This window comes from Cochleicola gelatinilyticus, from assembly GCF_001637325.1.
Classification (GTDB): domain Bacteria; phylum Bacteroidota; class Bacteroidia; order Flavobacteriales; family Flavobacteriaceae; genus Cochleicola; species Cochleicola gelatinilyticus.
Genome location: NZ_LRXL01000053.1, coordinates 57,672 through 173,014 on the forward strand (window position 1 = coordinate 57,672; position 115,343 = coordinate 173,014).

Genomic DNA, 115,343 nt, shown 5'->3' on the forward strand with positions numbered 1-115,343 from the left:
TTACCAAAGTTTCTTTTCCTTTTTTAGTATTAGCAGTAATCGTTACCGTTTTACTTACTTGGTTTGCACCACTACCATTGTATTTTACTAAAAGTTCTCCAGTGTCACCAGGAGCAACTGGTTCTTTTGTAAATTCTGGAACAGTACATCCACAGCTACTTTTTGCATCAACAATTACTAAAGGTGCATCACCTGTATTTTTAAATTGAAAGTTATATTCTACAGCTTCACCTTTGGCGATTGTACCAAAATCATGCTCTGTTTTTTCTAATTCCATTACTGGAAATTTAGATGCATTAGCATCTCTATCAGCTGCAGCTGCAACATTTACATCATTCACTTTGTCTGCCGCATTATCTTTACACGAAGTAAAAGCAAATACAGTCATTACAGCTAACATTAAAATTGATTTTTTCATAATAGTATATTTTATTTTTAAGCGCCGCTAAAATAGGTAATTTTTTTTGCTTTTACCGAAGTCCTCTCCCTATTTTGTTCAGTTTATCCGCTTTTGTGAAATCCTTAACAAGTTTATCTAAAATTCCGTTAATAAAGATGCTGCTTTTAGGAGTTGAGTATTCTTTAGAAATTTCGAGGTACTCATTTATAGTAGCACGAACAGGGATTGATGGAAAGTGCAGAAATTCTGCAATACCCAGTTTTAAAATAATCATATCCAATTCGGCGATGCGTTCTTTGTCCCAATTTGGTGTTTTACCTTCAACTTCTTGGGAAAGTTTTTCATCGTGCAAAATTACTTTCCGAAGCAACTGTATTGCAAAATCCCGATCTTCGCTATTCTTATACAGACTTGGCACTAATACTTGTGATGCATTTTTTTCTGAAAGTTTCCCAAACATTTTTACCAATGCCGTATTTACAATTGGGATATCATCTACCCATGTTAATCGCTTGTCTTCAAGGTAATCGTAAATTTTGTCATTAGGTGCGATAACATCTTTATACAATCGAGAAATAAAGTCGCGATCATCTTTTAGTGTGGCCGCCTCTAGCGATAAATATTCTTTGTACCAGTCCTTTTGTCGTAATTCACTCAAAATAATGGAAAGGTATTCGTCATCTTGCTCCCAATACGTAAGCTTTTTATTTTTAATAGCTTCTTGAAAAATGGGATTGGTAGATATAAGCGTTAAGATCTTGTTATTTATAAACGCCTGACTTGGATCCTTCTCTTCTTTAGTTGCGAGATGCTTTTTTTGGGCCTTCAACAAATACTGCTCTTCCTGATCTCTTAACGAAACCAGCAACTGAAGCATTAACAGATAAAGATCCATCATTTGATCTAGACTGTACAACAAAAACTTTTCTTGCTTATCTAGATCTTGATAATCACTTTGATTAAAAGCATATACTGACTGAACCACCTTTACTCTTATATGTCTTCTTGTAAGCATACTTTTAAAAGAACTTTAAACGATGAAATTGTAATTGATATAAATAAACAACGCACAAAAATTTGTGCGTTGCAAAGATATACTTTTATAAAAATTGAAGCTTATTTTTCTTTCTTTCTTGCATTAATTCTTGCTTGAGCAATATCTAAAGCCGCTTGATGTGTTGTAACGTCATTTGCTTCAGCATTGTTTAAAATTTCAAGAGTTGTATTGTAGATATGTTCTGTCTTTCTAATTATTTCTTTACGATCATAATTTTCAAGTTCAGCATACACATTAATAATTCCACCAGCATTGATAAGAAAATCAGGCGCATATACAATTCCTTTTTTACGAAGAAGCATTCCGTGTTTTTGCTCATCGGCTAATTGATTGTTTGCTGCTCCAGCAATAACCTTAGCACGAATTTGTCGAATACTAACATCGTTAATGGTTGCACCTAATGCACAAGGCGCATAGATATCCATTTCTTCAGCATATAAATTACTTCCGCCATAAATATCTACATTGTATTTATCGCGTACTTCTTCTAACCGTTCTTGGTTGATGTCAGAAATATAAACTTTAGCTCCCTCGTTGGTTAAATTCTCAACCAGCGCTTCTCCTACGTTTCCAATTCCTTCAACGTAAATCACTTTATCTTCAAGAATATCACTACCAAATTTATATTTTGCAGCAGCCTTCATTCCCATGAAAACACCGTAGGCAGTTATAGGTGATGGATTCCCAGCTCCTCCTTTACTTTCAGAAATACCTGTAACATAAGGCGTTACAGTTCTTACTAAATCCATGTCTTCTGTAGCCATCCCCACATCTTCAGCAGTAATATATTTTCCGCCTAAAGAGTGAACAAATTCTCCAAAACGCAACATAAGTTCAGGCGTTTTTTGCGTTTTTGCATCTCCAATAATTACAGCTTTTCCACCACCAAGGTTTAATCCTGTAATTGCAGACTTAAAGGTCATCCCACGAGAGAGTCTCAATACATCGTTCAAGGCTTCCCATTCACTCTTGTAATTCCACATTCTGGTACCTCCAAGAGCAGGTCCTAATACGGTATTATGAATTCCAATTATTGCTTTTAAACCTGTATCTTTGTCGTTGCAAAAAACGATTTGCTCGTGATTATCGAAGGATAATTGACCAAAAACCGGGTCTATTTTATGAAGTTCATTTGTAGGTACTACATCCGTTGTCATACATCTAAATTTTAGTAAATCCTTAAAAAGGGCGAGCAAAAGTATATCATTATCAACGATACTGCAAAATAATTATTCATAAAATAAGAATTTGCTATTAAATTTTTCACAGATTAAATGAAGGAACTAAAACATCTTAATAAATACTTGCTAAAATATAGAGGCAGACTGCTTTTGGGAATGTTTATAACCATTATCGCAACGGTCTTTAAATTAGTAGTTCCGATGAAAGTTGGAGATTCGGTAGATGTAGTACGTAAAAAAGTAAATGGTGAAATCACAGATATGGCATTTGTGGAAACAGAATTATTAAAAAATATTCTGCTTATACTAGGAGCTACATTGCTCACGGCGCTTTTCACTTTTATAATGCGGCAAACCATCATTATTGTATCTAGAAAAATTGAATTCGACCTTAAAAATGAAATTTTTCAACACTATCAAAAACTGTCACTCGGATTTTACAAACAGAATCGCACTGGTGACCTTATGAATCGAATAAGTGAAGATGTCTCTAAAGTACGCATGTATGTAGGTCCTGCCATTATGTATAGCACAACTACAATCACCCTTTTTGTTGTGGTAATTAGCTATATGTTCTATACCGCACCCATACTTACATTATATGCCATTGCACCATTACCTGTACTATCTATAGCAGTGTATCGATTAAGTATCACTATACATAAGCGAAGTACTATAGTGCAGCAGTATCTTTCAAAATTAACCACCTTCACACAAGAAAGTTTTAGTGGTATTGCTGTTATTAAAGCCTACGGAATAGAACCACGTACTAATAACGAATTTGTCGCCCTTTCTGAAGGTAGTAAGGATAAAAATATCGATCTAGCAAAGGTACAAGCCTTGTTTTTTCCATTAATGGTCCTTCTTATTGGTGTTAGTAACATACTAGTTATATACATTGGCGGAAGCAGATATATTAGCGGACAAATACAAGATTTTGGAACGATCGTAGAATTTCTTATATACGTTAACATGCTCACTTGGCCTGTTGCAATTGTAGGATGGGTAACTTCAATGATCCAACAAGCAGAAGCTTCTCAAAAACGGATTAATGAATTTTTAAGTACCGAGCCAGCTATTGCAAATACAGTTCTAGAAGCTACTCCCATTAAAGGGAAAATAGCTTTTAATAATTTAACCTTTACATACGACGACACCAACATAACGGCTCTAAAAAACATTTCTTTTAAAGTAAATCCAGGAGAAACACTCGCAATAATAGGAAATACGGGTTCAGGAAAATCGACCATTCTCGAATTAATAGGAAGATTATACGATGTACCAGAAGGACAACTTACTGTAGATCAAACTTCGATCACACAACTTAATTTAGATAGTTTAAGAAGTAGCATTGGATATGTTCCACAAGATGCTTTCCTATTTAGTGACTCCATAAAAAATAACATCCGCTTCGGAAAAGAAGAGGCTTCCGAAGAAGAAGTAATTGCTGCAGCTAAAAAAGCTTCGGTACATAAAAATATCATTGGTTTCTCTAAAGGGTATGAAACCATACTTGGAGAACGAGGTATCACATTAAGTGGTGGACAAAAACAAAGGGTCTCCATAGCCAGAGCAATTATAAAAGACCCGAAAATTTTGTTGTTCGATGATTGCCTTTCAGCAGTAGATACAGAGACCGAAGAAGAAATTATTCAAAACATCCATAAAATTTCAGCAAATAAAACAACAATAATTGTGAGTCACCGCATCTCTTCAGCTAAAAATGCAGACAAAATTATTGTCTTAGATGATGGGAAAATTATCCAGCAAGGAACTCATAATGAGCTCGTAAATACCGAAGGATATTACAAGGAATTGTATTCAAAACAACTATTAGAAAAAGAAATGTGAACTTAATCTTTGGTTATTTATATTTTTTTTAGATTTTTGGCTAAACATTAACAACGATAAAAATTATGAGTGATCATTATACGATGGAGCAAGAAGAGATTTTTAGTAAAGTAATGCGTGCTGGAAGGCGTACCTACTTCTTTGACGTTAGGGCAACAAAAGCAGGAGATTATTATTTAACAATTACAGAAAGTAAAAAGTTTACAAACGACGATGGTTCTTTTCACTATAAGAAGCATAAGATTTACTTATATAAAGAAGACTTTTCTGAATTTAAAGATAGTCTGGAAGAAATGATCAATTATATTATCGACGAAAAAGGCGAAGAAGTAATTAGCGAACGCCACCAAAAAGATTTTAAAAAGGAATCCGATAACGAAGTTGCTCAACAAATTGGAACTGCAAGCGACGAGCCGGCTCCAAGTAATTTTACCGATATAGATTTCGACGACATATAAACGATTTTAGTTCTCCTCACATACAATTAACCTAACCGACCTCAACTTTTGAGGTCGGTTTTTTTTATATTATATTTAAAAAATTCTTAACACCCACATATGAATATCCGATTCCTTATTTTTTTTCTTGTCGCTTCTATATCTTTTGCCCAAGACTATCAAGTTGATCTATCATATTATCTCCCTCAAGACGTCACTTATAATCCAAGCATTCCAACCCCAAAAAGTGTTATAAAGCATGAGGTTGGAGACTGGCACGTTACACACGATAAACTTGTGCAATATATGTATGCACTTTCTAAATCTTCTGAAAGAATTACTATAGAAGACAGAGGAACCACCTTCGAAGGACGTCCATTGCTATTGCTTACCATAACCGCACCTTCAAATCACTCACAAATTGAAACCATTCAAAAACAACATATTGCCTTAACCGAAGCAAACAATAATTCGATCGCTACAGCAGAAATGCCATTAGTTGTATACCAAGGTTTTTCCATTCACGGAAATGAACCCAGCGGCTCTAACGCTGCCCTTGCGGTTGCCTATTATCTGGCTGCTGCGCAGGGTCCAAAGATCGATGAGCTATTACAGAATACCGTGATCTTGTTCGATCCTGCATTTAATCCCGACGGATTGCAACGGTTTGCTTATTGGGCAAACATGCACAAGTCTAAAAACATCAACCCCGATCCTAACGACAGAGAATACGATGAGATCTGGCCGGGCGGTCGTACCAACCATTATTGGTTCGACATGAATCGCGACTGGCTTCCTGTTCAACTTCCAGAAAGTCGTGCGCGTATTGCAACTTTTCATAAATGGTATCCTAATATTTTAACCGATCATCATGAAATGGGAACGAACTCAAGTTTTTTCTTTCAACCGGGAATTCCTTCGCGAACCCACCCGCTAACACCTACTAAAAACCAAAAACTTACAGGAGCTATAGGTAAATTTCATGCAAATGCGTTCGATAAAATTGGTAGTTTTTATTACACCGAAGAAGATTACGACGATTTTTACTACGGAAAAGGATCTACCTTTCCAGACATTAACGGAAGCATTGGAATTCTTTTCGAACAAGGCTCTTCGCGTGGACATGCGCAAGAAAGTAATAACGGCATACTTACTTTTCCGTTTACTATTAGAAATCAGTTTACGGCAGCGCTATCTACTCTAGAAGCTGGTGTTTCGTTACGCACGCAACTACTCGATTACCAAAAAGAGTTCTTTAATAACGCTTCTAAAGAAGCAGCAACTGGAGGAAGTATAATTTTCGGGGATGAAAAAGATGCCTCGAAGGTTTTTCATCTCGCTGAAATCTTAGAACGTCATAAAATTTCGTTTCACGAACTAAAGCAGGATGCTTCAGTAAACGGAAAAAATTATAAAAAAGGCTTCAGTTATGTGGTGCCTAAAAATCAGAAGCAACACCGCCTTATAAACGCTATGTTCGAAAAAAGAACAACGTTTCAAGATAGTTTGTTTTACGATATAAGTGCTTGGACCTTTCCACTCGCTTTCAATTTGGATTATTCTGAAACCAATTCGGTAGCAAACGCAGGAAATGAAGTGATACAGCTTCAGAAGAAAAAACCTTCCGAAGTAATTTCTTCTAATTATGCTTATGTCATGGAATGGCACGATTACTACACCCCGAAAGTATTAAATAAAATTCTTCAAAAAGGACTACGAGCAAAGGTTGGTATGACACCATTTTCTATGAACGGCACTACGTACGATTATGGTACCATCCTTATTCCCGTGCACAATCAAGAATTAACTCCTAAAGCACTAGCAGAATTTATAAAAGAAGTTTCCACAAATTCCAATGTCACCATTACAGGCGTAACAACAGGACAAACTCAAGGAATCGATTTGGGAAGTAACGATTTTAAGACCCTCGAAACACCAAAGGTTGCGATGCTTGTGGGAGAAGGAGTTAACCCTTACGACGCAGGAGAGATTTGGCATGTATTCGATCAGCGGTACGAGATGTTGCTTACCAAACTCGATACACGTAATTTTAATCGAATCGATCTAAGTACTTATACCGACTTAATTCTCCCAAATAATTGGGGGAGCGGATTAGACACCAATGCAATTAATAAAATAAAATCTTGGGTTCGAAACGGAGGGACGCTTATTGCCTATAAAAATAACGGAAAATGGCTCGATAAAAATGAATTACTTAAAATGAACTTTAAAAAAGTAAAAGATACTGCTAGAAATATTTCTTTTGAGCAACGTGGAAATTATCGGGGGGCTAAAGTAATTGGCGGAGCAATTTTTGAAACAACATTAGATCGATCTCACCCCATTGCATTTGGATTTAAGAATAATACACTTCCTGTTTTTAGAAATTCTACCCTATTTGTAGAACCCGACACCGACAGTTATAACAATCCGATTCAGTATACCGAAACCCCACTACTAAGTGGTTATATTTCGAAACCAAATCTAACACTATTGAAAAACTCAGTTCCTTTTAAGATGGGTAATTTTGGACGAGGAACCGTAGTTTATTTTACCGATAATGGAAATTTTAGAGCATTTTGGTATGGTACCAACAAACTACTTATGAATGCGATTTTCTTCGGAAACCACATGTAGGTAAAAAGAAAGAAGTTTTGCCATGTTATTTATGAATGCATTTTCCGACTACCTTTCCAGTTACACTAAAACTCACTTATGAAGAAGTTATTTATTATTCTTGTTGCTACCACATTATTTGCTTGTGGAGCACAGAAAGGTACTACGAATATTGATGGAAATGGATTTATTGCTGAAGGATATGATGTTACTGAATACTTTAACGGCAAAGCTTTTGAAGGAAGCAATGCCTTTATAGCCACTTACGAAGGAGCTAACTATCGGTTTACTTCGGAAGCTAATAAAACCAAATTTGAAGCAGCACCTTCTAAATACGCGCCACAATACGGCGGATTTTGTGCCTATGCAGTTGGAGCTGACAATAAAAAAATAGGTATTAATCCCGAATCGTACGAAATTCGTGACGGAAAATTATATTTGTTCTACGACACCGTTTTCGCAGACACCAAAGAAAAGTGGATGGAAGAAGGAGCAGAAAGACTTCAGAAAAAAGCGGACGAAAATTGGATGGTTCTTAAACAACAATAAGTACTACTTCATAAATTTTAAAAAGCCCGATCTCACGATCGGGCTTTTATTTTCTAGATGTAAATTACTTTAACTTATTGTTTCTCGGCTTTAATTGTAACCTTAAGCACAGTTGTAACTGGAATATTTAAAAAAGAATTGGGAGCTACTAAACGTATAGCCGTATTGGTGTCTAAAGCTCCAAAATTTTCTCTAGGCTGCCTCATAACTTGAGACAGACCAGCTCCAGGATATTCGTCAGCCTCTGTTCCTGCGTCGTATAAAAAAACATGGGAAGTCACATTACCCTGTGTTGGAGTTCCATTTTTAAATAATGCGAGTCCATTTGGAGGAAATGCAAAAAACCAATCGTTACTTTGCATAAACATCGTTGCGAAAGAAAGGTGATCCCCTTCAGAAGCTGTAAATGTGAACTCGTATCTTGAATCGGGAGTAATTGGACCAGAAACATTGGTACCGACAGGTGTATTAAAAACCTCTGCATTGCTAACTTCTGCGCGGTCGTTAAGGGAATTCGCTAATTTTATAGGAGATCCATCTTCAGCAAGACCTTCGAGTCCTTCCCCGTAATCTTCCATAGTAAGATTAAATAAGGGTTCACTCCCTTCATTATGAATGGCCCATACCCCAGAAGAAAATGGAACTTTTAAACCAGTGACATTTTTTGTATTTGCTAATAAAGTTTCTGGGAAGCCATCTTCTGCGAGGTTTTCTAATCCTTCTTCACTACGCACAAAACCAGCTCCAGATGCAGCCATACTTTCATCAAAAAATGGAGATGATGAAGTATGTACTGCATATACGCCAGGTGATATGGGAACGGCAGCTGCAGAGCCTTCTCCCTGTCCAGGCGTCATGATTGTATTAACTTCTGACACGTTTTCGATACGAACTAAAAACTTTGCCGCCGAAATATTTTCGATTGTAACTTTAATAACATCCTCTTTGTTTGGTAATACGTTTCCGAAGGAATCTTTATTAGTATCGATACGAGTGACCACCCCATATTCATCTACCCCTTGATCTTCTACTAGCGGTCCCTGCTGATTTTTTTGATTCTGCCCTCCAGTAGCTTCATTAATTTCTGTACCTGCATCCCAAAGATATACTTCATTGGTTACATCTTCTGGTCCATGTGCACCTATCGGACTTCCAGTTTCAGTATACAATGAAATTCCTTGTATATCAGGAGCAAAAAACAAATCGTTCGACTGCATGAACATTGTAACAAATGATAACCGTGTACCTCCATCTCCCGGAATTACAACGGGACCCGCATCTATTGTAAATTCGTACGCATCTCCAGGAAATATAGGTCCTGAATCGAATACTCCCACTGGAGTGGTAAATGTGCCACTTTCAAAAATGGGTTTGGGAGCTAGAATGTTTTCTATCGTTACCGTAAAATTGGCGCTCTTTGCCGGGGCATTTTCATCATCATCGTTAGAACAACTAAATAGAAGAAGCGATGTGAGGATTAATAAAAAATAATACTTCATTGCTTGAAAATTTTATGCTGTTAATTATATATAAGTCGAACAAGCTACAAAGACATTTCTTCTAAATTGCTAAATATTAGCATTTTAAAAAAAACTTAACAGCAAAACAGTTTTATGTTAAATCGTCTGTCTATTTCAACACGATACCACTAAGCAATCTGTGTTTAAATAGTTTAATTAAAAAATTTAATTTAGAACACTTTAAATTTAGCTTTATTGAGATAGTGCTGTCCTTTAAGAAAAACATATCTTTGCACCTTTTTTAAGCGAACTAATATGTGGCAGAAAACCATCCAGAATTTCACTCAAAACCCTAAGAACGATATCCTTTCGGGACTTACTGTAGCACTTGCTTTGGTTCCCGAAGCGGTCGCATTTGCTTTCGTAGCAGGAGTTGATCCACTCGTAGGTCTCTATGGAGCTTTTATGATGGGAATAGTAACCGCTTTATTTGGGGGTCGTCCTGGTATGATCTCTGGTGCTACTGGAGCAATGGCGGTGGTCATGGTACATTTAATTCAAAAAGGAAATGAAGTAGGTGAAGCTTTGGCAACCCCTGTTGAAAATCTTGGTTTGCAGTGGTTGTTTATTACATTACTTTTTGTGGGAGGAATTCAGATTCTCGCTGGTGTATTCCGTTTGGGAAAATTTGTGCGTTTAATTCCTCATCCAGTAATGATGGGCTTTGTTAATGGACTGGCTATTGTAATCTTCTTATCTCAATTAGGTCTTTTTAAAGAAAATGTTGATGGAGTACAACAATACATGACTGGACAAAATTTAATGATCATGCTAGGGCTAGTGTTCTTAACCATGGCAATCATGTTCGGACTACCAAAACTTACTAAAAAAGTTCCCGCAGCATTGGTCGCTATTGTGGTAGTTGCATGCATTACGATTTTTGGTGGAGTTGAAGCAAGTACTGTAGGATCTTTTATTAAAGACGGTGGTGGTGAAGGGCTTCAAGGAGGTCTTCCAACTTTTCAAGAACAAATTTTTACACTATTTTATACACTCGCAGGTCATTGGGACCTTATTCTTTCTACAGCAATGATTCTTGCAGCTGTAGGACTCATTGAAAGTTTAATGACTCTAAACCTTATCGATGAAATGACCGAAACACGTGGAAGCGGAAATCGTGAATGTGTTGCGCAAGGTGGAGCGAATATTTTAAATGGACTCTTTGGAGGAATGGGTGGTTGCGCCATGATCGGGCAATCAATTATCAACGTAAATTCCGGTGGACGCGGAAGATTATCGGGCGCAGTAGCAGCAATTGCCTTACTTTGTTTTGTACTATTTGGAGCTCCTTTAATTGAGCAAATTCCCATTGCTGCTCTTGTAGGTGTCATGTTTATGGTAGTAATAGGAACTTTTGCTTGGAGTAGTTTTCGCATATTACATAAAATTCCATTAAGTGATGCCATCGTTTTAATTGCTGTGTCTGCAATTACTGTTTGGCAAGATCTTGCTATTGCGGTAATTGCTGGAGTTATTATGAGCGCTCTTACCTTTGCTTGGAAAAGTGCTACAATGATTCGCGCTCGTAAGCATATTAAAGAAGATGGTACGAAAGTATATGAAATCTGGGGACCATTATTCTTTGGTTCTACAACAGCATTTAACAATAAGTTTGATGTCTCTGGAGATCCCGAAGCGATTGAAATCGATTTTATTGAGTCGAAAGTAAGTGATCATAGTGGTGTGGAAGCTCTTCGAAACTTAGCAAACAAATACATGGATGCTGGAAAAAAAGTAACCTTAACGCATTTAAGCCCAGATTGTAAAACCCTTTTACTAAAATGGAACCCTGAGTTTGAAACTATTATTCAAGAGGCTATTGATGATCCTCGTTATTATGTAGTTACCGACATGTTAGATAGTGAGGTTTAATCATCACTTCGCGCAAAGTAGAAGTCCATTTTTTCTTGATTACCTTCAATAACGCCTTCTACCCAAGCGTGAATAGAGTCTTTTGTAGGATTAGTATAGGTGATTTGCTGCGGAAAATCATGGTTTTTATTTTCAAAAGTAAACTGTCCGGGTGCCGAGGGAATCAATATAAAATCTATAGGTTTATCATCATTCTGATTAACTGCAGTAACGGTTAAAATAACGTCTTTTCCTTGCTGCCGAATGAGCATGTATTCTTCAAAAACCGTGTCGTTTGCAACCGTCGTATAACTATGCCCCGAATACGCATTCTGATTTTCAAATTTCCAGGTTTCCCTAGAATAACTGTTTTCTGAAGTCGTGCTCCATACCCCCAACAATCCATCTAATTGCCGAATTTTATTTTCATTATTTATGGTACTAGAAATTTCTGAAACTTCTTTGTTCTCTGTAGTATTTTTACAGGCGAATACAATACAGATACTAAGTAGAACAAGTGCTTTTTTCATTGTCTAAAGATTAATTGTTATTTACAAGAGTTTATTTTTTTTTAAAGCGTTAGTCAATTTAAAGTTAAGTAATTTTAACTTATAATTTTAAAGAGTAAATGATCCTATAAAAATGATAGAAAAATCTAATTCGCAACTCATACTATCTATCATTGTTTTTGCTCAGTTTTGTTGTACTTCACTTTGGTTTGCTAGTAACGCGGCTCTCGAAGATCTTTTACAGGCTTATAAACTTCCAGAAAATATTCTTGGAGACCTTACTTCAGCCGTCCAATTTGGCTTTATAGTTGGAACATTACTTTTCGCATTTTTAACAATTTCAGATCGCTTTTCACCTTCTCGTGTATTCTTTATAAGCGCTGTGCTTGGGGCTATTTTTAATCTCACTCTGGTTTGGGATGGCAATACAATAAGTTCATTACTTATTTTTCGTGCACTCGTTGGTTTTTTCCTCGCTGGAATTTACCCAGTAGGAATGAAAATAGCTGCCGATTATTTCGAAGCTGGATTAGGAAGGTCTCTTAGCTTTTTAGTAGGAGCTTTAGTCTTAGGAACCGCATTTCCTCATTTTCTAAAAACATTCATGGAGGAAATCTCATGGAAATATATTGTGTATACCCCTTCAATACTAGCACTTTTTGGAGGTATACTTATGGTAATGTTTGTTCCCGATGGTCCTTATAGAAAGCGAAGTACACAATGGGATAGCAGGGCATTTATAAGAATATTTAGAAATAAAAAATTACGTGTTGCTGCTTTTGGCTATTTTGGTCATATGTGGGAATTGTACACTTTTTGGGCCTTTGTTCCAGTAATTTTAAAAACCTATGTTATTTTAAACCCAGAAGCACATCTTACTATTTCCTTGTGGTCGTTCAATATTATAGCTGTTGGAACTATAGGATGTATAGCAGGTGGTTTTATTTCTGAAAAATTTGGAGTGAAGAGAACTGCTTACGCCAGCTTATTATTTTCGGGTATGTGTTGTTTATTAGTACCGTTTCTTTTCTCTGCTTCAGTACCTTTCTTTTTAGCATTCCTTCTTTTTTGGGGAATGGTAGTAATTTCAGATTCTCCCCTATTTTCTACATTAATCGCAATGAATGTTGCTTCAGAAGTTAAAGGAGCTGCACTCACTATAGTAAATTGCATTGGTTTTGCAATTACAATTCTAAGTTTGCAACTACTTAATTATGTCGCGAATAATTTTATTTTGGAAACATTAAAAGGAGCTAGCAGCATGCTATCCATTTATTTATACATGTTATTGGCTTTAGGACCTATTTTGGGATTATTAGCGCTTCGTAAAAAAAATAAACCTACGAAATTCGAAGTCCGTTAGGTACATTAAGATTTGGTTCGAGTAACGTAACCTCTTTTCCATTAACCGCTCCAAGAACTAAACATTCGCTCATTAAAGGTCCAATTTGTTTCTTCGGAAAGTTAATTACGGCCACCACTTGTTTTCCAATAATATCTTCTGAAGAATATAAAGTAGTGATTTGTGCAGAGGATTTCTTAACACCAATTTCTTCACCAAAATCGATCTTTAATTTATAGGCAGCATTTCTGGCTTCAGGAAACTTCGTAGCTTCCAAAATGGTTCCCACTCGCATATCTATCTTTTCAAAATCGGACCATGACAGATCATTCATTGTGCTGAATTTTCAATTTATTACGCATCTCTTCAGAAATATACGTTCCGGCGGCACTGTAATTATCGACCAAAAGTCCCTTACGATCATCGTTGGTTTCAATTAAATATAAAATAGAATTATCACCTGGATCTGTCATTCCTTCAAAACGAAAATATTTTACTACTTCACAATCTCCGGCTTTCCATTTTTTCTTTAAGCCTTTCGATTCTACTCCATCTTCTACAAGGTTAAAATCTTCGTTCCAACCTTTTTTCTGAAGGTCTTCTATGGCTACTGATAATGATGAATATGATTCTTTCATAATGTTGGTTTTGATTTTTAAAGTTACAGGAGTTGAAAGACTTCTGCAAAAATTTATAGTTTATTTAATGTTATCTTGTATTGCATTGTTATTACTTTAAAAACACGAACCATGATCGAATTCATAAAAAAAAATAAACTTTCTATATACGGTGGGTTGATAACCATGTTATTTACTGGAACTGGAGCATTTTTTTTAGGTAATATATCAGGTTATGAAGCGAAGAACCTCATCACCTCCTCCATTTCGGGCATTAACATGCTCTGTAATACAATAGTTCTTGCTTCTGCCACCATTCTTGCATTATTACTCACCTTGTTAGGAATTAGTACTGGAACCGAATCAAAATTAAAAAGAGCTCACTATGAACAAGTGCTCAACATTGCAAAATTTGACACTATTTTATTTGTAGGGGCACTTATACTGTTTCAGTTATTTAATATACCAATTACTGAAGCTGAAAATGTTCCTACAGATTGGTTTGCAACCATATATTGGGCTACCTTATTTTTCTCGTCACTACTAAGTGGGATGATGGTTACTGTTATCCTTATGTTATACGCTACCGTAACAAATATTATTCTAATCGTAGGCTTAGGCAAAACAGACCATTACTTAATTTCATCTGACGAATTAAATGAAAATACTTCCGATGAAAGTGAAAAAAGAAACGATGATTAGTCCATGCTATTTTGCACATTTTATATCTTTACATACCACTAAAATCCGTTATTACACATGTCACTTACTCCTTCTACCATGTTACCATTAGGAACCAAAGCACCCGAGTTTTCTCTGTTGGATGCCAGCACTAATAAACTAGTAAAACTGCAAGAAGTACGCGGGGAAAAAGGTACTGTTGTAATGTTTATATGCAACCACTGTCCCTATGTGAAACACGTAAATGAAGAGCTTGTTCGAATTTGTAATGATTATCGCGTAACAGGATTTGGTTTTGTGGCTATTAGCAGTAATGACGTTAAAAAGTACCCCGCAGATTCGCCGCAGGAAATGTGGAACACGGCAAGAAAACATAATTATTCGTTCCCTTATTTGTACGATGAAACTCAAGAGGTTGCTAAAGCGTATGATGCCGCCTGCACACCCGATTTTTTCTTATTCGATGGTGCTTTAGAACTTATTTACCGAGGACAACTTGACAACTCCCGTCCGGGCAACGGAATTCCTGTAAACGGAAGAGATTTGCGAGAAGCTCTTGATAATGTACTTAACAACAACCCACAACGTACCGACCAAAAACCAAGCATGGGTTGTAATATAAAATGGAAGTAAGTGCTATGTAATGCGTATTGAGTATTGAGTATTGAATATTGAATATTGAATATTGAATATTGAATATTGAATGAAAAATAAATTATAGCACCAGAACCTACAAAATATTTAACTAAGAAAAGGTCATTTTAATATTTTACTACTGTCACATCAATTATTTCCACCCCTTCTGAAGCATCAAGTTTTCAATTTGAGTATAGTGATGGTTGCAGTGCCAAGCATAGATTCCTATATTTTCGGCTAATGTAACTTTTTCGTTTCCTTCGGGATGTATAAATTCTTGTTGAAGTTGATCTTCGTTGAGCACTTTCAGAAGAAAAACCCATTTTGCATGAAGTGCCGCTAGCGCATTAAGCGAAAGTTCAATTGGCATTTGTTTAGCATCGAATAGTTCTGCCCATTTTTTTTCGTCGTAAGATTTAATTAAAGGGTTTAACTCTGTAAGTGCCCACTTAAAACGGGTATAACTATTATGGTGACTATCGTATAGATGATGAATTACCTGTCGTACACTCCATCCGTTCTCACGATAGGGTGTATCTAATTGTGATTCTGAAAGGGACATGACTAGGTTTGACAACCGATTAGGAAAATGTTCTAGAATCGATATCCAAGCTTCTATGGTTTGCTTTGTTATGGTTGAAGGGCATTCAAAACGCCCAATAGGGTATTGTAGAGATGTAGTTAGCATGGTCTAAAAATACAAAACGCCCCAGTTTCCCAGAGCGTTCCTAATATATATTATTGAAGGTTCTTTCCTATTTAATCTCCATTAATTCTACATCGAATACCAGCGTGGCATTTGGAGGAATTACACCACCAGCTCCTTGCTCTCCATATGCAAGATGCGACGGAATGACAAATCGTGCTTTATCACCTTTATTTAGCAACAAAATTCCTTCGTCCCAACCTTCGATCACATTACCCATTCCTACAGGAAATTCGATTGGTTTTCCTCTTTTATAAGAACTATCGAACTCGGTTCCATTTGGCAACATACCTTTGTAATGTACTGCTACAGTTTGTCCTTTTTCTGGTTTTGCACCCTCGCCTTTTTGAATGTGCTTGTAATACAAACCGCTTTCTGTTTTATCGAATCCTGCTACAAGATCTTTCATAGCATCCTCTTGAGCTTTTTTAGCTGCCGCTTCACGTTCGGCTTTTGCTCCATTAAATTGTCTGAAAGCTTCTACTGCATTCCACTTTTTAGCATCATCTCCTACACGTATTATTTCCATTTTCTCAATAGAATGTCCTTGTGCAACGCTATCTACAACATCTTGTCCTTCTACAACATATCCAAATACGGTATGTTTGTTATCTAACCAATCGGTAGGGATGTGCGTAATAAAAAACTGACTTCCGTTAGTTGCGGGACCTGCATTTGCCATGGAGAATACTCCCGGTCTGTCGTGTCTCAATTCTGGATGAAATTCATCATCGAATTTGTATCCCGGTCCACCGGCACCTGTACCTGCGGGGTCACCTCCTTGAATCATAAAATCCGGTATTACTCGGTGAAATTTAAGTCCGTCGTAATAAGGAGTTCCTTGTGGTTTGGCTTCATTTTCGAGATTCCCTTCTGCTAATGCTACAAAATTTCCTACCGTTCCTGGGGTTCTTTTGTAAGTAAGTTTTCCTAAGATTTCACCTTTTTCAGTAGTAATCTTTGCGTATATACCGTCTTCCATTTTTTTGTTTTTTTAATAAGCTGCAAAGGTATTAATATTTCGATGTTTGTCCCTTATGAGAAATCAAAACTTTACATTCGCACTAAGAAATCAAGCTAGGATTAATAAATTCTATTCTTTTGTAGCGACACTGTGTCAATCTGTATACCAGATAGGTAACATTCTATGAAAAAAAGATACCAGGAATTAGATGCTTTACGTGGATTAGCGGCATTACTCGTCGTCTTTTTTCATTATACGATGGAGAAAGAAGAAGCTTCGCTGGGATTTGACTTAGGTACTACTGGTGTAGATCTATTTTTTATTATTAGTGGTTTTGTTATACTATTAAGTCTCGAACATGTTAAGAGTGCGCGTGAGTTTATTGCAAATAGAATAAGCAGACTCTATCCCACCTATTGGGCATGTGTGTCTTTTACATTTAGTTGCATGTTATTATACGCATGGTATATACATGATTTTAGTGGTATTAGTATGGTGCAATATGTAGCCAACATGACCATGTTTCAATACTATTTTAAAATTAGAAATATCGACGGCCCTTATTGGACCATGATCATTGAAATGGTTTTCTATATGTTTATGGTAGCTCTCTATTATTTTAAGGTGCTTCGAAAACTAGATGTTATATGTGTGGTTCTAATAAGTTTTACCGTGTCGGTAGTGCATTTAGATTTTGAAAACATTTGGGTGCAACGGTTCTTTTTTAAACTTCCATTTGTTCAATTTTTGCCTTTATTCTTTGCGGGAACAGTATTTTACAGAAAGATTACGAAAGGGCTAAAACACATCAAGTTTTTTGGTTTAATTCTTTTCTGTTTAGTTGCTCAAATCCTGTTGTTTGAATATTCTGGGCGCTCCAATTCGTTTATAACAGTTTGGGAATATGCAGGCATGCTAACAATATACTTTACGCTATTCCTAATATTTATTTATAACAAACTACGGTTTATTGTAAACAGCGCAACCTTATTTATGGGCAAGATCTCGTATGCATTGTATTTAATACATCAGAAGATTTCTATTGAATATATTATTCCAAAATTAACCCACACTTACAAAGTGGGATTCTGGAGTTCTTCGCTAATTGCTTTATCAATCGTTATTATAATTGCCACCATGATCACCTATTTAGTGGAGATTCCGTATAGTTCTAAATTGAGAAAAAAATTATACGCGGTAATGAAGGTACATTAAGGTGAATGCGACTGTTTCAATTAAAAGTAATATTAATTAGCAACTTCACTAATAAACTTAATACGGTACAAACGAAGTTCTTCAATATCGTATTCTCCATCGAATTCTTCCATCGCAACTTCAATTTTATCGGTTTCTGCTTCTAAAAAATAGTCGTGAATCTCTTCTTGTTGATCTTCATCTAAAATGTCTTCCAACCAATAATCAATATTTAGCTTAGTACCACTGTAAACAATAGCTTCCATTTCTTTAATGAATTCTGGCATCTCTAACCCTTTTGCACTGGCAATATCGGTTAGAGGCAGTTTTCGGTCTACATTCTGAATAATATACAACTTTAAAGCACTGTTGCTTCCTGTAGATTTTACGACAAAATCATCGGGTCGTAAAATATCGTTTTCTTCCACATAGTTGGCAATAAGTGTAAGAAAGGAACCTCCATATTTTTTCGCTTTTCCTTCCCCAACTCCAAATACATTTGAAAGTTCTTCAAGCGTAACTGGATATTTTAAAGCCATATCTTCTAACGAAGGATCTTGAAAAATCACAAACGGAGGCAGGTTAAGTTTGTCGGCAACTTTTTTTCGTTCCGCTTTTAGCAATTTAAATAATTGATCATCTACCACATCTCCACTACCCTGCTCGGCAACAATTATATTATCATCGTTTGCATCTTTAAACGAGTGATCTTCGGTCATGAGAAAAGAGGTTGGATGTTTCACAAATTCTCTCCCGCGCTTCGTTAATTTTATAACACCATAACTTTCAATATCCTTTTTAAGATATCCTGCTACCAGTAATTGTCGCATTAGAGCCATCCAATACGCGGCATCATTATCAGATCCCGATCCGAAAAAAGGCTGGGTATCGGTACGGTGCGACTTGATCATCGCATTTACTTTTCCAACCAATACATTCACCACTTCTTTCGATTTATACTGTTCGTTGGTACGTTCTACAATTTGTAGTAATTTTTCAGCTTCATCTTTGGCTTCGTGTTTCTTTTTAGGATGACGCATATTATCATCCATATCGCCTCCTTCTCCAGTTTTGTTATCGAAATCTTCTCCGAAATAATGGAGAATAAATTTTCTTCGGGAGATAGAAGTTTCAGCAAAAGCAACGACTTCTTGAAGTAAGGCGTGGCCAATTTCCTGTTCAGCAACAGGTTTACCACTCATAAACTTCTCTAACTTTTCAATATCTTTATAGCTATAATAGGCAAGGCAATGCCCTTCACCTCCATCGCGACCCGCGCGACCCGTTTCTTGATAATAACTTTCTATACTCTTGGGGATGTCATTATGAATTACAAAACGCACGTCGGGTTTATCTATTCCCATCCCGAAGGCAATGGTTGCGACTACCACATCGGTATCTTCCATTAAAAACATGTCTTGATGTTTTACACGGGTTTTGGCATCTAGACCTGCATGATAGGGTACTGCTTTTACTCCATTTACTTGAAGCACCTGCGCCAATTCTTCAACACGTTTTCGACTCAAACAATAAATAATTCCGCTTTTTCCTTCGTGTTGCTTCACAAACCGAATGATATCTGCGTCCACATTTTTGGTCTTAGGTCTTATTTCATAATACAAGTTTGGACGATTAAAGGAAGCTTTAAATGTATTTGCATCTTGTATTGATAGATTTTTAAGAATATCTTCTTGAACCTTTGGTGTGGCCGTAGCAGTTAAACCAATTATGGGAATATTAGATCCAATGCGGTCTATGATACTTTTTAAATTTCGATATTCGGGTCTAAAATCGTGACCCCATTCGCTAATACAATGAGCTTCATCGATTGCTAAAAAAGAGATCTTCTGGGTTTGTAGAAAAGCAACATATTCTGCTTTTGTAAGAGATTCGGGAGCAACATATAATAGCTTAGTAATGCCATTATTAATATCACTCATTACTCTTTTTACTTCGGTTTTATTAAGGGACGAATTAAGTACGTGCGCAATTCCTTCTTCCGAAGAAAGCGCCCGTAAGGCATCCACTTGATTTTTCATTAAAGCAATTAGTGGAGATACAACAATTGCTGTACCTTCTTCTATAAGAGCTGGTAATTGGTAGCACAAAGATTTCCCTCCGCCGGTAGGCATAATTACGAAGGTATCTTTTCCGGCAAGAATACTTTTTATAACTTCTTCTTGAAGTCCTTTGAATTGGGTAAATCCAAAATATTTCTTGAGTGCTGCGTATATATCGATATCGGTCACGCTGCTTGGATTAATTTACTATTAAAAATTATAAGATACAATATACATTGTAAGAGTGATTGAACAATTGTAATTTTGCAACCTTTACGGCTTAACTGCATCTTAATATTATATAATTCGGGGTTAGTACGTTTTCCTCAATATTTAAATATACTAATTTCTGAAACAGTTACAAACATTCAAATGCTTAAAATTTTGAGTCAGAAACAACAAATTATCAAAGTAGCGAAAGAGACTATTGAAACAGAAGGGAATGCTATACTCAATTTAGCCAATCTTGTCGATGAAGAATTTGCCAATGCGGTCGAAACAATTTTCAATTCAGAAGGTAGGGTAATCGTTACAGGAATAGGAAAAAGCGCCAATATCGCTACAAAAATAGTTGCCACCTTAAACTCTACGGGTACACCAGCAATTTTTATGCATGCAGCCGATGCTATTCATGGAGACCTGGGAACTATTTTACACAACGATACCGTTATTTGTATTTCTAAAAGCGGAAACACTCCAGAAATTAAAGTATTGGTGCCGCTTATTAAAGCGATTGGAAATAAACTAATTGCTATTACTTCAAATCGAGAATCATTTCTAGGCCAACAAGCAGATTTTGTTATGCATGCCTATGCTGCAAAAGAAGCATGTCCCAATAATCTTGCCCCGACAACAAGTACTACTGCACAATTAGTTGTTGGAGATGCCTTAGCAATGTGTTTATTAAATCTTCGCGGATTTTCAAGCAATGATTTTGCGAAATTCCACCCAGGTGGTTCTCTTGGAAAAAAATTATACCTGCGGGTAAGTAATCTTACTTCACTCAATGAAAAACCACAAGTTCATCCCGATACCGATCTTAAAAATGTAATTGTAGAGATTTCTGAAAAAATGCTAGGCGTAACTGCCGTTGTAGAAAACGATGAAATTGTAGGCATTATTACCGATGGTGACTTACGTAGAATGCTTACTAAGGTTGAAAACTTCTCTGGACTTACCGCTAAAGACATTATGTCTAAAAACCCCAAGCGCATTAATAACGATGCAATGGCAATCGAAGCAATGGAATTAATGGACACCCATGGAATTACACAAATATTGGCAGAAGATCACGGTAAATACTGCGGTGTAGTACACATTCATAATCTTACTAAAGAAGGTATCATTTAACGATTTTCTAATGTATTTTTGCAGTCGCTTCTTTCAAAGGCGAAATTTATGGCGAAACGCTTGCAACAAACAAATTCAGAAAAAGAGATGTCTTTCCTCGACCATCTCGAAGACTTACGTTGGCACTTAATACGCGCAACGATTGCCGTTGTTATTGTTGCTACCGGTGCTTTTATTGCGAAAGAGTTTATTTTCGACGTGTTGCTTTTCGGACCTGCAAAAGGAACCTTCCCCACCTATAAAATTTTATGTGAAGCCGCGTCCTATCTCGGATTCGAAGATAGTTTCTGTTTCGACGAAATGCCTTTTCGTATTCAAAGTAGAACGATGGCAGGACAGTTTTCAGCACATATTTGGACCTCCATTACCGCAGGACTTATAATAGCATTCCCCTATGTTCTATACGAATTTTGGAAGTTTGTTAGCCCTGGTCTTATGCCCAACGAACGTAAAAACAGCCGGGGTTTTATTATCATCGCCTCTTTATTGTTCTTTATAGGAGTACTATTTGGCTATTATGTAGTTACTCCATTATCGATTAATTTTTTAGGAAGTTACCAAGTAAGTGAAACTATATTCAACGATTTCGATCTTAGTAGTTACATTTCTTTAGTACGTGCTTCGGTACTTGCTAGTGGACTAATATTCGAACTACCTATTGTCATGTACTTCTTAACGAAGGTGGGTCTTGTTACACCAGAAATCCTTCGAAAATATAGAAAATTTGCACTCGTTATTGTACTCATTATTTCAGCAATAATAACGCCGCCCGATATCGCCAGTCAGATCATCGTATCGGTTCCTGTAATAATTTTATACGAGATCAGCATTTTTATCTCTAAAGCGGTAATTCGCAATCAAAAAAGAAAACTTAAAAAAGAAAAAGCCAACAAATAGGCTTCCGAAAAAAAATGGCAAATAACAGCATAGAAGAATTTAATGCCTACCGTTCTAAAATGAACGAGAAACTTTTGGCAGACAATAACAAGATCGTAAAAAGAATCTTCAATTTAGACACCAATGCATTCACCGAAGGAGCGTTACCAAAGCGCACCAAAGAACTTATGGGACTAGGAAATAGCCTCGTACTTCGTTGTGATGACTGTGTTAGATATCACTTAGAAGAATGTTTTAAACTTAATGTAACCAAAGAAGAAGCTGTAGAAGCCATGAGTGTATCGCTACTTATTGGTGGAACCATTGTTATTCCCCATCTTAGAAGAGCTTACGAATACTGGGAAGCATTAGAAACTCAAGCACAGTAGTTTTTTACCGTGAAATTTATTGGTATTTTTAACGTTCCTCATATAAACCCACAACCATGAAGCTAAGAGCCGAAAATCTTATGAAGTCCTATAAAGGACGAAAAGTTGTTAAAGGCATCACCGTGGAAGTAAATCAAGGAGAAATCGTCGGACTGCTAGGTCCAAACGGTGCCGGAAAAACCACCTCTTTTTATATGATCGTGGGTCTAATTAAGCCCAACGGCGGACGAATTTTTCTTGAAGGAACTGAGATCACAAAATACCCCATGTACAAAAGAGCACAAAACGGTATTGGGTACCTCGCACAAGAAGCATCGGTATTTAGAAAACTAAGTGTTGAGGACAATATTTTAAGCGTACTACAACTCACCAAACTTTCAAAGAAAGAGCAACATTTAAAAATGGAATCGCTCATTGAAGAATTTGGACTGGGACATATTCGTACCAATCGGGGAGATCTCTTAAGTGGTGGGGAACGTCGTAGAACCGAAATTGCTCGAGCTTTAGCCACCGATCCTCACTTCATTCTGCTCGATGAACCCTTTGCCGGAGTCGATCCCGTTGCCGTAGAAGACATACAGCGAATCGTTGCACAGCTTAAGAACAAAAATATCGGAATCCTCATCACCGATCACAACGTACAGGAGACCCTCGCCATCACCGATCGTACCTATCTCATGTTCGAAGGAAGTATTCTAAAACACGGCGAACCCGAAGAACTTGCCGAAGACGAAATGGTTCGTAAAGTGTACTTGGGACAAAACTTCGAGTTGCGTAAAAAGAAACTTAATTTTTAGGGCGTTACCCTTCACAACTTTTAGAACAAAAAGTGCGAAGCGTCGGGCTTTCACTACTCGCTTTTACTTCCGCTATCGCTTCAATAAAGAGCTCAAACACACCGTTCAATCCCTAACGCAGGTTTATTTTAGCCTAAGCATTAATGAACAGCAAGCATTGAACATTCAGCATTGAAAATTGAGTATTTAAAAAGATATTCCTCAGCAACTTTGTAACTTATTCATAATTAACTTCAAACTTTCCTTACAACCTACCCGCGCACCCTTCTATCATCTCTTATAAAACCAATAAAAAAAGCTCCGAAAGACGAATCTTCCGAAGCTTTACTAAGCAGGCTTAAATTTTCTACTTGCTTTCTTTCAACGACTTCATATCGATTACAAAACGATACTTCACATCCGAACTTTTTACACGATCGAATGCCTTATTTATATCTTGCATGTCGATCATTTCAACATCACTTGTAATATTATGCTCGCCACAGAAATCAAGCATCTCTTGTGTTTCTTTAATTCCACCAATTAATGAACCAGCAACCTTTTTACGTTTCAGTACTAATCCGCCACCATGAATAGGGTCTAACGGTTCAATTGCTCCAACCAACACCATCGTGGCATCACGCTTCAGTAATTGGATATACGGATTCGTATCATGACCTACCGGTACCGTGTTCAGTAAAAAATCAAAAGAATTGGCATGTTTTTCCATTTCCTTATCATCTTTTGAAATTAAAACCTCATCGGCTCCTAATTTCTTGGCATCTTCACTTTTAGAAGGCGATGTGGTGATCATAACCGTATGTGCTCCTAATGCATGGGCAAATTTAATTCCCATATGTCCTAGCCCACCAAGACCGATCACTCCTACTTTATCTCCTTTTTTTACACCCCAATGTGCTAATGGAGACCACGTTGTAATCCCTGCACAAAGTAATGGGGCTGCACCCTTCGGATCAATATTTTCAGGAATTCGCAAGACAAATTTAGTATCAACAACAATTTTTTCAGAATACCCTCCAAAGGTATGTCCTCCAAGATGTTTGTCTTCTCCATTGTAAGTCATCGTATTTCCGTTCTCACAATATTGCTCCAAATCCTCTTTACAAGAATCGCAGGTCTGACAAGAATCTACCATACAACCAACACCTACAAGATCTCCTTTTTTATAATTGGTTACATTTTCTCCTACCGAAGTAACTCTACCTATAATTTCATGACCTGGAACTACAGGGTATTGAGAACCACCCCAATCGTTTTGTACAGTGTGAATATCGCTATGGCATACACCACAGTATTCTATATCTATTTCAACATCATCTTTAGTTACTGCTCTTCGTTTAATATCTAACGGCTTTAGATCTGCCGATTCTTTCGGGGCTGCATATGCTTTTACTTCGCTCATATAATTTTTTTTCTTTTTTTATTTGTATTGAATTACAAAAATATAACGAAAAACAGCCATTCAAGGCTATGCGCAACCAACTTTAGGTATAGATTAACACACTCTCTTAACCGAAGTTAATATTTAACGGTTATTAGACACTAATTAAAATGTTACACGTTTATTTTTCTGGTTTCCAAAACAATGAGAGAAGAATATACAATAGTATTATTACAGGTATTGCAATAAATTTTAAAACAACAATCAACACAATACAAAGCAACAGAAAGACGTAGCGAATGGCGTTGCTTTTAAAATCCCAAGTTTTAAATTTTAATGCGAACAGTGGTAATTCGGCATTTAATAATATACAGCTTATGAGGGTAAGACCTATTAAAAACCATTTATTTAAAAGGATACTCTCTATTAAGTCGGAGTGCTGAAACTGTAGAATTAGCGGAAGACTTAATATTAATAAGGTATTTGCAGGAGTTGGAAGTCCTATAAAACTACTGGTTTGTCGCGTATCTACATTAAATTTTGCCAAGCGATACCCAGATGCGACAGCTATAAGCAACCCGATTAATGGCAAATATTTAGAAAAACCTCGATTCCAACCATTCGGTGAAAAAGCTTCAGACAAATCGATGTAGCTTCCGAAGAAAGCTTCACTTAACAACTGCACCATAACAATAGCGGGTACCACGCCACTGGTAATCATATCTGCCAAGGAATCAAATTCTAATCCTACATTACTATGTGCGTTTAGCATTCGTGCTGCCAAACCATCAAAAAAATCGAAGAAAATTCCGAAGAAAACAAAAATAGCTGTCGTTACTAAATCGCCCGAAACAGCGAATAAAACAGCTACACAGCCACATAATAAATTAAGTGACGTAATAATATTTGGAATTTGTTTTATAATATTCATTTGAAGGTTTCCTAATGTATTTTGTAAAAATAGAAAACAATTTACGTCTAATGCTACGAATACACAATATGTCCAAAAATTTATAGTTTACTATTGTGTAAAATAGTAAGATATTTGCAGAAAAATCAGCGCTTGAAAAAGGAATTACTTGTTATTATATTGTTTGTTGCATTTGTAACACAGGCACAAACTACTAGAAAATATTCGAATGAATTTATGAATATTGGAGTAGATGCGGCTGCTTTCGGGATGGCGAATGCAGTGACAGCCTCGACTGCCGATGTAAATTCTGGCTATTGGAACCCTGCTGGTTTGGTACATCTCGAAGACAAGCAACTTTCTTTAATGCATGCCTCCTACTTTGCTAATATTGCAAATTACGATTATGCCGCGTTCGCTATGCCTCTCGATGATAGAAGTGCGATTGCATTATCGGTGATTCGATTTGGTGTAGATGATATTTTAAATACCACACAGCTTATTGATGATGAAGGGCAAATTAATTATGACCGCATTAGTTTGTTCTCTACGGCCGACTACGGAGTAACTTTTTCGTATGCAAGAAGCCTCCCGCTCGACGGATTAAATTTTGGTGTAAATGCAAAAGTGATTCGTCGTATTATTGGTGATTTTGCCTCTTCATGGGGTTTCGGACTGGATGCTGGGCTGCAATTTCAGAGGGGCGATTGGAAAATCGGACTTATGGCACGAGACATAACGACTACCTTCAACGCTTGGAGTATCGACGAAGATAAATTTGCCGAAATTTCACAAGCGGTAGAAGGACAAAATCAAGAATTGCCAGAAACTACCGAAATCACTATTCCAAAGTTACAGCTAGGAGTTTCCCGAAAATTCATCTTTCATTACGATTTTTCATTGCTCACGGAAATAGATCTTAATTTTCGTTTTGCAGAAACAAATGACATATTTTCTTCCGGATTTACAAGTTTCACTCCTTCTGGTGGGTTAGAATTTGGTTATATCGACTTAGTATTTGTTCGAGCGGGAGTTGGAAACTTTCAAAATGTAGAACAGCTCGACGGTACCGAATCTGTAGGATTTCAACCCAATATTGGAGTTGGATTTAAATACAAAGGAATTCAAGTGGATTATGCGCTAACCGATATCGGCGACCAGAGTGCGGCTTTGTACTCGAATGTCTTCTCTTTAAAGCTAGATTGGGATATTTTTAGATAGCGCTATTTATTCCTATAATATTTCAGCTATAAAGTCTTTACCTTTGCATCTCATTTTCATTTAAAGAAATGTGTTATATCCCAGTTATTAATCCTTTTATATTCTGAATTCGGTGATTCGTACTTCCATTCTCACGCTCGTTTTAATTTTATCTGCTTTTTCATCACAAGCACAGTACATACCTATTTCTGAAACTGCCGAGGTTTCTATTTTAACCATAGGTCCTGGCGATGCTTTATACGATAAATTTGGACATAGTGCATTTAGAATTAAAGATGAAATTCACCAATATGATATAGTATATAATTATGGTGTATACGATTTTAGCACCCCTAATTTTTACACCAAATTCGCCCGCGGAAAATTATTGTACCTGCTTGCTACAGAATCGTACGAACCTTTTTTAACACGCTATAAACGACAGGATCGCTGGGTAAAAGAACAGATTTTAAATTTAAACGAAACTGAAAAGGAAGCTGTATTTCGCTTTTTACAAGACAACGCAAAGCCCGAAAATAGAGCTTATAAATACGATTTCTTTTATGACAATTGTGCGACTAAAATTAGAGATGTATTACAAGAGGTTTTAGGTGATCGACTTACTTATTCTGAAACCATAAGTGAAGAACCCTATACGTTTAGAGATCTTATACAGCATAATTTGGCATGGAATTCTTGGGGAAGTTTGGGCATCGATATTGCATTAGGTGCTGTCATCGATAAAGAGGCAACTCCTATAGAATATCAATTTTTACCCGACTATGTTTTCAAAGCTTCAGAAAATGCGAAGTTGCAAAGAGGTCACACCAGCAAACCTTTAGTGAAAAACACTGCTACTCTTTACGAGTCAACACGAACCAAAGTATCTTCAAATTTTATTATGAGTCCGTTATTCATTTTCGGAATTATCGCCCTTGTAATTATTTATCTTACGGTAAGAGATTTCAGAAATAATAAACGTTCTCGATTTTTAGATGCGCTTATCTTTTTTGTAACAGGACTTGCGGGAGCACTATTATTATTTTTATGGTTTGGCACTGACCATACTGCAACTTATACCAATTATAATTTGCTTTGGGCATTTCCTTTGAGTCTCTTATTCTGTGTACTTATCGGAAAGGCAAAACCAAAAAGCTGGTTACAACGCTATGTCTTTTTTCTTATTTTATTGCTTGCACTAATGTTTTTCCATTGGTTTACTGGAGTACAGGTTTTCGCAAAAGCACTCATTCCTTTTTTAATTGCGCTTGTGGTGCGATATATTTATTTGGTAGGATATTTAAAACGAGAAAATAAAGAAGCAGTAAATAATGGATAAGCTTAAAATCTATAATTATTAAATACATATAAGATTCTCCTTTTATTGTATTACCTACACAGTATTCTTACTTACCTCCCTTTACTGTCCTCTAAAGAAAATAATGGTACTTAGTGTTTTAATTACGATACTAATATCTAAGAAGATGCTCCGGTGTTTAATATAATATAAATCGTATTGCAGCTTTTCGAGAGCGTCTTCTTGAGACACACCATATTTTGCATTTACTTGTGCCCAACCTGTAACACCAGGTTTTACTAAGTGACGCACTTCATAAAAAGGGATTTTTTCTGAAAGTTCTTTTACAAATATGGGGCGTTCGGGTCGAGGACCAATTACACTCATATCTCCTTTAATCACATTAACCAACTGTGGAATTTCATCGAATCGTGACTTTCGTAAAAATCGTCCGAATTTAGTTACTCGTGCGTCTCTTTTTAATGCAAATTGAGCCCCATCTTTTTCAGCATCGATGACCATGCTTCGAAGCTTATAGATTTTAAAATGTTGCCCGTTTTGTCCCACCCTTGTTTGGGTGTAGAAAATAGGTCCGCGATTACCCAATAAGTTTCCAAAAATTATAATCGGCGATAAAATTAGTCCTACTGTAAGTCCAATAACAGATAAGATAAGATCTAGGATGCGATGTAAAAAAAGGTACAATTTATTCTGATTGCTTCGACTAAATGGAAAATATCTGTAAAAATCTTTATCAACGTGCTGCACAGGAACTCGACGCGTGATATCCTCATACACCTGTGTATATTCGCGAATTGGAGTTCCTTGTTCTAATAACAAAATAAGTTGGTTGTATAAGGCAACAGTCATTCCATCACTTTGAGGGGTTGCTACTACTACCTCTGAAATAAATTCTTTTTGAACCGTTTTCGCTACATTTTCAACTTTGAATTCTTGAATATTTTGAAACAATCCTCTTTTAAAATTTGAAGAACCAGAATGTATAAAACCAACAACTTTATAATTTGGATCCGATTTTTGCAATGAAGCAATAATTGTTACTATCTCTTCGCCATTCCCAATTAATAGAACACGTTTAAAGAAACGAGGAGCAGATATAAGTACGATATAGGCATAGCGCCAAATAAACAGTGCAATGTTCATGGCAACAAAAAAGTAAACAATCTGTAGCCGGTTTTCGGGAAGTGTTGGTGTAAAAAATGGTGTTAGTAAATAAAAAAGAACTGTAAGAGAGGTAGTTAAAATAATATTTTGCACCACAGTTTCATACTTACTCGCCTTTTGAAGGTTATACAATTCGAAAATGGTTGCAAAAACAGTTAAGTATAGTGCCAACACGATAGACCAAACCCAATGCCTTGCATTAATTTTAAAATAATCGAAATCGAAAACTAAACCTACTAAATATAGAATTCCCAAAACAGCGGCGATATCTACAATTCGCAACAAAACTTTACGTTCTGAAATATCAAAATGAATACTAGACTTATGAGACATTAGTTGGGGGGTTATGATGCTAAAAGTAGTAATTATTTATTCGTTTAGAACTTTCATCCATTTTTGTTTTACATTTATCCAATCGAAATCCTCTACAATCTTTCTGGCATTAGTAGCAATTTGCATAGCATCTTCGGGATTGGTAGTTAAATGAGTAATGGCAGAAATCATAGCTTCTGTATTATCGGGAGGAACTAACAGTCCGTTAATCTTTGTTTGGATAAGAAATGGAATTCCTCCTACATTGGTAGAAATAACAGGAAGACCAAGTGCCATCGCTTCAATCACACTTACTGGCATGTTATCGTAAAAGGTGGTGTTTAAAAAAATGGTAGATTCTTTAGAGCGCGTTATCCACTCTTCCTTTGTTAATTTCCCAGTAAATATTACGGGAAGATTTTCTGCTTCAGCAAAGGCTTTGCATTTCATTAAGCTACCATCTTTTTCGGGACCTATCATACATAAACTGGCAGCTATCCCGTTTTCAACAAGTTGCTTTAAAACTTTTAATGCCAACATTGGGTTATATATTTCAGAAAATGAACGAACCCACAATAATTTAGGAGGATATGCTTTCCGAAGTAAAAAAGGATACTTTTCCAGTTCAATAGAGTTCGGTATAAATATCACATTGTTATAGCCTCTTTTTTGAAACATTTCCTTTAAAAAAAGAGATGGAGAGACGTTTATAGCCGCATTATTAAATAATTTATTGCTCAGCATTGGACTATTTTTTAAACGTTCCTGCAAGTTCCCTCCATGAAGAATTGGAATGTAAGGTATCTTGAAGATCCTACAAAGCTTAGCTACATATACTGCGTAATAAAAATTTTGAGTGCTGTACGTATCTATAAGTACTTTACTAACGACGTTTCGGTGCTTACAAACACAATAGAGCATATGAAGTAGTCGAAAAATTTTATTTTTTTTGTGAGAGGCGGTTTCTATACGGTACCCTTCTTGCTTTAATAGAGCAGAGAGACTTTCTATAGTTGTTAACGTACCTCCTTGTGCAGAGGGTTTATTTCCTATGTATAATAGTTTTCCTTGTAACATGAATTATAGTGATAAGTCCTAGTCCATAAATAAATGCAGGAGCCGCAATTCGCATTGAGGAATGATTTATTGTTAAAAACCAAAATACTAAAAAGGTATATAGGTAAAGGTTTGATTTGTTTTTAATTCTGAAAACTAAAGGCGTAATTATTAAAATAAGTAGGGCAGATATTCCGAGGATGCCGTGTTCAGATAACGTTCTACTTACTTCATTGTGCGTCGCAGAAAGGCGTCCTGTTTCTTCGAGACGATATTCTTTCATTTTTCCAACTCCAATTCCCACGATGGGATTTTCATAAAAAGCCTGCAATTCGGTAGATACTAACTCACTTCTTCCCGTGGTAAGATCTTCTTTTTCACGTCCAGCCGCATCTTGATTCGCATACCTTTTATCGATAAAACCAACAGTAGCTATCGAAGTTATAACCCAAGTGAATACAACAACGGCCGAAGCAACTAAAATTTTAGGAACTATGCTAACTCTATCTTTTCCTTTCGATTGAATTAAATAGGTCGCCAATAGTAACAAAACACAAACAACCCCTGTAATTACGCCTCCTCGAGAGAAAGTAACGATAGCTCTGTAACCTACCAAACCGAGTAGAGATATATCGATTATATTAATAAATGTATTTCTTATTAATATAAAACGAGAAAATAAAATTAATACGCCAAGCCCCAATATAGTAGCAACTTGATTGGGACCAAAACCACCGGAAGCTGCAAAATTAGAGGCCGTATTTGTTAATACATCTCTAATATTAGGCGTGTACAGATATAAATAGACAGTTGTTGCAATGATGGGAAGAAGTAATGCTAAAAGAATTCCTTGAAACCGCCTCATTGATATCCTCCTGTCATAACAATATAATGCCGAAATTGCTAAGCATAAAGGGCCACTTAAATTAAACCCTATTGCGTTTCCAAATTTTGCTTCATAGTTTAAACTTATAGAAGCCACAAAAATTCCTGGGATTAAGAATAAAATAAATATTACATAAGGCCACGATTTGGTGGTGAAACCTTTAAAGAACATTCCTATTACTAAAAAAATAATAACCATGTATTTAGCAAATTCATAAGAAATTGCCCCACCTGTCATCCTTGAGAAAACTTCAAAACCTGTAACATAGGCTGCTCCTAGCAACACCTCATCTCTTCTATTTCCGTTCGAAAAAACTCGGTATAAGAAATATATAATACCAACCAAAAAGAAAATCTTCGAACTTGCTTCTACTACAAAAACAATTAATCCCATTGCTATGTGCAACATGATAAGACGTATGTAGACACTATTAGAAACTGGAATCTGATTATTTATTTTCAACTTTTATAAAATTTCAATAGTTCGGGAAGTACAGCTTTTAGAGAATACCTCGCTTCAACTTGATTTCGAAATGCTGCTCCATCTTTTTTTCGAAGCGTATCATTTTCTATATAATCTATAAGTGCTGCAGCTAACTGTTGCGAATCTTTTACGGCTACTACTCTCCCAGTATCTTGAATTACTTCTTTACAATATCCTACATTTGTAGTTACCACTGCAAGTCCTGCACCGCCATATTCTAATAGTGCCATAGGCAGCCCTTCGCTATCTGATGACAATACCCCTATTGAAGCTCTATTTAAATATTTGTCTACTGAAGAAACACTTCCGGTAAATTCCACAACCTTAGATAACCCATGCTCTGCAACGTATTGTTTTAGTGATTCAGAATAAAGGTCATTACTATCTTTTCCTATTAACTGAAGCTGCCAATCTTGATGTTGATGATGAACGATACGAAATGCTTCAAGCAAATTTAGATGGTTTTTAGGACTTCGTAAATTTGCTAGGCAAACAATCACTTTTTCTTTATGATTGCGTATAGCTTCAAAGGTATCTAAAAGTACAAAATTGGGAAGGTACATCACTTTTTTGGTTGCAAGATTTTGCAAGCACCAATTTTTAAGTTCGCTATTAACTGTAATAATTCCTTTAAAAAAAAAGGAACAGAAATATAGGGTTTTGTTCTCTGAGCGAGACATTTCTACACGACTTCCTAAATGTTCATGCCAAAACAAAGTAATATTAGGGCATACAATTTTTAGCAACGTAGCAAAGAAAAAAGAGGTGGTGTGGGCATGAACAATTTGAATGTTGTGTAGGCATACAAATTTTCTAAGTCTTAATAAGGCAGAAAAATCTAGTGTTTTTTTCTTGTTTACAAATGTATATTCTACCCTTTCAGAAATAGTCTTTTTTAACAATCCTTCTTTCCTTGTTGCTGCAATTGCCGAAAAATCTGTTGTAGCCGTTGAAGCCAAAGCATTCGCAAAAGTAATGGCTACTCGTTCTGCGCCTCCCCCATCTAAAGAATCTATAAGCTGTAAAACTCGCATTACACTAATTCTTTTATTTGATTCTCAAAATCATCTAATGTATAACGGTGCGACCATATTCGTCCGTTATTAGATAGCTTTTGCAATTCCTTCTCGTTCATTAAGAGTGTCTGTAATGCTTTCACATCGTTATTTAAATCTAATTGTAGTAGCAATCCTCTAGATTCATTATTTAGCATCCATGGCACGCACGATATGGCGGTCACTACAGGAATAACACCCCAGAACATCGCTTCTGCTACAACTTTTGGCCATCCTTCAGATTTAGAGGGTAATAGTAACAAATGGCTTTTTTTATAGGCCTCTTCTACTTCTTGTGCGGATTTATTGCCATGTAACGTAATATGTTCTGAAAGGTTATTATTTAGAATATAAGTTGAAAGCGCTCGCCTTTCTGCCCCATCACCAAACAAATCTAATCTACAAATTATCCCCCTTTTAATTAAAGCTTCTATTAATTGGAGCGCATATAGCGGGCGTTTGCCTTCAGATAAACTTCCTACAAATAGAAAACGATAGGGCGCTGTTATTGTTCGAGAAGTACTTTCTAAGATTTTTTCTTTTCGATAACTCGCAGTAAAAAAAGATTTAATATTCTTTGTTTGTTTTGGCCATACTCCATACACCAATACATTCATATTTTTAGTAAGTGTCGTGTTTTGTAAGATCCATTTCTGTATTCTGTAACTAAGCGGTTGTGTCGCCCTCGGATCCCAATTTCCAGCATATTTAGCCGTCTTAGATTTCTTCGGAAAAAAAATTTGTGCCACACATCCAATTAAGGAGATTGTTCCTGGACAGCGCAAATGGATATGATCTGCCTTGCGCATTTGAATTAAGATTACAAAAAAAATATAAATAGAGGCGCCAAATGCTTTTAAAGCCTGCAAAGGGGTGGCAAATGAAATCCACGGTATGGAAACTATTTGAAGGTCTTTCCTTTTAAAGGAACCTTTTAGTAACGTGTCACTATATTGAGTGGGTGAAACTATGGTAACTTGATCTGCCAAATCGAACCACATATTCATTTCTTTCACATAGGGCGCGTACGAATAATAAAGACCTTCTTCTTGAAGCGTAGGTGCTAATGTGACAACCAAAAATTTCACTTTATATATGCCTTAGAATTGTTATTACTTACCTCTATAGCTGGAACTCCAACAACTGTAGTTTCCTCTGTAACATCTTTTACAACTAACGAGTTTGCACCTATTACAGCACCATCCCCAACTCTAATGTTCCCTACTACTGTTGCGTTTGCGCCAATATACACATTATTACCAAGGATAGGAACTCCACGTTTGGTACCTCTTCCGCTTACCCCAATGGTAACGCCTTGAGAAATATTGCAATTGTTCCCAATTACAGCGTTTGCATTTATAATAATATTTCCGAAATGTCCAACGTAAAATGAGTGTCCAATCGTTGCTGAATACGGAATAGAAATTCCCGTCACAATCTCGATCCATTTCTGACTTATAACTCCTAAAATTAGTAAAGGAACTTTTAAAAATGTAGGCAATTTGCTTCTAAAAACTGCATTATATAAACGATATACACATAATGCCCATAAACCTTGCTGAGTAAATAATACTACCAGCGCAGATTTACCAGAGTATTTCTTGTATTTTTTTAAATCTGAAGAAAACTTACCCATCGGTCTGTATGTGTTTATAAAAAGAGATATTTTCTTCCAGTAATTTTGTTTTATTATAACGTTGCCGAACCAATTCTCCAGCATTTTTTCCTATTTGTTTTGCTTTATTGGGCGCTTCTAGATACCAGCAAATACACTCGGCAATATCGGCAGGATTATAGACATCGCATAATAAACCTGTCTCTTTATGAATAATTGTTTCTGGTCCTGGTCCGTATTTAGAAAAAACAACGGGTTTGTAAAGTAGCATCGCTTCAAGCGATACTAAGCCTTGCGTTTCCATATGTGATGGAAAAACACAGATACTCGCCTCAGCATATTTTGTAGTAAGCAAAGTTCTCGATACACTTCCATGAAACGTCACGTTCTTAAAAAAACTTGCATCATATTTATTGTGTAACATTTCAATGTACGAATCGCCGTTCGGAAAAAACCAGTCTCTTCCATATAAATCTAATCTAACCTCAGGATATTGGGTTCGAACTATCTTAAAAGCTTCCAACAGTTGACGCACCCCTTTCTTCTCGCAAATTGTACCTGCGAATAAAATATGATTTAACCGTTCTGTAACTTTTGGAATTTCAACATCAGTATCGATCATATTCCTTATAATACGCACTGGCTTATTCCGATAATTAAGATACTTCTCTGTATGCTCTTTTACATATTCAGAAATAGCTATAAAACCATCTGCTTTTCTAAAAGATCGTTTTTCTAAAATAGCTTTCCTACGATTAATACCACGTCGTTCAGCTTCAGAAAAAAAATGATGTCCTCCGTGTAACCGTATTATTTTCTTTGCAGGATGTCGTTTAGAAAGTAATGCAAGTCCCGATTCTGGGGTTTCAATTATATCAATTTTTGTTTTTTTATGAATCGAACGAAGCTCCTTATTAAAGGCTTTTGAGTTGTATAAAAAATTGGGTATAACACTTTTATTTTTTGGCAAACGAATAATTTCTACACCGTCATCTTTTAATACCTCTCTTTTAGAAATAGTATTAATTCCTACTATATGTACTTTATGACCATGCTGCACCAAGGTTGTTCCAAAGGTCTGAAGGAATGTCCCCAAACCACCCGAGGTCCAAAGTGGATATTCGTTAGAAAGAAATACAATGTGCATAGATTATTCCTTTAAACAGGCAACTATTTCTGGATCTTTTATAGTTTCCTGCAGGGTGTGAAAGTTTACTATAAGTTCTTGTAACCCTCCTTTATTTTGTTTTTTCAATTGACTTTTTTTCGAAAGATACTGAAACCCAACAAACTCACCAACGCGCTTCATAACCACATTGGTACTTGTCGTTAATTCTTCATACGATATTTCAAGATACTCTCGCGAGCTATACTTTTCTCTAATACGTTTCTCATGAGCTCGCGTATGGTTAAATTCGTGCATAAGCTCTTGTGGATCTATAGAAATTTTTCTTTGTGACTGCCCCTCTTTATACACCCAAGCATCAGTCTCTTCAGCAATTTTTTTCGAAACAATAGAACGTACTATATTATTTCTAACAAGGTGAATAATTTTGATAGAATTGTCTTCTTCAATTTTTTTCCAAACGGTGCGATCATCAGAATCGAAAGGGTGATCGTAAAATAGTTTGAATCCTACGTATTTCACCGATTTCCGTTTACTTCCGAAGAAAGCATTCCATATTTTTAAGGTATTTCTTCCATGCAGCCGCCTAAATATTTCACCTGTAAACTGCACCCCGTACTGATTATTAAGCAAACTTATAAGGTAATTAGAACCTGTACGTGATCTGCAAATTATAACCACTTTCTCATATTTTTTTGTTCCGAAGAAAAACAAATATAATTTTTTAATCTTTCTACGTAAGCGTACTTCCATTTAGCTCTTATTAAGTTTCAACACCCTATTTAAAGATACTGCCAACTGGTCAAAATAAGCATCTTTCGTAAAATAAGATTTCCATAATTCTCGATTCTCTTTTTGAAGAGAGACAAAATCTGAAGCCATTTTATTTCGATGATAAGCTTGAAGTTCCGCTGCAATATTGGCGACTTTTTTCTCTTCTATTATAAAGATGTGATTCTTCCAATTAATTACATCTTCGAAAGGAAGTTTGCAGTCTGTATCTACTAGTATAGGAATGCGACCCATGGCAAGTGTTTCATAAAACCGTACCGAAAAGTTCCCTGTCCCTCGAAGACAAAATGTGTAGGGGTTGTTAAAGATATTTTCATAAAAATCCAAAGAAGTGCGCTTTCTTTCTTCTGAAGTAATCACTCCTGCTCTATATTTTTTTCTGAAAATAAAATTTGTTACAACAGTGTCATTCTTCTGAAGCAACCGCAAATACCGGTATCTTTTTGCGCTCGAAGGATAAAACCTCTGAATATCTGATGGATCTTTCCCCATCATCCGCCGAACATTTCCTTTTACAAATAACAACCATTCCTTTATTTGTTTGGTCACAGCTGCATTAGAGTGCCCTACAAACCCAATAGCTGCTTGATCTTCTTTTTCTAACGGAATAAATGATTCTCCTAAAAAATGCAAAGGATCTTCAATAAACGGAGGCATGATAAACGTATTGGTGTGCATCTTAGATTTAAAACCTCCTAACCGCACCGTATAAATGTCCTCTTTCTTAAAGCTCATTCCATAATCCCCACTTGTAAACAGAAGTATGGGTTTTTTATGGGTACGTGAACGTTTAAAAAAGCTATGAACATACTCTTTCTTTCCTTGTTCATACAAATATTCAACACGTAATGGAAGTATTGTAAAATCACATTCGGCAACCGTTGGCACCAATTTATAGATGGCGTTTATTTTAGAATTAACAACAGCTAATTGCTGTAATAGCGGAAAAACATTTACCGATGTTTCATCCTTCAGTAACTCACTATCGGTATACAGTTTAATCATTACACACCGTATTTTCTGAAAGCAAATAGGTTGCGATCTGTTTCGAACTCTCTGTGAGCGGATGTTCTACAATTACTTTCATCCATTCCTTCTTGTCTTTTCCTATCACCTTAGGACTTTCAAGACCCTGCTGTAACGCTTTATCCCATTCATTTTTATTTTTAATCCAACCTACAGCATCCAAATGAGTCATTGTTCTAAAATGTTGAAATTTATATACAGTGTCTACCGACCAGTCGGGATTTTTAGGAGAATCGTAAAAAATATAAAAACAGGGTTTGTTGTAAACGGCAAAATCATGTGCCATGGTAGACCCAATATTTACGACAAATTCTGAATGCCGCGCTAGATTCACCAACATGGTTAGATCGTCTGTCTTCGGAAAAAACCATCCCCAATTTTTCATAGAAGCTTCCCAGATGGGGTCAAGCGGTATAATAAGTGTTTCAAATTTTTTTAACACAGCATTAAAACGATCTGAAGCATCTACTGGGGCACGCCTAAAAAGTAACTGTGGTCGTCTCTCTTCTGGGATTCGCAATACCGCTTCTGCCATGTGTTCCAAATACTCGGGGTCGTTGGGAGAAGTTAAAACGTCGTCACCGCTATAACATACCCACTTTTTATGAGCATCCAGTCCGTTTTGTTTAGCGAATGAATCTCGGTCTAAAAACAGGTCCTCTTTAAAATAAAACTCAAATTGCGGGGTTCCTGTCACTAGTACAGTTTCCTGATCTATTTCGGGATAGTACTGTTCCATTTCGGTTTTCATATACGAAGACCACACCAAATAAGTATCTGGTTGAACTGCTAACCGGGCTTTTGGTAAATTATCCCAAGAATAAATAGCACTTATTACAGGGATGCCTTCTTTGCGTGCAGCTAAACATATTGGCATAAGCGACGCAACCCGCTGGTGGGTAATAAATATGTTATCTGGAGCCAATTCTTTAAGTTGCTGCTGGTAGGAAGAAATAATCTCTGAAGACCAATTTTCTCTACTTTTCTGTTCGAATTTAAGTATCCGTGCATATCGCTTGGAAGCCCAGCGACCTAAAAATTCTGCCACGGTATATAAAATTTTTAGCTTTCCTTTCTTGTTCTTTTTCCTCCAGCTGCTCATAATCGTAGGGTTCTCCCTATGCTTCGAATTATGGAGTAATCTAGCATATGTAGCCGCTTCCCGATAAAGCCGAGTCCGCAAAGGCTCTTTTGCTAAAACCAACTGTTTTGTTTTAATTGAAATATCATGAAGCGCACCCACCTCGCTAAAAGCAGCTTCAGGAAGTGCCGACCAAAACGTTATATCGGCATCCTCTTTGAGGTGTGTTAACAAATCGGAATACAAGTAATTCTTTATACCAACTCCGTCTGGGACAACAAAAAGTAGCTTTTTTTTCATAGTGTTTTTGCTATGGTCTCAGCTTTTTTCCAATCTGCTTCAGTATCGATATTTACATAGGTTTTAGGATTGCTTTCAAGATACGAAATGGTCGTTCCGAAGAAAGAATTTTGTTCTAACAACACTTCTGTTTTTGTAATATAAATTGAGCCATCACGAATAAAAGATTCTGGTAGCTCTTGTCGTCTTTTAATAATCTCTTTTTCGCCCGTGGCTATTTTTAGAGTTTGCCTGGAGGCTTCAAATACCCAGTGTGGATTGTATTGGTGCGGGACCTTCTGAACAGAGATCAACGAATCGGTTTGCTTTTTTATAAATACGGAAATCGCTTCATCTATAAATAAAGGGCTTCTAAATGGAGTTGTTACTTGAAGTAAACATACTGCATCGAAGTTTTCGCCTTTTATTGAAAGCTCCTTTAAAGCATGTTGTACCACCTCTAATGAACCCGAAGTGTCTTGGGAAAGATAAGCGGGACGCACAAAGGGAACCTCTGCGCCCATTTTAGTTGCCAGTGTTATAAGAGTTTCGTCTTCCGAAGTAAACACAACACGCTCCAGTTTTTCTGATGCTAAAGCAGCTTCTATGGTATATTGTAACAAGGGTTTTCCATTTAAGTCTTTCCGATTTTTATTAGGAATTCCTTTGCTTCCGCCCCGTGCAGGTATGAGTCCGAGGATACGCATTAATAGGTAATGGTTTTATGAAACCTAAGTTCTACACTCGCTAATATTTCAGCGATTTTTTTACCACTGTCACCATTTCCATATATAGAACTCTTTATATTTCTGGGAGCCTCAAGTTGTGATTTTATAGCTTCAGTTATTGCTTCTTCTTCATAGGCAACATCGATCACATTCTCGCCCCGGAGACGTCTGTTTTGTCGCGTTCCTATGTTTACTACTGGAACTCCTAAAAAAGAACATTCTCTAATACCAACACTACTGTTACCTACTAAGCAGTCACTGTTTACAAGAAGTTTTAAAAAATCGTGGGGTTCCATATTCTTAAAAAAGTGAATATTCTTCGGACTATTGTTTTCTCGGTAGGAACGAATTCCATTAGAAGTTCCGTCGGCACCTGCATCTACATTAGGCCAAAACCAAAACGTTGGAATATTTAGTTTATCTACTGCTTTTAACGTTTTTAGCACATCTTTTTTTGCTTGATCGTATTCAGTCGTTACGGGGTGTTGCATAACTACAATATATCCTTCTTTAAACGAAACTTGTTCTCCTACTCCACCATATTTTTTTAATGGGTCGAAATCTAGTTTAGAATCTTCTAATACCGTTGCCGCAATATCGATAGAAGGACACCCTGTATTAAAAACATAGGCTTCATCTTCTCCCATTTTTATAACGCGTTCTTTTGCATCTTGAGAAGTTACAAAATGAATATCTGCTAATTTGGTATTCGCATGTCGTACTTTTTCGTCTATATTTCCTGTCACTTCTCCTCCTTGTAAATGTATAAGTGGAATGTTTTGGTAGGCAGCAGCAATAGAAGTTGCTATCGTTTCAAAACGGTCGGCAATGGTGAGCACAGCATCGGGTTGTAGGTTATAAAACACATTCGCCAGCTCCATAACACCCAACCCTGTGGTTTTTGCCATTGCGGTTTTATTCTCGCCTTCAAGTACCATAAATACTTTTTCATGAATTGTAAACCCATCATTTTCAATAAAATCGACCGCATTTCCATAACGATCTAATAATGCCGAACCCGCAACCACTAATTGTAATTCTAATTCGGGATGTTCTTTAATTGCCTGTAAAGCGGTTTTTACCCGACTGTACGAAGGTCTGGCGGTTATTACAGCACAAATTTTACGTTTAGACATATCTTTTATATTCGATTGGAAGTTGTTTTATTCTGAAACTATAGAACTTTCAGTAAGAAAATCCCATTGATCTAAGTCTTTCGCTACTTTTTTTCCGATAACCGATTGATAGTTCGCGGCATCTATTCCGAAGCCTTTAGGTTTTTTAGCCTCTAAATCTTCGAAGGTAATGGTAGCTCCTTTTTTTAATGCTTTATTCACCGACAATGATTTTTCGAAAATTGATTTCAATTCTGAAAAAGCTGAATTATCTGTTTTATCTACTGGATTTTGTAAAGCTTGTGAGATTGCGTTCGCTCCATCTACCAATTGTTTTGCCTGTTTCATGGTTAATGAAGAAGAAACATCGGGTCCAAATTGCTCCCGATCGAACACTACATGGAACTCTAAAATTTCTGCTCCTAGTGCGACAGCAGCAATTCCGGCAGATACCGTTGCAGAATGATCTGAAAATCCGACAGGAACTTTAAATCGCTCTTTTAATTCGGAAATAACATTGAAGCCATATTGCTCGGGTTGCGTGGGGTAACTTGTTGTACATTGAAGGATTGAAAAATCAGCCTTATGCTTTTTCAAAAATTGAACAGATTTTTCCAACTCATCGAACGAACTCATCCCGCTTGAGATGATAATAGGTTTCTTCGTATCGATTACTTTTTTCAGTAATAAAAAATTTGTCACTTCTCCACTCCCAATCTTGTATTGTTGTACTCCAGCATGTTCTAGAACCTCAACAGCAGCATTGCTAAAAGGACTACTAATAAAAATAAGTCCTACCTCTGCACAGTGTTTGCCAATTTCTACCCATGCTTCACGGCTAAACTCCATTCGTTTCCAATAATCGAAACGTGTTGCATCTTGTTTAGAAAACTTAACACGAAAGGGTTCGTGAATACTGCTCTCTGCGTCGGCAATATGAGTTTGAAATTTAATCGCCTTAGCTCCGGTACGGGCGACCGCATCGATATATGCATGCAGCATCCCGAGACTTCCGTCGTGTGCTTGACCTATTTCAGCGATGGTTAACATGGACTCTAATTGATTTGAGGGTTCGAACAATAGACCAAATATAACACATAATTTGAGTTAACATGGGTAGTTATACTTTTCCAACACTGAGATTGGCACGAAACCCAGCTCACTTAAGGTGTTGTTAGAACGTTTAAAATCGGCATATAAACGTTCGTAACCCTCTACGTTAGAAAGATCGAAAAACCCTTTAGGAGTTTGTAGTGAAATAGTGCATGCTGCTTTTGTTTTTAGCTTCAGTCGTAGGGAGGCTCCTTTTTGCACCCCCATAAAACCTTCAGAATTCTTTTTTGAAACAGAATATCGATTGAGTTTTGCTAATGTATATAATGCATCTTCAGAAAGCATCATTTTATTTGAAACCGTTTTTAAAAGATATTCTTCTTTCAGTTCCACCCCAATCACTTTGTACAGTTTGGTATAAAAATTAATAGGGTCGAGTTTCAATTCTTCAAAAAATAGAAAATGAATTTGTTGCTTCGGAAAATACCCCAATACTGTTTTTGCTATTTCCCCATAAAAGCAACAACTAAGGTAATCCATTCCTAAATTGGTTTGGTACAACCAATGTTGAAGTGTTTTTGTTCCGAAGAAATTATACTTTATATGGTATTTAAACATCGACACTAACGCCTCTGGCTGTCTCCGCATAGTTATTACAATGTGAGCGTCGGGATTGGTTTGAAATAAGCGCGCTAGTACCTGTTGAAATTTCACTTTCTGAAAACCGCCACTTAGTAAGGTTTCGTTGCTTTCTACACAAATTTTATTCGATGGGAGCTCAGGGCGGTTTAATGTCCACCATTCTTTTCCTGTAAAAAAGCGGGAGCGGCTCACGTGCAATCGGGGATCATTTTGAAGTGTTTGCTGCACAGAAGTAGTTCCCGATTTTGGAATGCCAATATGAAAAAGGCGGTAGGTTTCCATTAGTAAAGAGTGTTTTTACCTTCGAGGTTCTTAAAAAAAAGAGGTTTTAATTCTTCCAACGCTTCTTTCGGTTTATGCCACCAATCTAATGCTTTTATCTCTCGTTGTACGCTTTCTGTAAAGCGAAATTTTACGTGCTTGGCAGGCGATCCTGCAACAATAGAAAAATCTGCTACGTCTTTTGTTACAATCGCTCCCGCCGCTAATATGGCTCCATCTCCAACCGTAACACCACCAAGAATTGTAACATTTTGACCAATCCAAACATCGTTACCAATTATAACGGGCTTATTTTGTTTCAATGATGTAAGTTCGCCCTCAAACAAGGAAGAATTGATATAGGTGGATAGATAGTGTACGGGATGATTGGTAGTAATAATGGATACATGTGGACCTAACTGACAATAGTTTCCTATGGTAATAGTTCCATGAAATGTAGAATTATACCCTAAGGTGGTGTATTTTCCAATCACTATAGCACCGTTAAAATTGCACCCTGTAGCAACTTTGTTTTCGCCTTTAAAATCAACTTGCTGTAATCCGCGAGAAATCCCTGCCGATCTTGCGTTTCCCTCTGCCACAGGGCCAGCATAGGTACTTCCAAATCGCATAAGACGGTGAATAATATGTTGAAAAAAACGTTTCATTAATAAGTTGGGTCTTTCATTCCTTTCCATCTAAAATACAGTTTCCGGATGGGTGCCTTTTGTAAGATAAAGGTATGCAATAGTTTATAGCATTGTACCATTAGGGAACTTTTTATAATTGCTTCGGAAGGTTTTTCAGCAAAAAAAGGAGGTGTTGTATTAGTGCTAATTTTACTGAAAATATCGTGCATCCAAGGCTCTGAAGCATTGCCTAAATGATAGGCATAATTTTGAAGCGTTGCCAGTCTAAGATAGCCTAGCTCATTATTAGGTTTATCAATGTACTCAAAATCTGTTTTTTTACTAATAAGATCTTTTGCCGATGCCTTGGGTGCATGTTGAAAGACTTCCGATCGAAGGGTTGCTACAAAATGCCCACAACTTAAAACGGCAGCTCCATTTTTGTTTTTTAGACATAAAAATTTTTTCAATCTGCTACCCTCAAATAAGTTTGCCCCAACACTTTCCTGAAATTTAACCAACGCATCCGGATCGGGGACATTCTCAAAAGAAACCATCCCTTTACTGAAACCATACCCAAATGTAGAGGAAGCGGCTTTGTGTTTATAAATATTACTTACTGGAACAGGCGATACCATACCAGCCTGCGGAAAATCATGAAAAACCTTTTCTACGCCTTGTTGCCAGTTGTTTAAAAATAGCACATCGGCATCGGTAATGGTAATAAGTGCTTCCGATTGACCTCGAACACAAGCATGTATGGCGTTGATCTTTCCAATATTGGTTTTAGAATGCACCAGCTGGTCGATGGCAGTATGAGTAGCAAATAATTCTTTTAAATAATCGGATACTTCTTCACAACTCGCATTGTTGAAAATACTAATCCGAGTTTTGTGATGAACGGTTTTTAGTAAACTCTCTAGGCAATACCGCAGTATTAGAAGTCCTTCTTTAAAATAAGCTTCTTCAAGATTAGGAATATATACCGGCACTACAACTCTATGGTAGCTTTGGGCAGTAGATGTGGTATGTTCCTTTGCAGGGTTTTTTCCTATTCTCAAGAATTCGATTTTAGTAGGACTTGGTACGCTTTAAAAACGTTATTTTTTATGGTTTGATATTCCCATCGGGATTTTTGATCCTGATTGATTTTAAATGCGTTTTTAATTAAATCTCGATCATTAAGTGCTTTGGTAATTCTTTCCGCAATATAAGATGGATTTTCGGGTGCTGCAATTAGGAGCCCGTTCGTTTCGTCTTCGATCACTTCTTCGGTAACTCCCCCTGGGTTTGATTGAATTGGGAAAGCTCCCATGATTATTGCTTCCAACAAAGTATTTGGCATACCGTCTGAGGTACTGTTCCCAATATACAATAATGCTTGTCCCATGAGCTGCATCATTTCCTCTTGTGCTAATTTTGTATTTCGGTCGTAGACGGTTACCTTCTTAAAAATTGCTGTAAGTGGCTTACAGGCTACTACAACTTCACTATGTGCTGAAAAAACAATAAGATTTAAAGTACTATACTGTTCTGGGTTTTTCTGAAAAGCTTCAATGACACTTAGTGCCTTTCCGAAGGTATGCTGATAGCCTTTTAAGACAATGGTTTCCCGCTTAGAAACCGGGACGATGTATTTTTCAAAAACAGCAATAGGATAGCCTCCTCCTCCAGGAAACACCCCAAAATGAGATCCTTTAAAACCAAGCTCTCTTGCGATAGTAAAATCTCTTCGACAATCGGTATGTATGTAATCTACCCGTTGTAAAACCTCTAAGATCTGCTTTTTATGACGTTTATTTTCTTTGTAATGAAACAAATCACTTCCCCAACATGAATAGAGCCACAGTACTTTAGGATGCTTTTTTAATGCAGGAAGTAGCGGAACACTGCAATGCTGCATTTCGAAACTATGTACGATATTGAAGTGGTGCGTGGCTAGTAACTGAGATACTACTTCGGAAGGCGTTACCTCGATCGCTCCTTGAATTCTCTGGTAGACGGAAGGAAACGTTTTTTTAAAAAAGGATTTCCCACTTATGTTTATTTTGTTTTTTTTCCACCCTGTAATTTGAATTATTTTGCAGGTGAAAGGGGCCGATCCTCTGTCTAAAATATCGAACCAATACAATTCGTGCCCTTCCGCTTCAAATTGATTGATCCAGCGAATGGCATGAACAGACGGCATTGAGACAAATAGAATTTTCATAAAAAATACCGTGTGTTTATAAATCGTTTTAACGTGTAATATCCCGGCTTTTTATAATAACGTTGCTGCAAGAGTTTAAGCAGTTTAACGCCTTTTTGTTCTTCTTTGCTGAGCGTTTCTTTTTTAAGCAACACCTGTTCAAGTTCACTTAAAAGAATCCGGTTTTGCTTTGTAATATGGATAGATCGAAGCACTTTAAAAAAGACTTTTTTAAATACCGCTGAGGCTGGTGTAACTGCAGACGTTTTAATGATTTTGGTTACCTTTTTGTAATAGGAAATATAGTGAGTTAGGTTGGTGGGTTTTATTTCTGAAACCGGTACAACTTTATAAAAAGCATCCGATTGATTTATAAACTTAAAATTTTCTTTAGAAGCTACAATAGCTCGTACGGCTAATTCGGGATCTTCAAATAGTTGTATGTCTTCAGAAAAGCCATTCAGTTTTAGAAAAAAAGATGTTGAATATAGGGGTGCGGTTACATTCCATGGAAAATCCATCGTAATAAAACCTGTTAAAAAATCGGTAGCTGTAAAACTTTCATAGGTGGAAAAATCTTTCAACTTTGGAGAATCTATATACGAAGACATAGGGAATATCCAAAAGTCCTTATCCGGAAACTTGTGAGTTTTTTCTAAGCGATTTGCAATACAAGTTGGAACCAATAGGTCGTCTGAATCTAAAAATAATAAATAATCTCCTTTGGCGTGTTCTGCACCAATATTTCTGCAAGAAGAAGGTCCTTTAAGGCGATTCTCTGGACGTTCTAAATATGTAAAGCGGGCGTCTTTATTTTTCCAAAACTCCATAACCTTTGCAGTTTCATCGGTCGAACCGTCATCGATCACCAGACATTCCCACCGAGAAGATGTTTGGTTCTGTACACTTTGAAGTGTTTCTTCCAATATGCCGGCACGATTGTATGTTGGGATAATTATGGAGACCACTAGTTGGGTAGGTTTATATCGAAAAAAAAGTTTCGAAGGGATGCATTTTTAGACCTTGCTAAAGATACCAGTTTTGTCCCAATTAAAAGTTTTTGAAGTCTCAAGGGATGCTCTTTTAGAATACTATTTTTAAACTTTTCTAAAATAAAATCAACCGTTTTTTTATCTCTGTGTACCGTTGCTTCATATAAATATCCCACCAGAAATTTGTAATACCGCTCCATAATACGTATTTCCCCTATGGTCTTCGCCATTTCAAAATATTGATTCGAAATATAACTTTGCGACCAACGATATGCTGGAATATAATCTAAAGCGTTTTTACTCGTCTTAGTCTCACCGTGCTGCCGGTATAATAATGTCTCTTGATGCACTAAAGCAAAAGCATTGGATTGAAAAAACAACCGACTGTATAATTCGGTTTCTTGCCCTCTTTTAATAAGTGGGTTAAACAGATCTTTTCCTTCTAAAAATGTTTTTCTCCACAACACCATTTGCGTCACTACCTCAATCGCACCCATTGCATAATTTTTAAACACTGTATGTTCCTTATTAAAGTTAAAAGGTACTACTTCTTTTTTCTGAAGCTGTTCATCGGTGCATCGGGCAAGGCTGATACAATAATCAGATTCTTTTTTCTGAATCTCGTTTAATTCTAAGGCTAATTTCTTCGGAAGCATAACATCATCGCTATCAAACCACTGAATAAAAGAACCTTTTGCTTTACTGAAACCAAAATTTCTACAGGCATTTGCCCCTTTCTGAAGCGACTCAGGTCGTTTAAATCCTTGTATTCTGGAGTCTATTAAACCATATTCCGTTACAAGGTTCCAAGAATTATCGGTTGAACCATCATCGACCACTATACATTCCCAGTTTTGAAACGTTTGCGCTACAATAGAATCGAGGGTCTCAGCTATAAGTTTCTCCCGATTGTACAACGGAACGATGATCGATATGTCGGGAATGTTCTGAATCATTAATTGCTTAAATCTGGTAGGTTTTTGTAAAGTGAAAGTAATTGCTTTAACAATATATCATTACTATAGTTTTGTTTTACAAATTCACGTCCCTTTTTCCCCATTCTTTTACGTTGATCAGGATGAGTATGGAACCAAACAAGTTTCTCTACAAAAGACGCAACATCGTTTTCTTGTACAACAAATCCAGTTTCATTATTTAACAATCCGTATTTCATTCCTCCCGCATTCGACACTAATACAGGAACTTCCATAGCTTGTGCTTCCTGTATAACGAGCCCCTGATTTTCAGCTCGTCCAGTGGCAGGATCATGTATTCCTGGAAGTAAAAACACATCAGAATGTTCCAATGTTTCTATAATCGTTTCTTGAGAGACGGCTCCTTTTAACGTAATATATTCCGATAAGTTAAAGACTGCGATGTATTCTTCTAATTGCAAACGCAACGGGCCTTCTCCAATAATTGTTAACTGAATTTCTATATTATTTTTAATCAATTCATGAACGATACGAATGGCGATATCGGGTCCTTTAAAGGGCACCAATCGTCCACAGAAAACAACGCGTAAGGTATTAGAATCTAATTTTTCTTTTTTAGATGTGAACTTGTCAATATCCAGTCCGACTGGAAGAAAACGAAGTTTAGTAGTATCTGGATGTATCTGTTCGATGATCTTTTTCGAATATTCAGAATTATAAGTGCATACCCCCATGTTTTTAAACAACACTTTATATTCTTCTTGGTATTTCGCTATCATGGAAGGGTCAATATCATAGCCATGAAACGTAGTTACCAACCGTTCTTTTTTAAGAAAGCCAGCATCCCTTAATCGAGAGATAAATAATCCTGGTTGTGCAAAATGACAGTGAATTACATCAAAATTCTGCGTTCCCAAAAACCATTGGCATTGATAAAAATAATGTAACGATAGTACCTTATTCCCCGTTTTAAAAGGGTTGATAGTCGCTAGCAACTTTACTAAACTTTTATCGTTGCTACTAAGTGCCGAGAAAAATTCTTGTATTTTCTTTCTTGTATTTTTTGGTGGAGCTTTCCAATATACGACCTTCTCCATCAATTTGTTATCGTAGATTGATTGGTGTATAACGCCTTCTTTATTATATCGAAAAGCAAAAATGGTTATTTCATGTCCATCTTTCAGTAACGAGATCATTTGGTTTACGATAAAGGTTTCGGTAGTAACCGGAAAAGTATTTAATACAAAAGCGATCCTCATTTTATTCGTTTTCCAATTAATTTCTCTTTCGTTCTGTGGTGCTTAAAAAACAAGTTAAGATACGTAATTAAAGAGGTCTGTTTTAATCGTACTCGATAAAATAAACGAGTAACTATTCTTGAAAAGGAATTCGCACGAAACCAGCGCTTGTATAATTTAATGATCTCTTCTTCCTGATCGATGCTTTTTTCCTGTGAAAGATATTCACGCACTAAGCGTTCTTCAAAGCAACGTTGAAATATTTTTTGGTAATTAGAATGATTCCGAGTTACTGCCCCATGTTCACGAAAATAATTTAAGGATTCAGATACAAAACCTACGTGGGTATTTGGGCATATCTTCAACCAAAATAACCAATCGCCACACATTTTCATCGTAAGATGTGTTTCAGAAAAAAAAGAATGAGGTACAAGTGCTCTTTTAAAAATTACAGCGCTAGCATTCGGAATTACACATTTCACTTTTAAATATTTTGACACAAAACTAGCTCCCGAAATCTTAAAATCATTCTTCCAGAGATTCGGATTAAAATTTTCTGTATAATATATTCGATCCGCGTTAATTTTGTCCGCAGCATCAATATCGTAAGATTGTGCATATAGCACTCCCAATTCTTGCTCTTGTGCTGCATTAAAATCTAGTAGTTTCTGAAGAAATTCTAGTTTGCAAAAATCATCAGACTCAGCCATCCAAATATAAGTTCCCTTAGCCAACGCAATTCCTTTTTGCCATTGTTTAAAGGGGCTCCCCGAGTTTTCATCATTAAGTACAACATGCGACACTTCTTCTCTTTCTGCATATTTTCTTAAGATAGAAACGCTTCCGTCTAAAGAATAATCGTCTAATAATATGACCTCGAAATTGCGATATGTTTGATTAAAAATACTCTCAAGCCGTTTCTCTAGAAAAGCTTCATGGTTGTAATTTGGAACGATTATGCTAACTAAAGGCGTTTTCATTTATAGCAAATTATGCTTTAAAAGCAAAGTTGTAAATGCTTCGGAAACTTCCGTTTTACTGTGTGCTACTAATTCGTTACATGTTTTGAAGGAAAATTGGGGAGTGTCCTGATTCATTATATTCATGATTTCTGAAGCGATTTCAGAAACAGAAAATTCTTTAGTTACTGTTAAACATACTTCCGGAACTGCTTCAATAACGCCGCCACAAGGAAATGAAACAACGGGCTTTCCGAAGCAAGCTGCCTCTAGAGAAACCAATGAAAAAGATTCACTTAATGAGGTTAGCAAAAATCCGTTGATGGCGTTTATATACTCGTAATATTCTTCGTTCTTCCCTGTAATAAAAGTTACTACCTGTTCAAGATTCCATTCTTTTACTAAAGATTTTAAATAATCTTCGTAAGCACTATCGCCCTTATAACCAATCCACATAAATTTTGCATTAGGCTTTTTTTCGTTAACCTGTTTTGCAATATCAATAAACATTTTTGGGTTCTTATTTACAGTTATAGTGCCTGCCATGCCCCAAACAAAATCGGTTTCTTTGTAGCCTAAAGAAGCTCGCAAATTTTTATTGGATTGGGGAAGTGCAAATTTAGAATAATCGAGTGTAGGATGTAATACCTCAACCTTACTGGTTCTCCCCATTGTTTTAAAATAAGAACGCACATGTTCTGAGCTACAAATTATAAGATCGGCCTTATCGATTACTGTAGCAAACAAATGAGCAGATATCCCGGTGAGCATCGCTTCAGTTTCATGAATATAAACAATAATTTTTTTTCCTTTCGTTATGGCTTCGGGAAAATAAACAAGTGTTTTTAAGGTATTCAATACCACTACATCATACGCTTCATAAAGGGGAAAGCGACCTAAAAAAGAGCGTTTCACAATAGAATCGCCTATGCCTATTTTACGTTGTATTTTTTGCTTTAATCCTTGCTTCTGCGCAACTGGTTTTAACAACCTTATAGGTTTATTTATTTCTGAAGCTAATTCAGGCGCTTTGTTGGGAGTAACTACATCGATTTGAAATTCATCTGTTAAAGAAGTAAGTAGGTTCAACAGCGCTATTTCTGAACCGGTTCTACCCAAATAAGGCGTTATGGCGAGTAGTTTTCTCATGCCTTTTCTAAAAACGGGCAAGAATGCAACAGATCGAGTTGCACTTTTTGAAGCACTGCAAGATCGGGCAAAAGGCTTTCTGAAGCAATTTTGCGTGTAAGCAACACATCATCGTATTGAAATGGTTTATACAATCGTATTCCTACCGACATAAAATAGTCGTTAAATTTTATATCATCACCATCTAGTTTATCTGAGAACAATACCCAAGCTGCTTTTATACCATAGGCGTGTGCTACAATTAAACCATGCAAGGAAGACGAAAAAACCATACTTGCCGTTGCTATCTTTTCGATCACTCCGGGAATATCTGGATCTTTTAGATCGATCACAATAACTCCCTCTTCGTCTTTATATTTATTATTTACCGCTTCGTAATCCACATAATGAGGAACAAGAGCGATGGTATTGGTTTGCGTTTTTTTTGGCACCGGAAAATAAAACGGACATAACAGCGCCGGGTCTCCCCATATTGGCTCCATATGTTGACCGCTCGCAAGTACTCGACTATACGAAATAGGTCCTCTAACAGCTAAAAAAGTACTTTTTTGAATTGGTTTTTGCGAATGCATGATTCCCGAACCCCAAACGATGTTATTCTCTTTTGCCTGATCTAAAATACTCCCGATGGTGAAGAACACTTTCGAGAGACCATTGTTATTGGCAACAGCAGCATTTTTATTAGTCCATACTACTTTCTTACCAGAAATCCGTTCGACAAGCAAGGGCACTAAAGCATCTCCAAAATTATCCCATTCTTTTCCAGCCAAGTACTTGTTGGAGGACCAATACACAGGAAAGGTATCTGGATTTCTTTGTATGTTGCTTTTAAATAGTTTTTTCAAACCCGTATTGCTTTATCTATATTTTCTATCTCTTTATCAGTAAGCTGTTCTCTCCACTTGTCTTTGCCTTTCACATTAAGCGGCTCTGAATGAATTTCGAAATCGGTATCTAAAAATGCTTTTAACTCGTTCATAAGGTCTGGATAACGATCGTAAAAATCTTCATAGTTAATCACCAACACGTGCTCTGGAAACTTTTCTGAAAGATAATCAAGTCTATCGACATGAGCTTTCCATCGTATTGCACATTTGCTTTCGAGCGGTAAATCTTTAAACGTCTTAAGGTTATTACGGTTAATCCCTAAAAAAGAATTTTCTTCATCTAAAGGTATTCTTTTATACCAACTTAATACCCCATCGTGATTTAACATACTAGCAACTGTGGCATATACATTGCGCTTAATACCTATAAACTGTGCCTTTGGGAAATATTCGTGAATCTTTTCTACAAACCAAATGTTTGGGTGTGTTTTTTCTAAGATGTACTTTTTTTTACTTTTCTTGAATTCTTTTTTATATAAAGATAGAATATCATCAAAATCGGATGCATTTTTATTTAACCCTGCTGCCAACTCTGTAATTGGTAAAAAGAACTTATCTTCTTCAATAAATGTTTCTATCTCGGGGCTATTCCCAAAGGTTCGCCCTAAGAGATGTGTGCCTGATCTCCCTGATCCAATTACGAATATAAGTTTCTTCTTAAATTTTGAAAATATCATGCTCCATTAAAAATTTACTTTTTGACAATACATTTAGTTTTCCGGTATTGAAGAAATCACCTTCCTCCACTTGAATTTTAAAATTGTTCTGAACTTTATCTACTTCTTTACCACTTTCATTGCTTATACGAATGGTAAGTGGATAAGTTCCTGGAAGAAATGGCACCTTATCAATATGCACTTGTACTATATTAACGCCCGAATTAAGCGTAAGTTTACGTTCAATAAGCGCATTACTTAAATAGACCAGTCGCTCTCCTCGTTTTCCATCGATCCCTATTTCCATACGAATATTACCCTGTTCTTCGCTCGCACTAATCTCGATAAAAATGTTTAATTCATGTCCGCACTGGACTTTGTTAGTCTTTATCTTTTTCGGACTTAACAAATACACATCTTTTATAAATACCGGAGATAATGCTGTATTTTCAGTTCTTTTAAAACTGTCTGTTTCATCATTAAGCTTTAAATATTCATCTATTATCTCTTGTGTAGGTCCTTCTGTTTTAATGCGACCATTTTCCATTAAAATACATCGTGTACACAATTGTTGTACAGATACCATATTATGGCTTACAAAGAGAACGGTTCGCCCCTCGCCTTTAGAAATATCCTGCATTTTCCCGATTGCTTTTTTCTGGAATTCTGCATCTCCAACTGCAAGTACTTCATCAATTACCAAAATATCGGGTTCTAAATGTGCGGCTACGGCAAATGCTAAACGAACTCGCATTCCACTGCTATAACGTTTAACAGGAGTATCGATATACATTTCGCAACCAGAGAACTCGATGATTTCCTCAAGTCTTTCTGCTATTTCAGATTTATTCATCCCTAAGATAGCACCGTTAAGAAAAATATTCTCTTTACCTGTTAATTCGGGGTGAAATCCTGTACCAACCTCTAGGAGAGAAGCTATGCGACCTTTCGTTTTAATAACTCCTGTGGTGGGGCTTGTTACTCTGGATAGCAGCTTCAGAAGGGTTGACTTACCTGCCCCATTTTTTCCGATGATTCCTAATACTTCACCATCTTTCACTTCAAAATTAATGTCTTGTAATGCCCAAACGTATTCTTCCGAAGTCTTCATGCTACGATCATTTAAAGCACCCACTTTTAAGTAGGGATCTTCTTTACCTCGAATGGCATGCCACCAACGGTTTACATCGTGCGTAAATGAGCCAGTACCAACCAATCCTAGTCGGTATTGTTTAGAGATATTTTCGGCTTTTAATATTACGCTCATTGTATAAACGGATTTATTTATATGGTATCTATAAAGCTCTTTTCTGTTTTATTAAAAACGATCATTCCCACCAGAAAAAGAATTACAGAAAAAAGGAAGGTGTAGGTAACTCCAAACCATGAAAAGCTTCCTGTATTTAAGATCATGAACCTAAACCCTTCTATGATTTGTGTCAATGGATTAAATTCCACAAAATCTGATACGAAAGAGGGAAACTTATTTTTTGCTTCAGCTAATGGATATGGTACAGCAGACATGTACATTAATAAATTAACTACAAAACCTAATAAAACCTGAAGGTCTCTATATTTAGTTGTAAATGCAGAAATAATCATTCCAGCTCCCATTCCCAGTAATGCCATCATTATTACATAAATAGGAAAAAGTAATAAATACAAGTTGGGTGTAATGCTATGTCCTGTTGCTGTATAATAAATGTAAACACATATAAGAATTAATAATTGTATTCCAAATTTTAATAGGTTCGATATGGTAACAGAAAGAGGCATAATCAATCTCGGAAAATAGACCTTTCCGAAGATATTCTGGTTTCCTCTAAAGGTATTTGAAGTTCCAGTTAAACACACTCTAAAATAATTCCAAGCTGTAATTCCAGCAAGGTTGAAAAGTAAAGGCGGAATTCCTCCCGTACTAATATTACCAAGTCCATTAAATACTAATGTAAAAACTATAGATGTAAATAAGGGCTGAATAAAGAACCACAAAGGACCAAGAATGGTTTGCTTGTATACGGTTACAATGTCTCGTTTTACAAATAAAAATAACAGATCGCGATAACGCCAGAGCTCTGCAAAATTAAGGTCTATAAGCGCATGCTTGGAAGAGATCTCATACAACCAATTTTCATCATTCGCTTTCATATTTCTTTAATAGGATTCAGGTTCTATGTACTACTTTTAATACATTTATTTACGCTTAAAAACATTCTTTATTTTTTCCCATAAACTTGGTTTTTTCACATCCTCGTGGTAACCATTGGCATAATTTCCGTAACCATAACCGTAGCCATAGCCATAACCATAACCATGTTGTGCTTTTTCTTCGTAATAATTAAGAACAAAGCTAAGGTTGGTAATCTCTCCTGTTTTATACTTTTCGTTTACAAGACCAAACATCCCTTTTTTGGTGTAATTTTGACGCACAATATATAACGTAGCATCTGCAAATTTTATTAATTCAAGTGAATCTGCTACCAGTCCAAGTGGCGGTGAATCTAAAATTACATAATCGTACTCTTCTTTTAATTCATTAATGAGATCCTCCATTCGGCTGCTCATTAATAATTCTGAAGGATTTGGCGGAATTGGTCCTGATGTTATTACATCTAAACTAGGCAACATGGTTTTTTGAACTATTCCTGAAAGTGATGAGTCGCTGATAAGATAATTTACCACTCCAATAGAATTATCGATATCGAAATCTCCAAATATTTTTGGTTTACGAAGGTCTAAACCTACCAATACAGTTTTCTTTTCGCTCAATGCCAATACCGAAGCGATATTAATTGATGTAAATGTTTTTCCTTCACCACTAACAGAAGAAGTTACCAAAACCGTTTTTGCACCTTCTACTCCTTGCTTTTTATATAAAAACTGCAAACTGGATCGCAATGCTCTAAACGATTCTGCAATTGCAGATTTTGGTGTATCTAACACAGCGAGATTTCCAGTAATGTGACTTTTTCCGATAGCCCCTAAAATTGGGATTTTCGACAATCGCTCTACATCTTTTACAGAATGTATCTTGGTATTAAAAAACACCCGTAAAAAAACGAATACAAAAGGAATTAAAAATCCAAAAAGACCGGCCATCATGTAATTTAAAGTAGTGTTTGGCCCTACTTTTCCTGCACCTGTATCTTTTGCTGGATCAATCACGAGTACATCACTTACATTTGCAGCTTTTACCAAGCCAGCTTCACTACGCTTTGCAAGAAATAGATCGTATGTTCCCTGGCTTAAATTATAACGGCGCTCAATCTTTAGTAATTCTTGTTGTTCCTTCGGAAGGCTTCTAATCTGTGATTCATATCCAGAAATTTCTCTGTTTAAATTAGAAAGCTCTTGGTTTTTAATACTCTTTGAAGACCTAATATTTTCTAAAAGAACAGATTTTACTGCATTTATCCTACGATCAATATCTGAAAATATAGGAGCTCCTTCCTTAAATGAATATTGTAATTTATTACGTTCTTCAGCCAATTCTATGATTCTACCAACCCCACCAACAATACTAGCTTCTCCAATACCGGCGACAGAAGGTGCTGGTACGTCACTATAATCGGAACGACTTACAAGATAACTTTCTAATACATTGTAATAGTTAAGTTCACGAATGGCACTTTCTTTACGAATATCAAGTTGATTTAATTTAATATTAATATCATTTCCTTCAATTTCAAGGTCGAAAATGGCATTTTTATTTTTAAAATTATTGAGCTCTTTTTCAACTCCCTGCAACTCTTCAGACTTTTCAGTAAGACTGCTATCGATAAAACGAATTGTTTTGGTTGCAAAAAGATTTTTTCGTTCCAGCATATTATCACTCAATACTGCAACCGAAGTATTTAAATAATCTACAATTTTAGCTTTGTTTTTACCTAATAAACGTAATTTTAAAATCGAGGACCCTTTGCTTTCTGGAGTAACATTAATGGCCATAAACTTTTTAACAGCATTATCAAACTGATTAAAAGAAAGGTAATACGTTTTCCCTGTAACCACGCCTATCTCTGTATTAGGAACAAAAGTTCCGCTAAAAAAAGGTAAATTTATTTTCTCCCCTATTTTAAAGGTTTGCTTAAAACTGCCCATTTCCACGGGTATACTAGAAATCTCCCTCGTAGTAAAATTTTGTCCTCGTACACTACTCCCTAGAAAATCGGTTTCTATAGAAAAAGTAATTGAATCTTGAAAAATAACCTTCAATTGTTGGCCTAGTAACTGAGATTTTGAGGTATCTACTTCAAAAAAGAAAGGTGTTTTTTTATAAGCATCGATTTGTTGATACTCCCCATCAATTGCATACGAAACGTAATACTGGAGTCTTTCAACAACCTTCTCATTATGAGATCTAGATCGAAGAGTTATAATTGCCGTATTAACCTTATCTGTGGTTCCACCCCAATTAAACGTTAGACTTGTATTACTAGTAAAAAATGGATTCTGATCATCTTTGATAGAGATCATATTCTCTAACTGATAAATGGGCAATTTTCGAATATTTACAAAATAAGCAATCCCAAAACCTATCGCTAAAGAAATAAGAAACAAAGGCCAATAGCTTATAAGTGTATAAAGAAATGCCTTAAAATCGAAGGTAGTATGTGCATCGTGTACATCGTTTTCCTCGCTCATCATAATCGTATAAATAATAATGTAGCTGTTGCCAGCGCTGTAACTATACTAAGTATTGTGGTAAAAGATTGCAAACCTGTAGTTCCGGTACCTATAGATTTTTGTGGTAACGGATTAATTAATATTAAATCATTAGGACGAATGTAATAATACGGTGAGTTCATAGCATCTATACGTGTTAGATCAATATGATGTACTTTTTGACCTAAAGGGTATTGCCTTACAATCACTACATTTTGACGATCACCAGTAACGGTAATATCACCGCTATTAGCAATTGCCTCCATTATAGAAACTTGATCTCTATATATAATATTAGACCCTGGACTACTTATTTCACCATTAATAGTATATCGTATTCCTGCTAATTTTGCCGTCACGAAAATATTAGCTTCTTCTTTAAAGAAATCTCTTAATAAACGCGCTTCTATCATTTCCCTAATCTCTTCAACTGTCAGTCCTAATACGGGCAACTCCCCCAAGCTAGGAATGCGAATATTACCATGAAGATCAACTACAAATCCATCGTAATACAATCGTTCCTCCCCTGTGGCTGAAGAATTAGCATCGTTAATCGGATTAAAAATTCCAACAGTTTCTTGATCTAGTGCTTTTACCCGAATACTCAATAAATCGTTTACTTGAACACGATAAGGCTCTTGAATTTTCCTTACAGTTACAAGACTATCCACAGCATATTCTTGTTCTTGAAGATATGTCAACTGCTTAGTAGAAACACAGGACGACATGCTAATAAATGCTAAAAGTAGCAGCACGAATGAGGTCAGCTTCATAGATTGCGGGGTTGTTAATCGACAAATATAACGCATAAACGATAATAACAAAATATTATTTGAGATAACTCCATAATTTCCACCTATTTTTGAAAAAAATTAAAATACGTGAATTACCTATCTGTCGAAAATATATCAAAATCTTATGGGGAAAGAATCCTCTTTCAACATATTTCCTTCGGAATTAACGCCGGACAAAAAATTGGATTCGTAGCTAAAAACGGAACCGGAAAAACATCAATGCTCAATATTCTTTCTGGAAAAGAAGCTCCCGATGAAGGAAATGTCGTCTACCGTAAAAACTTAACGGTCGCTTTTCTTTCGCAAGAACCTAATTTAGATCCTAAGCTTACTATAGAAGAAACCATTTTTGCTTCAAAGAACCCCATTCTTAAAATAATCTCAACGTACGAGAAAGCCCTGCAAAATTCACATGATGCAGAACTGTACCAAAAGGCATTCGATGCGATGGATGCAAATAACGCTTGGGATTTTGAAACTCGCTACAAACAAATTCTATTTAAATTAAAACTGGAAGACCTCTCACAAAAAGTTGGGAAATTAAGCGGAGGACAAAAAAAACGGCTTGCATTGGCGAATGCCTTACTCACACAACCCGATCTGTTGGTGATGGATGAGCCTACCAACCACCTAGACTTGGAAATGATCGAATGGCTAGAAGAACTCTTTGCCAAAGAGAATTTCACTCTATTCATGGTAACACACGACCGTTATTTTTTAGAAAGAGTCTGTAATGAAATTGTTGAACTCGATGAAGGAAAGCTATATAGCTATAAAGGAAACTACAGCTATTATTTAGAGAAACGAGATGCACGAATCGAGAATGAAGCCACAGAAACTGCCAAAGCAAAACAACTTTATAAAAAAGAACTCGATTGGATGCGTCGCCAACCAAAGGCACGAACTACTAAAAGTAAATCGAGAATAGACGACTTTAGCGATATTAAGTCGCGCGCACATCAACGAAGAAACGACCATGAAGTGCAACTCGAATTAAACATGGAGCGATTAGGAACAAAAGTGGTCGAGTTACACAACATCTCTAAATCGTTCGACGAAAAAAAGCTATTTCAAAATTTCGAACATAATTTTTTACGGGGAGAACGTGTAGGAATTATTGGAAAAAACGGAACTGGAAAATCTACATTTTTAAACATCGTAACCGGAAACATGGTGCCCGATTCGGGAAAAGTAGTGATTGGTGAAACCGTAAAATTTGGATATTACACACAAAAAGGAATTGCAATAAAACCAGGGCAAAAAGTAATCGATGTTGTACGTGATTTTGGTGATTACATTCCTCTTAAAAAAGGAAAACAGATTTCTGCACAACAACTTCTAGAACGGTTTTTATTCGATCGCAAAAAACAATATGATTTTGTAGATAAATTGAGCGGTGGTGAGCGAAAACGCCTTTACCTCTGTACGGTTTTAATTCGAAATCCGAACTTTCTTATTCTCGATGAACCTACCAACGATCTCGATATTGTAACACTCAACGTACTTGAAAGTTTTTTACTGGATTTTCCAGGTTGCCTAATCGTAGTTTCGCACGACCGATATTTTATGGATAAGATAGTAGATCATTTATTTGTGTTTCGAGGAGATGGAGTAATTCAAGATTTTCCTGGGAATTATTCCGATTTCCGCACGTATGAGGATAGTACTCCTTCAGAAAAACCAATACCTTCTGAAAGTGATTCGAAAACAAAAAACGACTGGAAAGATGGAAATGAAAAGGCCAAACTAAGCTACAACGAGCAGAAAGAGTATAAGAAATTAGAAAAAGAAATAGCAAAACTTGAAAAAGATCGAGAAACCCTTCAAAATAAATTTGCAACCGAAAATTGGGACGGTGAAGAGATAGACAAACAATCGCAACACCTTCAAAAAATAATGGATGCTATCGATAGTAAAACAGAACGGTGGTTCGAATTATCCGCAAAAATGGAAGAAGGGTGAAACGAAATTAAAGATTAATTTTAAAAACATTATCACGTAACACTACTCACTTTAAAATGCCCTAATAGTTTTAAAATTCGTGTATCACCAAATTAAATCATACATCCAATTTTTATTTAGCTCCACAAATGCGCATGGAGTTCACTCGCCATTTGTTTACAACCTTGTTACGAAATGCTTTTACGACAAAAAGAAGTACAAAGAATATTTACTTCTGAAAGCACATCGAAAAGAATTAACTCTTACTTCTGAAACAATTTCGGTTACAGATTTTGGAGCAGGATCAAGAGTATTCACATCGAAAGAACGTCAAGTTTCAGCCATTGCAAAAAATGCGGGAATAACAAGAAAGAGACAACGTCTATTATTTAGATTAAGCAACTACTTCTCTGCAGAAACTACGCTCGAACTTGGCACTTCGTTAGGTATGGCAACAGTTGCATTATCCCTTGGAAATCCTTCTGGAAAAATAAGTACGGTAGAAGGTTGCCCCCAAACTGCAACTATTGCAAAGAAGTATTTCGAACAATTTCAGCTTCAGAACATCGAATTATTTCAAGAGAAATTTGAATCTTTTCTAACCCGTTATAAAGAACCTGTTTCTCTCGTATTTATCGACGGAAGTCATTCAAAAGAAAAAACGCTTCAGTATTTTGAAAGCCTATTGCCAAATATTACTAATGATTCTATAATAATCTTTGACGATATTTACTGGAGCTTAGAAATGACAGCAGCATGGAATATAGTCTGCAAGCATCCAAAAGTAACTGTAAGTATAGATACATTTCAATGGGGCTTACTTTTTTTCAGAAAAGAACAAAAAAAACAACATTTTAAAATTAGAGTGTAACAAGGTGAACAGTACAACGTCTTATCGTGAAATGAGTATCTTGCAAAAGATATAAACCGACAAAAGTGTATGAGTTTAGTTATAAAAATTAGAGGCATAAAAAGAGATTTTCCCCTTGGGCAAGAAATTGTAAAAGTTTTAAAGGGAATCGACCTCGATATTGAAGTTGGTGAATATGTTGCCCTAATGGGGCCTTCAGGTTCGGGAAAATCTACATTAATGAATTTACTAGGATGTCTCGACACACCAACAGCTGGAACTTACGAACTTAATGGACACGATGTTAGCAACATGTCTGACGATGAATTAGCCGAGATTCGAAATAAAGAAATTGGTTTTGTATTTCAAACCTTTAACTTACTTCCTCGAACTACAGCGTTAGAAAATGTAGCCTTGCCAATGGTGTATGCAGGAGCTTCGAAAGCTGAACGAAAAGTTCGTGCCGAAGAAGTTTTAAAAGATGTGGGGCTTGCAGATCGTATGGACCATAAACCGAACCAGCTTTCTGGAGGACAAAGACAACGTGTAGCAGTAGGGCGTGCGCTCGTAAATAAACCTTCTATTATATTAGCAGATGAACCCACTGGAAATTTAGATTCGAAAACTTCGTTAGAGATCATGGGTTTATTCGATGCCATTCACGCGGCCGGAAACACAGTTATTTTAGTAACCCACGAAGAAGAAGTAGCAGAGCATGCCCACCGAGTAATTCGCTTAAGAGATGGCATGGTAGAGAGTGATGTAAAAAATAAAGTGCTTTCTTAATCTAATAAAAATGTTACATTCTAATTAGGAGCGATAGTACAGTCGTTTTAAACTTTTTTTAAAAGACCTCATCCATATAGAATGCTGGGCCTTGTTAGAATGTGGAAAAACTGTATTTGGTGTTTTTACATTTAAAAAATCGGTTAATTTTCTCCATTCATCATGTCCTGTCCTAAATTCTAAAAGCTTTCCTTTGGAAGAAAAAAAATCTCTAACATTAGCTACATGAGCTTCGTATCTCTTTATAAAAATTGCTGCCTCATTAATACTATCTAAAGTTCCATAAATTTCATCGTGATACAAATATCCATCTGTTTTAAAGTGCTTTTGGTAGCTTTTTAACCACGATTTAGCATCACGAACGGTCAATATAAAATATGCATCGGGGTATTTATTATACAGTTCTTCGTACATTAAAAACCAAGGAGTATCTTGAAATGCATCGTACTTTTTTAATAACGGCTGTGCCTTCTGAAAGAGATGGGTAAGAAAGGAAGTATCGCTATTTGCAAGGTATTTCCCTTCCTTTAAACTTCCGCAGACTCTATATCCCAACTCCTGAAGCGCATGCCCCATGCTTGAAGTTCCTGTTTTATGAAAACCTATAACAAAAACTTTCTTTTTTCTCTTTTGAAATACACGTCTAAAAATTCCTTTTACCCAATAGGAAGACACTTTCATACTATCAATCTCGCCTCTAGCTAATTCAGGAAACAACATATACTTAAATTCTATAAAAACAAACTTACAATTTTTATCTCGCTGAAGAAGTAGCTTCTATTATATTTGTATATGCTATACTGCTGCTTATATTATACCATATAAATCTATAGAAAGCCTTACATTTTAAATATATGAAGCGGCATATAGCCCTAAAATTGAAATTATTTTTTTTATGAAAATATATACTAAAACCGGAGACAAGGGAACCACAGCTTTATTTGGCGGTACCCGTGTGCCAAAACACCACATTCGAATTGAAAGCTATGGTACCGTAGATGAGTTAAACTCTTATATAGGACTTATCCGAGATCAAGAAATTGACACTCATTCGAAAGAAGTACTTATACGTGTTCAAGATAGACTTTTTACATTGGGTGCCATTCTGGCGACAGATCCTGAAAAAGCAATGCTTAAAAGCGGGAAAGAACGACTTAACATTCCGAAGATCAACGAAGCAGATATTAAACAACTGGAAGACGAAATGGACAGCATGAATGAAACACTTCCGCAAATGACACATTTTATACTTCCAGGAGGGCACTCTTCCGTGTCACATTGTCACATAGCCCGCTGTATATGCCGTCGTGCCGAGCGACTTGCCACTCTACTACATGAACAAGAACCTATAGACTCACTTGTTTTAACATATTTAAACCGATTATCAGACTACCTGTTTGTGCTGGCACGAAAGTTGACCTATGACCTGCAAGCTGAAGAAATTAAATGGGTACCAGAAAAACTCTAATAATGGCTTCAGAAAGTTACCCTGTAAAATACTGATTTTTAGTATTTTATAAACGTTCTTAAAAATATAGTAGAAATAATTACGATTTTTCTTGACTTTTTAATCTAAAAAATTATTTTTGCAGAAAATTAAACCCTAAGTATAATGTACTGGACGTTAGAATTAGCATCCTATTTAAGTGATGCACCTTGGCCGGCAACAAAAGACGAATTGATCGATTACGCAATTCGTACAGGAGCTCCTTTGGAAGTTGTAGAAAATTTACAAGCAATCGAAGACGAAGGCGACTCGTACGACTCTATCGAAGAGATTTGGCCGGACTATCCAACAGATGATGACTATCTGTGGAATGAAGATGAATACTAGTAAGCAATTACTAGTATCGGTTCAAAATAAAATAAACACGTTGGCAACAGCGTATAACCTATATTAATAATCTAAAAAAAGTCTCTGTTAAAGAGGCTTTTTTTTTGCTCTAAAAAGAAGGTATAAAAACCATACTGCCTTTGGTAGTGTTGTTTTTTTACAGTTTTTTTGTAAGTAGTTAAACGATACTTTATCGTAGACACAAGAGTGAATAACACAATAGTAAATCATGGGATTTTTAGACAGCGTATTAAAAGTTTTTGTAGGAGATAAATCGAAGAAGGATATTAGCGATATACAACCCTTTGTTGATAAAATAAAAAAACACGAAGCCGCAATGGAACAACTTTCATTAGACGGTTTGCGGGGAAAATCGGACGAGTTTCGTGCTCAGATTAAAGAAGACCAAAAAGAGATCCAGACACAAATAGATGCTTTGGAAAAGGAAGCCGAAGCAATGGAAGATATCGACAAAAAGGAAGATATCTACAATGAGATCGATACCTTAAAAGAAACCCGTTACGACATTGAAAAATTAACCCTCGATACTATTCTTCCCGAAGCTTTTGCAGTTGTAAAAGAAACTGCAAAACGCTTTAAAAACAATAAAACTCTTACCGTTACCGCCACACCTTTCGACCGAGAACTTTCTGGAGAAAAAGAGTATGTAACCTTAGAAGGGGATCAAGCTATCTGGAAAAACTCGTGGGATGCAGCCGGAAAAGAAGTAACCTGGGATATGGTTCATTACGATGTACAGCTTATTGGTGGTGTTGCTTTACACCAAGGAAAAGCTGCAGAAATGCACACAGGGGAAGGAAAAACATTAGTAGCTACCTTACCAGTATATCTAAATGCGCTTGCAGGAAACGGTGTGCATCTTGTAACCGTTAACGACTACCTTGCAAAACGTGATAGTGCGTGGATGGCACCAATCTTCGAATTTCATGGAATGACTGTAGATTGTATTGATTACCACAGACCCAATTCACCAGAGCGAAGAAAGGCATACAATTCAGATATTACATATGGTACGAACAACGAATTTGGATTCGACTACCTAAGAGATAATATGGCGCACGCTCCGCAGGATCTAGTACAACGCCCGCATCATTATGCTATTGTCGATGAGGTCGATTCGGTTTTAATTGATGATGCTCGTACTCCATTAATTATTTCTGGACAAGTTCCTGAAGGAGACCGACACGAATTCAATGAACTAAAACCAAAAATCCAAGATATTGTTGAAGTTCAACGTAAATATCTTACGGGAGTTCTTGCAGATGCTAAAAAATTAATTGCTGAAGGAGATGTAAAAGAAGGTGGTTTTCAACTTTTAAGAGTCTATCGAGGATTACCCAAGAATAAAGCCCTCATTAAATTTCTTTCAGAAGAAGGTGTAAAGCAAATACTTCAGAAGACCGAAAATACGTACATGGCAGATAACAATCGGGAAATGCCGAAAGTAGATGCCGAACTTTATTTCGTGATCGATGAAAAGAACAATCAGATAGAATTAACCGATAAAGGAGTTAATTTCCTTTCAGGAGAAGACGATCCTGATTTCTTCGTGATGCCCGAGATCGGATTGGAAATTGCTAAAATTGAAGCAAAAGAACTTCCTTCAGAAGAAGAAGCCGAATTAAAAGAAGAACTCTTCCGTGATTTCGGTATTAAGAGTGAACGAATTCACACGATGAACCAATTACTAAAAGCTTTTACGCTATTTGTAAAAGATACGCAGTATGTGGTCATGGAAAACAAAGTAATGATCGTCGATGAGCAAACAGGACGTATCATGGATGGTCGTCGTTACAGTGACGGTCTCCACCAAGCGATTGAAGCTAAAGAAAATGTAAAGATCGAAGCGATGACCCAAACTTTCGCTACGGTAACGCTTCAAAACTACTTTAGAATGTACCGTAAACTTGCCGGGATGACAGGTACTGCGGTAACAGAAGCAGGTGAACTTTGGGAGATCTATAAATTAGATGTAGTTGAAATTCCAACCAACCGACCAATCGCACGTTTCGACAGAGAAGATAAAATTTACAAGACCAAGCGTGAAAAATACAATGCAGTAATCGACGAAGTGACCGACCTTTCAAGAGCGGGACGCCCAGTATTAATTGGAACCACTTCCGTAGAAATTTCAGAAATATTAAGTCGTACCCTCAGCATGCGAAATGTTCCGCATAATGTATTAAACGCAAAATTGCATAAAAGGGAAGCAGATATTGTTGCAGAAGCCGGAAATGCTGGAGTGGTAACTATTGCTACAAACATGGCAGGGCGTGGTACCGATATTAAATTAAGTGACGAAGTAAAGAAAGCCGGTGGACTTGCTATTATTGGTACCGAACGTCACGATTCACGACGTGTTGATAGACAGCTAAGAGGTCGTAGTGGACGTCAAGGAGACCCAGGAAGTTCACAGTTCTACGTTTCTTTGGAAGATAATTTAATGCGTCTCTTCGGAAGCGAACGAATTGCTAAGATGATGGATAGAATGGGATTAAAAGAAGGCGAAGTAATTCAGCATTCTATGATCTCAAAATCGATTGAAAGAGCACAGAAAAAAGTTGAAGAAAATAACTTTGGGGTTCGTAAACGATTACTAGAATACGATGATGTAATGAACGCTCAGCGTGAAGTGGTGTACAAACGTCGTCACCATGCATTATTTGGAGAGCGATTGCGTGTAGATATCGCAAACATGATTTATGATACTTCCGAAGTTATCGCAGAATCTAACAAACTAGCCCAAGATTATAAAAATTTCGAGTTTGAATTAATTCGTTATTTCTCTATGAGCTCACCTATTTCTTCTGAAGAATTCGAGAAAATGGATACTCAGAAAATCGCAGGTGTGGTATATAAAGCTGCATATCAGCACTATCAAGATAAGATGACTCGCAATGCAGAGATGGCATTTCCTGTTATCGAAAATGTATACGAGACTCAGAAAGAAAAGTACAAGCGAATTCTAGTTCCTTTTACCGACGGTGTAAAAACACTAAATGTGGCAACCGATCTTGAAAAAGCTTACGAAACCAAAGGGAAGCAGTTAATTCAAGATTTCGAAAAAAACATTACGTTAGCAATCATTGATGATGCGTGGAAAACACACCTTCGTAAAATGGATGAGTTAAAACAATCGGTTCAGCTTGCGGTTCACGAACAAAAAGATCCGTTGCTTATTTACAAGTTTGAAGCTTTCGAATTGTTTAAAGCCATGATCGAAAAGGTAAATAAAGATGTGATCTCCTTCCTGTTTAAAGGAGAGCTCCCACAGGAGAATCAGCAGCAAATTCAAGAAGCGCGTGAAGTTCGTAACAAAGAGAAACTTAACGAACAAAAGGAAGAAATTCCTAATATGGATGAACGTGCTGCGCAATCTAGAGCCGCAGGAAATACACAATCTCAACGACAACAAGTAACAGAGACGATTGTTCGCGAACAACCTAAAATTGGACGTAACGACAGAGTTACTATTAAAAATGTTATGAGCGGTGAGAGTAAAGAAGTTAAATACAAACAGGCAATCCCTTTACTTCAAAAAGGAGAATGGGTGCTAGTTAATGAATAAAATCAAATCAAATAACCCGCATCCCGAAGCATTTTGTTTCGGGATTTTTTTTGGTATCTTATAAAGAATTTTACAAACTAGAAGTAAACATGAAACACATCAAGATAGAATTTAAATGGGCGATTATTTTTACCATTGCCATGTTGTTATGGATGCTCTTTGAAAAAACTTTAGGATGGCACGATGAAAAAATTGCCGACCATTATTGGTTAACACTCCTCTTCTTCCCTATTGGGATATTCATGACAGTTCTTGTGATGCGTGAAAAGAGAAGAAGAATGTACCGCGGAAAATTAACTTGGATGCAAGGATTTTTAACAGGACTCAAAATGTCGGTCTTTGTCGCATTATTATCACCATTGGCGCAATACATCACACATAATTACATCACCCCCGAATACTTTAATAACGTAATCGATTATTCTGTCACAAACGATTTAATGACCATGAAAAAAGCTAATGAAGTATTCAACTTTAACAGCTATATGCTTCAGTCGTTTTTCGGTGCCTTGATAGGCGGAATAATAACTTCAGCTATTGTAGCTATATTTATGAGAAGAAAGTAACACGTTATTTAAATTCCGTAGGAAATTATTGTAAGAATATCTAGTTCATTTCTTTACATTCGGTATTTAAATAAATTTTCATGTCCCTCTCGTAATTTTACCGTTAACCGTTCATTAACCGAAGTGAACCCTCTATTTCTATACATTTGATTTTTAAAGTTAGTAATTAACATAAAATCAAAGTAATATGAAATCAATTTTTACTACAATGCTGTTTTTTTGCTGTGTATCTTTTGCCATAGCTCAAGACTGTGAAACTGCTGCTACACTACCCTATTATGAGGATTTTAATACGGGTACTCCACAATGTTGGAGTTATGAAAACACCGATGCTACAGCGCCAGTTTGGGCATATACTAGCGGGGTAGACATTACAGGCGACGGTAATAATGACCCTATCTTAGTATTATTCCCTCCCAACGTATCGGCTCAAGAAAAAGACGATTGGGCTTTTTCTAAGAAAATTGAACTCACAGCAGGCACTTCCTATACGATAGAGGCAGTTTATAATTCCTTAAACTTAGGTAATGCAACTGCTTCCGAAAATTTCGAGTTGGCAATTTTGAACGATCAAAGTTCTACAGCCTCATTTCTAGAAGTGCTTGGAACTTATAATAACATTTTACAACAAGGAGATTTTCCTGGTTCTAACGACGGAAATGACGTGAAGTCACAAGCATATATTGCTTCTGAAACATTTACTCCTTCCACATCTGGAGAATATTATATTGGTATTCATGCCTTGGGATCGAATGGCACAGAAGGTGGAGGATTCTTACTTTTTAGTACAGGAATCGAAGAAATTATTGCCGACTGTTCCGCTGCTACAGTTCCTTATTTAGAAGATTTTAGTAATGGAGATCCCGAATGCTGGACCATCGAAAACACCGATGAAATTCTTCCAGAGTGGACTTATAATGATGGAATAGACTTCGATACCGATGGCACCAACGATCCGGTATATGTATCAATCGCAGTAGGAATACAATTTCCCGAAAAGGATGATTGGATTTTTTCGCAGAAAATACAAATGGAAGCTGGAACCACCTATTACCTTTCCTCACACTATAACGCTGTAAATCTTGGAAACGGAACCTCTTTCGAAGATTTTGAACTCTGGGTCACTAACGAACCAAGCTCAACTGCCTCATTTTCTGAAATGTTAAACTCGTATGTTGGAGTCACCCAAGAAGGACAATTTCCGGGAACAGGAAATGGAAATGACATTAAAACTATGGCATATCTAGCAGAAGAAGGATTTACACCAACTATCTCGGGCGAATATCATGTGGCGATTCACTCCACTGGATCTTCAGTTGCTGGTGGTGGATTTCTTATTTTCGATATGGCAGTTAATGAAATGCCCATTATAGATACCTGTGCCGATGCGGCTACAGCTCCTTATTTTGAAGACTTTTCTGAAGGTTCTCCAGAATGCTGGACATACGAGAATACCGACGAAACAACACCCGAATGGTCTTATAATGCTACGGTAGATATAACTGGTAATGGGGAAAATGATCCAATTGTAGCCGTAATACCAAACAACATAAGCTTGGAGGAAAAAGACGATTGGGCATTTACCAAAAAAATTAGCATGACAGCAGGTATTGAATACCTCATCGAAACAGACTACAATGCACTAAATCTTGGAAACGCTACTGCTAATGAAAATTTTGAACTAGTCATCACCGATGCGCCCAGTTCAAATGCTGCTTATACGAATGTTCTAGCTACCTATAATAATATTCTTCAACAAGGAACTTTTCCTGGAAATAATGATGGTAACGACTTAAAATCAATGGCATATAGTGCTTCAGAAACATTTACGCCTACTACCACAGGAGACTATTATGTAGCTGTTCATACCACAGGAGCAAGCGGTACAGAAGCAGGAGGATTTCTATTATTTAATATGGACGTAAAGATTAATGTTACGCCATCAGACGGAGAGCTTATTATATTACCTACTGGTGGTTTTGTAACATCAGTGAATTACAATGGATCAGCTGCTGCGGGATATAGTGCCGAACACTTTCTTTGGAATGAAACAGAAGGATTCCAAATCATTGGAGGGGTTGTTCCAGCACCAGGAATTGGTGGTAAAACTGGTATTTCAGATGATGGGCTAACAATTGGTGCCAGTTCATTTAACTCCGATTCTGGATTAATAGAACTAAGTCGTTACGACGTGGCTACACAAACTTGGACCCCGTTAGGAGGAATTGGCGGTGATGATGGACAGGAAGCTAGCTCTTCTCACGCCATTTCTGGTGATGCTACGACCATTGTTGGTTTAGGCTACACTGCTGGGGGAGGTCAAGGCAATGCTCATGCTATCTCTTGGACAGAAGCTACAGGTATGGTCGATCTAGGCTCTACCGTAGCGAACGCCTTTAGCAGAGCTAACGCTACCAATTTAGACGGGACAGTAATTGGCGGATGGCAAGATCAAGCGAGTGGTTTTAGACAAGGTGCAGTATGGATCAACGGAGTGCAAGAGCTCATTGAGTTTCCCAACGGAGACGGTGCTGGAGAAGTACAAACAATCTCCAACAACGGTGCTTGGGTAGGTGGTATTGGTAATTTTGCTAACAACTTCCAAGCATGGAGGTGGAATCAAGAAACTGGAATTGAAACTCTAGGCCCACCAACAACGGCTGGCTACAGAGGAGTAACAAGCGGATTAAATGAAGATGGGACAATCGCTATTGGTTATTACAGACCTAACGGATTACCAGCTATTTTTGGAGAAGGTTTTATTTGGACCGAAGCGCAAGGTGTGATAGAATTAAACGAATACGCTGCATCTTTAGGTATCGATACACAAGGAGTTATTTTATCACTTCCATTAGATATTTCTGCCGATGGAAGTACGATTGTAGGGTCAGGAAGACAAGGAGATGCAACTGTTGGTTTTGTACTTAAATTAGCTCCTACGATTCTTAATGTGGAAGATGTTGTTTCTACTACCGATTTTATTTATTACCCTAACCCGGTAGAAAATATGCTCACCTTAAAGAGTTCTGAAGTTATTGAAAACGTCACCATTTTTAATATCTCAGGACAACAGATCATGCAGAAACAAATTAATGCTCTTTCGGGAACTATGAATTTAGAAGCATTATCGAGCGGAATTTACCTTGCACAAATTAAAGCTGCTAAAACAGCGAAAACTGTGAAGTTGATAAAAAAATAAGGGATCTTTAAATTAGTTAGTTTTTAAACCTTCGGAACAGTCGTTTCGGAGGTTTTTTTTGAAACAGAAATAATCTAAGTGAAATCTTTCTATTGAAGCTTCACATTGCTGTAGTTAGCTGTTATTTTAAATAACTGATTTGGATTTTTAGCTTTATTAAAACCAGTAACCAACACACGATCATATTGTTTTTGTTGATCTAATTGAAGCGATTTAGGATATCTCAAACCAGACTTCTTCCCATCGAATGTAAATGAAAAAGCAGTGTTTGGAACGTGAATCACTGCATCTGTATTTTCCAAACGAATGTCTATTCTCTCAAAGTTATTCGAGACAGATCCAATTTCCAGAGCTCCAAAAGAGCCTTCCAATAGCGCATCTTTGCTAATAGCACCCAATTTTACATTGCTCGAATTAGCTTTTAGATTAATACTTTCTGCATTTGCAATCGTACAATCCTCTACAAATTTTACAAATAAAGTTCCATAGTTCCAGTTATTCACGATTACCGGGGCATAAGCAGCATTGATGAGGGTTTGAGCCCCATCAATACTGTTTGCTGTAAAAGGTGAATAATTAAGATTTGCTCTCACATTGCTGGCATCTGCCATTTTAATTTCGCCATGTCGCACATTAATTTCGGTCTTTGCATTCTTAGGCATTCGAATAATTAAAGTTCGCTTTGCTTTCTTCTCCTTCAGTCGTGAATTGTGTTCAGATTTATAGATAATTGTTTTTCCACCGTTGGGACTCGTAATTACTTTTTTTGAATACTCACCGCCGTCTTCTCCAAATGCCTGTTCCATTTGTTGACCAAAATTTTCACCCCAAGCTTCCATTTTCTGTTCAAAATCTTTTCCAAATTGTTCTCCCCAGGCTTCCATTCTCTTTTCAAACTCTGGTCCAAAATTTTCTTCAAATTGTTTTCCAAATTGTTCACCCCAAGCTTCCATATCACGTTCAAAATCCTTTCCAAAGTTCTTCTCCATTTGCTTCTCGAACTTCTTCATATATCCTTTCTCATCTTTTTGATACTCCTCATAGTCAAATTGAATATTTCCTACACCATGAATAAGCTTTTCGGGCAGCTTTACATTTTTAAAACTTCGCTGCATTGGTCCCAACAATTCTTCCATTAAAGGTCCCATAAAGTCCATATTCGGGATCATTTCCATCGCAATAGGTCTACCACCATAGCGATTGTCTGAGTTCGAGGACACCACTACACGTTTGCTATTCCCCATAATATTAAAATCCCAAGCGTCGAAAATTTCTTTCTTTTCTTCTTCGGAAAGGTTATCACCTTCGATTCTCGCTTCTACCTCAACTTTGTTTTTATTCCACGTTTCGAATACGATCTGCGTATACGATGTATTTACATCGACCACAACATCGTCGCTCACCGTAAAGGTCTCTTTGTAATCTGATTGTGCAGACAACGACCCCACACCAATCGCAAGGGCGATGATGCTATGTTTCAATTGTTTCAAATTGCTCATTGTTTTGATTTTTAAGTTCTTTTAATTTGTTTTTCAGTTTGAACAGCAATTCCAAACGTAATTTCAAATTATCTATCAATGCGGTGATGGTTGCTTCTGAAGGACCTACTTCTGTAAGTTCTGTATTTAATGCTTCGTATTCGGCATCTAACTCTGCCAGTTGTTTCATATATCCATCGATAATATCTTTGGTATCATCGGTAATTTTTAAGGAAGCTAACTGAAGGTTGATCCCTGTCATGTAATAATCTTCCACCTTTTTAAGGTCGGGAGAAATATCGGCCAGCGTCATGTTCTTTTTACTAGTTTTTTCTGAAGCTGTTTCTGCTACAGCCGGTGTTTCATTAATAGAGTCGCCAGATAAAGAATACCATCCAAAGGCAGCTACAGCAATAAATACCACCGCTACGGCTGCAATCTTCATCCATAACAACAAAGGATTTTCTTTCGATGTGTGTGAAAGTGTATTTACCTTTTCTGAAGGAAATGCCTTTTCGAGCCTTGCTTCAAATCGGGCTTCATGACCTTCCGACAGACGGGAAGTTTCTTCCTTCTGCTCCAGCATTTTTCTAATATCCTGTGCCATATTGCAAGTGTTTTAAATGTTCTTTTAATTGTGCTTTCCCACGATGTAAATTAGTTCGCGATGCGCTTTCAGAAATATCTAATATTCCTGAAATTTCTTGATGATCATATCCTTCTATTAAAAAAAGCGTAACCACCATTCTGTAATTGTAAGGCAGTTTTTCGACCGCCTCTGTAATGGCATCCATCGTTGTATCGTCTGAAACCGTCCACCCTTCACTATCATCTTCTACAATATGAAACACCTCTTCATTAATAGGTTGGGTTTCTGCTTTCTTCGCCTTGATCATATCAAGACAGGTATTAATCACGATTCGTTTTAGCCAGGCTCCAAAGGTGACGTCCCCTTTGAACTGACTTAATTTTTGAAACGCTTTTATAAACGCTTCCTGCATCGCATCTTCAGCGGCTGCAGTGTCTCTCATGTATCGGTTGGCAATAATAAACATCCCGTCACAATACTTTTTATAAAGCGTCATTTGGGCAGTGCGGTTACGCTGTCTACATTGTTCAACAAGTAATGAATCTGACAAACTTGATGGTTTTTTTGGTTGCTGTTCGTTTTAAAGACGACAATTAATTCAAAGTGTTTCAAAATTCAGTAAAAAAATTAAAACATAGATAAGTTAATCAATTAGAAATCGATCATTATAGGGTAGTACTAGATTAATACTGCTAAAATTTTAATTTTAAAATAGCGTACAAATGGTGGAATAAGTTGCACTATGATGAATAAGGTTTAAATATGTTGAGCTAAATCCAGATTACTGTATAGTGTTATTAGATATAAATAGCTTTACATTTTATCGTATATAGCGTATAACCACAATATAAAAAAAGCCTTCTCATAGTTGAAAAGGCTTTCATTACTTTTAAATTTAATTTTGACTATTCGTCTAATAACAAATTAAGTGTTACGGTAATATTATCGCGAGTTGCTTTAGAAAATGGACACGCCTCGTGCGCCTCATTTACCAACATTTCACCAGTTTCTAGATCAACACCTGGTATAAAACAGTCTAAGGTCGCTTCTAGCATAAATCCGCCTTCTTCATCTTTACCAAAACCGATGGTTGCAGAAATACTAATAGCATCATCATCGATATCTATTTTTTTTGATTTTGCTACAGATTGTACCGCACCACCAAAACATGCAGCATAGGCAGATCCAAATAATTGCTCAGGATTTGCTCCATCCCCACCGTCTCCACCCATACCTTTAGGTACAGAAAGATTAAAATCGATTGGTCCATCTTCACTTTTTACATGTCCTGATCTTCCGCCAACTGCTGTAGAAGTTGCTTCATATAATGTTTTCATTGTTTTCTTTTTTATAATTTTACATTCTCAATATACCCCCGAAAATTGGGGTTTTAAAACCAAAATTCATAAAATTGTCATAAATTCACTTCATGGCTAAAAAGACCAAACACCATAGCGCATTAGCCGAGAAAGATGGAATCACGCCTCCTGAATCACTCAGTACAACTGCAGCAGAAAAACTTAAGAAGGTTCGAAAATCGCCACCTACAACACAGCAACTTATAAAAGGAATTTTAAAGGGTGACAAAACCGCTTTAAGTCGAGCAATTACTAGTATAGAAAGCACAGCTATAAAACACAGACAGCAAGCAAAAGATATTATTGATGCTTGTCTGCCACATGCTAATCAATCTATTCGCATTGGGATTACTGGTGTCCCAGGTGTTGGCAAAAGCACGTTTATCGAACAATTTGGAACGCTATTGGTTAGTAAAGGTCATAAAGTGGCGGTATTGGCTGTGGACCCAAGTAGTTCAATTAGCAAAGGCAGTATTCTAGGGGATAAGACACGAATGGAAGACCTTGTAAAAGCTCCCAATGCTTTTATTCGTCCATCGGCTAGTGGAGACTCCTTGGGTGGTGTGGCTCGTAAGACACGCGAAACCATTGTATTGTGCGAAGCAGCAGGATACGATCACATCATTATAGAAACCGTAGGTGTAGGGCAAAGTGAAACCGCGGTACATTCGATGACCGATTTCTTTTTATTGTTAAAACTCGCGGGAGCTGGTGATGAACTTCAAGGAATTAAACGAGGTATCATGGAAATGGCAGATACCATTGTTATTAATAAGGCCGATGGTGAGAATGTAAAAGCAGCGAAACTTGCAAAAACCGAATTTAACCGTGCGCTTCATTTGTACCCTCCAAAAGATAATGGCTGGATTCCAAAAACATTGACGTGCAGTGCACTCACCAATGAAGGTATAGATACGGTATTAGAGGTGATTTCTAAGAATATTTCTGAAGCAAAAACATCGGGATATTTTTCAGAAAAAAGAAACCAACAAAATAAGTTCTGGTTGCTTCAAACAATAGAGAGTCGTTTAAAAAGTGATTTTTTTGAAAAGGAATGGGTAAAAAGCGCCTTGCAAGAGCAACTTAAAAAAATAGAACAACACGAAACAACTCCTTTTGAAGCAGCAGAATTCCTCCTTCAAAACACCGCTACATAAAGGAGTCTTTATACCACTTAACTTGTTGCTGCAATCCCTCCTCAAGAGTTGTTTGAGGATTGTAATCTAATAATTCTCTTGCCTTATCGATATTTGCTTTTGTTCTCGACTGGTCGCCAGCTCGCGGTGGTTGTATTTCTTTTTTTATATGAGTCTCTAAAATTCCCTCAACAGTAGCAATTCCTTTCGCAGTAGTGCTCTCTTTTTCTGTTCCTAGGTTAAATATTTCGCCGTTACAAACATCCTCTTTCCCTATAACGCTCACCATCCCATCGATAATATCTCCAACATAAGTAAAGCTTCGAAGGTGTTTTTCACTCCCTTCAAATAAAGGAAAATGTGTGTTGTTTAACGCACAATCTATTAAACGTGTATATAATTTATCTGGGCGTTCACGTGGTCCATATACAGAAAAGAGTCGCAATGACGTACCCTTCAATTTATTTTCACGAACTTTTGCTAACACTAATTGTTCGGCAGCCAATTTTGTAACTCCATACCAAGACGCGGGTTTAGGAGGCGTCGTTTCAGAATATGTAGCTTCTAATCCATAAATGGAAGAAGTGGCAATATTTACAAAATAAGGTTGCTTTTCGAAACTTTCTACAAATTCGATGAGTCTCTGGGTTCCGAGGAAATTATTACTAAAATAATTATCGAATGTAGAAGCGTCCGATATTCCAGGATGAGCTGCCAAATGAAATACAAAATCTAGGTGGCTCGGCATATGCTCCGCTAACTCATACGAATTGATATCAAGATCGATGATAGAAATCCCCTTATCTTTTAAGACACGAGCATTGCGATTCTTTAAATCAATATCGTAATAAGGGGAATAATTATCCACTCCTATTACTTCGTGTCCCATAGCATGTAAGCGTTCCGACAGGTGGGATCCTATGAAACCGGCGGCGCCTGTAACTAATATTTTCATTGCAGCTACCTGATCGTGTCAGATATTTATTTTCAGATTCATTCTTATTTTGAAGCTTCAAATGTACGTAAATTGAATTGTTGCAGAATGGTTTCAGAAAAACTTCTTAAAAAACGAAACAACAGTTCGTGTAAGATTGCATCTCTCTTCAGAATAAAAAAATTACTTTTGCACCCATAATCAGCACCTTTATGTACGAGTTTACCATTATTGTTCCTGTCTATAATGAAGAAGAAAATCTGGAACGTGTCGAGACCGAATTACTTGCGTATACAAAAATTGCTCTTCGGAAGACTGCAATCCTTTTTGTAAATGATGGTTCGAAAGATAACAGTCAATCCCTTATTGAAGCCATTTGCCAACGAAATGATGCTTTCAATTACATCAACTTTAAAGAAAATCGTGGGTTAAGCGCTGCAATCAAAGCCGGATTCGACACAATTGAAACCGAATTAACTGGCTACATAGACAGCGATTTACAAACCGCTCCCGAAGATTTTAATTTGCTTTTAAAAGAAATTGGTCCATACGATCTTGTTACAGGGGTTCGGGCAAACCGAAAAGATTCGTTTGTAAAAAACATGTCTTCTACAATTGCCAATGGGATTCGACGCGCATTTACACATGATGGAATGGACGATACTGGCTGTCCTCTCAAGGTGATTAAAACTGAGTATGCTAAGAAAATCCCCATGTTTAAAGGATTGCATCGGTTTTTACCTGCCATGATCTTATTGCAAAATGGTAAAGTGCTACAAGTTCCTGTTCAACATTTTCCAAGGGTTGCAGGAACGGCGAAATTCGGAGTATGGAATCGCTTATTGGGGCCGCTTATGGACTGCTTCGCCTACCTTTGGATGAAGAAAAAATACATCAACTACGAGATCGCGACGAAAGGATGAACGACTGGATGATCTACGGCATTGGCTTTCTAGCGCAATTGCTTTTCTCAGGAAGGCTGATCGTGCAGTGGATTCTATCTGAAAAAAGCAAACGAGTTGTTACTCCTTCTCTCTTTTGGAAACTCAGTCTGTTCGCATCATTTTTATTATTTGTATACGGGTATTTGCGGGATGATTTTGCGATTATGCTCGGGCAGGCACTTACCTATTACATCTACATTCGAAATTTACAATTACAAGGTGAATGGAAAAAATCACCCAAATTATTACAAGGTTTTTTACTTCTATTCCCCGTATTAATCGTTGTGTACGCATATAATAATGGCGAATACGATCTTGCAACGTTATTTAATACCGAAGCGATCCCTGTCTGGCTTATTTCACTTGGCATTGTGTCACAACTATTGTTCACCTTTAGGTTTATTTATCAATGGATGTATTCTGAAAAGGCAAAATCCTCAGAACTTCCTGTCGGATTCTGGCGCATGAGTGTGCTTGGTGCCTCTTTAATTTTAACCTATGCCATCTTTCGGAAAGATCCCGTATTATTCGTAGGTCATATAGCTGGATTGGTTATTTATGTAAGAAACATTCTTATCTGGAAAAAACAACTGGCATCTCATGAGTAAGAACAACTACATCTTTTGGATAGTACTAACCTGCTTGGTTATTTTCTTTGTCAATCTGGACGCTTTGTACGTAAATATCATGGAAGCACGAAACTTTAGTACTGCCCGTGAAATGCTTAACGACGGCAATTGGCTACTTACGACGCTTAATGGAGAACCACGGTATCAAAAACCTCCATTACCTACTTGGCTTACCGCTTTATCGGGAGCGCTTTTCGGACTTAAAAGTCTTACCGCACTTCGTCTTCCAGCAGCACTTGTTACGGTTTTATTGGTGATATACACCTACTTTCTTTCAGAAAAAGTAACAGGCAATAAACGATACGCTTTTATAAGTTCTTTAATTCTGTCGACCTCTTTTTACATTATTTTTTCCGGAAGAAACGGACAATGGGATATATTCACCCATGGCTTTATGATGGTAGCGATCTATTCGCTGTATCGATTTTTTACGCAAGAAAAACACCTGTATCAACATGTTTTAATTGCCGCCTTCTTTTTTGGATGTTCGTTTATGAGCAAAGGTCCTGTTTCACTATATGCCCTACTTCTTCCCTTTCTAATAGCTTTTGGAATTGTCTATAGATACAAGAACTTAAGACCCCGCATTCTGCCATTAGTGGTGTTTTTGGTTGTCGGACTGGCACTTTCGGGATGGTGGCATTATTACACCTATCTACACGATACGGCAGCCGTTACAGAAATCACTGAAAAAGAAACCAGCAATTGGACTGGCTATAATGTACGTCCCTTTTATTACTACTGGAGTTTCTTTACACAAAGTGGCGTATGGACCATCGTTGCCTTTATTGGGCTATTGTACCCCTATCTAAAAGACCGTGTTTTTAATAAAAAAGCCTATTTATTTACATTTTTATGGACAGTTCTTTCCGTAGTATTACTATCGATCATTCCTGAAAAAAAATCACGATATCTGTTGCCAGTATTAATTCCATTGGCGTTAAATAGTGGATTTTATATTGAATATTTATTCCGAAGATTTTCTGAATTAAAAGACAAAAGGGAGACGTTTCCTGTATATTTTAATTTTACTCTTATTGCCAGTATAGGAATCTTTTTTCCAATTGGCGGATATTTTTTTCTGAAGGATTCTCTTGCCGGAAAATGGATCTGGTTTATTTTACTTTCAATAGCTTTAGTAAGTATTAGTTTTTTATTACTTCGGAATCTGTATCGGAAAAACTTTCCTCCGGTTTTTTATTTAACGATTGCTTTTATTGCTTCGGTAATTTGCTTCGGAATGCCTATGGCAAAATCACTTACGGTAAATCCAGATTACAAATCGTATTCAGAATTAGCAAAATGGGAGCAGCAAGCAAAACTGAAGGTGTATGAGTTTAGTTATTTCACACCAGAATTAATTTGGGATTATGGTGATACTATCGAAATTCTTTCAGATGGAAACGAAACCACAATTCCTTCAGAGAAAAGTTTCGGAGTACTGGTAGATGCTGAAAACAAGGAGCGATTTCAGAAAACATTTAAAAACTTTTCCGTAGAAAAAATAGAACGCTACGATATGAACCCGAAAGGAAAAGACGACCGTTCTCATAAAACACGACTGTATCGGGATTTATATGTAGTTACGAGGCGTTAAGCAGTAGATTTTATATGAACCTATTCTTGTAAGTTGTGAAAAGAAAGTAAAAACAAATACTTCAACAAGAATTGTGTGAGTACATCATGTAAAATCATCTTTCAACACACTAACAACCCTCTCTATTATCAACTATAAAATCCGAAGTCAGGCTGATTCTGTCGAAGCCCCAAGCCACTTTAATCGAGCCCATCGCTGTAAAAGATAAGCACCCCGCCCAATTAGAGCACCAAAAAACATTCCCGTAATAATATCCAACGGATAGTGTACTCCCAGATAAATTCGGCTATATGCCGTCATGACTGCCCAAATAAGCAATAAAAAAGGAAGGTAATAATAATGTTTTTTTAATAACAAGCCGAGAAAAACTGCTGCTGCCATTGAACTAGCTGCATGGGCAGAAAAATACCCAAACCTACCACATCCATCTGCCACAAATCGCATCGAAGGTTTTAAGGCGGCAACTTGGCATGGTCTCGGCCGTTTAATTCCGTATTTAAAAAGATTTGCTAATTGATCGGTAGCCGTGATCATAAGGGCAGCAGTTACTACAATTATAAGCGTGGCTTTCCAACCAAAGTTTCTATAAATAAGATACAACAAGATGGCATACAACGGAATAGACGACCATTTTTCGGTCACAAAAAGCCAGAAACTGTCCCAAGAGGCAGTTCCTAATCCGTTGAGAAATTGAAATAACTCTGTATCATATTTCAGTAGTTCTTCAATCATCTTCGTAACGTGCTATTTCCCGATCGTAAAAGGCTGTGGCTTCGTTGATATAATTTTCTGTTTCAGCCTCAAGTTCTTTCTGATCGTGTTGATCGAACTCTTCTAGCCATTCCACCTCATCGTTTTCTAGGTTGATGATAAAACGAGGAAACTCTGTATGAACAATAAAGATCGCCGTTGGGAAATCACTATTATCACCTAAAAGATATTTTGGAAAATCCATGTAGTTGTATCTAGTTTTAAAATTAAAAAGCTGTTACTTACTTTAATTTAGTTATTTGTTTGACCAATCAATTTCTTGGAAAGATAGTTAAATCTTATAAAAAGGAGTACTGCCGAAGCGGTCAATCCAGCAAGAAGTCCGATCCAAATTCCAGCACTCGTATAATTAGTGTGCATGCTCAAATAATAGGAAATTGGAAATCCGATCAACCAATATGCGATAAATGTTATAATTGTTGGAATTTTCACATCCTGCATGCCTCGAAGTGCTCCCAACACTACCACCTGAAGAGTATCTGATATCTGAAAAACTGCAGCAATTAATAATAATTTTGCCGCGATAGAAACCACTTCAAAATTATCTTGAAACTCTAAGGCATTATCGTAATCCAAATATAATTTTGGAAGCATTTGATTAAAAAGTAAAAAGAAAATAGCAAAAACAACGGCCAGTATAGTTGACAGTAAAAATATTGAGAATGCAATTCGTCGTAATTCAATAAATCGTTTTAGACCTTTCTGATTTCCAACCCGAATCATTGCTGCTACACTAAAGCCCATCGCCACCATGAATGTCATTGAAGATAGGTTTAACGCAATTTGATTGGCTGCTTGTGGATTCTTACCCAATATTCCCGACAACCAAATAGCCGAAGTAAAAATAGCGACTTCAAAAAACATTTGCATCGCAGAAGGAAACCCAAGATTCATTAACTTTTTAAGCATCGATTTAGTAAGATCGAAGAACTTAATATGAAGCACAAAGGGTCTTGATTTATGATGTTGAGATAACATATACCACAAATAAGCTACCATAATTACACGCGAGGCTAATGTCCCTATAGCAGCTCCCACGAGTCCTAATTCGGGAGCACCAAATTTTCCGAAGATAAACATATAATTAAGCACCACATTCACCACATTGGCGGCGATTGTTGCATACATGGGATACCGTGTCATCGACAAACCGTCACTAAATTGCTTAAACGCTTGAAAAATAATAAGCGGAAGCAACGAAATTGTTACCAAGTTAAGATATGGCATCGCAAGATCGACCACCTCGGGCGGCTGGCTCATGTGATACATCAAGGGTTTCGCCACAAATACAATAAACACCAATAAAATTCCTAAAACAGTACAAAGAAAAAGTCCGTGTTTAAAGGCAGATTTACCCGAGTCAAAATTTTGTTCTCCGTCTGCCTCTGCTACTAATGGGGTAATCGCGGTTGAAAATCCAATCCCGATCGACATGGCAATAAACATGAAGCTATTTCCTAGAGATACCGCAGCAAGTTCTGCTGTTCCTAATTGCCCCACCATAATATTATCGACCAAAGCAACTAACGTATGACCTAACATCCCTAATATTACAGGAGTTGCCAACGATAGGTTGTACTTAAATTCTTTAGTGTAGGCGGATAAATTCAAAAAAACTAATTTTGGGCAAAGATAGGTCTGTCCTTTTTAATTTATCTTCGTATTCAAATAAAATATTTTGCCACGTCCACAATTAAAATCCATTACCGAATCTGATAAAACAAGTGTAAAAGATTCGTTTAAAGCACTTCGTTCGATCCCCCGTTTTTTTAAAGAAATTTGGAGGGCAAGTCCGAAATTATTTTTAGCCAATACGCTTTGCCGCTTATTAAATGCCTTTACACCTGTAATTATTCTTTGGGTGGGAAAACTTATTATCGATGAGATATTGCTTCAGATCTCTCTAGAAGACCAGGATTTTTCACTATTATGGACCTATGTTCTCATCGAATTTGGCATGGCTGTACTCTCGGATGTATTGGGAAGAATCATCAATCTAACCGATGGCCTGCTTGGGGATCTGTACTCGAATGCATCTTCAGAAAAAATTATTCGTAAAACCAACGAGTTGACCATGTCTCAGTTAGAGGATCCCGAATTCTACGACAAACTGGAACGAGCGCGTACCCAAACCAGCAGCCGAGTAAATTTAATGAGTAATGCCCTTACCCAAGCCGAAACAATTATTTCGATGGTTTCGTTAATTGTAGGACTTATCTATTTTGAACCCATCTTAATCGTCATTCTTATCTTTAGTATTATTCCCTCCTTTATTAATGAAATTAAATTTAGTTCGCACCGCTATTCTTTGGCACGAAGCTGGACGAGCGAACGACGGGAACTGGACTATCTCCGCTACATTGGAGCGAACAACCAGACTGCGAAGGAAATCAAGTTGTTTGGACTTACCGATTTTATTGCGAAACGATTCGGGAAACTATCGGAAGACTATTACCACCTAAACAAAAAACTCTCGGTACGACAATCCATCTATGGTTCCCTGTTTAATATTCTAGGGACAATTTCATATTATGGCGCTTATGTATTTATAATTTATAGAGTGCTAACGGGTGTAATTAGCGTAGGGGAACTTACCTTCTTATCAGGATCTTTCAACCGTCTTCGGAATAATCTTCAAGGCTTTTTTACCCGATTTACCCGTATTTCTGAAAGTGCCCTATACCTACAGGATTATTTCGATTTTATAGACATCGCTGTTTCTGAAGCAAAGTCAGAATACACACCCATACCCGAAAAGATTCAAGTAGGTTTCGAATTTGTAAATGTACATTTCGCCTATCCAGGAAGCGAAGAAACCGTTTTAAAAGGAATCGATTTTAAACTGAAAGCGGGAGAAAAAATGGCATTTGTAGGTCAGAACGGCGCTGGAAAAACAACTTTAATAAAACTTATTCTAAGATTTTACGAACCTACCGAAGGAACTATCTTGCTCGATGGAATTAACATTACCGATTTCGACGTAGAAGCTTATCGACAACGATTTGGCGTGATCTTTCAAGACTTTTTTAAATACGAATTCAGCCTTCGCGAGAATATTGCAGTAGGGAATATCGCTGAAGTACAAAACGACGAAATGATTACGTATGCCGCATCTAAAAGTCTTGCCGACGAAGTAATTAATATCATGCAGGACGGAATTGAACAACAATTGGGAAGACGTTTTGCAAAAGGACAAGAGTTAAGTGGTGGACAATGGCAGAAGGTAGCTCTTGCTAGGGCCTATATGAAAGATGCTGACATTATGATACTCGACGAACCTACCTCAGCATTAGATGCTCAAGCAGAATACGATGTTTTTGAACGTTTTATAGGCTTAACCGATCAAAAGACCAGCATTATAATTTCACACCGCTTTAGTACCGTACGTATGGCAGACCGAATTCTCGTCTTAGAGCATGGTAAAGTACTCGAACTTGGAACACACGAACAACTAATGGAAACCCCTAAGCTCTATGCAAAATTATTTGAATTGCAAGCCGCCGGATATCAATAGATTTATTTAATTTTATAAAATACGCTGCCTGTATTTAATTATTGTTAACATAGAACACAGATGCTTTCAACACAAATTATTTTTAACTATTAAACATACCGTATGCAATCGAAAGCGACCACTCCAGAACAGTATATTAAAGAACTTCCGGAAGACCGAAAAGAAGTAATTACCAAACTCCGAAAACAACTGCTTGATAATTTACCGAAAGGCTTCGAAGAACAAATGTGTTATGGCATGCTTGGATATGTGGTTCCTCATTCTTTATATCCCGATGGATATCATTGTGATCCAGAGCAAGCACTCCCGTTTATAAACTTGGCTTCACAGAAAAATCATGTTGCCGTGTACCATTCCGGTATATATAGTGACCCCGATTTAATGCAATGGTTTGTGAATGAATACCCAAAATATGTAAAGACCAAACTCGATATGGGAAAAAGCTGTATTCGTTTTAAAAACATGAAAAATATTCCTTTTGAACTCATTGGTGAATTAGCCGCTAAAATGACTCCAAAAGAATGGATTGATCGCTACGAGGCGGTAGTAAAAAGATAAGATATTTCTTAATTTTCACGCTTAAATAAAGTCCTATCACTACTCCTAATGTGCTTACACATTTTTTAGCTATTCCCGAATTAGATCTTACTTCGGAAGGATTTCGGTATGCTACATTTTACACTTCTGAAAAAACTATTGCTTCGGAAGGTTTTGAATTCCCACGGAAGCGAATGGTAGGTAAACAAGCCGAATATTGTTTCGAGCACTATCTGAAACATCATCCTAGCTATGAATTGTTGGCTGCCAATATTCAAATTCAAGGGGCTACTGAAACCATTGGCGAACTAGATTATATTATTAAAAATCGAATTTCAGATAAGCTCATACACATAGAACTTGCTTGCAAATTTTATTTGTTCGACCCTAATTTAAATACCGCTAATACAGCTTCAGAAGTGGGAAAAACAGCTTCTTGGATTGGTCCCAATAGAAAAGACACACTTTCAGAAAAGCTTAGCAAACTTTCAGAAAAACAATTTCCGCTTCTTTATAAAGCCGAAACACTTTCTGTTTTAGAAAAAATGGGGGTTTCCACTCAAAGTATGGATCAACAAGTTTGTTTAAAGGCAATGTTATTTTTTCCGAAGCAATTTAATGCACAAGACCTTCTAAAGGAATACCAACAAAATATTGAAGGGTATTATATTTCTTTTACTGAATTTTTAAAGGAAATTAATAATGAAGCAACCTATGCCATTCCCGATAAAAAAGAGTGGCTTCTACCTGTTGAAGAATTAGAAAAATGGCATTTCTTTTCAGAAATAAGTACGTGGGTCGAGGTGCAACTCAACAAAAAAAAATCACCGCTTCTTTATAAAAAAAGCGGTGAACATATTGAGAAATTCTTTGTGGTTTGGTGGTAGGTAACGTTAGTTTTTTACAGGATCTAACGATGTTTTAGTACCGTATTTATCGAAAAGATATACGAGACTTGCCATAGTGGCTGCCCCTAGTTCCAATTCACGTTTGTTTACTGCATCGAAGGTATCGCTTGCCGCATGATGATAATCGAAATAGCGTTGCGAGTCGGGACGAAGCCCTGCGAGAACGATATTATCATCTTTTAAGGGTCCAATATCTGCACCACTTCCTCCCATTTCAAAATAATGTATGAGGTATGGTTTAAAAAGAGCTTTCCAGCTTAGTACTTGTTTAAAATTTGCTTCGTTGGTATCGAAAGAAAAACCACGTGGTGTAAATCCGCCGCTATCGCTTTCGAGTGCAAAAACATGTTGTTCGTTTTTTAGTTTGGCTTGTTCTGCGTATTCGGTTCCGCCACGTAATCCGTTCTCTTCATTCATAAAAAGTACTACACGGATGCTGTGTTTGGGTTTGTAATTAGTTAATTTAAGTAAGCGCAAAACTTCCATGGATTGAACGCAACCTGCACCATCATCGTGAGAACCGTCACCTAAGTCCCACGAATCCAGATGTCCACCAACCACCATATATTTATTGGGATATTGTGAACCAGTGATTTCTGCTATAACATTGTGCGATTGTACATCGGGATACACTTTACAACTTTGCTTAAAATAAAACTGTAGATCGGGTTGAATTTTTAAGGTGCTACTTAAATAATCGGCACCATTGGTGCTTATAGCACAAGCCGGAATACGGTCTTTTATTGGCGTGTCTCCATAGGTCATCGAACCGGTGTGCGGAAAATCATCATTTTTTAAATTCATGGAACGAACAATAACCCCAACTGCACCAAATTTTGCAGCTTCCATGGCACCAGCATATCGTTGGTCTACACAGCCACCATACGCTTCGAAGGTGTGTATTAGATTCGCTTTCATGGGGCGGTTATAAAATACTATTTTACCTTCGATCTGATCGCGTCCATATCGTTCTAAATCTTCGATACCTTGTACTTCGATCACTTCGGCTTTTAATCCGATCTCACTTGTCGCTACCGAACCTCCCAATGCACAAATATCGGTAGTAACGGTTTCTTCTCCTTCTCCAGATTCTATAAATGCATATTCTTTAAAACCCCGTGTCCACTTTGGCACCATGACAGGTTGTAGCCACACTTTGTCGAATCCTAATTTTTCTAATTCTTCTTTCGTAAATCGAACTGCTTGTTCTGCTTCAACCGAGCCCGACAATCTTCCTCCAATTTTATTAGAAAGCGTATCTAACCAGTCGTAACTATTACCATTGAGCAACGCCATATCGTATAAATTACGAAGCATTAAGGAGTCTTCGGTATTTACTTTTTGAGCTATGGAAAGGTTACAAATACTAATAAATAGAATTCCGAAGCATGCCTTTTTAAAATTAATCTTCATTGTTAAGTCGTTCTTTAAATTCTTCAATTCTAGCCCGTATTTTTGCATCTAATTCGGGTTCTTTAATGTCTTTGTATTGTTGCATTTCTTTTAGAAGAATGGTTGCAACTAAAAGTCGTGCAGTAGGTTTATCATCTGCAGGAATTGTATACCAAGGCGCATGGGGTTTTGAAGTTCGGTTAATTGCTTCTTCGTAACAACGCATGTAATCGGACCATAATTCACGTTCATCGAGATCGCCTGGTGAAAACTTCCAATTTTTAGATCGTTTATTTAAACGGCGTAACTGCCTATGCTTTTGTGATTCTTTAGAAAGATTTAGAAAAAATTTAAAAATAATTGTTCCATTCTCTGCTAAGGTTTTTTCGAAATTATTGATCTGCTCAAAACGTTTGTCCCAAAAAGAATCGTCTACATCTGCAACAGTATTCACATTGGGTAAATTCTCTCCTAAAATATATTCGGGGTGAACTCGTGTGACCAAAACATTTTCATAATGAGTTCGGTTAAAAACACCAAATTTTCCACGAGCAGGAAGCGCAACGTAGTGACGCCACAGGTAATCGTGTTTTTTTTCGTTTTCGGTCGGGACTTTAAAACTATGAACCACTACACCACGTGCATTAAAATCTTTAAAAACCTCTCGAATCAAGCTGTCTTTTCCAGCAGCATCCATCCCTTGAAAGCAAACCAGCACTGCATATTTACCATGTGCATACAGCGTATCCTGTAATTCTCCCAACGCTTCGCGGGTGTCCTCTAACGTCTTTTCAATTTTCTTTTTTGAAGCATCAAGATCCACAAAGGTTTTTCTGTCTTCGATCTTTATTGCTTCGGAAACTTTATAATCTTCGATCTTGATCTCTTTCATAATTGCTTATTTACTTGCGAATAATTTTACATCTTCTTCGTTTACTTCTGCGGCTCCAAGAATGATGAGACGTTCCACGACATTTCTTAATTCACGTATGTTTCCTGTCCAATCGTATTCTTGAAGTAATTTTACTGCTTTATCTGAAAATTTCTTTTGCGCCGTACCGTGCTCTGAAGCAATTTTCTTGGTAAAATACTCTATAAGCAAAGGAATGTCATCGCGGCGATCGTTTAATGGTGGAACTTTTATTAAAATCACTGCCAAACGATGGTATAAATCTTCTCTAAAATTTCCTTCGGAAATCTCTTTTCGAAGATCTTTATTTGTGGCTGCAACAATACGTACATCTACTTTAATGTCTTTGTCACTTCCTACTCGCTGAACTTTATTTTCCTGTAAAGCACGTAATACTTTTGCTTGCGCTGAAAGACTCATGTCCCCTACTTCATCAAGAAATATAGTACCTCCATTTGCTGCTTCAAATTTCCCAGCACGGTCTTTATTAGCAGAAGTAAAGGCACCTTTTACGTGTCCGAATAGCTCACTCTCGATTAATTCACTAGGAATGGCTGCACAATTCACCTCGATCATAGGTCCTTTAGAACGATCACTTTTCTGGTGAATCCAATGTGCTACTAGTTCTTTTCCTGTTCCGTTGGGTCCAGTAATAAACACACGAGCTTCGGTGGCGGCTACTTTCTCGATCATCTCTTTGATCTGAATGATCTCGGGAGATTCACCGATCATTTCGTAATTCTTACTAACTTTTTTCTTAAGACGATTATTTTCAACTACTAACTCCTTGCGATCTAGTGCAATTCTTACCGTATTTAATAAACGATTAAGGTCGGGTGGTTTCGAAATATAGTCGAACGCTCCTAAGCGCATGGTATTTACAGCGGTATCTAGATCTCCGTGTCCAGAGATCATTACCATTGGCGTTTCTGGTTTTATTTTCTTTACGGCTTCTAAAACCTCAACCCCGTCCATTTTGGGCATTTTAATATCACATAATACAAGGTCGAAATCTTCTTTCTTAATGCGTTCAATTCCCGCGAGTCCGTCTTCTGCTTCAAATACTTCGTATGCTTTATTTTCTTCCGAAAGAATCTTTACCAATACACGACGTATTGCTGCTTCATCTTCGATTATTAATATTTTCGCCATGTTATATTTTAACTTTTATTCCAGTTCTTCCGTAGAAATTATTTTGATCGTTTATGGTATATACATCATCTCCGTTCCCGTCACGAAGTCGAATGTCGTTGACGATGGTGTGTCCAAAATACACATAAAATAAGAGGTGGTCTACAAATTCATATTCATATCCAAGTCCTGAAAGTACCGTAGTCATGGAGATATTCTCTCCTATACCCTGGGGAGCAACATTTACGTTATTTCGAATATTTGCGAAAAATCCGTCGAGAGTAACAAAAGCCTGCAACGCACTTTTTTCATTGAGCTTGTATTTAATATTCGATTTAGGGATTCCTGCAGAAAACGACCAGTCTGGATGAAATTCCCGGTAATAATTTATAATTGGTAATGGAAAAGGACGTCCTGCTGTAGTTGAATAGGCAAGACCTAAAATAAGACGCCAAGGTTTCATACTCGGATTTTTCTCATCAGGCCCTGTTTTATCTTTTATGAAATAAACTGCACCTTCATAAATATAATCATCGCTGGAGGCATCTCCTTCAAAATCGGACGCAATTTTCAGCCCTACTTTTGCCGCATAGCGCCAATCATTTTTCATTTTATTGGTATATCCTAAGGAAGGAGTAAAAGATTGAAAACGTTCGTTATCGGTTGGAAAAGGAAGTTCATCTCTTAACTTAAGGTTGATATTTCTGTATTCAAAACCAGGAATAAGGTAACCGTCTTCAGACAGCTTAATTGGCACATTAACAAACGTTCTAAATCGAGCGAACGAATTTTCAGATTGATCCTGTGGAAAATAGGTGTATTCAATTCGTGCTAAATCGGTAGTTTGTGCGCAAACAACACCAGACATGGTAAGAAGTACACTAAGTACTACTATGTATTTTTTCATATATAATTTTTATTAATCCTCTCCCATTGAAGGAGATTCTTCTTTAGGCAATTTGTTAGTAAATAAATGAACATCCCGCTGTGGAAATGGAATACTAATTCCATTTTCACGAAACAACTCGTCGATTCTAAATCGTACCGCACTCTTTATTCGAGGTTCAGAAAAACTGTCGCTTATAAAAAACAATACACTGAACACCAAAGCTGAGTCACCAAAATCTTCAAATAACACAAAGGGTTTCGGGCTTTTTAAAATTCCCTTTTGTTCTTCAATACTTTGTAACAGTAATCGTTCCACTTTTCGAGTATCGCTTCCGTAAGCTACACCAACTCTCACATATTCTCGCGTAGTTCGGTGGTTTTGGGTATAATTATAAATCGATTCTGTAATGAACTTATGATTCGGAATAATAATTATCTTATCATCTCGTGTAATGGCTCGCGTAGTACGCAACTTAATATCGATGATACGCCCTACTTTATTGTCCACTTCGATAATATCACCAACTAAAAGCGACTTGTCTAATATAATAAATATCCCAGCAATTACGTCTTGAAATAATTCTTGAAGTGCTAATCCAAGTCCTACTAAAAGTGCCGCGGATGCGGCTAAAAATGGGGTTACATCAATCCCTACCGTACTTAAAACAGCAAAGACCACTACAATATAGGTAATATACTTTATGAACTTAAAGACACTGATAAATTTAGATTTATCACTCGTGTCCATTTTTCGAGTAAACAGCACCCGAATCCATTTTAGAATAAAGCTCGCAATTAAAAATGAAATAACTACAAGCAGTAATAATCCGATAGTTATTTGAATTTCATTCTCACCGTTACCAAAAGTAAATCCAAGGTCGAGAAAGTCTTTTATAGCTCCCCAAATATCATCTTTTACGACCTCTTCAATTTTATCTATTCCCTTTTCTTGCACGTATTAATATTTAAGCCACTTAGCAATTTCTTTATAGCTCGCCTTTTTCCCATACATTAAAATCCCTACTCGATAAATTTTTGAAGCGAACCAAACTGTTCCTATAAATGTAGCAAATAAAATAACTACTGACAGAATTTGTTGCCACATAGGAACCCCAAAAGGAATACGCATCAACATAACTACAGGCGAGGTAAATGGAATATACGAAAATACTTGCGAAACAGTTCCGTGCGGATTATCGATCACCGTAAAGAACCCCACATACACTGCCAAAATAAGAGGCAATAATATTGGCATCATAAACTGTTGTGTATCGGTTTCGCTATCTACAGCAGCTCCAATGGCAGCGTACAAAGAGGCGTATAATAAATACCCTCCTATAAAGAATAGAATAAACATAATAATTAAATTACCTATAGGTAAATTATTAATTTCCATAAAAACCTCTTGCACCATAGAATCTACTCCAGCACCCGTGGTTTGTTGTATCATTTCTTCTTGCGGAGTTTGTGTTGCAGAAACATCAATTCCTAAAATTGCAGGTACCACGGTCATTAAAACTCCTATTAAAACCGTCCACATTAAAAACTGAGTGATTCCTGCTAAGGTAGTACCAAATATTTTTCCGAGTAATAGTTTAATAGGTTTTACCGAAGAAATAATTACCTCGACAATGCGGCTCGTTTTTTCTTCTATAACACTACGCATGATCATATTACCATAGATAATTATAAACATAAATAATAGGTACCCAGCCATTCCACCAAAAATCAACTTTAATCCCGAACCGAGTTTCGAAGTTTCCTGCCCTTGATAGGTTTCCAAATTTGTAGTCACACGAATTCGTAATTCTTTAATTTGTTCTGCATTAATCCCAAACTCTTTTAATTTTAAGCTGTTTACCTTTTCTTCGATAGTATCTTCAATATCATCCATTGTATTTAAAGAAGGGGAATCTTCGGAAAAAAAGGAAATTGAATTCGACAGGTCTTCAATGTTTTGTGTCTTCGGAATATACAACAACCCGTAATCTGAAGCTTTTTCTGAAGCTGTTTTTGCTTCGGAAACTGGAATCCCAGAAACATATTTGTAGGTTAAATTATCGGTATCTTGAAACTGATTAGCGAAAAGTCCACTTTCATCAAGAACTGAAATTACTTTTATATCTTCATTATTTAAACTAGACAGGTATGCTACTAATGTAAAAATTCCCACAAAAATTATGGGTGTTAGAAAGGTCATAATTATAAAAGACTTATTTCTAACTTTATTTAAATACTCACGTTTTGTGATGAGAGAAAGATGATTCATGTCGCTTAGTTTTTATTTACCGTTTCAATAAAAATATCGTTTGCAGAAGGAATAACCTCTACGAAACGATTAAGTTGCCCTCTAGAAGTTAAGTAACTAACCAGATCGTTTGCTGAGGCACCTTCAGAAATTTTTATCTTATACTGTAACTCATCGTTAATACTTTTAAAAGTGGCAGGGGTAAGTTCGAACCGTTCTTTTAATTCGGCAGTTACCGCTTCTTTATTAGGGGTAATTAAGCCTACTTCAAAAGTATTCGATTGGTATGCTCTTTTAATGTCGATCAATTTTCCATCCAATACCTTATTCGATTTGTGTATTAATGCTATATGGTCGCACATTTCCTCTACAGACTCCATGCGATGGGTTGAAAATATTATCGTCGCACCATCATCTCGAAGTTTAAGAATTTCATCTTTTATTAAATTTGCATTAATAGGGTCGAAACCACTAAAAGGCTCATCGAAAATTAAAAGCTTAGGTTCGTGCAAAACAGTAACTACAAATTGGATTTTCTGAGCCATCCCTTTAGAAAGCTCTTGAATTTTTTTATCCCACCAATCACCAATTTCTAAACGGTCAAACCAGTATTTTAATCGTGATTTAGCCTCCTGTTTAGACAACCCTTTTAGTTGTGCCAAATACAAAGCCTGTTCTCCTACTTTCATAGATTTGTACAAACCACGCTCTTCTGGAAGATATCCTATATCGCGAATATGAGCTGGCTTCAAGGGCTCTCCATCTAAAATAACTGTTCCCGAATCGGGCATTGTGATCTGATTAATGATTCTAATAAAGGTTGTCTTACCAGCGCCATTAGGACCTAAGAGACCAAAAACACTTCCTTTAGGAACTTCTATAGATACATCGTTAAGTGCTTTAAATTCACCATACGATTTTGAAACATTATTAGCTACTAAGAGATTTTCCATAGACAAAATTTAAGTGTGCAAATATATCGATTTGACAGTGAAGCTACAGCGATATACTAGGTAATTTATAGGATTAGTAGTAAAAGAAAATTGTTTGTTACAAAGGGGTTTCTTAAAGAAGCTATTTTAGTTCCCCTAATTAATTAAAATACAGCCGAAATTCTTAAAACGCTTTTAATAATAGAAAATCGTTTTAAAGAAACAAAGTGCAACTACATTATAATTAGCAATATGAAGCAAATCAATATAAAAAACAAAACCCACCCTAAATAAAAATTGAGGGTGGGAAAAAAATTGCTATGAAAAAGAAAAATTATCGCATTTTTAAATTAGCGATATCCAAATATATATAAATTTATTTTAAAATTAACACTTATTTAAGAAAACATATCTTTTACCTTTTCAAAGAAAGATTTGTCTTCTTTTTCAGGATTAGGTCTAAAATGATCATCGTTGCTCATTTTCTCGAAAAACTCTTTTTGTTCTTTCGATAGGTTTTTAGGAGTCCATACGTTTACATGAACTAGTAAGTCTCCAGTTCCATATCCATTAATACTTGGAATACCCTTTTTTCGCAGTCTTAAAATTTTTCCACTCTGGGTACCATTGTCGATTTTAATTCGAACTTTTCCAGTAACCGTGTCAATTTCTTTTGATGTACCTAAGGCAGCTTCAGAAAAACTTACATACAAATCATAGTGTAAATTATCTCCTTCTCTTTGAAGTGTGTCGTGTTGTTCTTCTTCAATAGCCACTAAAAGATCTCCTGCAATTCCATTACCAGGAGCATCGTTTCCTTTACCTGTAACTTTCAATTGCATTCCATCAACTACCCCTGGTGGAATCTTTATAGAAACAGTTTCTTCAGTAGAAAGCATTCCGTTTGCATCTGCATTGGCAGGCTTCTTATCTATAATCTGTCCGCTCCCACCACAGGTACTACATGTTGCGGAAGTTTGCATGCGTCCTAAAATTGTATTTTGGATACGGGTAACTTGACCTTGACCATTACAAGTTCCACAAGTTTGATAAGTGGTACCTTGTGCTACTTTTTTACGTTTTACTTTAATCTTCTTTTCAACTCCATTAGCGATCTCTTCTAAAGTAAGTTTTACACGAATACGTAAATTACTTCCTTTTACGGTGCGTCTTCCACCACCGAAACCGCCGCCGCCGCCGAAACCACCAAATATGTCTCCAAACTGGCTGAAAATATCATCCATATTCATGCCGCCACCGCCGCCAAAGCCGCCACCATTTTCGAATGCTTTATGACCATATTGGTCGTAACGTGCTTTTTTGTTGGGGTCGCTTAATACTTCGTAAGCTTCAGCTGCTTTCTTAAAACGCTCTTCTGCTCCTGTATCGCCCGGATTTTTATCAGGATGATACTCAATCGCTTTTTTACGATAGGCTTTTTTTATTTCTGCTGGTGAGGCACCTTTAGAGATGCCTAATATTTCGTAAAAATCTTCTTTCATACACTATATATATCCCGTAGGTACGGGTTCTTTTAGTATCCGATAATTCGGATGCATTTTTATTGTCCTATTACTACTTTTGGAAACCGGATAATTTTATCTCCTAATGTATAGCCTTTTTCAACTACATCGATAATCTTACCTTTTAAATCTTCTGAAGGAGCTGGAATCTGAGTGACTGCTTCATGTACATCGGCATTAAACGTATCTCCTTGTTGCGTTCCAATAGGGACTAACCCCTTAGATCGGAGTGTCTCACGAAGTTTATTACTTATTAACTCCACTCCTTTATAAAGATCGTCATCACCAGATTTATCGATTTCATTTAAGGCACGATCAAAATCGTCCATTACAGGTAATAAGGCAGTGATCACCTCTTGGCCTGCTGTTTTAAATAATTCGATACGTTCCCTTCCTGTTCTTTTCTTATAATTTTCAAATTCTGCGAACAGCCGAAGGTATCGGTCTTTTTCTATCTGATTTTCTTCCTTTAAAACTTCTAAAGGATCTTTTTCGTTTTCCGAATCCTCTGTAGATCCGTTTTCGGGAGTAAGCACTTCCTCTTCGTCGTGTACTTCTTTGCTGGTTTTATCTTTCTTGCTCATAAATGAGTACATTTTTATATTTTTTCTGAAGGGTGCAAAAGTACTGCCATTTCTTTAAAGATGTCAAAATGTCACAGCATATTTTTAATATTTTCTTATGATAATCTTATTTAAGATATAAATACTTTTGCCGATTAATCTTATATAACAATAACCATGAAAAAAACAATATTAAATAGCGTCCTAATCGCCGTATTAGCAGTAGGAGCAGTTTCCTGCAAAGATGCTAAAAATGGAACAGACACAAAAGAAGCTCAAGAAGTAGCAGAAGCTACAGAAATGTCTGTAGAATATACAGTGGATACTGCTGCATCTAAAGTACAATGGGAAGGATCTAAACCTGCTGGTACTCATAACGGAACGGTTAACGTAAGTTCAGGTACTGTATCAACAAATGACGGTGTTATTGAAGCAGGTAATTTTGTAATCGACATGTCAAGTATTACTGTTGAAGACTTAGAAGGTGAAGGAAAAGAAAGTTTAGAAGCACATTTAAAAGGAACTGTTGATGAAAAGAAAGAAGATTTCTTTAATATTAATCAATATCCAACAGCTTCATTCGAATTAACTGGAGTATCTAATAAAGAAGGAAAAACAATGGTAGATGGAAATCTTACTATTAAAGACAAAACTAATAACATTAGTTTTCCTGCAACTGTTGCTATGAATGGAGATTCGATGACACTTACTAGTGAGCCTTTCGTAATAGACAGAACAGAATGGGGTGTGAATTTCATGTCTAAGTCTGTTTTCGACGACCTTAAAGATAAATTTATTAGTGACGACATCACACTTACAGTACGTTTGGTAGCTACAAAATAAGCTTACCTTTATTCTTTATATACAAAGCGGTTCTCTAACAGAGCCGCTTTTTTTATTAAAGCAAATCTTCTAAAGCATTTTCGATATTATAATACTGAAAGGTATACCCCTGTTTTTCTAATTTCTTTGAAGTTACTAACTGCCCCTCCAGCACTAATACTGCCATTTCTCCCAAAATTAATTTTAAAATAAAGCCAGGCACATCTGGCAACCAAAGTGTTTTATCAAGATAATACGCAATCTTCTTTGTCATTTTTTTATTTGTAACTGGGTTGGGTGCTACAGCATTGTAGGTTCCCTCCCATTCGTTCATTAAGATCTGTAGATAAATACAGGCGATATCTTGAAGATGAATCCATGACAACCATTGCTTACCACTACCTAGCGGAGCTCCAAAACCAGCCTCAACTGGCTGTTTTAGTTTGGGTAATGCACCTTCATTTTTTGAAAGAACAACCCCTGTTCGCACTTTAGAAACATCAATTCCCAAATTCTTAAATTGATCGGCTGCTGCTTCCCATGCTATTACCACTTCAGCAAGAAAAGTGTTATCAACATCTGTATCCTCTTCAGAATATAATCTTGTTTTTGAATTGGGATAGATGCTAATTCCGCTTGCCGAAATAAACTGCTTAACGGTATGGTCTCTATTCTTTAAAGTGTTAAAAATCAAGTTAGCAGTTTGGGTTCTACTCTCTAAAATTACCTTTTTATATGCCTTGGTCCAACGTTTCGAAATACTTGCTCCTACTAGATTAATAATTGCCTCTACACCATCGAAAGCTTTTTCATCAATTTCTCCATTCGTCGGATTCCAATAAAAACCTTTATAATTAGAATCGTTTTTTATTTTATCCTTTGAAGTGGTTAAATAATGAACATCTATCTTCTCCTCATGACATAATCCTACCAGTGTTTTACCAATTAAACCAGTCGCTCCCGTTATTAATACCTTCATTCTTTTTTTTATTTAAGATACCCCATATGAGGTAATCCCACAACCCCTTTAACGCAACATTAGTAGTTAAATAAAGTAGAAGCATACGTTAATAAAAGCGTTAAAAGTGACGTTCAAAATGAGCCATGAAGAAAAATGAAAGTAAAAATAAGTTTGCGAAATGAATGCTTCTAATTGAAGATCAATATTTTGTCGCTCTCAACATTTCCCTTTTGCCTGAAGGACCGGGCAGTCGCTCTACAACAAATCCAACGGCTTGCATGGCACGACGTACACTTCCTTTTGCGGCATACGTGACTAACACTCCACTAGATTTTAAGGCAGCAAACATTAAAGAAAAAATCTCTTCGGTCCATAATTCAGGTTGAACCCGTGCTCCAAATGCATCAAAATAAATAAGATGGTAGGCTTCAATTTCTGTAATTTCTGAAAAGAATTTCTGTTGTTTGATTAGTGTAAAAAGGGATGTTATTTCTGAAGGTGTTTCCCAAGAACATTCATGAAGTTTTAAAAAGGTTTCTTCGGAAGCGTGTAGTAATTCAGCATAATTTAATTGCGTTACTTCTGAAGGTGTAACAGGAAACGCTTCAACACCCGTATACTTAATCTGAAGATTTTTCTTCTCGGCTTCAATGCAAGTTAAAAAAGCATTAAGACCTGTACCAAATCCAATCTCTAAAATTGAAAAATCCATCACTTTATTTTCGGCAATAAAGTGATGGATTCCTGTTTCAATAAAAACGTGATTTGCTTCAGCAATGGCACCATGTTTCGAATGGTATTGCTCGTTCCAATCGGGAAGATGAATTGTTAACGAGCCATCTTCCGTAGTAAAAAATTCACGTTTCAAAAGAATGCTATTGTTTCTCTTGTGTTTGCTCTTCTTTCAGAGGGATAAGTACTCCATTTGAAAGCACCGAATACGTGCGTTTTGGCTCTGTAATCGCAGCAATTTCTTCTTGAGATTTCCCTGCATCTTCTGCATAGTGACGCTGATCATCTACGCTCACTTCAGCAACAAACGCTTTTCCCGAAACAATAACTTCTTCTCCAGCAAGATCTTTTGGCATGAAAAAACCATAGTCTTTAAACTTTACGCTAGCTTCTTCTTCACCAAGATCCATCGTCATCCAGCAGCCTTTGTTCTGGCAAACTTCTTTCACTTCCGAAGTAAACTTTACATCGATGGTATCGCCCGCTTTAAGAGTTTTGTACTTCTCTAATAACTGTGCTTCGGTAAGCACATTATTTTTATTAATTTTTTCTCCGATCGACGTATACGCCATCTCTGTTTCGGTAGTTTCGACTTCCGAATTATTCTTCTTTTCTTGATTGTTACAACTTGCCATTAATACTGTGATAGCAAGCAGATAAAGTAATCTTCTCATAATAAGGGTTTCTGAAAATTTTTAGCTAATAATATACTGCAATTTTATGATTTTTTTAGATTTTTTAAGGACTTATTTTTAAGTATTTTTACAGTTCAACTAACTTTCAGAATATATAAATTTTCATGAGTATATCTACAAAACACAACGTAACAGTTGAAAAAGTTTCAAAATCGAGGATTGACGAAATCGATTTCGATAATTTGGTTTTCGGAACCACTTTCTCTGATCACATGTTTGAATGTGATTATAAGGACGGAAGCTGGCAAAATCCTACAATTCGACCTTACGGCCCGTTAACGATATCTCCTGCCGCAAAAGTATTTCATTACGGACAAGCGGTGTTTGAAGGAATGAAAGCATTTAAAGATGATAACGGAAATGCATTTTTATTCCGCCCAAAAGATAATTTTAAGCGGATTAATATTTCTGCAAAGAGAATGGCAATTCCTGAATTTCCAGAAGAGATATTTTTTGAAGCCATGCATCGTTTAATGGAATTAGACAAGGCTTGGATTAGACCTGGATTTGGAAATTCTTTATACATTCGACCATTTGCCATCGCTACTCAAGCTGGAGTTTCTGCCGCACCTTCAGACCAATATAAATTTATGATATTACTCTCTCCTGCTCAAGCTTATTATACAGGAGATGTGCGTGTTGTATTTGCCGAAAAATTTAGTCGATCTGCTAATGGTGGTGTAGGATATGCAAAAGCAGCAGGTAATTATGGTGCGCAATTTTACCCTACCAATCTTGCTCGAGAAAAAGGATTTCAGCAAATTATTTGGACCGATGCTAATACGCATGAATATCTCGAAGAAGCTGGTACTATGAATATTTTCTTTAGAGTTAATGACACTCTGATTACTGCTCCCACTGGCGACAGAATTTTGGATGGGATCACTCGAAAGAGTGTTTTAAAAATAGCGGAACATATGGGCATTACATGTGATGTGCGCCCTGTTTCTGTAAAAGAAATTGTTGCTGCTGTTAAAGATGGTAGTTTAAAAGAAATTTTTGGTTCGGGTACGGCGGCAATTATTAGTCCGATAAGTGCTTTTGGCTACCAAGAAGAAGTTTATGAACTTCCAAAATCGAATACACGATATTCAGATAGGTTTAAGCAAGCTCTGATGGAAATTCAATATAATAAGGGAGAAGATCCTTTCGATTGGAGATATCCTGTTGGATAATCTAAGATTTAATTATTAAAAACCCGGACTTCTACAACATGTGAAGTCCGGGTTTTTAGTTTATTTTTCGAGTATTTCTTTAATATTAGGCTTAAAGTAAGTGGGGCCTTTTAGCACTTTACCATCTTCCCGATAAATTGGTTTTCCGTCGGCTCCTAATTTACTCATATTGCTACGTTGAATCTCATTAAATACTTCTTCAATTTTATCTTGCATTCCATGTTCTATAATGGTTCCACAAAGAATATATAACATATCGCCTAAAGCATCTGCCACTTCTACTAAATCATTATTATTGGCTGCTTCTAAATATTCTTCATTTTCCTCACGCATTAATTCGTATCGCAGCAAGTTCTTCTTGATATCTAGATTGGCAGTTGGTGATTGTTTTATGCCTAATCCGAATGCAGTGTGAAATTCGTGTACTGCAGCTATTTTATTTTTCATAATAAATGTAATTAATGGAGAAGTAAACTTACACTCCTTTGGTTATTTTCAGAATAGTTTAATTCTTATTTTTGCGATATAAAACTACAAATTTATGTTCACTACGGGCCAATGGTATTTCGCTCTTTTTTTTGTAATCGCATTTATTGCAATTATGATTTTTAGCTATCGAAAAGACAAGAAATTACATAAAAAGCAATACAAAGGAAGCTTTTGGATCTTAATTGGATTTTTAGTTTTTGTAGGGCTATTGCTGCTTGCTAAGTATTTACTGAAACATTAGAAGAAAAAAATGCTTCTCACAGAATGTAAGAAGCACTTTCCTAATTTAAAATTTAAATCGTATTTTAATTCTTCGCAGGTAAATTGCTGTATTCTTTTGAGTACATCATCATTTGTGCTTCGAACGTTTCAGGTTGTTGTACTTCGAAACTTTCAATTTCACCCTCATCATTCATAGATGGAACGATCATCGGATTTACAAAACCACTGTACGGAGGCGAGGTAAATTGCTTATTACGTTCAAGAACTTCTCGGTGAATATCTTGATCTACTTTAACACCGTATCCTTCCACAAGAGCTTCTACTGCTGCATAATCTCCTTCAGATTTAATACGCTGTGTTTCTTTTAATAATTGCCCAAATATATCGTGCAATTTTTCATAATCGTTAATATTAAAATACGTTTTCCCATCTCGAGTTACTTTTTCAATCACGTTATCTTTAGCTCCTTTCTCGAATGCCCAAGCTGATACCCATTGGCGGTTACGCATGTGTGCTTCTTCAACATCATCTCCTTGCTTTAAGCGAATTAATTGCGTCATAAGTCCATTACGAATATAGCCATCGTACGCAGCCATACCAACCTTTTTCCAATCGTCTACAAGGCCTAATTCTTGTAATTTCGGATTGTATAAATAATACAAACCAACAAGATCTGCACGTCCTTCTTCGAGGGTTGACGCATAGTTTTTCAAGGTTTCTTTGGTCTCTCCAACTCCAGGATTTAATTGTCCTGATGCATGACCAATTACTTCATGTAATGCGGTGTGAAGTTTATCTCCTACTTGTCCGTATTCTTCTTCTAATGCTAGTTCTTCATCATCATGCACAAATTCTTTTAGTCTTCCTGTGCTACCCGCATTGTTATATGCGTTAATAATATTTCCAAGAGATACCGATTTGCTTCCTACAGCTGCACGAATCCAGTTTGCATTTGGTAGATTTACTCCAATGGGTGTACTTGGCGAAGCATCTCCTGCTTCTCCAGCAACATTCACTACTTTATAAGTAACACCAACCACATTTTTCTTTTTATGCTCATCCATTAAAGGTGAATTATCTTCAAACCATTGTGCATTTTCAGATAATACTGCCATTTTTTCAGACATATCGAAATCTTTAATCTGAACAATCGTTTCGTACGATCCTCTGTATCCGAGGGGATCGTTATATACTTCAATAAAACTATTTATGTAATCGATGTTTCCTTCCGTAGCAGCCGTCCAAGCTACATTATAATCATCCCAAGTTTGAAGGTCTCCTGTTTTATAATATTGGATTAATAAACCTAAGGCATCTCCTTGTGCTTTATTTTCGGCAACTCCTTGTGCTTTTTCAAGCCATTCAACAATCTTGTCGATAGCGGCTCCATATAATCCCCCAGATTTATAAACCTGCTCTTTTAAAACTCCATTCTCTTTTACCAATTTTGAGTTTAACCCAAAAGAAAGAGGTTTGTCTGCATTCGGTGATTTTTTAGCAGCGTAGAACTTTTCTACATCTGCATTCGTAACATTTGGCCCATAAAAATTCACTGCGGAAAGACCAACATTATCTACACCCTTACCTTGATTCACTTTCTTAGCATCCTTATCATTAAAAAGTACTTCGAAAGCTTCTCCTTCTAATTGAGTGTTAGTAGCTGCTAGAACTTCTTTTAAGTATTCTGAAGAAAAAGCTGGCTTCATTTTATCGTTCGAATAATGATGGTGTATTCCATTTGCGAACCAAATTCGTCTTAAGTAATTTTCAAAGTTCTTCCAGTCTTCTGAAGTTTTATCACCATCGTAATTGGTATACACATTTTCTAAAGCGGCACGAATTGTTAGGTTATGACGGTAATTCTGGTCCCAAATTATATCCCGTCCTTCTAAACCAGCTTGTGTAAGATAATAGACTAGTTTTTTTTCTTTTAAAGTAAGATCCTCCCAACTCGGAATTTGATATCTTAAAATTTTAATGTCTTCAAATTGCGTTAAATTGTAATCGAAGGAATCGCTTTCAACTTTCTCCGTTTTTGCAACGTCTTCATTAGCAGGTTTCTTTTTATCTTCATTGCAAGAAAAGAAAACTACAGAACTCATAGCCAATGCTACGTAAAATAGATGCTTCATTTTATTGATTGTTTTGTTTCCAGCAAATGTAATAAAATATTGAATGCCAAAGCCACTACCATTGGAAAGGAATACCGTAGAAAAAGGTACATCTACTCATTCTAAAATTATGTATATTTAGCACCACAATAAATCATCACTCTCTATGAAAATAATAAAATACTTATTCTTTCTAATTCTAATTGTAATTATTGGAGGAGCCATCTATTTTGCTACAAAAGATGGTAGTTTCAATATTACTGAAAGCAAAGTAGTTAATGCTCCAGCCGAAGTTATCTATAATAAAGTTAAAGATTTTAAAAGCTGGCAGGAATGGGGACCATGGATGGAGGAAGATGCAGACATCGAAGTTACGTATGCTGAAAAAACGGAAGGTGAAGGCGCGTCTTATTCATGGACAAGCAACAAAATGGGTGACGGTTCCATGAAAACAGTAAAGGTGATTCCAAATAAAGAGATCGACCAAGTTATTACTTTTAACACTCCCGTAGGAGATAGTGATAGTGAAGTTACATGGCGTTTTGAGCCTACAGAAGTTCCTGGCCAAACGAAAGTAAGTTGGGGAATGAAAGGTGAACAGTCACTTATGGAAAAAGTTTTTATGGCATTTCAAGATGAAGATATGGAAACCGGTATTCGCCAGATGTATGAGAAAGGTTTAAATAATCTCGATAGTGTAGTCATGACCGAAATGAAAAAATTTGAAATCAGTGTCGATGGCATTACGCAATATAGTGGTGGATTCTATATGTACAATACCTCTGCTGCAAGGCAAAGTGATATTGGCACTAAAATGCCGCCAATGATGGGGCAAGTGATGGGCTTTATGCAACAAAACAACATTCCGATGTCGGGCAAGCCGTTTACAATTTATAACTCGGTAGATCAAACAAACGGAACTGTAATTTTTTCTACAGCTGTTCCTGTGAAAGACCGCGTAATTACTCCACAAGGAAGCCCTGTTTTATCAGGATATATGGAGGAAGGTGTAGCCTTAAAAACAACTCTTAAAGGAAATTACGACAATATACCTGCTGCCTACACAAAGGCTCAGGAATACGCAATAGCAAACAACCTTCAGATAGACCCAAATACACCTATGTTCGAAGTGTATGTAACAAATCCAGATGAAGTAGCTAATCCTGCGGATTACATTACCGAAATTTATATGCCAGTAATTTCGCCAGTAAACGAACAGGAACTATAAAATGAAACAAGCACTGTTGGTTTTTATTGGAGGAGGACTCGGCAGTACCTTACGGTATTGGGTGGGTACTTTTTTAAATAGCTCCAAAACAGGAATTCCCTACGGAACGTTTGCCGCAAATATTATAGGTAGCCTTATTATTGGAATGGTACTTGGCTTTGCCTTAAAAAATAATTCTATTTCAGATAATGTAGTTCTATTTTTAGCTACTGGATTTTGTGGCGGTTTCACTACTTTTTCTGCCTTCGCATACGAAAATCATGTTTTTCTAAAGTCGGGTGATTTTTTTACGTTCGCACTTTATACTATTGGAAGTTTCGTTTTAGGATTTGCAGCTGTATTTTTAGGTATTTGGCTTATTCGCTATTTTTAATGGTCGCCAAAATCTTTTACACCCGCTTCAATACGTATTAATAAATCATTCTCTTTTGGTGGAATAGGACAAGAATACACTTTATTGTAAGCACAATACGGATTATACGCTTTGTTAAAATCCAACACAATTGTGTCACCTTTAGGAATTCTTGCGTCTAGAAATCGCCCGCCGCCGTAAGATCCATCGCCACTAGTAAGATCTGTAAAAGGAAGAAAAAGATAATCTTCGTAACCAGGTTCATCATAAGGCGTGGTACTTTGGTACAGGTTGAGTTGTAGTTCTTTCTCATCAATCAGGAAATGTGCTTCTCCGTATTTCACGTATTCCGGAAGCCGTTCTGTGGTAGTTGGCATGAGAAAAGGTTCTTCATTGGGAGTTCGAACAAACTGCGCATTGACACGAAATTTTAAGTTAATAGGGTAAAACTGTAGTTCATCAAAAATAGCGAAATCTTCTTCTGTTAAAACAGTAGTTTCAGCAGTGGCAAACTTTTTATTTTCTGCAGCTTGATAGGCTTCAATCGTTGAAATAAGCGAATCCTGAGCATGAAGTTGAAGACTCGTTATAATGCAAACTACTAATACCACAAATTTCATATAAAAGTCATTTTCAGTAAAAATAAGAAAGATTTTGACAGCATACTTTAATTTCTATTTTTGTGAAAAATACGTTCTATGCCTGTTAATCTTCATTCCTTTGCCTTTCTTTTACTCCTATCTACAACCGTTTCGCACCTTAGTGCACAACACATCGATATTGACAAAGAGGCACTTTCGTTTCTTGCTTCCGAAGAAAATATCGCTATTACATTTACGTACAATGAACTTTTATTTAATGCCGACGATACTCCAGAAGAAATTTATTTAAAGGAGGCGGAGCTTAAATACAAAGAACGACAAGGAGCAGTAGAGGCCGCAAATTGGCTGCAAAATTACACTACATCTAAAAATAAAATGTGGCCCGAAATGTTCCTCGAAACCTTAAACGAAAAAGTGGCTACGTATGAGAATGGACCTGTATTTAATCGCACCGATTCGAATGCAAGGTATACAATGAACGTAAATACCACATGGATGTATTTCGGGTATGATGCATCCATAATTAAAGGACCTTCTAAAGTAAGTATGGACCTAACTTTTTTTGAGACAGCAACTCCTTCCAATATCATTTTTAAAACGACCATTCGTAGAGCTATGGGAAAAAATAACAGCTCAGACCACCCTGATGGTTGGGCTCATTTTAAAAGAGCAGGCAAAGCATATGTAAAAGCTGCTTATAAATTATCGCAAGCACTAAAAAGAGTAGTCGACTAGGTATCAAAACAGTATATAGTTATATTTACAAAAACCTTACACGTTAAAATAACGAAAATTACGTTGGGTTTCTCTATTTAATATTACTCACATTTTCATATTCAGCAGCAATATGCGCTTACCAAAACCAATACTCCCCTTTATTTTTATATTTTTTAGCATCTCTATTTCGAAAGGCCAAACCATTCGACTAGACAAAACTGCGCTTGCTGGATTGGTTTCCGAAGAGACCGTGAATGTTATTTTCGCTTATAACGAACTTACATTCGATGTGACTTATATTCCTGAAGAAGAATACCTCAAAGAAATCCACGAGAAAATTGCGCGACGTAGTAACCCAAAAGCTGCCTACGACTGGCAACGAGATTTTAAAAAAGGAAAAGAAGAGGACTTTCCAAAAGCATTTGTAGCCATTTTAAATGAAGAATTAAAAGACCATGACAAGGTTCCAACCTTTATTTTGGGAGCAACCAACTCCAACTATACACTTGTGGTTCATACCCACTGGATGAATTTTGGTTGGGATATTGGTGCTGTAAAACAACCTACAAAAGCACGTATGACCCTTTATTTTTATAGAACAAACGATCCTGTGAATTTTATTTCAAAAACTGAAATCCGCAATGCAGAAGGTTTAGTGAGTGACAGTCGCTATGGAAACGGTCTAGGCCCCCTTCCCTCCTTAGCGAGTTTACAACATGTATATGAACGAGTGGCACCAAATCTTGCTAAAGGACTTAAACGAATTGTAAAATAAAATTCGTTATCTATTTTTGACCGTCAATAATTACCAAAGAAAAAAAGTACTACATTTGATTTTTCAATTACACTTACAATGAAAAGAATAACATATATCGTGTGTACCACAAAGGTTTCTAAAAAGAAACAAAGGCGACGTATGTTATGACTATATAAGAATAAATAAATTCAATTTCTAAACGTCTCGCCTAATCGCGAGACGTTTTATTTTTATACCAACCGCCATGAAAAAAATGTATATCAATTATCTGAATAATTTCCGAGGACTCTCGCGAGAGATCTGGTTGTTATCCCTAGTTACATTTATAAACCGCGCAGGAGCGATGGTTATACCATTCTTGTCGCTATATCTGGTAAATTCTAAAGGCTTTACATTGCCACAAGTGGGAATAATTATGACGTGTTTTGGGGTCGGTTCTTTAGTTGGAACTTGGATAGGAGGACGATTAACAGATCGTATTGGTTTTTACAAAGTAATTGTAGCCAGTCTATTTTTAGGTGGAGTAGGATTTGTTTTTCTTCAATACCTAAATAGCTTTTACGCACTCTGTACTGGTATATTTCTATTAATTCTTATCGCAGACGCGTATCGACCTGCCATTTTTGTAGCAAGTGAAACTTATAGCAAACCCGAAAACGTCACACGAAGCATTACGCTAATACGCCTTGCCATAAATCTTGGATTTTCTATTGGTCCATTAATTGGTGGACTCATTATCGCAAACATAGATTATAGTTCACTTTTTTGGATCGACGGACTTACATGTATTGTAGCTTCACTTTCATTATTTATTTTATTAAAACCTAAAAAAGTAGCCAAAGATGCACCGAAAACGATACTTGTGAAAGAAGGAGTACCTCCCCATTTAAATGGATTTTTCCTCTTATTCTTTGTAATTATGATTGCAAACGGGGTTATGTTCGTCCAATATTTTAGTGTCGTTCCCTTATATTATGAAAAAGCACATTTCCTTTCGGAAGACCTTATTGGATGGCTTTTATTTTTAAACGGATCCATGATTGTACTTTTCGAAATGCCCCTTGTGAGTTGGTTAGAAAGAAAAAAAGTTTCAAAAACGATGGCGACCTTTTGGGGGGTAATTCTATTGGCAGCAAGTTTTATGGTCTTAAATCTAACTTCATGGAGCGGGATTCTAATAATAGGAATGCTTCTCATGACGCTAGGTGAAATGATTGGTTCTCCTTTTTCAAACGCGTTAGCACTCGAAATGGCACCAAAAGGACGAAAAGGAAGCTATATGGGCTTATACAGCATGAGCTTTTCTTTTTCCCACATTTTCGGTCATAACGGAGGAATGAACTTAGTAGATTCGCTAGGATACGACACCACTTGGACCATAGCGGCCGTGTTTCTTGGAATTGTAGGAATTGCTACCTTGTGGTTGTATTATTTATTAAAGAAATCACCCCGTTTTATCACAACATAAACATGAAAAGATACATACTAATTATATGGGTTTGCTTCGGAATCTCCTCTTGTGGGAACTCTTCTGAAAAAAGAACATCTGTTTCTTCGGAAAACACGATTCCTGTTTCAGAAAACCGTAATACTTCTGAAGCATTTCAACTGAAACTGAACCCAAAGAATTACAATGTAGGAATTTTAATTATGGATGGTGTATACAATACAGAACTTACAGCACCGTATGATATTTTTCAACATACAGTTTTCCGTAAAAACATTAAGGCAATGAATGTTTTTACAATAGCGAAAACGAATGACCCTATAACAACCTTCGAAGGTATACGCTTGCTGCCAGACCTTAATTATTTAAAAGATTCAATTCCCAAGATCGACATCTTTGTTATTCCTAGTGCAGAACACCACATGAATACCGATCTAGAAGATGATGTAATGCTTCAATTTGTAAGAACCGTCTCGGAAAAGGCTCAACTAGTCACTTCCCACTGTGACGGATCATTTGTATTAGCCAAAGCTGGACTTTTAGACAATAAAGTTTCAACAACTTTTCCTAGTGATGTAAATGCTATGAAAAGCATGTTTCCCGAATTAGACATTCGCAACGAAGTTCTTTTCGTGCATGACGGAAAGTTTATCACTTCTGCAGGAGGTGCAAAAAGTTTTGAAGCAGCACTTTATGTATGTGAAATATTATATGGTAAAAAAATAGCCCAATCTTTGGCAGACGGGCTTGTAATAAATTGGGACCTTAAAAAGGTTCCACATCTTATTGTTGATCGTTAACTTTTACCTTTTTAGCTTTTTTACGTAATCTATATTGTCTTCGTGACAATAAAACTGCATCTAGACAAGAAACCATTAATGCAATACCAGAAAGAAGGCATATAAATCTAACAAAACTTTCGCCAGGAAATCGCAATCCTGTGAAACCTAATAATGCTGTAATAAGTGTTATAATTAAAAAATGTGAAGTAAATTTTTTCATGGTATTTTATTTTACTTAAAGATACTTTAATTACAACCCCCATTATATTAAAGAAAACCTAATTGGTTTTTTTTTAACGCACTTAAAAAACTAGCTAAGACGTTTAATATCATTATACTTTACCACGTGTGACAGTACGATCTGCGTTTTTGTTTCGCCATATACAATAAGCTGATCTATAAATTGTTCAAGATGTGTTTGATTCTTTAAAACAACCTCCATAACAATATTTTCGTTTCCAGTGATTCGATAACAATTTAATACCTCATCGTACGTTTTAACTTTTTCTAAAAAGGGTTTCAATTTTCCCATAAAAGCTCTTAGTGTAATTATTGCTTTTAACTGATACCCCAGATCTAAAGGAGAAACCATTGTCTTGTATTCTTTTATAATACCGGCGTCTTCCATCTTTTTTATTCGTTCTGAAACTGCTGGGGAGGTAATGCCTACCTTACGTCCAATAGCTGCATTAGATTGGCGAGCATTGTCTTGTAAACACTTCAAAATCTTCCAGTTAAGTGAGTCAATATTCATATCTAAAGTAAATTTAAAATATAACTTAATTTTTAAAGCAAATTTAACGATTTACTTTAAATACAATATACAAATCTACCTTCATCTTATTAAATTTGAGGGAAATATTAAACCCCATTATAGGTCTACTATGGCTTTAAATTCTTCATATTCATCTACCCAATCGCCTATCTATCAAAAGGCGCAAGAGATTTTTTCTCTTTCACGAAATATCTCAGAATATGTGTTGCAAGATCTAAGTAACTTAAATCAAGATGGCAGTGAAGATCTTCATGTTTATTTCTCTGGAGATATCGTTCAACAATCGGTTTCGTTAGCACCTGAAATTCTTAAAGCAGAACAAAAGTTATTCTCTGAAGATAAATACAAACATGTTGCTTCAGTCACCAGACTTACCAACTTATTGTACAAGAATTGTGAGCGTCTAGAAAGAGCTAATACCAATGGCAAAGATTTTCTTCCTATTCTTCGAAAAGAATTAAAAAAGTTTAGAAAGTTACAACGTAACTGGATGCTTACATTATAGAGTTTCAGTAAGAGCATATTTTTTCAGAATTAAAATTTTCTAAATTACTTTTTTCGAATTAATTTTCGATATCGCTTTAATTCAGTAGCCACTTTCGGACTTAAAATAAAGAGTCCTATCATATTTGGAACAAGCATAGCAAAGATCATTGCGTCACTAAAATCTGTTACAGCTCCTAGGGTTGCAGCTGCTCCAATTACGGTAAAACAGCAAAATAAAACCTTATAAATATATTCTGTTCTACGTCCCCTTCCGAAGAGATACGACCAGGCTTGAAATCCGTAGTAGGACCATGAGATCATGGATGAAAAAGCAAAGAGGATTACTGCCAAAGTTAATAAATATGGAAACCAAGAAATTCCGCTTTCGAGCGCACTAGCCGTTAATAACACTCCCTGTTCATCGTTCATCACCATTCCTGGACTAATAACTCCGGTGATAATTAACACCAAGGCCGTCATGGTACAAACGACTACAGTATCTATAAAGGGTTCGAGTAAAGCGACCAAGCCTTCACTGGCGGGATATTGAGTTTTTACGGCACTATGCGCTATGGAGGCACTTCCAATTCCAGCCTCATTACTGAAAGCTGCTCGTTTAAACCCCTGTATTAAAACCCCTACAAATCCACCAATCACTCCTTCTGGGTGAAAAGCGCCATCCCAAATGGATTGAAAAGCGGCAGGTATTTCCTGATAGTTCATTCCTAAAATTGTTAGCACTGCGAGAATATAGATTACAACCATAAATGGAACGATCTTGTCGGTGACATTGGCGATTTTTTTAATACCACCAATAATTACTACTCCAACGAGAATTGCCATTATTAATCCAAAAATCCATCCTCTTCCGTAAATAAAACTTTCGGTGCCACCCGTTACATGTTCGAATAATTTAAAGGCTTGATTAACTTGAAACATATTTCCTCCTCCAAACGAACCGCCAATGCACATAATGGCGAAAATCACCGCAAGAATTTTTCCTAATGTGCCAAGCCCTTTTTCTTTCAAGCCTTTTTTTAGGTAATACATTGGTCCACCAAATACCGTCCCTTCTGCATTTACTTCTCGGTATTTCACCCCTAGCGTACATTCTACAAATTTTGAAGACATCCCCAACAAACCAATGAGGATCATCCAAAGTGTGGCTCCGGGACCACCAATACCTAAAGCTATGGCGACCCCAGCAATATTCCCTAAGCCTACAGTTGCAGAAATTGCGGCCGTTAATGCTTGAAAATGGCTCACTTCCCCCTCTCCTTCTACACGAATGGTATCTGGGTTATCGCCATCTACCGTTGATACACTTTCAGAAACCGCAACATATCCAGGATTTTCAAGTTCGTCGTAGGTACCACGAACCACTCGAATGGCCGTAAAAAAATCGGTGAAATTGACAAATTTAAAATAGAGCGTAAAATAGCCGGCACCCAAAATAAGCACTATAAGTACCCAGGGGATTCCGACAGTTTCAGTAATAGGTATTTCAGCAAAGATTGCGTCAATAAACCAAGAAGTGGCTTCGCTAAATTGGTTATTAATACGTTCGTCTAAAGTTAAAGGCGCAGTTTGTAGTGGTGTAAGCATGGCATATTAATTTTGAAGCAAGATGTTTCAAAATCGGTTGTGCGAAAAGGTTACGCACTGCTGAAAAATAGTTCTAGAAATGGTTAACCATACTGTTATTACTGCTTAGGTATCGTGGCATATTGCAATAAGTCATGCTCTTTTGCAAAAGCAATTAGTTGCTCTTTTCCACCGGCACCACTAATGTTTAGCATCTTTTTGATTTGGTGAATGTGTGTTTGAAATCCGTCGAGACTAATGTGCATGGCTTCTGCAATTTCAGGATACGAAGCAGTACTTCCTAAAAAAGCTAGATTTGCCAATACTTCTTTTTGTCTGTCTGAGAGCACTACTTTCGAAGCTTCCTGAAGCTGCTTCAGTGATACTTTCATAGAACGTATGGTGTCTAAATGACTTTCATTCGCAACTTCAAAATGTTCGAGTTTTGATCTTAAAGATGCGTTTTCAGAAGCAAGTGTTTGTGCCAGACTTTGTTGTTGTTCTTTTTCAGAAAGAAATTTCCAACTGTATAATAGTATCGAAAACAAGAGGATAAATAAAAATTTAAAAGAAATGGCCGTAATACTTCCGGCAACAGACCAAAATTGTTGATCGATTACTTGAACTACCCTGTCCTGAGGAATGATTCTATGTGTGACAGCAATTAGTATGAGTAAGAATAATGTAATAGTCGGCAAATACATAAACCGCATGTTTCTTGAAGTAAAAGCCTTATTTAATTCATACAATAAAGAGATGGCAACTACCACCGAAATTGGAATATCGATCAACCAGATAAAATTATTACTAATAGCAGCATTATTGTAAGAAGTCGCTATAAATACAAAGGCGATCATTCCTAAGATGCTACAAAACACACCGATAAATTCTTTGGTACTAAAACGTTGAATAATTCGAACTACGATTCCTCTTTTTTTAGAATGCTCGATAGAGGGAAGCGAGAGTAAAATAAAAAGAGAGTTTGCTAATGATATAAATACCCCTATATAAATTAAGAATCGATTTGAGGGTGTCCAGTTTAATATTCCAATACACAACAAGTTAATTAATGCACCGAAACCCCAGACAAAAATTGCGAGTCCGAACCATTTAATTCCCTGTATCGCTGTTTCATTCGTGCCGCGAAGTCGTTCTTTAATAAAAATACGTTGAATTACCACTGCAGAAATTAAGCAGACAATGGCAGTCACAGTAAATTCAATAGTAGCGAGCACTTTTTCGGTATTAAAAACTATTGGTATTTCTTCAGAAGAAAAAATACCAATAGTTTAAAGTTTATATTAATTCTTTACAAATCGCAGGGTTTGTGAAGCTTCATTATTATTAATCTGGAGGTTATAAATTCCAGATGGCAACGTAGAAACATCTACAAAATTTTGCGTTGTATTTTTACTGTAAACAACTTGTCCAATCATATTTACAATGCGTATTTCGCTTTTTCCTGAAACTCCTTTAATATGAAGAAGGTTTTCTGTTGGATTAGGATACATGCTAAAAACTGAAGCATTATCTATATCTGCAACATTAAGAATATTAGGATTATAGGCTGAAACTAAAAATTCCCCAAAGGCATTATTTCCAAATTCCCAGACACGTACTAAAAGAGTTGTATTTGCTAGCGAGGTATCATTAATAGAAATTAGTGAAAAATTTCCGTCATCGCTATCGTCATCATCACATTCAATTTGAGTTAAGGTACCGCATTCCCCAGAATACACAGCCATAGCCGAATCTGATAGCGAACTTCCATCTACTGAATTTGTTTCGATTGTTACAATTCCGTCTGCCGGAACGGTTACACTAAACCATACATCTCCACCCATATAGTTACCATTACCTCCTGCAACATCACAATTGGTTGGATCAGCTTCCATAGAATCTGTTGCACTTTGGTTTGTAGCTGTTATTGGATTTGTATTAAAATCTTCACCCACCACTAAACCAGTTGGTGTTATACAGTTATCATTTTCTGGAATACATATAAACGAAACACTTCTAACTTGAGTACAGTCGGGGTCGTCCCCTGTTAGGGTATACGTAATAATAGTTCCTGAAACATAGGGCCCAAAACCAAAAGATCCTATTTCGGTTACAGTTTGTGGAACACTACCTTGATCGTCTGTAATTACAATCGCTGGTGCACTACCCAACGTATTAATATTTACAGCTACATTAAACTCACCATCTTCGCCAATGCAACCTTCGGTAACGACTAAATCGAATGTAGGAGGAGTACAATTAAGCGGTTCTCTTACCTGAAATTCATCGATAAAGAAATCGTAATCCTCAGGGTCGTTTGTAGTTCCTTCTGAAGCCCAAAATGCAAAAATGGCATTTCCAGTATATTCAGATAGATCGATACGCTCTTCTTGACCTGCATTTGAAGGTGTATTTGAAGTATTGTAAGTGGTTAATGCATTCCATGTTACTCCATCATCTTCAGAAATTAATACCTGCACCTCATCATCACTTCCCATATTTGAAGGATTGGAATTACCAAATCCAGTAACGGCGACATTGTAGACCAGTTCATAATCGCTTCCCGAAAGATCGAATGCAGGACTTATAAGCCAGTCTGCGGTCGTATTAAAAAACAAGTTAATTCGTGCTGAGTTGTCCATATCACCAGAAGCAACTGTATCGTTTAAGTAATCATCTTCTGCCCAGAGACCTCCGCCGAGTTCCATCGGGCCAGTTTCGGGTGTTCCCGCTGTAGCTTCACTCCAACAATCGGGAGGGACAATCCCAGCGTTAAAGGTTTCAATATAATTTGGAATAATTACATCGCATTGCGCTTGTAATTGTGAGAAAGCAACTAGAAATAAAGTAGTGTAAAGTAGTGTAATTTTTTTCATCAATATTTTTTTAGTTTATCTCTCAAAAATACTCAATTTTAGAAGGAATATTTTGATATCTAAACTAAATAAAAGATGCTATCGATATAATCTCGCATCTATATCTAAAGATTGAGGAAAACTAACATTACATTTCGAAAGGTCTGCATGCAAAGGATTGATGAGAATATTTTTTTCTGAAGGCAATACTGCTGAAGGAACCGCTAATGCTAAATTTTCATTATTTTTTAGCCAACCAGACCCATAATCTTGTGTTATTAATGCGGGAGGATTCATACGCCATTCTGGAGTTTTTAGATCAAAATTTTTCAAAGACTGAAGATTTTTTTCAGGTAGTTCTAATGAAATAAATTGGTACATTTCAGTAAAATACTGATAGTCCATATGAACCAATAATTCTAAAACACAAAGTGAAAGATTTTCTGAGAAATAAAGCATACCATCTCCAGCTCTATTCCAACGCCCCCCATACATGCGAGCTCCTTCCCCACTTAGATCGGTAATGTACTTCTTTTTAGCTATTCTAAAAATTTTCAATGAAAGAATTATTTACGAATAAACACCATGCTCTATTCTGCCTAAAATATCTTTGACTAATTTTGTGCCAAAGCTAGTATCTAAATAGTCTAAAGGTTTGCTATAATTTAATGCACGTACATCGGAGTGGAGCCATTTAGTGAAGTTTTCTAGGGTACCCAAAACTTCTATTCCTCGAGAGATTACTTCGGCAATTTCAAGAATTTGTTCTGTGCTGTACACATTAAGAAGCTCATCGTCTCCTTTTCGCTGAATGGTACGATGGGATACATGAAGTAAACTGCTCATTTTTTCCATGGAAATTCCTAAAATAAGGCTTACTGTTATAACAACAGATTTAGGCAACCCTCTTCTGGTAATATCGATAAGATCGATATCGCTATTCACTACCTGCCCGACTTGCATACTTCCTCCTAAAACACTAATAATTCTATCGTATTTATTTTGAATGCGGTAAAACACTTCAGGCTCTTGAACCAAATTAATAACTTTAGGATGCTTCATGGTTACGACATTTGACACAAATATACGTAATAATGTCGTTATTTTAAATGGTTTATTCTAAATAATTTCATTAGAATACATTTATTGTTTAAAACCATCATTATTTAAAAATAGATACGCCCCAAAAAGAGATTTCCTTTTCGAGGCGTTTAATAATAGCCTAAATTATAAAATTAATTTGTATTACATATTTCTTCGGTACTGTCCGCCAACTTCAAATAAAGCTTCGGTAATTTGACCTAAAGAACAAACTTTCGTTGCTTCCATTAGCTCTTCAAATATATTTTCATTTTGTATTGCTGCCTGTTGAATACGCTTTAATGCATTTTCGGCTTTGCTTTCGAATGAGGTGTGTAAATTTTGAAGCGTTTCAATTTGATATAGTTTTTCTTCTTCAGTAGCACGAATAACTTCAGCAGGTTGCACTGTAGGAGAACCTGTACTACTTAAAAAAGTGTTTACTCCGATAATTGGAAATTCACCAGTATGTTTCAACGTTTCGTAGTATAAACTCTCTTCTTGTATCTTACTTCTTTGATACATGGTTTCCATAGCACCTAAAACGCCTCCTCTTTCTGTTAATC

At 36.6% G+C, this 115,343-nt stretch carries 111 protein-coding genes (2 of these 111 cut by a window edge); 39 read left to right on the plus strand and 72 right to left on the minus strand.

Going from position 1 to position 115,343, the window contains the following annotated elements; genetic code table 11:
• The 3 genes from ULVI_RS14590 to ULVI_RS14600 all read right to left on the minus strand — a co-directional run.
• Nucleotides 1-418 carry the 5' portion of a DUF1573 domain-containing protein gene (locus ULVI_RS14590; protein ID WP_068593544.1) on the minus strand. The gene continues 74 nt to the left of window position 1, outside the view, so only the first 418 of its 492 coding nucleotides appear in the window; its start codon is at nucleotides 416-418; its stop codon lies beyond the left edge, outside the window.
• Nucleotides 419-470: 52 nt separating this feature from the next.
• On the minus strand, nucleotides 471-1,415 hold the full coding sequence (gene nusB, locus ULVI_RS14595; protein WP_068593545.1) for a transcription antitermination factor NusB: 945 nt from the start codon (nucleotides 1,413-1,415) through the stop codon (nucleotides 471-473).
• A 101-nt stretch (nucleotides 1,416-1,516) separates the two neighbouring features.
• Nucleotides 1,517-2,614, minus strand: a complete 1,098-nt coding sequence (locus tag ULVI_RS14600; RefSeq protein WP_068593546.1) for a Glu/Leu/Phe/Val family dehydrogenase — start codon at nucleotides 2,612-2,614, stop codon at nucleotides 1,517-1,519.
• 117 nt (nucleotides 2,615-2,731) lie between these two features.
• Between ULVI_RS14600 and ULVI_RS14605 the strand changes: the two genes are divergently transcribed.
• The 4 genes from ULVI_RS14605 to ULVI_RS14620 all read left to right on the plus strand — a co-directional run bounded on the left by ULVI_RS14605 (nucleotide 2,732) and on the right by ULVI_RS14620 (nucleotide 8,091).
• Nucleotides 2,732-4,489, plus strand: a complete 1,758-nt coding sequence (locus tag ULVI_RS14605) for an ABC transporter ATP-binding protein (RefSeq protein WP_068593547.1) — start codon at nucleotides 2,732-2,734, stop codon at nucleotides 4,487-4,489.
• Nucleotides 4,490-4,554: 65 nt separating this feature from the next.
• Nucleotides 4,555-4,947: a PUR family DNA/RNA-binding protein gene (locus ULVI_RS14610; protein WP_068593548.1), complete on the plus strand. Its 393-nt coding sequence runs from the start codon at nucleotides 4,555-4,557 to the stop codon at nucleotides 4,945-4,947.
• Nucleotides 4,948-5,046: 99 nt separating this feature from the next.
• Entirely contained in the window at nucleotides 5,047-7,563 is a 2,517-nt protein-coding gene (locus tag ULVI_RS14615; protein ID WP_068593549.1) for a M14 family zinc carboxypeptidase, read from the plus strand.
• A gap of 78 nt (nucleotides 7,564-7,641) precedes the next feature.
• Nucleotides 7,642-8,091, plus strand: a complete 450-nt coding sequence (locus ULVI_RS14620; protein ID WP_068593550.1) for a YHS domain-containing (seleno)protein — start codon at nucleotides 7,642-7,644, stop codon at nucleotides 8,089-8,091.
• 74 nt (nucleotides 8,092-8,165) lie between these two features.
• On the opposite strand, the gene ULVI_RS14625 is transcribed toward ULVI_RS14620, so the two are convergent.
• The gene (locus ULVI_RS14625; protein WP_068593551.1) at nucleotides 8,166-9,590 is read right to left on the minus strand and encodes a spondin domain-containing protein; all 1,425 of its coding nucleotides are present in this window, start codon (nucleotides 9,588-9,590) and stop codon (nucleotides 8,166-8,168) included.
• 276 nt (nucleotides 9,591-9,866) lie between these two features.
• Between ULVI_RS14625 and ULVI_RS14630 the strand changes: the two genes are divergently transcribed.
• Nucleotides 9,867-11,483 (plus strand): SulP family inorganic anion transporter, encoded by a 1,617-nt coding sequence (locus ULVI_RS14630; protein WP_068593552.1) that lies wholly within the window; start codon nucleotides 9,867-9,869, stop codon nucleotides 11,481-11,483.
• Here ULVI_RS14630 and ULVI_RS14635 read toward each other — a convergent pair.
• Nucleotides 11,480-11,992: a DUF6265 family protein gene (locus ULVI_RS14635; RefSeq protein ID WP_068593553.1), complete on the minus strand. Its 513-nt coding sequence runs from the start codon at nucleotides 11,990-11,992 to the stop codon at nucleotides 11,480-11,482. The two genes, ULVI_RS14630 and ULVI_RS14635, sit on opposite strands and share 4 nt — an antisense overlap.
• Nucleotides 11,993-12,104: 112 nt before the next feature.
• Between ULVI_RS14635 and ULVI_RS14640 the strand changes: the two genes are divergently transcribed.
• Nucleotides 12,105-13,334, plus strand: coding sequence for an MFS transporter (locus tag ULVI_RS14640; RefSeq protein ID WP_197463522.1), 1,230 nt, complete (start codon nucleotides 12,105-12,107; stop codon nucleotides 13,332-13,334).
• Here ULVI_RS14640 and ULVI_RS14645 read toward each other — a convergent pair.
• Nucleotides 13,312-13,647, minus strand: coding sequence for a tRNA-binding protein (locus ULVI_RS14645; protein WP_068593554.1), 336 nt, complete (start codon nucleotides 13,645-13,647; stop codon nucleotides 13,312-13,314). The genes ULVI_RS14640 and ULVI_RS14645 overlap by 23 nt on opposite strands.
• The gene (locus tag ULVI_RS14650; protein ID WP_068593555.1) at nucleotides 13,640-13,951 is read right to left on the minus strand and encodes a phosphoribosylpyrophosphate synthetase; all 312 of its coding nucleotides are present in this window, start codon (nucleotides 13,949-13,951) and stop codon (nucleotides 13,640-13,642) included. The genes ULVI_RS14645 and ULVI_RS14650 overlap by 8 nt, the downstream gene beginning before the upstream one ends.
• Nucleotides 13,952-14,062: 111 nt before the next feature.
• On the opposite strand from ULVI_RS14650, the gene ULVI_RS14655 reads away from it, so the two are divergent.
• Together ULVI_RS14655 and ULVI_RS14660 are read left to right on the plus strand one after the other, a co-directional pair.
• Nucleotides 14,063-14,632: a hypothetical protein gene (locus tag ULVI_RS14655; RefSeq protein WP_068593556.1), complete on the plus strand. Its 570-nt coding sequence runs from the start codon at nucleotides 14,063-14,065 to the stop codon at nucleotides 14,630-14,632.
• A gap of 57 nt (nucleotides 14,633-14,689) precedes the next feature.
• On the plus strand, nucleotides 14,690-15,244 hold the full coding sequence (locus tag ULVI_RS14660; RefSeq protein WP_068593557.1) for a thioredoxin family protein: 555 nt from the start codon (nucleotides 14,690-14,692) through the stop codon (nucleotides 15,242-15,244).
• Nucleotides 15,245-15,398: 154 nt separating this feature from the next.
• Here the strand turns inward: ULVI_RS14660 and ULVI_RS14665 are convergent, their stop codons facing one another.
• Both ULVI_RS14665 and ULVI_RS14670 read right to left on the minus strand, forming a co-directional pair.
• Complete coding sequence (locus ULVI_RS14665; protein WP_068593558.1) at nucleotides 15,399-15,935, minus strand: YfiT family bacillithiol transferase; 537 nt, start codon at nucleotides 15,933-15,935, stop codon at nucleotides 15,399-15,401.
• Nucleotides 15,936-16,002: 67 nt separating this feature from the next.
• Nucleotides 16,003-16,935 (minus strand): peptidylprolyl isomerase, encoded by a 933-nt coding sequence (locus ULVI_RS14670; protein ID WP_068593559.1) that lies wholly within the window; start codon nucleotides 16,933-16,935, stop codon nucleotides 16,003-16,005.
• Between the two features lie 165 nt (nucleotides 16,936-17,100).
• Here ULVI_RS14670 and ULVI_RS14675 point away from each other — a divergent pair, with 165 nt between their 5' ends.
• Nucleotides 17,101-18,132 (plus strand): acyltransferase family protein, encoded by a 1,032-nt coding sequence (locus ULVI_RS14675; protein WP_068593560.1) that lies wholly within the window; start codon nucleotides 17,101-17,103, stop codon nucleotides 18,130-18,132.
• A gap of 32 nt (nucleotides 18,133-18,164) precedes the next feature.
• Here the strand turns inward: ULVI_RS14675 and recQ are convergent, their stop codons facing one another.
• Nucleotides 18,165-20,360, minus strand: a complete 2,196-nt coding sequence (gene recQ, locus ULVI_RS14680) for a DNA helicase RecQ (protein WP_068593561.1) — start codon at nucleotides 20,358-20,360, stop codon at nucleotides 18,165-18,167.
• Between the two features lie 183 nt (nucleotides 20,361-20,543).
• Here recQ and ULVI_RS14685 point away from each other — a divergent pair, with 183 nt between their 5' ends.
• Genes ULVI_RS14685 through lptB form a run of 4 tightly spaced genes read left to right on the plus strand, consistent with a single transcriptional unit; the run spans nucleotide 20,544 to nucleotide 23,583 of the window.
• Nucleotides 20,544-21,521, plus strand: a complete 978-nt coding sequence (locus tag ULVI_RS14685; protein WP_068593562.1) for a KpsF/GutQ family sugar-phosphate isomerase — start codon at nucleotides 20,544-20,546, stop codon at nucleotides 21,519-21,521.
• A 48-nt stretch (nucleotides 21,522-21,569) separates the two neighbouring features.
• A complete protein-coding gene (tatC, locus tag ULVI_RS14690; protein WP_068593563.1) occupies nucleotides 21,570-22,418 on the plus strand; it encodes a twin-arginine translocase subunit TatC in 849 nt (282 codons plus the stop codon).
• A 14-nt stretch (nucleotides 22,419-22,432) separates the two neighbouring features.
• Nucleotides 22,433-22,786: a carboxymuconolactone decarboxylase family protein gene (locus ULVI_RS14695; protein WP_068593564.1), complete on the plus strand. Its 354-nt coding sequence runs from the start codon at nucleotides 22,433-22,435 to the stop codon at nucleotides 22,784-22,786.
• Nucleotides 22,787-22,842: 56 nt separating this feature from the next.
• Entirely contained in the window at nucleotides 22,843-23,583 is a 741-nt protein-coding gene (gene lptB / locus ULVI_RS14700; RefSeq protein WP_068593565.1) for an LPS export ABC transporter ATP-binding protein, read from the plus strand.
• A gap of 346 nt (nucleotides 23,584-23,929) precedes the next feature.
• On the opposite strand, the gene ULVI_RS14705 is transcribed toward lptB, so the two are convergent.
• Nucleotides 23,930-24,985 carry an NAD(P)-dependent alcohol dehydrogenase gene (locus ULVI_RS14705; protein WP_068593566.1) on the minus strand — a complete coding sequence of 352 codons (1,056 nt, stop codon included), beginning with the start codon at nucleotides 24,983-24,985 and terminating at the stop codon, nucleotides 23,930-23,932.
• Nucleotides 24,986-25,145: 160 nt separating this feature from the next.
• Nucleotides 25,146-25,895: a CDP-alcohol phosphatidyltransferase family protein gene (locus ULVI_RS14710; RefSeq protein WP_068593567.1), complete on the minus strand. Its 750-nt coding sequence runs from the start codon at nucleotides 25,893-25,895 to the stop codon at nucleotides 25,146-25,148.
• Between the two features lie 132 nt (nucleotides 25,896-26,027).
• Here ULVI_RS14710 and ULVI_RS14715 point away from each other — a divergent pair, with 132 nt between their 5' ends.
• Complete coding sequence (locus ULVI_RS14715; RefSeq protein WP_068593670.1) at nucleotides 26,028-27,095, plus strand: putative type IX sorting system protein PorV2; 1,068 nt, start codon at nucleotides 26,028-26,030, stop codon at nucleotides 27,093-27,095.
• Nucleotides 27,096-27,207: 112 nt separating this feature from the next.
• Nucleotides 27,208-28,413 (plus strand): lipoprotein N-acyltransferase Lnb domain-containing protein, encoded by a 1,206-nt coding sequence (locus tag ULVI_RS14720; protein ID WP_241781000.1) that lies wholly within the window; start codon nucleotides 27,208-27,210, stop codon nucleotides 28,411-28,413.
• A gap of 81 nt (nucleotides 28,414-28,494) precedes the next feature.
• Here ULVI_RS14720 and ULVI_RS14725 read toward each other — a convergent pair whose 3' ends face one another.
• From ULVI_RS14725 to ULVI_RS14860, 28 genes are all read right to left on the minus strand, one after another.
• Complete coding sequence (locus tag ULVI_RS14725; RefSeq protein WP_068593568.1) at nucleotides 28,495-29,889, minus strand: sugar transferase; 1,395 nt, start codon at nucleotides 29,887-29,889, stop codon at nucleotides 28,495-28,497.
• A gap of 36 nt (nucleotides 29,890-29,925) precedes the next feature.
• Nucleotides 29,926-30,612 (minus strand): glycosyltransferase family 4 protein, encoded by a 687-nt coding sequence (locus tag ULVI_RS14730; protein ID WP_317039847.1) that lies wholly within the window; start codon nucleotides 30,610-30,612, stop codon nucleotides 29,926-29,928.
• 298 nt (nucleotides 30,613-30,910) lie between these two features.
• The gene (locus tag ULVI_RS14735) at nucleotides 30,911-32,272 is read right to left on the minus strand and encodes an O-antigen ligase family protein (RefSeq protein WP_241781001.1); all 1,362 of its coding nucleotides are present in this window, start codon (nucleotides 32,270-32,272) and stop codon (nucleotides 30,911-30,913) included.
• Nucleotides 32,269-33,327, minus strand: a complete 1,059-nt coding sequence (locus ULVI_RS14740; protein WP_068593570.1) for a glycosyltransferase family 4 protein — start codon at nucleotides 33,325-33,327, stop codon at nucleotides 32,269-32,271. The genes ULVI_RS14735 and ULVI_RS14740 overlap by 4 nt, the downstream gene beginning before the upstream one ends.
• Nucleotides 33,327-34,436, minus strand: coding sequence for a glycosyltransferase family 4 protein (locus ULVI_RS14745; RefSeq protein WP_068593571.1), 1,110 nt, complete (start codon nucleotides 34,434-34,436; stop codon nucleotides 33,327-33,329). Before ULVI_RS14745 ends, ULVI_RS14740 begins: the two co-directional genes overlap by 1 nt.
• Nucleotides 34,433-34,984, minus strand: a complete 552-nt coding sequence (locus ULVI_RS14750; RefSeq protein ID WP_068593572.1) for a serine O-acetyltransferase — start codon at nucleotides 34,982-34,984, stop codon at nucleotides 34,433-34,435. The genes ULVI_RS14745 and ULVI_RS14750 overlap by 4 nt, the downstream gene beginning before the upstream one ends.
• Complete coding sequence (locus ULVI_RS14755) at nucleotides 34,977-36,110, minus strand: glycosyltransferase family 4 protein (protein ID WP_068593573.1); 1,134 nt, start codon at nucleotides 36,108-36,110, stop codon at nucleotides 34,977-34,979. Before ULVI_RS14755 ends, ULVI_RS14750 begins: the two co-directional genes overlap by 8 nt.
• A gap of 3 nt (nucleotides 36,111-36,113) precedes the next feature.
• On the minus strand, nucleotides 36,114-36,842 hold the full coding sequence (locus tag ULVI_RS14760; RefSeq protein WP_068593574.1) for a hypothetical protein: 729 nt from the start codon (nucleotides 36,840-36,842) through the stop codon (nucleotides 36,114-36,116).
• The gene (locus ULVI_RS14765; protein ID WP_068593575.1) at nucleotides 36,843-37,886 is read right to left on the minus strand and encodes an exostosin domain-containing protein; all 1,044 of its coding nucleotides are present in this window, start codon (nucleotides 37,884-37,886) and stop codon (nucleotides 36,843-36,845) included.
• A complete protein-coding gene (locus ULVI_RS14770; RefSeq protein WP_068593576.1) occupies nucleotides 37,879-39,288 on the minus strand; it encodes a hypothetical protein in 1,410 nt (469 codons plus the stop codon). Before ULVI_RS14770 ends, ULVI_RS14765 begins: the two co-directional genes overlap by 8 nt.
• Entirely contained in the window at nucleotides 39,285-39,974 is a 690-nt protein-coding gene (locus tag ULVI_RS14775) for an acylneuraminate cytidylyltransferase family protein (RefSeq protein ID WP_068593577.1), read from the minus strand. Before ULVI_RS14775 ends, ULVI_RS14770 begins: the two co-directional genes overlap by 4 nt.
• A complete protein-coding gene (neuC, locus tag ULVI_RS14780) occupies nucleotides 39,974-41,131 on the minus strand; it encodes a UDP-N-acetylglucosamine 2-epimerase (RefSeq protein WP_068593578.1) in 1,158 nt (385 codons plus the stop codon). The genes ULVI_RS14775 and neuC overlap by 1 nt, the downstream gene beginning before the upstream one ends.
• 27 nt (nucleotides 41,132-41,158) lie before the next feature.
• The gene (locus ULVI_RS14785) at nucleotides 41,159-42,160 is read right to left on the minus strand and encodes an N-acetylneuraminate synthase family protein (RefSeq protein WP_068593579.1); all 1,002 of its coding nucleotides are present in this window, start codon (nucleotides 42,158-42,160) and stop codon (nucleotides 41,159-41,161) included.
• Between the two features lie 57 nt (nucleotides 42,161-42,217).
• Complete coding sequence (locus tag ULVI_RS14790) at nucleotides 42,218-43,087, minus strand: sulfotransferase domain-containing protein (protein ID WP_068593580.1); 870 nt, start codon at nucleotides 43,085-43,087, stop codon at nucleotides 42,218-42,220.
• Nucleotides 43,087-43,734 carry a CatB-related O-acetyltransferase gene (locus ULVI_RS14795; protein WP_241781002.1) on the minus strand — a complete coding sequence of 216 codons (648 nt, stop codon included), beginning with the start codon at nucleotides 43,732-43,734 and terminating at the stop codon, nucleotides 43,087-43,089. The genes ULVI_RS14790 and ULVI_RS14795 overlap by 1 nt, the downstream gene beginning before the upstream one ends.
• On the minus strand, nucleotides 43,734-44,756 hold the full coding sequence (locus ULVI_RS14800) for a glycosyltransferase family A protein (RefSeq protein WP_068593582.1): 1,023 nt from the start codon (nucleotides 44,754-44,756) through the stop codon (nucleotides 43,734-43,736). Before ULVI_RS14800 ends, ULVI_RS14795 begins: the two co-directional genes overlap by 1 nt.
• Nucleotides 44,753-45,904, minus strand: coding sequence for a glycosyltransferase (locus ULVI_RS14805; protein ID WP_068593583.1), 1,152 nt, complete (start codon nucleotides 45,902-45,904; stop codon nucleotides 44,753-44,755). The genes ULVI_RS14800 and ULVI_RS14805 overlap by 4 nt, the downstream gene beginning before the upstream one ends.
• Nucleotides 45,901-46,851 carry a glycosyltransferase family 2 protein gene (locus tag ULVI_RS14810; RefSeq protein WP_197463523.1) on the minus strand — a complete coding sequence of 317 codons (951 nt, stop codon included), beginning with the start codon at nucleotides 46,849-46,851 and terminating at the stop codon, nucleotides 45,901-45,903. Before ULVI_RS14810 ends, ULVI_RS14805 begins: the two co-directional genes overlap by 4 nt.
• Complete coding sequence (locus ULVI_RS14815) at nucleotides 46,851-47,831, minus strand: glycosyltransferase family 2 protein (RefSeq protein ID WP_068593585.1); 981 nt, start codon at nucleotides 47,829-47,831, stop codon at nucleotides 46,851-46,853. The genes ULVI_RS14810 and ULVI_RS14815 overlap by 1 nt, the downstream gene beginning before the upstream one ends.
• The gene (locus ULVI_RS14820) at nucleotides 47,831-49,069 is read right to left on the minus strand and encodes a glycosyltransferase (RefSeq protein WP_068593586.1); all 1,239 of its coding nucleotides are present in this window, start codon (nucleotides 49,067-49,069) and stop codon (nucleotides 47,831-47,833) included. The genes ULVI_RS14815 and ULVI_RS14820 overlap by 1 nt, the downstream gene beginning before the upstream one ends.
• The gene (locus ULVI_RS14825; RefSeq protein WP_068593587.1) at nucleotides 49,066-50,028 is read right to left on the minus strand and encodes a glycosyltransferase family 2 protein; all 963 of its coding nucleotides are present in this window, start codon (nucleotides 50,026-50,028) and stop codon (nucleotides 49,066-49,068) included. Before ULVI_RS14825 ends, ULVI_RS14820 begins: the two co-directional genes overlap by 4 nt.
• Nucleotides 50,029-51,156, minus strand: a complete 1,128-nt coding sequence (locus ULVI_RS14830; protein WP_068593588.1) for a glycosyltransferase — start codon at nucleotides 51,154-51,156, stop codon at nucleotides 50,029-50,031. It lies immediately after the preceding gene.
• On the minus strand, nucleotides 51,153-52,001 hold the full coding sequence (locus ULVI_RS14835; RefSeq protein ID WP_082830893.1) for a polysaccharide pyruvyl transferase family protein: 849 nt from the start codon (nucleotides 51,999-52,001) through the stop codon (nucleotides 51,153-51,155). Before ULVI_RS14835 ends, ULVI_RS14830 begins: the two co-directional genes overlap by 4 nt.
• A complete protein-coding gene (locus tag ULVI_RS14840) occupies nucleotides 51,998-52,720 on the minus strand; it encodes a sulfotransferase family protein (protein ID WP_068593589.1) in 723 nt (240 codons plus the stop codon). The genes ULVI_RS14835 and ULVI_RS14840 overlap by 4 nt, the downstream gene beginning before the upstream one ends.
• The gene (locus tag ULVI_RS14845) at nucleotides 52,701-53,966 is read right to left on the minus strand and encodes an ABC transporter ATP-binding protein (protein WP_068593590.1); all 1,266 of its coding nucleotides are present in this window, start codon (nucleotides 53,964-53,966) and stop codon (nucleotides 52,701-52,703) included. The genes ULVI_RS14840 and ULVI_RS14845 overlap by 20 nt, the downstream gene beginning before the upstream one ends.
• A gap of 17 nt (nucleotides 53,967-53,983) precedes the next feature.
• Nucleotides 53,984-54,847 (minus strand): ABC transporter permease, encoded by an 864-nt coding sequence (locus tag ULVI_RS14850; RefSeq protein WP_068593591.1) that lies wholly within the window; start codon nucleotides 54,845-54,847, stop codon nucleotides 53,984-53,986.
• A 45-nt stretch (nucleotides 54,848-54,892) separates the two neighbouring features.
• On the minus strand, nucleotides 54,893-57,346 hold the full coding sequence (locus ULVI_RS14855) for a polysaccharide biosynthesis tyrosine autokinase (RefSeq protein WP_317039848.1): 2,454 nt from the start codon (nucleotides 57,344-57,346) through the stop codon (nucleotides 54,893-54,895).
• Nucleotides 57,343-58,137, minus strand: a complete 795-nt coding sequence (locus ULVI_RS14860; RefSeq protein WP_068593593.1) for a polysaccharide biosynthesis/export family protein — start codon at nucleotides 58,135-58,137, stop codon at nucleotides 57,343-57,345. The genes ULVI_RS14855 and ULVI_RS14860 overlap by 4 nt, the downstream gene beginning before the upstream one ends.
• Nucleotides 58,138-58,245: 108 nt before the next feature.
• Between ULVI_RS14860 and ULVI_RS14865 the strand changes: the two genes are divergently transcribed.
• From ULVI_RS14865 to ULVI_RS14875, 3 genes are all read left to right on the plus strand, one after another.
• Nucleotides 58,246-60,120, plus strand: a complete 1,875-nt coding sequence (locus ULVI_RS14865; protein ID WP_068593594.1) for an ABC-F family ATP-binding cassette domain-containing protein — start codon at nucleotides 58,246-58,248, stop codon at nucleotides 60,118-60,120.
• Nucleotides 60,121-60,199: 79 nt separating this feature from the next.
• Nucleotides 60,200-60,970 carry an O-methyltransferase gene (locus tag ULVI_RS14870; RefSeq protein ID WP_068593595.1) on the plus strand — a complete coding sequence of 257 codons (771 nt, stop codon included), beginning with the start codon at nucleotides 60,200-60,202 and terminating at the stop codon, nucleotides 60,968-60,970.
• A 69-nt stretch (nucleotides 60,971-61,039) separates the two neighbouring features.
• Nucleotides 61,040-61,735 carry an ABC transporter ATP-binding protein gene (locus ULVI_RS14875; protein WP_068593596.1) on the plus strand — a complete coding sequence of 232 codons (696 nt, stop codon included), beginning with the start codon at nucleotides 61,040-61,042 and terminating at the stop codon, nucleotides 61,733-61,735.
• 24 nt (nucleotides 61,736-61,759) lie between these two features.
• On the opposite strand, the gene ULVI_RS14880 is transcribed toward ULVI_RS14875, so the two are convergent.
• Complete coding sequence (locus ULVI_RS14880; RefSeq protein WP_068593597.1) at nucleotides 61,760-62,455, minus strand: sulfotransferase family protein; 696 nt, start codon at nucleotides 62,453-62,455, stop codon at nucleotides 61,760-61,762.
• A 175-nt stretch (nucleotides 62,456-62,630) separates the two neighbouring features.
• Between ULVI_RS14880 and ULVI_RS14885 the strand changes: the two genes are divergently transcribed.
• From ULVI_RS14885 to ULVI_RS14905, 5 genes are all read left to right on the plus strand, one after another.
• Entirely contained in the window at nucleotides 62,631-63,203 is a 573-nt protein-coding gene (locus tag ULVI_RS14885; protein WP_068593598.1) for a cob(I)yrinic acid a,c-diamide adenosyltransferase, read from the plus strand.
• A gap of 144 nt (nucleotides 63,204-63,347) precedes the next feature.
• Nucleotides 63,348-63,569 carry a DUF2795 domain-containing protein gene (locus tag ULVI_RS14890; protein ID WP_013070580.1) on the plus strand — a complete coding sequence of 74 codons (222 nt, stop codon included), beginning with the start codon at nucleotides 63,348-63,350 and terminating at the stop codon, nucleotides 63,567-63,569.
• 229 nt (nucleotides 63,570-63,798) lie between these two features.
• Nucleotides 63,799-67,158 carry a preprotein translocase subunit SecA gene (gene secA, locus ULVI_RS14895; protein ID WP_068593599.1) on the plus strand — a complete coding sequence of 1,120 codons (3,360 nt, stop codon included), beginning with the start codon at nucleotides 63,799-63,801 and terminating at the stop codon, nucleotides 67,156-67,158.
• Nucleotides 67,159-67,247: 89 nt separating this feature from the next.
• Nucleotides 67,248-67,724: a DUF4199 domain-containing protein gene (locus ULVI_RS14900; protein WP_068593600.1), complete on the plus strand. Its 477-nt coding sequence runs from the start codon at nucleotides 67,248-67,250 to the stop codon at nucleotides 67,722-67,724.
• A 187-nt stretch (nucleotides 67,725-67,911) separates the two neighbouring features.
• Nucleotides 67,912-70,923 (plus strand): T9SS type A sorting domain-containing protein, encoded by a 3,012-nt coding sequence (locus tag ULVI_RS14905; protein ID WP_068593601.1) that lies wholly within the window; start codon nucleotides 67,912-67,914, stop codon nucleotides 70,921-70,923.
• 89 nt (nucleotides 70,924-71,012) lie between these two features.
• Here the strand turns inward: ULVI_RS14905 and ULVI_RS14910 are convergent, their stop codons facing one another.
• The 4 genes from ULVI_RS14910 to ULVI_RS14925 all read right to left on the minus strand — a co-directional run bounded on the left by ULVI_RS14910 (nucleotide 71,013) and on the right by ULVI_RS14925 (nucleotide 74,327).
• A complete protein-coding gene (locus ULVI_RS14910; RefSeq protein WP_068593602.1) occupies nucleotides 71,013-72,422 on the minus strand; it encodes a hypothetical protein in 1,410 nt (469 codons plus the stop codon).
• Entirely contained in the window at nucleotides 72,394-73,008 is a 615-nt protein-coding gene (locus tag ULVI_RS14915; protein ID WP_068593603.1) for a hypothetical protein, read from the minus strand. The genes ULVI_RS14910 and ULVI_RS14915 overlap by 29 nt, the downstream gene beginning before the upstream one ends.
• Nucleotides 72,992-73,540, minus strand: a complete 549-nt coding sequence (locus ULVI_RS14920; protein ID WP_082830894.1) for an RNA polymerase sigma factor — start codon at nucleotides 73,538-73,540, stop codon at nucleotides 72,992-72,994. The genes ULVI_RS14915 and ULVI_RS14920 overlap by 17 nt, the downstream gene beginning before the upstream one ends.
• Before the next feature lie 355 nt (nucleotides 73,541-73,895).
• Nucleotides 73,896-74,327 (minus strand): Ohr family peroxiredoxin, encoded by a 432-nt coding sequence (locus ULVI_RS14925; protein ID WP_068593605.1) that lies wholly within the window; start codon nucleotides 74,325-74,327, stop codon nucleotides 73,896-73,898.
• Nucleotides 74,328-74,419: 92 nt separating this feature from the next.
• Here ULVI_RS14925 and meaB point away from each other — a divergent pair, with 92 nt between their 5' ends.
• The gene (meaB, locus tag ULVI_RS14930; protein ID WP_068593606.1) at nucleotides 74,420-75,505 is read left to right on the plus strand and encodes a methylmalonyl Co-A mutase-associated GTPase MeaB; all 1,086 of its coding nucleotides are present in this window, start codon (nucleotides 74,420-74,422) and stop codon (nucleotides 75,503-75,505) included.
• Here meaB and ULVI_RS14935 read toward each other — a convergent pair.
• Nucleotides 75,498-76,439: an NAD-dependent epimerase/dehydratase family protein gene (locus tag ULVI_RS14935; RefSeq protein ID WP_068593607.1), complete on the minus strand. Its 942-nt coding sequence runs from the start codon at nucleotides 76,437-76,439 to the stop codon at nucleotides 75,498-75,500. The genes meaB and ULVI_RS14935 overlap by 8 nt on opposite strands.
• A 191-nt stretch (nucleotides 76,440-76,630) precedes the next feature.
• Here ULVI_RS14935 and ULVI_RS14940 point away from each other — a divergent pair, with 191 nt between their 5' ends.
• The 3 genes from ULVI_RS14940 to ULVI_RS14950 are packed head-to-tail and all read left to right on the plus strand — an operon-like array spanning nucleotide 76,631 to nucleotide 79,588.
• The gene (locus ULVI_RS14940; RefSeq protein WP_068593608.1) at nucleotides 76,631-77,341 is read left to right on the plus strand and encodes a glycosyltransferase family 2 protein; all 711 of its coding nucleotides are present in this window, start codon (nucleotides 76,631-76,633) and stop codon (nucleotides 77,339-77,341) included.
• On the plus strand, nucleotides 77,338-77,970 hold the full coding sequence (locus ULVI_RS14945; RefSeq protein ID WP_068593609.1) for a lipid-A-disaccharide synthase N-terminal domain-containing protein: 633 nt from the start codon (nucleotides 77,338-77,340) through the stop codon (nucleotides 77,968-77,970). Before ULVI_RS14940 ends, ULVI_RS14945 begins: the two co-directional genes overlap by 4 nt.
• Nucleotides 77,963-79,588 carry an ArnT family glycosyltransferase gene (locus ULVI_RS14950; RefSeq protein WP_068593610.1) on the plus strand — a complete coding sequence of 542 codons (1,626 nt, stop codon included), beginning with the start codon at nucleotides 77,963-77,965 and terminating at the stop codon, nucleotides 79,586-79,588. Before ULVI_RS14945 ends, ULVI_RS14950 begins: the two co-directional genes overlap by 8 nt.
• 147 nt (nucleotides 79,589-79,735) lie before the next feature.
• Here the strand turns inward: ULVI_RS14950 and ULVI_RS14955 are convergent, their stop codons facing one another.
• The 3 genes from ULVI_RS14955 to ULVI_RS14965 are packed head-to-tail and all read right to left on the minus strand — an operon-like array spanning nucleotide 79,736 to nucleotide 81,970.
• Nucleotides 79,736-80,320 carry a phosphatase PAP2 family protein gene (locus tag ULVI_RS14955; protein WP_068593611.1) on the minus strand — a complete coding sequence of 195 codons (585 nt, stop codon included), beginning with the start codon at nucleotides 80,318-80,320 and terminating at the stop codon, nucleotides 79,736-79,738.
• Nucleotides 80,313-80,543 carry a hypothetical protein gene (locus tag ULVI_RS14960; RefSeq protein WP_068593612.1) on the minus strand — a complete coding sequence of 77 codons (231 nt, stop codon included), beginning with the start codon at nucleotides 80,541-80,543 and terminating at the stop codon, nucleotides 80,313-80,315. Before ULVI_RS14960 ends, ULVI_RS14955 begins: the two co-directional genes overlap by 8 nt.
• Before the next feature lie 47 nt (nucleotides 80,544-80,590).
• On the minus strand, nucleotides 80,591-81,970 hold the full coding sequence (locus tag ULVI_RS14965; RefSeq protein ID WP_068593613.1) for an MATE family efflux transporter: 1,380 nt from the start codon (nucleotides 81,968-81,970) through the stop codon (nucleotides 80,591-80,593).
• Between the two features lie 67 nt (nucleotides 81,971-82,037).
• Between ULVI_RS14965 and ULVI_RS14970 the strand changes: the two genes are divergently transcribed.
• From ULVI_RS14970 to ULVI_RS14980, 3 genes are all read left to right on the plus strand, one after another.
• Nucleotides 82,038-83,873 carry an ABC transporter ATP-binding protein gene (locus ULVI_RS14970; RefSeq protein WP_068593614.1) on the plus strand — a complete coding sequence of 612 codons (1,836 nt, stop codon included), beginning with the start codon at nucleotides 82,038-82,040 and terminating at the stop codon, nucleotides 83,871-83,873.
• 102 nt (nucleotides 83,874-83,975) lie between these two features.
• On the plus strand, nucleotides 83,976-84,431 hold the full coding sequence (locus tag ULVI_RS14975; protein WP_068593615.1) for a DUF1801 domain-containing protein: 456 nt from the start codon (nucleotides 83,976-83,978) through the stop codon (nucleotides 84,429-84,431).
• Between the two features lie 50 nt (nucleotides 84,432-84,481).
• Complete coding sequence (locus ULVI_RS14980; protein ID WP_068593616.1) at nucleotides 84,482-85,297, plus strand: DUF1853 family protein; 816 nt, start codon at nucleotides 84,482-84,484, stop codon at nucleotides 85,295-85,297.
• Nucleotides 85,298-85,303: 6 nt separating this feature from the next.
• Here the strand turns inward: ULVI_RS14980 and ULVI_RS14985 are convergent, their stop codons facing one another.
• The 9 genes from ULVI_RS14985 to ULVI_RS15025 all read right to left on the minus strand — a co-directional run bounded on the left by ULVI_RS14985 (nucleotide 85,304) and on the right by ULVI_RS15025 (nucleotide 94,926).
• Nucleotides 85,304-86,731, minus strand: coding sequence for a M28 family peptidase (locus ULVI_RS14985; RefSeq protein WP_068593617.1), 1,428 nt, complete (start codon nucleotides 86,729-86,731; stop codon nucleotides 85,304-85,306).
• Nucleotides 86,721-87,602 (minus strand): PPK2 family polyphosphate kinase, encoded by an 882-nt coding sequence (locus ULVI_RS14990; RefSeq protein ID WP_068593618.1) that lies wholly within the window; start codon nucleotides 87,600-87,602, stop codon nucleotides 86,721-86,723. Before ULVI_RS14990 ends, ULVI_RS14985 begins: the two co-directional genes overlap by 11 nt.
• A 6-nt stretch (nucleotides 87,603-87,608) precedes the next feature.
• Nucleotides 87,609-88,772, minus strand: coding sequence for a sigma-54-dependent transcriptional regulator (locus ULVI_RS14995; protein ID WP_068593619.1), 1,164 nt, complete (start codon nucleotides 88,770-88,772; stop codon nucleotides 87,609-87,611).
• A gap of 1 nt (nucleotide 88,773) precedes the next feature.
• Nucleotides 88,774-89,658: a DUF6268 family outer membrane beta-barrel protein gene (locus ULVI_RS15000; RefSeq protein ID WP_068593620.1), complete on the minus strand. Its 885-nt coding sequence runs from the start codon at nucleotides 89,656-89,658 to the stop codon at nucleotides 88,774-88,776.
• A gap of 12 nt (nucleotides 89,659-89,670) precedes the next feature.
• Nucleotides 89,671-90,594 carry a mechanosensitive ion channel family protein gene (locus tag ULVI_RS15005; protein ID WP_068593621.1) on the minus strand — a complete coding sequence of 308 codons (924 nt, stop codon included), beginning with the start codon at nucleotides 90,592-90,594 and terminating at the stop codon, nucleotides 89,671-89,673.
• 3 nt (nucleotides 90,595-90,597) lie between these two features.
• Nucleotides 90,598-91,908, minus strand: a complete 1,311-nt coding sequence (locus ULVI_RS15010) for an ABC transporter permease (RefSeq protein ID WP_068593622.1) — start codon at nucleotides 91,906-91,908, stop codon at nucleotides 90,598-90,600.
• A gap of 5 nt (nucleotides 91,909-91,913) precedes the next feature.
• Nucleotides 91,914-92,840, minus strand: a complete 927-nt coding sequence (locus ULVI_RS15015; protein WP_068593623.1) for an ABC transporter ATP-binding protein — start codon at nucleotides 92,838-92,840, stop codon at nucleotides 91,914-91,916.
• A gap of 377 nt (nucleotides 92,841-93,217) precedes the next feature.
• Nucleotides 93,218-94,321: a molecular chaperone DnaJ gene (gene dnaJ / locus ULVI_RS15020; protein WP_068593624.1), complete on the minus strand. Its 1,104-nt coding sequence runs from the start codon at nucleotides 94,319-94,321 to the stop codon at nucleotides 93,218-93,220.
• A 59-nt stretch (nucleotides 94,322-94,380) separates the two neighbouring features.
• Nucleotides 94,381-94,926, minus strand: a complete 546-nt coding sequence (locus ULVI_RS15025) for a nucleotide exchange factor GrpE (protein ID WP_068593625.1) — start codon at nucleotides 94,924-94,926, stop codon at nucleotides 94,381-94,383.
• Between the two features lie 156 nt (nucleotides 94,927-95,082).
• On the opposite strand from ULVI_RS15025, the gene ULVI_RS15030 reads away from it, so the two are divergent.
• Nucleotides 95,083-95,748: a YceI family protein gene (locus ULVI_RS15030; RefSeq protein WP_068593626.1), complete on the plus strand. Its 666-nt coding sequence runs from the start codon at nucleotides 95,083-95,085 to the stop codon at nucleotides 95,746-95,748.
• A 55-nt stretch (nucleotides 95,749-95,803) separates the two neighbouring features.
• Here ULVI_RS15030 and ULVI_RS15035 read toward each other — a convergent pair whose 3' ends face one another.
• From ULVI_RS15035 to ULVI_RS15045, 3 genes are all read right to left on the minus strand, one after another.
• Nucleotides 95,804-96,706: a TIGR01777 family oxidoreductase gene (locus ULVI_RS15035; RefSeq protein WP_068593627.1), complete on the minus strand. Its 903-nt coding sequence runs from the start codon at nucleotides 96,704-96,706 to the stop codon at nucleotides 95,804-95,806.
• A gap of 181 nt (nucleotides 96,707-96,887) precedes the next feature.
• Nucleotides 96,888-97,556, minus strand: a complete 669-nt coding sequence (gene mnmD / locus ULVI_RS15040; RefSeq protein WP_068593628.1) for a tRNA (5-methylaminomethyl-2-thiouridine)(34)-methyltransferase MnmD — start codon at nucleotides 97,554-97,556, stop codon at nucleotides 96,888-96,890.
• A gap of 7 nt (nucleotides 97,557-97,563) precedes the next feature.
• The gene (locus ULVI_RS15045) at nucleotides 97,564-98,094 is read right to left on the minus strand and encodes a DUF4920 domain-containing protein (RefSeq protein ID WP_068593629.1); all 531 of its coding nucleotides are present in this window, start codon (nucleotides 98,092-98,094) and stop codon (nucleotides 97,564-97,566) included.
• Nucleotides 98,095-98,219: 125 nt separating this feature from the next.
• Here ULVI_RS15045 and ULVI_RS15050 point away from each other — a divergent pair, with 125 nt between their 5' ends.
• Nucleotides 98,220-99,290 carry a branched-chain amino acid aminotransferase gene (locus ULVI_RS15050; protein ID WP_068593630.1) on the plus strand — a complete coding sequence of 357 codons (1,071 nt, stop codon included), beginning with the start codon at nucleotides 98,220-98,222 and terminating at the stop codon, nucleotides 99,288-99,290.
• Between the two features lie 60 nt (nucleotides 99,291-99,350).
• Here the strand turns inward: ULVI_RS15050 and ULVI_RS15055 are convergent, their stop codons facing one another.
• On the minus strand, nucleotides 99,351-99,737 hold the full coding sequence (locus ULVI_RS15055; RefSeq protein ID WP_068593631.1) for a pyrophosphohydrolase domain-containing protein: 387 nt from the start codon (nucleotides 99,735-99,737) through the stop codon (nucleotides 99,351-99,353).
• 347 nt (nucleotides 99,738-100,084) lie between these two features.
• Entirely contained in the window at nucleotides 100,085-102,133 is a 2,049-nt protein-coding gene (locus ULVI_RS15065) for a dipeptidyl-peptidase 3 family protein (protein ID WP_068593633.1), read from the minus strand.
• A gap of 145 nt (nucleotides 102,134-102,278) precedes the next feature.
• Between ULVI_RS15065 and ULVI_RS15070 the strand changes: the two genes are divergently transcribed.
• Nucleotides 102,279-103,340: an SRPBCC family protein gene (locus tag ULVI_RS15070; RefSeq protein WP_068593634.1), complete on the plus strand. Its 1,062-nt coding sequence runs from the start codon at nucleotides 102,279-102,281 to the stop codon at nucleotides 103,338-103,340.
• Nucleotide 103,341: 1 nt separating this feature from the next.
• Entirely contained in the window at nucleotides 103,342-103,713 is a 372-nt protein-coding gene (gene crcB / locus ULVI_RS15075; RefSeq protein WP_068593635.1) for a fluoride efflux transporter CrcB, read from the plus strand.
• Here the strand turns inward: crcB and ULVI_RS15080 are convergent.
• Nucleotides 103,710-104,312 (minus strand): DUF1684 domain-containing protein, encoded by a 603-nt coding sequence (locus ULVI_RS15080; protein WP_068593636.1) that lies wholly within the window; start codon nucleotides 104,310-104,312, stop codon nucleotides 103,710-103,712. The genes crcB and ULVI_RS15080 overlap by 4 nt on opposite strands.
• Before the next feature lie 78 nt (nucleotides 104,313-104,390).
• Here ULVI_RS15080 and ULVI_RS15085 point away from each other — a divergent pair, with 78 nt between their 5' ends.
• The 4 genes from ULVI_RS15085 to ULVI_RS15100 all read left to right on the plus strand — a co-directional run bounded on the left by ULVI_RS15085 (nucleotide 104,391) and on the right by ULVI_RS15100 (nucleotide 108,015).
• A complete protein-coding gene (locus ULVI_RS15085) occupies nucleotides 104,391-105,029 on the plus strand; it encodes a hypothetical protein (RefSeq protein WP_068593637.1) in 639 nt (212 codons plus the stop codon).
• Between the two features lie 112 nt (nucleotides 105,030-105,141).
• The gene (locus tag ULVI_RS15090; protein WP_068593638.1) at nucleotides 105,142-105,786 is read left to right on the plus strand and encodes a hypothetical protein; all 645 of its coding nucleotides are present in this window, start codon (nucleotides 105,142-105,144) and stop codon (nucleotides 105,784-105,786) included.
• A gap of 226 nt (nucleotides 105,787-106,012) precedes the next feature.
• The gene (locus ULVI_RS15095; protein ID WP_068593639.1) at nucleotides 106,013-107,236 is read left to right on the plus strand and encodes an MDR family MFS transporter; all 1,224 of its coding nucleotides are present in this window, start codon (nucleotides 106,013-106,015) and stop codon (nucleotides 107,234-107,236) included.
• Nucleotides 107,237-107,238: 2 nt separating this feature from the next.
• Complete coding sequence (locus ULVI_RS15100; RefSeq protein ID WP_068593640.1) at nucleotides 107,239-108,015, plus strand: DJ-1/PfpI family protein; 777 nt, start codon at nucleotides 107,239-107,241, stop codon at nucleotides 108,013-108,015.
• Here ULVI_RS15100 and ULVI_RS15105 read toward each other — a convergent pair.
• Both ULVI_RS15105 and ULVI_RS15110 read right to left on the minus strand, forming a co-directional pair.
• A complete protein-coding gene (locus tag ULVI_RS15105) occupies nucleotides 107,999-108,217 on the minus strand; it encodes a hypothetical protein (RefSeq protein ID WP_068593641.1) in 219 nt (72 codons plus the stop codon). The two genes, ULVI_RS15100 and ULVI_RS15105, sit on opposite strands and share 17 nt — an antisense overlap.
• Nucleotides 108,218-108,307: 90 nt before the next feature.
• Complete coding sequence (locus ULVI_RS15110; RefSeq protein ID WP_068593642.1) at nucleotides 108,308-108,751, minus strand: Lrp/AsnC family transcriptional regulator; 444 nt, start codon at nucleotides 108,749-108,751, stop codon at nucleotides 108,308-108,310.
• A gap of 130 nt (nucleotides 108,752-108,881) precedes the next feature.
• Here ULVI_RS15110 and ULVI_RS15115 point away from each other — a divergent pair, with 130 nt between their 5' ends.
• Complete coding sequence (locus ULVI_RS15115) at nucleotides 108,882-109,277, plus strand: hypothetical protein (RefSeq protein ID WP_068593643.1); 396 nt, start codon at nucleotides 108,882-108,884, stop codon at nucleotides 109,275-109,277.
• Between the two features lie 44 nt (nucleotides 109,278-109,321).
• Here ULVI_RS15115 and ULVI_RS15120 read toward each other — a convergent pair whose 3' ends face one another.
• The 6 genes from ULVI_RS15120 to ULVI_RS15145 all read right to left on the minus strand — a co-directional run.
• Nucleotides 109,322-110,863, minus strand: a complete 1,542-nt coding sequence (locus ULVI_RS15120) for an alanine/glycine:cation symporter family protein (RefSeq protein WP_068593644.1) — start codon at nucleotides 110,861-110,863, stop codon at nucleotides 109,322-109,324.
• A gap of 98 nt (nucleotides 110,864-110,961) precedes the next feature.
• Entirely contained in the window at nucleotides 110,962-112,077 is a 1,116-nt protein-coding gene (locus ULVI_RS15125) for a helix-turn-helix domain-containing protein (protein WP_068593645.1), read from the minus strand.
• A gap of 66 nt (nucleotides 112,078-112,143) precedes the next feature.
• Complete coding sequence (locus tag ULVI_RS15130) at nucleotides 112,144-113,718, minus strand: T9SS-dependent choice-of-anchor J family protein (RefSeq protein ID WP_068593646.1); 1,575 nt, start codon at nucleotides 113,716-113,718, stop codon at nucleotides 112,144-112,146.
• A gap of 78 nt (nucleotides 113,719-113,796) precedes the next feature.
• A complete protein-coding gene (locus ULVI_RS15135) occupies nucleotides 113,797-114,255 on the minus strand; it encodes an RES family NAD+ phosphorylase (protein WP_197463524.1) in 459 nt (152 codons plus the stop codon).
• Nucleotides 114,256-114,267: 12 nt separating this feature from the next.
• Complete coding sequence (gene parS, locus ULVI_RS15140) at nucleotides 114,268-114,759, minus strand: type II RES/Xre toxin-antitoxin system antitoxin (protein WP_068593648.1); 492 nt, start codon at nucleotides 114,757-114,759, stop codon at nucleotides 114,268-114,270.
• A 183-nt stretch (nucleotides 114,760-114,942) separates the two neighbouring features.
• On the minus strand, nucleotides 114,943-115,343 hold the final stretch of the coding sequence (locus ULVI_RS15145; RefSeq protein ID WP_068593674.1) for a methylmalonyl-CoA mutase family protein. The gene runs 3,022 nt beyond the window's last position; the window shows 401 of its 3,423 coding nt (coding positions 3,023-3,423); the start codon falls outside the window, past its right edge — the gene reads right to left on this strand; its stop codon occupies nucleotides 114,943-114,945.

Coding starts and splice junctions, on each gene's coding strand:
- ULVI_RS14675 (WP_068593560.1), top strand. CDS start 17,101: ATGAAAAAAAGATACCAGGAATTAGATGCTTTACGTGGATTAGCGGCA.
- ULVI_RS14990 (WP_068593618.1), bottom strand. CDS start 87,602: ATGAAAGAGATCAAGATCGAAGATTATAAAGTTTCCGAAGCAATAAAG.
- ULVI_RS14665 (WP_068593558.1), bottom strand. CDS start 15,935: ATGCTAACTACATCTCTACAATACCCTATTGGGCGTTTTGAATGCCCT.
- ULVI_RS14710 (WP_068593567.1), bottom strand. CDS start 25,895: ATGAATATTATAAAACAAATTCCAAATATTATTACGTCACTTAATTTA.
- ULVI_RS15030 (WP_068593626.1), top strand. CDS start 95,083: ATGAAAAAAACAATATTAAATAGCGTCCTAATCGCCGTATTAGCAGTA.
- ULVI_RS14945 (WP_068593609.1), top strand. CDS start 77,338: ATGAACGACTGGATGATCTACGGCATTGGCTTTCTAGCGCAATTGCTT.
- ULVI_RS14825 (WP_068593587.1), bottom strand. CDS start 50,028: ATGAAAACGCCTTTAGTTAGCATAATCGTTCCAAATTACAACCATGAA.
- ULVI_RS14770 (WP_068593576.1), bottom strand. CDS start 39,288: ATGAAAAAAAAGCTACTTTTTGTTGTCCCAGACGGAGTTGGTATAAAG.
- ULVI_RS14935 (WP_068593607.1), bottom strand. CDS start 76,439: ATGAAAATATTAGTTACAGGCGCCGCCGGTTTCATAGGATCCCACCTG.
- ULVI_RS14940 (WP_068593608.1), top strand. CDS start 76,631: ATGTACGAGTTTACCATTATTGTTCCTGTCTATAATGAAGAAGAAAAT.
- ULVI_RS14685 (WP_068593562.1), top strand. CDS start 20,544: ATGCTTAAAATTTTGAGTCAGAAACAACAAATTATCAAAGTAGCGAAA.
- ULVI_RS15050 (WP_068593630.1), top strand. CDS start 98,220: ATGAGTATATCTACAAAACACAACGTAACAGTTGAAAAAGTTTCAAAA.
- ULVI_RS14900 (WP_068593600.1), top strand. CDS start 67,248: ATGAAACACATCAAGATAGAATTTAAATGGGCGATTATTTTTACCATT.
- ULVI_RS14890 (WP_013070580.1), top strand. CDS start 63,348: ATGTACTGGACGTTAGAATTAGCATCCTATTTAAGTGATGCACCTTGG.
- ULVI_RS14615 (WP_068593549.1), top strand. CDS start 5,047: ATGAATATCCGATTCCTTATTTTTTTTCTTGTCGCTTCTATATCTTTT.
- ULVI_RS14760 (WP_068593574.1), bottom strand. CDS start 36,842: ATGGAAGTACGCTTACGTAGAAAGATTAAAAAATTATATTTGTTTTTC.
- ULVI_RS14775 (WP_068593577.1), bottom strand. CDS start 39,974: ATGCGTATCCTCGGACTCATACCTGCACGGGGCGGAAGCAAAGGAATT.
- ULVI_RS15035 (WP_068593627.1), bottom strand. CDS start 96,706: ATGAAGGTATTAATAACGGGAGCGACTGGTTTAATTGGTAAAACACTG.
- ULVI_RS14790 (WP_068593580.1), bottom strand. CDS start 43,087: ATGGAAACCTACCGCCTTTTTCATATTGGCATTCCAAAATCGGGAACT.
- ULVI_RS15120 (WP_068593644.1), bottom strand. CDS start 110,863: ATGCTTACACCACTACAAACTGCGCCTTTAACTTTAGACGAACGTATT.
- ULVI_RS15055 (WP_068593631.1), bottom strand. CDS start 99,737: ATGAAAAATAAAATAGCTGCAGTACACGAATTTCACACTGCATTCGGA.
- ULVI_RS14830 (WP_068593588.1), bottom strand. CDS start 51,156: ATGAGAAAACTACTCGCCATAACGCCTTATTTGGGTAGAACCGGTTCA.
- ULVI_RS15045 (WP_068593629.1), bottom strand. CDS start 98,094: ATGAGAAGATTACTTTATCTGCTTGCTATCACAGTATTAATGGCAAGT.
- ULVI_RS15080 (WP_068593636.1), bottom strand. CDS start 104,312: ATGAAATTTGTGGTATTAGTAGTTTGCATTATAACGAGTCTTCAACTT.
- ULVI_RS15105 (WP_068593641.1), bottom strand. CDS start 108,217: ATGAAAAAATTTACTTCACATTTTTTAATTATAACACTTATTACAGCA.
- ULVI_RS14695 (WP_068593564.1), top strand. CDS start 22,433: ATGGCAAATAACAGCATAGAAGAATTTAATGCCTACCGTTCTAAAATG.
- ULVI_RS14630 (WP_068593552.1), top strand. CDS start 9,867: ATGTGGCAGAAAACCATCCAGAATTTCACTCAAAACCCTAAGAACGAT.
- ULVI_RS14660 (WP_068593557.1), top strand. CDS start 14,690: ATGTCACTTACTCCTTCTACCATGTTACCATTAGGAACCAAAGCACCC.
- dnaJ (WP_068593624.1), bottom strand. CDS start 94,321: ATGAAAGAAGATTTTTACGAAATATTAGGCATCTCTAAAGGTGCCTCA.
- ULVI_RS15095 (WP_068593639.1), top strand. CDS start 106,013: ATGAAAAAAATGTATATCAATTATCTGAATAATTTCCGAGGACTCTCG.
- ULVI_RS15025 (WP_068593625.1), bottom strand. CDS start 94,926: ATGAGCAAGAAAGATAAAACCAGCAAAGAAGTACACGACGAAGAGGAA.
- ULVI_RS14860 (WP_068593593.1), bottom strand. CDS start 58,137: ATGAAGCTGACCTCATTCGTGCTGCTACTTTTAGCATTTATTAGCATG.
- secA (WP_068593599.1), top strand. CDS start 63,799: ATGGGATTTTTAGACAGCGTATTAAAAGTTTTTGTAGGAGATAAATCG.
- ULVI_RS14740 (WP_068593570.1), bottom strand. CDS start 33,327: ATGCGAGTTTTACAGCTTATAGATTCTTTAGATGGGGGAGGCGCAGAA.
- ULVI_RS14885 (WP_068593598.1), top strand. CDS start 62,631: ATGAAAATATATACTAAAACCGGAGACAAGGGAACCACAGCTTTATTT.
- ULVI_RS14880 (WP_068593597.1), bottom strand. CDS start 62,455: ATGTTGTTTCCTGAATTAGCTAGAGGCGAGATTGATAGTATGAAAGTG.
- ULVI_RS14645 (WP_068593554.1), bottom strand. CDS start 13,647: ATGAATGATCTGTCATGGTCCGATTTTGAAAAGATAGATATGCGAGTG.
- ULVI_RS15115 (WP_068593643.1), top strand. CDS start 108,882: ATGGCTTTAAATTCTTCATATTCATCTACCCAATCGCCTATCTATCAA.
- ULVI_RS15110 (WP_068593642.1), bottom strand. CDS start 108,751: ATGAATATTGACTCACTTAACTGGAAGATTTTGAAGTGTTTACAAGAC.
- ULVI_RS14625 (WP_068593551.1), bottom strand. CDS start 9,590: ATGAAGTATTATTTTTTATTAATCCTCACATCGCTTCTTCTATTTAGT.
- ULVI_RS14610 (WP_068593548.1), top strand. CDS start 4,555: ATGAGTGATCATTATACGATGGAGCAAGAAGAGATTTTTAGTAAAGTA.
- ULVI_RS14975 (WP_068593615.1), top strand. CDS start 83,976: ATGCAATCGAAAGCGACCACTCCAGAACAGTATATTAAAGAACTTCCG.
- ULVI_RS15010 (WP_068593622.1), bottom strand. CDS start 91,908: ATGAATCATCTTTCTCTCATCACAAAACGTGAGTATTTAAATAAAGTT.
- ULVI_RS14670 (WP_068593559.1), bottom strand. CDS start 16,935: ATGGAAGACGGTATATACGCAAAGATTACTACTGAAAAAGGTGAAATC.
- ULVI_RS14815 (WP_068593585.1), bottom strand. CDS start 47,831: ATGATTCAGAACATTCCCGACATATCGATCATCGTTCCGTTGTACAAT.
- ULVI_RS15070 (WP_068593634.1), top strand. CDS start 102,279: ATGAAAATAATAAAATACTTATTCTTTCTAATTCTAATTGTAATTATT.
- ULVI_RS14805 (WP_068593583.1), bottom strand. CDS start 45,904: ATGAAAATTCTATTTGTCTCAATGCCGTCTGTTCATGCCATTCGCTGG.
- lptB (WP_068593565.1), top strand. CDS start 22,843: ATGAAGCTAAGAGCCGAAAATCTTATGAAGTCCTATAAAGGACGAAAA.
- ULVI_RS14950 (WP_068593610.1), top strand. CDS start 77,963: ATGAGTAAGAACAACTACATCTTTTGGATAGTACTAACCTGCTTGGTT.
- ULVI_RS14650 (WP_068593555.1), bottom strand. CDS start 13,951: ATGAAAGAATCATATTCATCATTATCAGTAGCCATAGAAGACCTTCAG.
- crcB (WP_068593635.1), top strand. CDS start 103,342: ATGAAACAAGCACTGTTGGTTTTTATTGGAGGAGGACTCGGCAGTACC.
- ULVI_RS14960 (WP_068593612.1), bottom strand. CDS start 80,543: ATGGATTTTCCAAAATATCTTTTAGGTGATAATAGTGATTTCCCAACG.
- ULVI_RS14845 (WP_068593590.1), bottom strand. CDS start 53,966: ATGAGCGTAATATTAAAAGCCGAAAATATCTCTAAACAATACCGACTA.
- parS (WP_068593648.1), bottom strand. CDS start 114,759: ATGAAGCATCCTAAAGTTATTAATTTGGTTCAAGAGCCTGAAGTGTTT.
- ULVI_RS14820 (WP_068593586.1), bottom strand. CDS start 49,069: ATGAGGATCGCTTTTGTATTAAATACTTTTCCGGTTACTACCGAAACC.
- ULVI_RS15085 (WP_068593637.1), top strand. CDS start 104,391: ATGCCTGTTAATCTTCATTCCTTTGCCTTTCTTTTACTCCTATCTACA.
- ULVI_RS14755 (WP_068593573.1), bottom strand. CDS start 36,110: ATGCACATTGTATTTCTTTCTAACGAATATCCACTTTGGACCTCGGGT.
- nusB (WP_068593545.1), bottom strand. CDS start 1,415: ATGCTTACAAGAAGACATATAAGAGTAAAGGTGGTTCAGTCAGTATAT.
- ULVI_RS14850 (WP_068593591.1), bottom strand. CDS start 54,847: ATGAAAGCGAATGATGAAAATTGGTTGTATGAGATCTCTTCCAAGCAT.
- ULVI_RS14905 (WP_068593601.1), top strand. CDS start 67,912: ATGAAATCAATTTTTACTACAATGCTGTTTTTTTGCTGTGTATCTTTT.
- ULVI_RS14875 (WP_068593596.1), top strand. CDS start 61,040: ATGAGTTTAGTTATAAAAATTAGAGGCATAAAAAGAGATTTTCCCCTT.
- meaB (WP_068593606.1), top strand. CDS start 74,420: ATGGCTAAAAAGACCAAACACCATAGCGCATTAGCCGAGAAAGATGGA.
- ULVI_RS14910 (WP_068593602.1), bottom strand. CDS start 72,422: ATGAGCAATTTGAAACAATTGAAACATAGCATCATCGCCCTTGCGATT.
- ULVI_RS15130 (WP_068593646.1), bottom strand. CDS start 113,718: ATGAAAAAAATTACACTACTTTACACTACTTTATTTCTAGTTGCTTTC.
- ULVI_RS14725 (WP_068593568.1), bottom strand. CDS start 29,889: ATGTCTCATAAGTCTAGTATTCATTTTGATATTTCAGAACGTAAAGTT.
- ULVI_RS15000 (WP_068593620.1), bottom strand. CDS start 89,658: ATGAAAAAATACATAGTAGTACTTAGTGTACTTCTTACCATGTCTGGT.
- tatC (WP_068593563.1), top strand. CDS start 21,570: ATGGCGAAACGCTTGCAACAAACAAATTCAGAAAAAGAGATGTCTTTC.
- ULVI_RS14995 (WP_068593619.1), bottom strand. CDS start 88,772: ATGGCGAAAATATTAATAATCGAAGATGAAGCAGCAATACGTCGTGTA.
- ULVI_RS15065 (WP_068593633.1), bottom strand. CDS start 102,133: ATGAAGCATCTATTTTACGTAGCATTGGCTATGAGTTCTGTAGTTTTC.
- neuC (WP_068593578.1), bottom strand. CDS start 41,131: ATGTCTAAACGTAAAATTTGTGCTGTAATAACCGCCAGACCTTCGTAC.
- ULVI_RS14955 (WP_068593611.1), bottom strand. CDS start 80,320: ATGATTGAAGAACTACTGAAATATGATACAGAGTTATTTCAATTTCTC.
- ULVI_RS14640 (WP_197463522.1), top strand. CDS start 12,105: ATGATAGAAAAATCTAATTCGCAACTCATACTATCTATCATTGTTTTT.
- ULVI_RS14750 (WP_068593572.1), bottom strand. CDS start 34,984: ATGGGTAAGTTTTCTTCAGATTTAAAAAAATACAAGAAATACTCTGGT.
- ULVI_RS14785 (WP_068593579.1), bottom strand. CDS start 42,160: ATGTTAACCATCGCTGAAATAGGTCAAGCACACGACGGAAGTCTCGGG.
- ULVI_RS14855 (WP_317039848.1), bottom strand. CDS start 57,346: ATGATGAGCGAGGAAAACGATGTACACGATGCACATACTACCTTCGAT.
- ULVI_RS14705 (WP_068593566.1), bottom strand. CDS start 24,985: ATGAGCGAAGTAAAAGCATATGCAGCCCCGAAAGAATCGGCAGATCTA.
- ULVI_RS14600 (WP_068593546.1), bottom strand. CDS start 2,614: ATGACAACGGATGTAGTACCTACAAATGAACTTCATAAAATAGACCCG.
- ULVI_RS14985 (WP_068593617.1), bottom strand. CDS start 86,731: ATGAAGATTAATTTTAAAAAGGCATGCTTCGGAATTCTATTTATTAGT.
- ULVI_RS14655 (WP_068593556.1), top strand. CDS start 14,063: ATGATCGAATTCATAAAAAAAAATAAACTTTCTATATACGGTGGGTTG.
- ULVI_RS14765 (WP_068593575.1), bottom strand. CDS start 37,886: ATGATTAAACTGTATACCGATAGTGAGTTACTGAAGGATGAAACATCG.
- ULVI_RS14605 (WP_068593547.1), top strand. CDS start 2,732: ATGAAGGAACTAAAACATCTTAATAAATACTTGCTAAAATATAGAGGC.
- ULVI_RS14925 (WP_068593605.1), bottom strand. CDS start 74,327: ATGAAAACATTATATGAAGCAACTTCTACAGCAGTTGGCGGAAGATCA.
- ULVI_RS15015 (WP_068593623.1), bottom strand. CDS start 92,840: ATGGAAAATCTCTTAGTAGCTAATAATGTTTCAAAATCGTATGGTGAA.
- ULVI_RS14840 (WP_068593589.1), bottom strand. CDS start 52,720: ATGATATTTTCAAAATTTAAGAAGAAACTTATATTCGTAATTGGATCA.
- ULVI_RS15100 (WP_068593640.1), top strand. CDS start 107,239: ATGAAAAGATACATACTAATTATATGGGTTTGCTTCGGAATCTCCTCT.
- ULVI_RS14795 (WP_241781002.1), bottom strand. CDS start 43,734: ATGAAACGTTTTTTTCAACATATTATTCACCGTCTTATGCGATTTGGA.
- ULVI_RS14915 (WP_068593603.1), bottom strand. CDS start 73,008: ATGGCACAGGATATTAGAAAAATGCTGGAGCAGAAGGAAGAAACTTCC.
- ULVI_RS15090 (WP_068593638.1), top strand. CDS start 105,142: ATGCGCTTACCAAAACCAATACTCCCCTTTATTTTTATATTTTTTAGC.
- ULVI_RS14620 (WP_068593550.1), top strand. CDS start 7,642: ATGAAGAAGTTATTTATTATTCTTGTTGCTACCACATTATTTGCTTGT.
- ULVI_RS14635 (WP_068593553.1), bottom strand. CDS start 11,992: ATGAAAAAAGCACTTGTTCTACTTAGTATCTGTATTGTATTCGCCTGT.
- ULVI_RS14730 (WP_317039847.1), bottom strand. CDS start 30,612: ATGCTGAGCAATAAATTATTTAATAATGCGGCTATAAACGTCTCTCCA.